The organism is Pseudomonas sp. TWR1-1-3 (assembly GCF_049896805.1).
GTDB classification, from domain to species: domain Bacteria; phylum Pseudomonadota; class Gammaproteobacteria; order Pseudomonadales; family Pseudomonadaceae; genus Aquipseudomonas; species Aquipseudomonas bubulae.
The window spans coordinates 57,672-173,014 of record NZ_JAFCUZ010000006.1 but is presented as its reverse complement, the minus strand read 5'-3'; the positions used below and the strand labels follow the sequence as shown (position 1 = coordinate 173,014).

Genomic DNA, 115,343 nt, shown 5'->3' with positions numbered 1-115,343 from the left:
TGCGCGGGGCCTGCCAGCGCTCGATGGTGGCCCTGGGCACAATCCCCAGCCCGGCGCCGCGAGCGACCATGCGCAATACCCCGTCAAAGCCTTCGGCACGGATACGCACCTGCATGCGACACCCCATATGCAGTGCCTGTTCTTCCAGGTACACCGCCAGCGCGCTGCTGGCCGACAACCCGACATAGTCATGGCTCAGGGTGTCGCTGAACGAGAGGCCGGGCCTGTGGGCCAGCGGGTGGTCGAGGGGCATGACCAGTACCAGCGGGTCATCGCGAAAGGGCCGGGTTTGCAGGTCACGGGTGTCTACCGCGTTGGAGATCACACCGATATCGGCCGCGTCCAGGCGCAGGGCATGGGTGATGCGCAGGCTGGTGAGTTCTTGCTGGTCGACGCTTATGGCAGGGTGCTGGCGTACAAAGTCGGCGAGCAGTTCAGGCAGGTATTCGGTGAGGGCGGCGGTGTTGCACAGCAGGCGGATACGGCCTTTGAAGCCCTGGGCGTATTCGCTCAGGTCGTGGTTCATGCGCTCCACCTGCTGCAACAGTAACCGGGCATGTTGGGCCAGCGCTTGCCCGGCAGGGGTAGGGCTGATGCCACGACGGCTGCGCTGCAAAAACGCCACGCCCAAGGACGCTTCCATCGCCCGGATCCGCGCACTGGCGGCAGGCAGCGATAGATGGCTGAGGCTGGCGCCGGCGGTGATATTGCCTGCCTGCAGCACATTCAAATACAGACGCAGGTCAACCAGGTCGAAGTGCATGAAAGGTCCTTGATGATCCTGTAAAGATTCTAAATAGCGCCGCAAACCGCTGTTGTAGCAGCCTTCGGCAGTTGCTACGGGCGAGGGGTTCTGCCTATTGTCAGGAAAGAGGCTGACTCTGTGCATGGCGCATTTTCAGGCGCTGGCCCATGCCCCAGCATAGGCCCATGAAAACACTTGTCGAGTTTTACCAACACCTGGGATGGGCCTTGTCACTGCTGGTGATTATGACCTTTTTGCTGGCCGGTACGGTCAAGGGCGTCATCGGCCTTGGCCTGCCGACTGTCGCCATGGGTATGCTCGGGCTGGCTATTGCTCCGGCGCAGGCTGCGGCTCTGCTGATTATCCCGTCCATCGTGACCAACGCCTGGCAACTGGCCGCCGGCGGCCAGTTGCGGGGGTTGCTCAAACGTCTGTGGCCCATGCAGCTGGGGATTTTTATCGGCACCGCGTCAGGCATGCTGTGGCTCAGTATCGATGGCGGTAGCTGGGTGGTACGAGCGCTGGGCGCGGCCCTGTTGCTTTATGCCCTCAGCGGGTTGTTCCTGCCCACCCTGCGCGTAGCCCCGCAACGGGAGCCCTGGCTGGGCCCGGTGTGCGGGCTGATCACCGGGGTCATCACCTCGGCTACCGGGGTGTTTGTGATCCCTGCCGTGCCCTATCTGCAAGCCCTGGGCCTGAGCAAAAACCAGTTGGTGCAGGCCTTGGGTTTGTCCTTCAGCGTCTCCACATTGGCCCTTGCCGCCGGGCTGTACTGGCGCGGCAACCTGGCTGGCGCTGAGCTCAATGCCTCATTGCTGGCGCTGTTGCCCGCCATGCTCGGCATGTGGCTGGGGCAATGGTTGCGCCAGCGCATCAGCGCCTTGCTGTTTAAGCGGGTGTTTTTTATCGGCATGGCGCTGCTGGGTACTCACTTGCTAATCAACAATTAACAATGGATTCGTGCTGTAGCAGCAAAGGTGATTTGACCCATCACGGGTTTTTCTCATGCGAGGGCAACGATATTCTGCCGACATGTTTTTGAACCCCCCTGTCGCTCAACAGCGCTGAGGGTTTAACCCCCTGGAGGCTGATGATGAAAAAAATACTCTTGCTTAACGGTGCGAAAAAATTCGCCCACTCCGATGGTCGCTACAACCTGACCATGCACGACACTGCGCTGGCGTTTTTTGATCGTCAGGGCTTTGAAGTCAAAGTGACCCATATCGACGAAGGCTACGATATCGCCGAAGAGGTGGAAAAATTTCTTTGGGCTGACGTAATCATCTACCAAATGCCCGGCTGGTGGATGGGCGCGCCGTGGATCGTTAAAAAGTACATGGATGAAGTGTTCACCGAGGGGCACGGCAAACTTTACGCCAGTGACGGCCGCACCCGTTCCGACGCTTCGCAGCGCTACGGCAGCGGCGGCCTGATTCAGGGCAAGCAGTACATGCTGTCGCTGACCTGGAACGCACCGCAGCAGGCGTTCGATGACCCGGCCGACTTCTTTGAAGGCAAGGGCGTGGACGCGGTGTACTTCCCGTTCCACAAGGCTAATGAGTTTTTGGGCATGACCGGCCTGCCGACTTTCCTGTGTGTTGACGTGATGAAGCGTCCGCAGCCAGACGTTGATGCGGCCCGTTACGAGCAGCACCTGGCCGAGGTGTTTGGCCTGAAGGCGTAAGCGATGCCGGGGTGGGAGCGGGCTTGCTCGCGATGCAGGCAACTCGGTTGTTATGACGAACCGCGGTGATACCATCGCGAGCAAGCCCGCTCCCACACGTAGATAAGGTCGACCGCGTGAAAGCCAGATCCGATGAGCTGCAAATCTTTGTTTCGGTGATCGAGTGCGGCTCGATATCTGCCGCCGCCGAGCAGGCCGGGCAAACGCCTTCGGCCGTGAGCCGCACGCTGTCACGGCTGGAGGCCAAGCTTGAAACCACGCTGATCAACCGCACCACGCGGCGCATGGACCTGACCGAGGAGGGCAAGTTCTTTTTCGAACGGGCCAAGTTGATCCTTGAGCAAATGGACGAGCTGGAAGAGCGCCTGATCTCGCACCAGCGTACCCCCTCCGGGCGCTTGCGCATCAATGCCGCCGCGCCGTTTGTGCTACATGCCATCGTGCCGTATATCCCTGAATTCCGTGCCCTGTACCCCGAGATCCAGCTGGAACTCAACAGCAACGATCTGATTATCGACCTGCTGGAACAAAGCACCGATATTGCCATTCGTATCGGCACCCTGGCCGACTCCACCCTGCATGCCCGCTCCCTGGGGTGCAGCCCGCTGAATATCCTCGCCAGCCCGGACTACATTGCCGCCCACGGCATGCCCACAAATGTTGCGGATTTGGCCCACCATACCCTGATAGGTTTTACCCAGAACGATGGCCTCAACCAGTGGCCGCTGCGTTATGCCCAGGGCGACCGCTGGCCCATTCAGCCTGCCATCAGTGCCTCAAGCGGTGAAACCGTACGTCATCTGGCGTTGCAAGGTCAGGGCATCGCCTGCCTGTCGCACTTTATGACCCACGAAGATATCAGCGCCGGGCGCCTGCAGGTGGTGCTGGGCGAGTTCAACAGCGGCTATCGCCAGCCGATCCATGCCGTGTATTACCGCAACTCGCAGCTGGCGCTGCGCATTCAGTGCTTTCTGGACTTTATCCAGGCCAAGCTGGCCAGCTACGCGATCTGCGACAAGCCCACAGGGCTTGAGTGAGGTTCCTACATATAAAGCAACGTCTGCACCTGCTGCGTCGCTTTCTATCCCGGCGTACCGATGCAGGAGCCGCTCAAACATGCCTCGCTGTGGCTCAAGGGCGCAGAACTGACCGCCGACGACATCCGTTCCCACCTCAGCGGTTTTGAGGCCGAGCAGTTGTGGTGCGTCATTCACGGCGTCGAGCTGGCCCGTGGTCTGGTGGATGCACTGATCACCGAAACGCGCACATAACGCCTTCGGCAGCAGCTACCAGTTCTGTTTTGGTGCAGAACCGCGCTGCCCTCAAGGGTGTGTGTCATTGCGCATTTTTACGTTTGTTGTTTGAAAATATCGCCGAATTCAGACAAGGTTCGGCCACAGTTGATAACAATAAAAGGATGTATCGAATGCGCATTGTGTGGTTCAAAACCCTGGCCCTGACGGCTGCCATCGCGGCCAGCTCTTCGGCGTATGCCGTCACCCTGGACGGCGGCGCAGTCGCCGCACCCGATCAATACGGCGCCGAAGTGGCCGCACAAATTCTCAAAAAAGGCGGCAACGCCGTCGATGCCGCAGTCGCCACCGCCTTTACCCTGGCCGTGACCTACCCCGAAGCCGGCAATATCGGCGGTGGCGGGTTTATGACGATGTACATCGATGGCAAACCCTATTTCCTCGACTATCGCGAAACCGCCCCCAAAGCCGCCAGCCGCGATATGTACCTGGACGACAAAGGCGACATCATCGAGAACTTGAGCCTGGTCGGTTCCCGCGCTGCAGGCGTGCCGGGCACGGTGATGGGGCTGTGGGAAGCGCATCAACGCTTTGGCAAATTGCCGTGGGCCGAATTGCTGACCCCGGCCGTGGGGTATGCGAAAAACGGCTTTAAAGTGGCCGATCAGCAATTTCAGTACCGCGAAGATGCACTGGCGCTGTTCAAGGGCACTACCAATTTCGCGGACTACTTTGGCAGCATGAAGCCCGGGCAAACGTTCAAACAGCCAGAGCTGGCCGTGACCCTGGAGCGCATTGCCGACCAGGGCGCCAAGGAGTTCTACCGCGGCAAGACCGCCGACCTGCTGGTCGCGCAAATGCAGCAGGACAAGGGCTTGATCACCAAGCAAGACCTCAACGACTACAAGGTCAGCTGGCGTGAGCCGATGCGCGTGGATTTTCGTGGCAACACCCTGTACACCGCGCCGCTGCCAAGCTCGGGCGGTATTGCTCTGGCGCAGTTGATCGGTATCAAGGAGGACCGCGCAGCGGACTTCAAAGGTGTGGAGCTGAACTCTGCGCCCTATATCCACCTGCTGGCCGAAATCGAAAAACGTGTGTTCGCCGACCGTGCCGACTACCTCGGCGACCCGGCCTTCGGCAAGATGCCTGTGGCCGAGCTGACCGATCCGGCCTATATCGCCAAGCGTGCGAAAGAGGTTAACCCGAAAGCGATTTCACCGACCGCCAATGTCAAACCGGGCCTGGAACCCCATCAGACCACGCACTTTTCCATCGTCGATAAACAGGGTAATGCGGTCAGCAATACCTACACCCTGAACTGGGATTACGGCAGTGGTGTTGTGGTTAAGGGCGCGGGCTTTTTGCTGAACGATGAAATGGATGACTTCAGCTCCAAGCCTGGCGTAGCCAACGCCTTTGGTGTGGTGGGTGGCAATGCCAACGCCATTGAGCCGGGCAAGCGCATGCTGTCCTCCATGAGCCCAAGCCTGGTGACCCGCGATGGTCAGGTCACACTGGTACTGGGCACGCCGGGTGGCTCGCGGATTTTTACCTCGATTTTCCAGGTGCTCAACAACATCTACGACTACGACTTGCCACTGGAGAAAGCCGTAGCTGCACAGCGTGTGCATCACCAGTTGCTGCCTAAAGACACGATCTACTTCGACGCCTATGCGCCACTTACCGGCAAGGTGGCTCAGGAGCTGAAAGCGATGGGCTACACCCTGGAGGATCAGGGCTGGAACATGGGGGATATTCAGGCCATCCGGGTTAAAGGCACTGAGCTTGAAACCGCCTCCGACCCGCGTGGCCGTGGTGTGGGGATGGTGGTGAAGTAAGCCCGCAACGCACATAGACGCATCACTCTTGTGGGAGCGGGCTTGCTCGCGATGCAGACACCTCGGCCATTCTGGTTCACCGAGTTGTTGCCATCGCGAGCAAGCCCGCTCCCACAATTGCTTTTTAGCCCCTGCAATTTGCTACCATCTGTTGCCTGTAACTCCCTCCGTTTTTCCCGTCCCGAATTTTAGGTAAACCATGAAACTCTCACGTCTGCGCGCTGATGTCCTGGCCGGACTCACGACGTCTTTCGCCCTGTTGCCCGAGTGCATTGCGTTCGCGTTGGTCGCCCATCTCAACCCTTTGATGGGGCTCTATGGCGCGTTCATCATTTGCACCCTAACCGCGCTGTTTGGCGGCCGGCCGGGCATGGTGTCCGGTGCTGCCGGGTCGATGGCGGTGGTGATCGTTGCCCTGGTGGTGCAACACGGTGTGCAGTATCTGTTGGCTACGGTGCTGCTGAGCGGGTTGATCATGCTGGCGTTCGGCTTGTTCAAACTCGGCAAGCTGGTACGCATGGTGCCGCACCCGGTGATGCTGGGCTTCGTCAACGGCCTGGCAATCGTGATTGCCATGGCGCAACTGGATCACTTCAAGGATGGCGACACCTGGCTCAGCGGTATGGCGTTGTACATGATGATCGGGCTGGTGGCCGTGACCATGGCCGTTGTCTATCTGTTGCCTCGTCTGACCCGCGCCGCGCCACCTGCGCTGGTGGCCATTTTGGGCGTAGGGCTGGCGGTGTACTTGCTGGGTTTGCCAACCCGCACCCTGGGTGACATGGCGCATATCGCCGGTGGTTTGCCCAGCTTCAGCCTGCCGCAGATTCCCTGGACTCTTGAGACCCTGGGCATCATTGCGCCCTATGCGATCGTGATGGCAGTGGTGGGTTTGCTGGAAACCCTGCTGACCCTCAACCTCACCGACGAAATCACCGAAAGCCGTGGCTACCCGGACCGCGAGTGCGTGGCGCTGGGGGCGGCGAATATGGTGTCGGGGGCATTCGGCGGCATGGGCGGGTGCGCGATGATCGGCCAGACCGTGGTTAACCTCAGCTCCGGCGGGCGCGGGCGATTGTCCGGCGTGACCGCCGGTGTGATGATTTTGCTGTTTGTGTTGTTCCTGTCGCCATTTATTGAACGCATTCCGCTGGCGGCTCTGGTGGGGGTGATGTTTGTGGTGTCGCAGCAGACCTTTGCCTGGGCCTCTTTGCGAGTACTGAACAAAGTGCCGCTCAACGATGTGCTGGTGATTGTCGCGGTGACCGTGATTACCGTGTTTACCGATCTGGCGGTAGCGGTGATGTGCGGGGTGGTTATTGCTGCGCTCAATTTTGCCTGGCAGCAGGGGCGCCAGATGTATGCCGACGCGGATCTGCAGAGCGATGGCAGCAAGCTTTACCGTGTGCACGGCACGCTGTTTTTTGCCTCGACTACGACGTTTCTCAAACAGTTCGATCCGGGTAATGACCCGGCGCAGGTGACGCTCGATTGTCGCCATTTGAACCTGGTCGATTACTCGGCCATTGCGGCACTGGACACCCTGCGCGAGCGTTATCGCAAAGCGGGCAAGCATCTGCGGGTGCTGCACCTGTCCGAGCGCAGCAAGAAGCTGCTTAAGCGTGCACGGGTGGGGCACGACTGAATCGGCTATCGCCCCCGTTAACGCGGGGGTTGCCGAAGGCTGCGATTTTTACAGTGATGCGGTGCTGTCGGGGTTTTTAAAAAGTCGCATGTTGAACATGCGACTTTTATTGTTTATGACCGATTAAAACTTGCGAATCATCTCTTTCGCTGTGCAGCGGGGATCGGTGCCGGTTTTATCAAATATAAAGTTGACTTCTACTGCTCCTAGACGTGATTCGTTAACGCTGGCTTTCACGAATACAGGGCGACGCACTCCATCCTGCTGAAGGTTGTCATTCGAGTAGCTCCAAGGAGACCAGGCATTCTTTGTGGCGCCCCACACCCGAAGATTTAAATTGGCACTGGTACGCGATTGTGACTCTCTAGGTGCTTTGATTGTATACCCGGTGGTGGTAGCGAAGAGCAAGTCTCCGTTTCTGACGGCCGTTACATAAGCGGTACCTGTAAAGCCATTCGCCGAGCAACTCAGGGTGTAGTCTTTGCGAGATTCAGCCAGCAGTGGAGAAGCGGTCAGTACACTGGCGATAGCAAGACCTGTCAGGAGCGCACGTTTATTTTTGATTAGCATAGTCCAGGGGCCTGTTTTTAATGAGGTCCAGAGATCTTAAGTGCTGTAATCAGGGGCGGCGATGGGCGGGATTACATTTAGATGTGGGGGAAGTCGTTATAAGTTGTAGTAAGGAGTAGTTAGTGGCTTCGGTATAGGTGATGCCATTAAGCCTTGATGTTGTGGACTTATAGTTATAACGCTGCGAGGGTGCAAACGTCAGTTCCGGCTATGTTGGGGCGCCAAGTTTAAATCGTCATTTATCCGGATTTAATCTTAAAGAGTTGAAGAGGGTTCAACTTCTGCAACAGAAGTTGAACCCTGAGTTATTACACTTTGAAATGGCTCACCATTTCTTGCAGCTGGTTACCCAGGCGCGCCAATTCAACGCTGGACTTGGCCGTCTCGTCACTCGCCGCTGCGGTTTGCTCGGAAACGTCGCGCACGTTGACGATGCTGCGGCTGATCTCTTCGGCCACCGCGCTCTGTTGCTCGGCGGCAGCAGCAATTTGCTGGTTCATCGACTGAATATTCGACACCGTGCGGGTGATGCCCTGCAGCGAGGTGCCCGCGTGACGGGTCAGGGTCACGCTGCTGTCGGTCAGGGTGCGGCTGTTGTGCATCACGCTGGCCACGTGCTGGGTGCCGCTTTGCAGGGCCGCGACCAGGGTTTGAATCTCTTCGGTGGATTTTTGCGTACGCTGGGCCAGGCCACGCACTTCATCGGCCACTACGGCAAAACCGCGCCCGGCGTCACCGGCACGGGCTGCTTCGATTGCGGCGTTGAGGGCCAGCAGGTTGGTCTGCTCGGCCACGGCCTTGATCACGTCCATCACGCTGCCGATCTTGTCGCTTTCCTGCTGCAATACGGCCATGGCTTCTGTTGAACGACCCACTTCCACCGCCAGGCGCTCGATCTGGTCAATGGCCTGGTTGACCACGGTATCGCCTTCGCGGGCTTCATTGTCTGCGGCCGCGGCGGCTTGCGAGGCTTGCTCGGCATTGCGCGCCACTTCCTGCACGGTGGCGGTCATTTCATGCATGGCGGTGGCCACCTGATCAGTCTCGATCTTCTGGCTGTTGACCCCGGCGCTGGTTTGCTCGGTCACCGCGGACAGCTCTTCGGCGGCACTGGCAATCTGGCTGACGCCATCACGGATACCGCTGATCAACTCGCGCAGGGTCGTACCCATGCGCGCAATACCTTGTTGCAGCACGCCCAGTTCGTCGCGACGGGTGACGCGCAGGTTCTGGGTCAGGTCGCCACTGGCGATGCGATCGACCACGGCCAGGGTTTCACGCAGGGGCACGGTGATCTGGCGGGTGATGATCACGGCCGCGGTGATGCCAAACAGCAATACCAGCAAGGTGGTGATCAGTTGCATGCTGTTGGCCGTGGCGCTTTCGATGTCGCGGCGTTCCAGTTGAATCTTGTACAGCTCATCGCTGCGGCCCAGGATGCTGGAGCCGTATTCGGTCATGTCCTTGCGCATGGCAATGATGGTGTTGTCGGTGCTGGTGTACAGCTCCAGCGCCTGCTGGTACTGCTCCATGGTTTTGTTCAGGGTGCGCAGGGTGTCGCCGGCATTGGCGGCAAAGTGCGAGCTCAGGCGGTCAAGGCTGGCAAGGGCCGCGTCCAGTTGCTGGCGTGCGGCCTTTTCCGTGGCGGGGGTGGGCGCAGCAATATAAGCGCGCACCTGATAGCGCGAGAGCAGGAACTGTTCACGTACTTCAGACACGCTCTGGTACATGGCAAAACGGTTTTCGTCACCTGCGGGCAGTTGCAGGGCGCGGTTCAGCAACGTCGTGATGGCGTCCTGGGCCAGAGCGGCGCTGCGGTCCATGTCGGCACGGGATGCGGCGGACTCGACGTAAGCCTTGCGCATGCTCACCAGTGCACGCTCGTAGCGGCCGATGATGGCTTGTTGCTCCTTGAGCAACTTGAGGTTTTCCGGGCTCTGGAAGGTGGCAATCAGCTGACTTTGTTGCGCAGAAAACGCGTCAATGCTGGCCTGTACACTTTGTGCGGCAGTTTCGTCGCCATCGGTCAGCATGTATTGCAAACGCGTCACCCGCAGGTTGGTAAACGCGGTGTTTAAACGGGTGATGTCGCTCATCCAGTTACTGCGATCAATCATCTGGCCCAGACTGATCCAGTTGCTGACGGCCATTACGCAGGTAAGGGCCAGTACCAGGCCAAAGCCCAGGGACAGTTTCAGGTTGACGCTGATATTGCTCAGCCATCTATTCATAGAGTTCTCCAGGAACGCTGCACGCATGATCTAAGTTCGCTGGAGGGAATTATTTTTTTTGACCCAGCCGAGTGTTGTGTTGGAGGGGTATCGGCTGCATTCGCCAGAGCTGAAACGTTTTGTTGGGCGCCAGTTCACATAACAACCTATCCATTTGAGTAGCGTGCCTGGATTGCGCTTTTACGCTTTTTTTCACATCCGTTTCACCTGCCTCTGACCTCCCTTTTTTTAGCCTGCGTTCAGCTAATAGAGACCTGCTTTATGCAAGTCTGTTTATACCGCCGGGCCGCGAAGCGACCCGTTGTCATATTCGCGCTATAGGGTGTCGGTCAGTGATATCACTGGCTGGCGCAGAGGGCATAAGCATCGTGACGTTGAGTCTTGATCAGACCGGAATTAACCGTACGCTGTTGCGTCGTGCTCTGCTCCGTTACAAAAATGTGCTGGTGGTGATCGTGGCAAGTGCGCTTGCCGTTGCGCTGACATTGAGGCTGCTGGCCCCTGCGGCCCCGCCTGATCTGGCGCAGCCCAGCCATGCCGATCGTGTGTTGTTGCTCACCGACAGCTGGGCCAAGGGTGATGTGATTGCGCTGGTTCGACACGGCGAGCGTTGCGACCGTTCCTCGGCCCAGTGCCTGGGCCCCATGGACGGCGTGACGGTGCGCGGTGAAGCAGCAGTTCAGGCGCTGGGCGCAGACTTCAGGCAGTTGGGGCTCAGCCATACTGATATTCACAGCAGCCTGCTGACCCGGGCCCGACAAACCGCCGATGCCATGTTTGCCCGCCCGGTAGAGGCGCAGGACTGGCTGTTCAACTGCCGCGGCAGCATGCTGCGTGATGCTCTCAAGCACAAAGTGGCGGGCCACAACCTGATTCTGGTGAGCCACAGCGAATGCATGGACCAACTGTTGATGGACATGAACCTGTCAACCAGCACCACGTTTGGCTATGGCGCTTCGTTGTTTATCAAGACCGATGGCGCGAACGAGGATCCGCAGATGCTGGGCTATATCGAGCCCAAAGACTGGAAAAATATCGTGCCGGTGGTCACCCCGAACAACCGTCACGGGTTTGAAGCCTCGCAGTTCTAATCGTGGGCGCGAGCAGGCTCGCGCCCATAGAGTCAACCCATCCCCCTCAATTGTGCTTGAACAAACGATCCCAGTTCTGTTCTGCCGGCAATGGCAGGTCGCTGAGTTCGCGGGCCACCACGTTTTCGATATCGTTGGCGCTGAGCACTTTTTCGTCGAGCCATGGCCAGGTCGCATCCGCATCGCGGAAGTTGAGCTGGTTGTTCAATTGCTGGCACGCCTGGGCGAGCAAGTGCATCAGCGCCCACAGGCTGGTGATGTAGGGCTTTTGTTGCTCGGGGATGCGATTGAGCAGGGCGGCCACGTCAGGCAGGTTCGCACCGGGTGACAGGTTGCTGCGCAGGTTCCATAGAATCGCGCCGTTGTTCGACACCTCCTGATTGGCCAATGCCGGGTCGGTGCTGACCTCGACATTGAGTTTCACATGCTGCTGCTCTAGCTGATCGATCAGATAGTTGGCCAGATCGGATTTGCGCAAGAAGGCGGTGGCCGTATTGAAGGCCAGGTGAGCGTCGTAGTCGCTCAATGTTTTGCTGGATATACCGATGGTCATGGCGGGCTCCTTGGTCGGGAATTGTCCAAGGAGCGTAGTCAATGTGCCGTGATCGGCCACGGTATCTGCGGTTGCGTTGCCCGGGATCAAGTTTATGGGGCTGAAGCGGCCAGGCTGACAAGGTAGAAGTGGTGCCGGCCGACGCTGAGCTTGTCGAGAGTCTTGAGGGCCATGCCCGGTATCTCGGGGTTTTCTACCAGGGCGATATTGTCGGGGGATGCGCTGAGGAATGCCTGCAACTCTTCGGTTGAACTGAGGGTGTGCTGCAACTGCTGGCTGTAGAACACCACGGCGCCGAGGCGTTCGTCGGGCCGCAGCAGTGCGACCTGCTTGCCGCTGGCCTGCAGGCTCATGACCTCAGCGGCGAGGGGCTGGAAAGACTGTTCCTTGTCGGCCAGCGGTGCCCGATGGGCCGCCAGCAGGTAGGCGCCCACCAGAGCGGCCAGCAGCGCGATGGCAAGCGGGCGATGGTTGTCGCTGAAGAATTTGGCCACGGTCGAGTGCGCGCTTTTTTGGTACAGCCAGCCCAGCAGCACCCGGGCGTACTCGGCGGCAATCACTGCAGCCGCAGGGGCCATCGACATCATGTACACCGCCCGCTTGCTGGAGGCGAGGTTGAGCAGCACAAATTGCGCGACCAGCCATACACAGAAAAACAACAGGAAGGGGTTGCTGCGCAGTTGTTTGCGAAAGTGCCACAGGCCCAGATAGGTCAGCAGGTTCCACGGCAGGAAGGCTTCGGGCAGTTTTCGCAGGTAGTAGTAAAAGGGTTCGTAATGCCCGGCTTCAACAAAGGAGCCGCTAAAACGGCCAACGCTGTTGGTCAGCAGCAGTTCGCTGACTAACGGCATGCCGCCGCGCTGATAGAGCATGCACAGCCAGACCGTCAGCGGGATCAGCCCCAATAGGGTCAGCAGGGCAGGGCGTAGCCAGTTGCGCGGCTTGAAGCGTTTTTCCAGCAGGCTTTCACACACCAGATAGACAAAAATCACCACGCCCGGCAGTGCCAGGCCCAGTACGCCTTTGCTCAAGGTGGCAATGGCGATGCCGGTCGCGAATAACAGCCAGCTGCCCCGGGCAAAACCGGGCTGGCGGTTGGCATGAAAAAACGCCAGCAAGGCCATGGTTACGCCCAGGGTGAGCAAGGCATCTTCGCCCACCTGGCGGGTGTTGCCCCAAAATATGCCCATGGTTGCCAGCATGGCGGCGGCTGTCCAGGCCAGTGCTGTGGGGCGGCCCAGCTTGCGCAGCATTGCATAGAGCAGCAACACGCAAAATAGACCGGCAAAGGCCGAAGCCAGGCGCACGGCGAACAGTTCGCCGCCGAATACGCGAATGGCTCCTGCATCCAGCCAGAGGCTCAGGGGTGGTTTTTCCAGGAAGGGGGCATTGAGCAAATTGGGCGTTACCCAATCGTCGCTCAGGTGCATCTGCATGGCTATGCCTGCCACGCGGGACTCTGTCGAGCCCTGCAATTGGTGATTCCCCAGCGCAAAAAAGAACAGCACGCAACCGAGAAGCAGTAACAGCAGGGCAGGACGAGTCAGACGCATTGGGCTACCAGGCAGCAATCGAATGGAGTACTGCACTGGAGTATAGGAGGGCAAACCTTAAAGCTTTGTGAAAGCTACATAAACGCTTGTGTCAGAACGTTGCCTTGATCTGCAGCCCCGCGACCAGCGCATTGCTGCGCTTGGCGCCGTAGAAAGCCCCTGGTTCGATGATGTATTGCAGGTCCGGGCGCAACAGCAGCCACGGCGTGACTTGCGCGCCGTAGTTGAGCTCCAGCAACTGCTCGCCGCTGTCCAGGCTGGCGATCATGTCCGCCTGTTCCGGGCTGCTGGCTGCCGCTTCCTGCACGTCGCGGGAGCGCGAGTTGAATACGGCGCGGCCGTAGGCAAAGGCGATGCTGTCTTTGGGGCGGCTGGCAAACGGCTTTTGTTTGACCAGGCCTACCGAGTACCAGTGGCGCATAGGCGAGGTCGCGGCATTGCTGCTGGATGCCTGGCCAAAGGCGCGCAATACGCTTTCGGGGTCTTGCTCATCACGCCAGATGGCCTGGTCGACCAGCACATAGGCGCCGGTGCGGTTGTTGGCTTTTTGCGTGCTGCCAATCTTGCGGGTATTGGAGGTGTCGTAGTACCAGCCCACTTTGTATTGGCCATTGAGCCAGGCGTTGTTGGTGAAGATCGCTTCCAGCGGCATGATCGCTCCGGTAGTGCCTTTGGTGGTCATGCTGAAGGCTTCGGAGGAGCGACTGTTGTATTCGGGGTTGACCTGGAACACGGCGGTTTGCAGGGTCAGGGCCGGGCTGACGGTGTAGCGCAGTTCGCCGCCCCAGTGGCCGGTGGGGTAATTGGTCCAGCCGCTGCCATTGGACTGGGTCAGCGGATGCGCGCAGAAACCGGCGTTGACGAAGCTGGTCAACAGCGGCATGCCGCCAAAATCGTTGCCCATTGGCATAAAGCCAACCTTGGTGGTCAGGTCTTCGGAAAACAGGGTGCGCTGGTAGCTGAACTCGGACAGGCGGGTGTAGTTGCCGCCGGCGTTTTCCTGGATTGGCAGGCGGTTGCCTACGAGGTCTTCTGAGGCGCTGTGACCGCGACGATCATTGACGGTGATTTGCACCAGGCCAGCATCGGCGCTACCCAGTATTTTGCTCAGGTCGAACTGGGCACCGATACGCACTTGTTGCGAGTAACGGGTGCCGTGCTTGATCCCGCCATGCAAGTTGGAGAAGGTTTCGGAGTTGTAATCACCGGTCAGCTTGATGCCTTTGTCGATCAGCTTTTGGCGCTCGCCGCCCCAGTCGCCGGTCAGGGTCGAACGGTTCATCAGGTTGTCGGTGGTGTCGGCCAATACGCAGGCAGGCGTCAGGGCCAGCAATGACAAGCCGCCGCACAGGCTGGTGTTCAGCAGGGCGCGGGAAGAGAAAAACATCTACAGAAGCTCCTTTATATGAAGTGTCGGCGACGGGGCGCGACACGATGCCGCACATTATGAACTATTTAGTTAATTAATTTCATATTTGGTTACACGACCTCCCTCTAATGACTAAGGGCGTTGGTAGCGGCCATCCGCTAGACTCCCGCGTTTATCCGTACCAAGGGATGTTCATGATCTGGTTTCTTGAAGGGCAATCGAGCCAACGCGATGTGATTGCAGGTGCCCGGGCGGCGCTGCCGGACACCGTGCGAATTTTCGCCTCGCACCGCCAAAATCGCCCTGAAATCACCGGATTGGCGGATGTCGCCTGGCGGGAGCCGCAAGACAATCAGGAGCGCATCGGCTGGGTGATCGAGCAGGCCCGCGCCCGGCAGATCAAGGTGGTGCTGGCCGGGCGTGTGGGTCAGGTATATGAAGCGCACCGCGCCGAGTTCGAAGCGGCCGGGTTGCAACTGGTTACTGGCGCTCTGGATCTGGACACCTTTGAGCGGGTTGACGACAAGTCAACGTTTACCCGTGAAGCCCTGGCGGCCGGACTGGCGTGCATACCGGCGATGACGGTGAGCACCCAGGCTGAACTGGAAACGGCTTACGCCCAGTTGGCCCGCGACGGCCAGGTGTGTGTAAAACCGACGCGCGGTATTTACGGCCAGGGCTTTTGGCGTTTGGCCGATAACGTGGACCCGTTTCGCAGTTTTGCCAATGCCGACGCCCATGAAGTCAATGCGGCGGTGTTTGCCCAGGCCTACGGTCAATCGGATGCGCCCCAACCGTTGCTGGTGATGCCTTATATGCCCGGCAGCGAATGCTCGGTGGACATGGTCTGCGAGGCGGGCGAGGCCGTGGCCTATGTGGGGCGGCGCAAGCAGGGCCTGATGCAGACATTCGAGCGCGACGGTGCGGCGGTCGAACTGGCGATCAAGGCGGCGCGGCACTTCAAGTGCGACGGTATCGTCAATGTGCAGACCCGGGATGATGCCGCAGGCCAGCCGCATTTGCTGGAGATCAACCTGCGCTATTCTGGCGGTATCGGCTACACCCGCGAAGCCGGAGTCAACCTGCCGGGTATCTTTGCCGCACGCCGCCTGGGCCTGCCCGTGCCAGCCAGTACATGGCGCGAGAATGTGCAGGTCAAGGCAATCACGGTGGTGGTTCCGGTTCGCGGAGAAGAGCTGTTAAGGTGATCAGCTCTTGTTTGTCGCGGGCACAGGGGAGTCACAAGCGATGATATTGATGCCGGGCGCCAATGCGGCCCTTGAATCTGTGCGTTGTGAGATGAGCCTGACCTGCTCGCGAGCGGGCGCATTGGGTGACTATGCGGGGCTGGCGTTGCTGGCCGTGGATGGCAAGCGCCAACCCGTCGGGGAGCCTGCGCTGATACACGCCCCGCAACCCTGGCTGGCATGGCATGACACTGCCGGCCTGGCACGCTTCAGCCTGGTGCTGGAACAATTGCCTGCAGATTGTGAGCGTGTATTGCTAGTGCTCTATGTGTTCGGCGCGCTGGGTCCGTTACGTGAACTCGGCCAGTTCCGGCTCAAGGTCGGTGAGCAGATCGAGCACAGTCTGGCACTGGATGAGTTCGGTGATGGCGCAATGGTCATTGCCGAGGTGTACCGACGCAACGATCAATGGAAAATCCGCGCACTCGCCGAAGCGTCCGCCTACGGCTTGAGCGCGTTTGCCCGACGCCTGGGGCTGGCTCTGGATGATCGTCATCCGCAACGCATGAGACCTGAGGCATCAGACGACAGCGTTGCGCGCCAAGGGGCTACAGGTACTGGTTTTGCCGTAAGCACCCAGCATATTTTGACCTGTGCCCATGTCATTGAAGGCCTCGAGCAATTGTCGATTACGTCCTTTGAGGGTCGATACAAGGCGGAGTCTGTGGTGGTCGATCGCAAGAACGACCTCGCTTTGCTGCGGGTCATTGGTGCCCCCCCTTTGAACCCGGTGACTTTTCGTGAGGGCGTGGGCTGTGAGCTGGGCGAAAGTGTCGTCACCCTGGGGTTTCCGCTCGCCGGGCTGGCAGGCGGTGGCGTGCAAGTTTCCCAAGGTGTGGTTTCGGGCCTGTTTGGTCTTCGCGACGATGCCAGCCTGATGCAGTTCACCGCACCGATTCAGCCCGGCTCCAGCGGAAGCCCGGTGTTTGACCCGCAAGGATTGGTCAGTGGCCTGGTGACCTCGAGCATGGCGGATGCGCAGAACATGAACTTTGCTGTCAAGTCGGCACTGGTACTGGCGTTCCTTGAGGCAGCCCGTGTACCGGCCCGGCGCGGGAGCAGTGAACGTTCGTTGAGCACGCCGGAGTTGGTACGCGCTTCGCAGGCTGGACTGTGGCGGATTGACGCCAGCCATCTTCAGTAACCATTTTTTACTTGTCTTAACCCCCCGTCTCCCTAATCGTCCCCCATTTTTTCAGTATGTTCAGGTAGTAAACATCAATGAACAGCGGTAATTCCAAGACCGAACCCAAGGTATTGCATGCAAACCTCAAGCGCGGTCGTCTGGAGGTAGAGGTCAATGCATCGACCTTTGAGCCACAGGCACTTTTCGATTTTGCCGAGCGCCGAAACCCCAAGCGCGCCTTTTTATTCGTTTCCCGTGTATTGGGGCGTCATATCCCGGCACGGCCGTCACTGATGGCGGAAAGCTTCAATGCCCTGGCTGCAAAAATCCCTGCCGACCTGCCCGGTCCGGTGCTGGTTATCGGCATGGCTGAAACCGCCGTTGGCCTGGGTGCTGGCGTGCACCGCGCGCTCAGCCAGACCCGTGATGACAGCGTGTACCTGTGCAGCAGCCGCCACCCTACGGGCAGTGAACTGTTTGCCCGTTTTGAAGAAGAGCACAGTCACGCCAGCTCGCATCTGCTGCATTTGCCGCAAGACGCACACACCCGCGAGATGATGCTCAACGCCCGCTCGCTGGTGCTGGTGGACGATGAAGCCTCTACCGGCAATACCTTTATCAATCTGTCCCGGGCGCTGGCCGAGGCGGGGCTCAACTCGGTCGAGCGTATTGTCACCACGACCCTGACCGACTGGTCCCGGGACGCTGTGCGCAAGGCCATGGGCGATCATGTCAGCAGCGTCTCTTTGCTCGATGGTCGCTACACGTTCGCCGAAGATACCACCGCAGAGCTCCCTCAAATGCCCGAAGTGGGCAGCGTGGCCCAGGGCGACTGGGCACTTGATGCCAGCCGTGACTGGGGGCGCATGGGCGTTCGCGAACACCTTGATACCCTGGCGCCCGATCTGCAGGTCGCCCCTGGTGAACGGGTCTTGGTGGTCGGCACCAGCGAATTTGTCTGGCGCCCGTTTCTACTGGCCGAGCGCCTTGAGCGGGCGGGCGCCGACGTGCGCTTCAGCTCCACCAGCCGCTCGCCCATTGCCTTGGGCCATTGCATCGATCATGCATTGTCGTTCTCGGACAATTATGGCCTGGGTATCCCCAACTTTCTTTATAACGTCGCCCCCGGCCAGTTCGACCGGGTGCTGATCTGCAGCGAAACCCCGGCAGCTGCGGTCGATCCGGCGCTGGTTAGCGCGTTGAATGCGCAGGTAATCGTTGATGAGCAGTAATCGTCCTCTGGTGTTCGTTGATCTGGACGACACCCTGTTTCAAACCGCCCGCAAAATGGGTGATGAGCCACGCTTTGCCGCCACCCTGGATGTGGACGGCCAGCCCAACGGCTTTATGAGCGCAACACAAAAGAGCTTTGTGGAATGGCTGCTGGCCACCAGCGATGTCGTCCCCGTAACTGCGCGCAGCATCGAGGCCTATCAACGTGTGCAATTGCCGTTCGTCCACGGCGCGGTGTGTGCCCACGGCGGCGTGATTCTCAAGCCCGACGGCTCGCTGGACCCGGTCTGGCATGCGCGCATGTGCGACGAACTGGCCCTTGAGCAAACCCGGTTGCATCAACTGAGCGAGCAAACCCTGGCCATTGGTGCCGAACTTGGCTTTTCGTTGCGTGGCTGGGTGGTTGAAGAGCAGGGCCTGGCCAATTACGTGGTCACCAAGCACAACAACGAAACCGACGAAGCGCTGCTCGTCGTATTGGCCGAGGTCAAGGCGCGCGGGTTGCTCGATGGCCTGTATGTACACGGCAATGGCAACAACCTGGCGTTTCTGCCCATCACCCTGCAAAAGCGTGAAGCGGTACGTGAGTGGATCCGCCGCGATCAGGCGATCAACGGCAAGCGCCCGTTGCTGGGCTTCGGTGACAGTGTGTCGGACCTGGGCTTTATGGCCGAGTGCGACTGGTGGGGCACGCCCAAACGCGGGCAGTTGGCCGCTCATGTGCTGGCGAGCGTCGACCATGAGTAATGCTTTCGCAGGCCTGGAAACCGTCGGCAGTGGCAGCTATGACGCCGATGACGTGCACTTTTTACTGCGCGCCCTGCAGATTGAAGTCACCGACGTGCAGGAAAAAGAGCGGCTGATCCAGACCCGGCAACGCCATTACTCCGAGATGATCAGCCAGGAACATGCACCGTCCGACACCCATAAAAGCCTTTACCAGCGTGCCCTGACGCAAAATGGCGCGCGCATGGCGGCCGATGTGCAGGCGCTGGCGCTGGCCTTGAATGAGCGCTACAACGGCCCCTCGATTGCGCTGGTGTCCTTTGTGCGCGCCGGTTTGCCGCTGGGTGTACTGCTGCGCCGGGCGCTGCTTGATCTGGGGCGCGAGGCTGCGCATTACGGCATCAGCATTATTCGTGACCGTGGAATCGACAACGTCGCACTCGAAGCTATCATCAAGAGCCACGGTGCCGAAAACATCGTGTTTGTCGATGGCTGGACCGGCAAGGGCGCGATCAGCGGCCAGATCCGCGACAGCCTGGCGGGAGACTCGCGTTTCCCGGCAGACCCACGCCTGGTGGTGTTGGCGGACCCTTGTGGCCGCGCCTGGCTGGCGGCGTCCGCTGAAGACTGGCTGATCCCCTCGGGCATTCTGGGGGCTACGGTTTCCGGGCTGGTTTCTCGTTCCATCTGGCCGCAAACCCCGGGCCTGCATGGTTGCGTTGTGTATGACCATTTGGCGGAACACGACGTGACCATGAGTTTTATCCACAGCATCGAAACCGAGCGGGCACAGCTTGCCCCGTTGGCCGCTGCGCAACCCTGGACACTGGATCAGGCCGCAGCCTTGCAACACTCGGCGGTAGCCGCGGTCGAACGTATCTCGACGCGGTTTGCGGTGACCAACCCCAACCGGGTCAAACCGGGTATCGCCGAGGCCACCCGCGCCGTGATGCGCCGGGTACCGGACCACGTGCTGGTGCGCAACCTTGACGATCAGGACGTGCAACTGCTGTTGCACCTGACGCGCCAGGCCAATATCGAGGTCCAGGAAGTCGGTGATGAACTGGGGCCGTATCGCGCGGTGACCGTAATCAGGAGTGTTCGCTGATGATCAAGCATTCAGCCTATGCCTTGGGCGCCACACTTTATATGCCGGCCACCCGTCCCGATATTCTGGATGTGGTGCTGGGTGAGAAGATCCAGGGTTTACGCTCGCTGGTGGTGTGCCTGGAAGATGCCGTGGCCGAAATCGACGTGCAGCAGGGGCTGAACAACCTCAAGAATCTGCTGCTGGGCATCGAGGCCGGTGGTGGCCGCCCGTCGAGCGGGCCGATCCTGTTTGTGCGCCCGCGTGATGCGGCAATGGCAGCGGTGCTTAATGATTGGTCGCTGATGCGCCATGTCGACGGTTTTGTGGTGCCCAAACTCAGCCTTGGCAATATCCGCGAGTGGCAGCAGGCGGTGACCCGCGACGACCTGATGCTGATGCCCACTCTGGAAACCCCGGAAGTCTTTGTGCCCAATGCCATGGTAGAGCTGCGCAGCGCCATGCTGGAGCTGTTGCCTGAGCGCATTATTGCCCTGCGCATCGGTGGCAACGACCTGATGGGCTGCCTGGGTTTGCGTCGTCCACAAACCATGACCCTGTACAGCACGCCCATGAGCTATGTGATTCCCATGTTATGCGGGATCATGGGCTCGGCAGGTTTTGCCCTGACCGCACCGGTGTTCGAGCAGCTCAATACGCCACACGTGCTGGATCAGGAACTGGCGCTGGATATGGCTCACGGGCTTGTAGGGAAAACTGCGATTCACCCGTCACAAATTGCAGTTATCCACAGGGCGTTGCAAGTCAGCCTTGAAGATCTCAACAGCGCACGCCAAATATTGAGTGAGGCGGCGCCTGCGGTGTTCAAGTTCAACGACGCCATGTGCGAGCCTGCGACCCATTACAAATGGGCGCAAACAATTATTGAACGGGCACATTGGCAAGGGGTTCGCCCTGAAGTCGCCTGCCCGACAGACACTTTTGGAGGCAGCCTGAGATTGGCTGAATTAGTGGGTTGAACGACGTTTTGAATACATCGGACAAAGGCAACAAGCAGGTTCTGTCAGCGTTCGACTTCGATGGCACACTGACCTATCACGACAGCTTTGTGCCGTTTTTGCGCTTTGCCTTTGGCAATCGCCTGTTCGCGATGCGCCTGTTGCGGATGATTCCGGCCACGGCTTGCTACCTGCTGGGCAGGATTTCTCGCAATGATTTGAAAGAGAAACTGATCGCGGTCTACCTGACCGGCGCCAAAGAGGCCTGGGTAAAGGAGCGCGCTGAAGCATTTTGTGACGTTTCCTGGCAGCGTCTGATGCGGCCTTTGGGCTTAACATCCGTCGCCAACCAGATTGAGCAGGGCGCCAAGGTAACAATTTGCTCGGCGTCCCCTGAACTGGTGCTCACACCTTTTGCCAAAAAACTCGGTATCGGCTTGATCGGTACACGGCTGGCCTCAGTCGATGGCGTGCTGACCGGGGATATCGAGGGCACCAACTGTCGCTGTGAACAAAAAGTCATTCGGCTGGAGGCGCAATACGGGCCTCTGGACCAATACACACTGCGTGCCTGGGGTGACACCCGGGGCGATGAACAGATGCTCGGAGCCGCTCAAGAGCCGCATTGGCGTGAATTTCACGCACTGTGGCGTCGCAAGCGGCCACTTGACGTGTGCTTGCGCGAGGAGCTGTAAGCCAGGCGCAAGCAAAGCATGTCAATAATCAGTAATTACCTATCGTGCTTCAGTGCAGACAAGGAGACGTTTCATGGCCATTTCGCTGTCCAAGAATCAAACCATCTCTCTCGAGAAAGAAGCGGGAGCCGGTCTCAAGAAAATTCGCATGGGCCTGGGCTGGGATCCGGTCAAGCCCAGCGGTTTTTTCGCCAAGCTGCTGAGCAGTGATACCGCCATCGACCTGGATGCTTCGTGCATCCTGCTCGACAGTGCCAAACAACCGCTGGACCTGGTGTGGTTTCGCCAGCTCAAGTCCAAAGACGGCTCCATCGTGCACTCCGGCGACAACCGCACGGGTGAGGGTGATGGCGACGACGAGTCGATCCAGGTCAACCTGGAGCAGCTGCCGGCCGGGGTCAAGCACCTGGTGTTTACCGTGAACTCGTTTACCGGGCAAAATTTCGAAGCGGTAGAAAACGCCTACTGCCGTATCGTTGACGAGCTGACCGGCAAAGAGCTGGCGCGCTTCAACCTGTCGGACAAGGGCCGTCACACCGGCGTGGTCATGGCATACATCAGCCGCACATCGGCGGGCTGGGACCTGACCGCCATCGGCACCGTGGCCAATGGCCGTACCGCCCAGGATCTGGCCACTGACGCAGCCCAGGCGGTGCGCTCATGACCACATTGACCCCGGGCGCCAACACCGGCGTTGCCAGCGGTACCCTGAGCGTCACCGTCAGCTATACACCGGTGACCGGCGCGGACCTGGACGTTTCTGCGTTTTTGCTCAATGAGTCGGGCAAGGTGCGTGGCGACAACGACATGTGCTTCTTCGGCCAGCAAAGCGTCAATAATGGCGCGGTCAAGCTGGTGGAATCGGCTGCAGGTCGCAGTGTGTTCAGCGTCAATCTGGACGCCATTGATCAGGCCATCGAAAAAGTCGCCCTCACCGCAACCATCTATGAGAACAAGGCCCGTTTCGACGCCTTCCCGCAGTTGACCGTAACGGTGAGCGGCGGCATCGAAGCACCGATTCCGACCCAGGGCATGCAGGAAACCGCGTTGATCCTCGGCGAGTTCTATCGCCGTCAGGGCGTGTGGAAGTTCCGCTGCGTAGCACAGGGCTTTGCCGGTGGCCTTGCGCCCTTGGCCGAGCACTTTGGGGTTGATATTGCGGCTCCTGCTCCTGCTCCTGCTCCTGCTCCTGCTCCTGCTCCTGCTCCGGCAGCAGCGCCGACGCCACCTCCAGCGCCTCCAGCACCAGCACCGGCACCGGCAGCGAAAATCAATCTGTCGAAGATCACCCTGGACAAGCAGCGTCCGTCCATCAGCCTTGAGAAAAAGGACGGTGACTTCGGCGAGATCAAGATCAACCTCAACTGGAACCGTACCAACCCCAACGCCGGGGGCGGCGGCTTCTTTGCTTCGCTGCGCGGCAAGTCGGGCGGGATCGACCTGGACGTGGGCTGCCTGTACGAAATGGAGAACGGCCGCAAAGGCGCGGTACAGGCCCTGGGCAATGCCTTCGGTGATTTCCGTGACGAGCCGTTTATCCAGTTGATGGGCGACGACCGCACCGGCTCGGTAAGTGACGGCGAGTGGTTGCGCATCAATGGCAAGGAGTGGCGCAAGATGCGTCGCGTGCTGGTTTACGCGTTCATCTACGAAGGTGCCCCGAACTGGCAGGCGACTGACGGTGTCATCACCTTGTACATCCCGGGTGAGCCGCCGATTGAAGTGCGCCTGAGCGAAGAGGGCGGGACCAAAGGCATGTGCGCCATTGCTTTGCTCGAAAACGTCGGTGGCAGTGTGAAGGTCAACCGTCGGGTTGAATTCTTCAAGGGCCACTCTGACATGGATAAAGCGTTTGGTTGGGGTATGCGCTGGGCTGCCGGCTCCAAATGAGCGCTCTGTAAGTGGCCGCCTGATGAAACAGGCGCCGTACCTGCAATTTCTGACAAGGTGACTCCAATGCTCGAATGGCTCAAAACCAACGCAAGCGCCGCCCGTGACAAGCTCTCGGCGGAAGTCAGCAAATTCAAGAACCGTGAGTTTATGGAAGCCGTGGTTTCCGGTTGCGCACTGGTGGCCGCTGCCGATGGCAATATCAGCAGCGACGAAAAACAGAAAATGGTCGGATTTATTCAAAACTCCAATGAGTTGAAGGTCTTTGACGTCAAGGACGTGATCAAAGCTTTCAACGCCGTGTGTGAAAAGTTTGAATTTGACCAGCAGATCGGTCGCGCTGAAGCGCTGAAATCTATCGGTCAGCTACGTAAAAAAGAAGATGCCGCCCGCCTGCTGGTGCGTGTTTGCTGCGCAATCGGTAGCGCCGACGGCAACTTCGATGAAAGTGAGCGGGCTGCCTGCCGCACTATCTGCAATGAGCTGGGGCTGAACCCTGGCGATTTTGATCTCTGAGGACATCATGGAAAACACGGCAATTGGCTTTCCGCCAACTACCATCGCTGTATTTGTGGCTCTGGCGGTCATTGCTCTGGCAATCGACCTGTTTACCCACAAAAGCGATAAACCGGTCTCGCTGACCAACGCCGCCGTCTGGTCGGTGTTCTGGGTGGTGATCTCGCTCATGTTTGCGGGCTACCTGTATGTGGCCCACGGCCCAAGTGTGGCCAGCCTGTTCGTTACCGGTTATGCGCTGGAGAAAGTACTCAGCGTCGACAACCTGTTCGTGTTCATGGCGATTTTTGCCTGGTTCAAGATCCCGGACGCATTGCGTCACCGGGTTCTGTACTGGGGCATCATCGGCGCCATTGTGTTCCGCCTGATTTTCGTGGCGATCGGTACTGGCCTGCTGGCGTTTGGCCCTTGGGTCGAAGTGCTGTTTGCCGTGGTCGTGGCCTGGACCGCAGTGATGATGTTGCGCAGCAAGGAAGAGGATGAGGAGGAGGATTACTCCAAGCACATCGCCTACCGTTTTGCGAAAAAACTGTTCCCGGTCTGGCCGAAACTGCACGGGCATAATTTCTTTGTTTCACGCAAAGAGCTTGAAAAAGAGATCACGAAGCCGCAGAACAAGGGAATGACTCTTGTAGGCAAGGGCGCTCTTTTTGCTACCCCACTGTTTTTGTGTGTGGTGGTGGTTGAGGTTTCAGACATTCTGTTTGCCTTCGACTCCGTACCGGCAGTGATTGCCGTGAGCCGTGAACCCTTGATCGTGTACTCGGCCATGATGTTCGCCATTCTGGGTCTGCGGACCATGTACTTCGTTCTCGAAGCACTGAAACGCTACCTGGTGCACCTGGAAAAAGCGGTTATCGCCCTGCTGTTCTTTATCGCCGGCAAGCTGGCCCTGAACGCAACCGATCACCTGTTTGGCCATGGTTATGAAATTGATCCAAACACCAGTCTGATTGTGGTGTTGGTGGTCTTGGCTATCGGTATCGTGGCCAGCATCATCTTTCCCGGTAAGGAAGAAGAGCAATCCGACGTTAACAACGACACGAAAGCTTGATCGCACATTACTAAGGAGAATTACACATGGCACTTTCCCTTTCCAAAGGCGGCAACCTGTCTCTGTCCAAAGAAGCCCCCGGGATGACCAAAGTCCTCGTGGGTCTGGGCTGGGATGCTCGCTCCACCGATGGTCAAGACTTCGACCTGGATGCGAGCGCTTTCTTGCTCAAGGCTGACGGTAAAGTACGCGCTGACTCCGATTTCATTTTTTACAACCAGCTCAAAAGCGTGGACGGCTCGGTTGAACACACGGGCGACAACCGTACCGGTGAAGGCGACGGCGATGACGAGGCGATCAAGGTCGACCTGTCCAAAGTACCCGCCGACATCGACCGGATCGCGTTTACCGTGACCATTCACGAAGCTGACGCTCGCCGTCAAAACTTCGGTCAGGTGCGCAATGCTTTCATCCGCATTGTGAACCAGGACAACAACAGTGAAGTGGCGCGTTATGACCTGGCAGAAGACGCCAGCACCGAAACCGCGATGATCTTTGCCGAGCTGTATCGCAATGGCGCCGAGTGGAAGTTCCGCGCTGTGGGCCAGGGCTTTGCTGGCGGTCTCAAGCCATTGGCGGAAAGCTACGGCCTGAAGTTTTAATCTGCACCCCATCAACTTTTCATATAAGGGTTCACGAACATGGCAGTAAGTCTGAGTAAAGGCGGCAACGTCTCCCTGACCAAAGAAGCACCTGGCCTGACCGAAGTGGTTGTAGGCCTGGGTTGGGACCCACGGGTTACTGACGGTCAGGAGTTCGACCTGGACGCCTCGGTGTTTATCGTTGGTGAGAACGGCAAAGTGCTGAACGACGGCAGCTTTGTGTTCTACAACAACAAGACTTCGCCCGACGGCAACGTTGTGCACCAGGGCGACAACCGCTCGGGCGCCGGCGACGGTGATGATGAGCAAGTAAACGTCAACCTGTCGGGTCTGTCGCAAGAAGCCAAAAAACTGGCTTTCGCGGTGACCATTCACGAAGCGGATGGCCGCAAGCAAAACTTCGGTCAGGTATCCAACGCTTACATTCGCGTTCTGAACAAGGCTGACGGCAAGGAGCTGGCACGTTTTGACCTGAGCGAAGACGCTTCGACCGAAACCGCGATGGTGTTCGGCGAGCTGTATCGCAATGGCGAAGAGTGGAAGTTCAAGGCAATTGGTCAGGGCTTTGCCGGTGGCCTGGCGCCATTGGCTTCGAACTTTGGCGTTAACCTGGGCTAACCCCCGGCGTTAAACGAAAGGCCCTCCCCGGTATCGGGGAGGGCCTTTTTTTTTGTGTATAAACACCTGTAGCAGCTGCCGAGGAACGAAGGCTGCGTTCGGCGGCGAAGCCGTCGTGAAATCAGACACTTCGCTGCATCAGATAGATTGAACGCTCAGGTTTTACGAGATCTTCGCCCTCGAACGCAGCCTTCGTTCCTCGGCAACTGCTACAAGTATTCCACGCACCGCTTGATCAAAACCTCATCTGCCACTGCCCCATCAGCCCGTGGTTGCGGCTGTTGCTGCCGATATCGCCGGTATAGCCCACCCCCAGGGTCTGCCTGGCAGAGACGCCAAGATCCAGCCCGGCCTCCAGCACCAGCGAGTTGCGATCCAGCGCACTGCCTTCGACATCAAAGGCCGATCCGCCCAGCACAAAGGCCTGGGTAGTTGAGCTGCCGACATCACCATAGAGGTGTTTCCAGCCAGCGCTCAGGCGGGGTGTGATGCTCATGCCGTTTTCGAGCTGGTTCAGATGCGCCAGCCGTACACCCAGGGTGCTACTGAAGTTGTCCTGGGTTTGCCGGTCAACCTGCAACGCCGCGGCACCGCCTTTTTCGGTGTAGCTGTCACGTTGATAACGCTGATAACCCAGGTTGGCATACGGCTCGGCACTCAGACGACCGCTGCCCAGGGCGTAGCCCAGTTCGGCAAAAGCCTGCTGGCTGCTGGCGTGGTAGTCCCCCTTGGGCTGATCGCTGAAGCCGTTGAATATCACGTTGCGTTTGCTGTCGCCGTTATGGCCGCTATACGCTGCCCCCAGGCGCAGGGCCAGCGCACCGCTCTGGTGAATGGCATAGGCGCCCGCGTGCCAGCTGTTGACCCTGCCCTCCATGCCGGTGCTGTCCACGTCGGTTTTTGAGTAGCCGCCCAGTACACCCATGCGCCAGTCCGGGGTTAGCGCCCAGTCGGCACCCAGTACACCGCCTTTGGTACGTTGGGTCAGGTCGCTGTTGCCGTGGATTGCGTCCAGCCGGCCATAGCTGCCCAGGCCCTGCAGCCAGAGCCTGCCCCGGGCATTCGGGTCGTTGAGGTTGCGCACGCCCGGCACCAGGCCCGTGGCGGCCAGGGCAGGGGCATCACTGGCGGCACTGGCAACCTGTAGGCCACCGCCTGCGCCCAACGACTGCATGGCCGCCAGCATGCTGCTGCCCACCTGCAAAGAGGCGCCCAGTGTGGCGCTGCCCAGGCTCGCATTGCTGCTGGCGGATAGCTGCTCGATGGCGGCGCCCGCCGTCTGTGCAGAGGTGTTGAGCAGGGCGTTATACAGCGCGTTGCCGGCCTTTAGCTGGCTCAGGCCGATGGCCGCACTGTGGCCGTTGGCGCTGCTGGCATAATCGGTAAATGCTACGTCATTGCGCGCATAGGTCAGCTCGACGCTGGTGGGGGTGTAGTTGAGGGTCGGGGTGAGGAAGGCGTAATCGCTGGTGACTTTGCCAAAGGTGCCGTCGATGGCCGCTGCGTTCAGCACCCTGTACTGGCTTAGCCACGGATAGGTACCGCTACCGGCATTGATGGCCAGGGTCGAGCCATTGAGGTGGACGGTGCCGCCAACCTGCACCGGTGCGCTGCTGCCATCGGCATTGAGGCCATAGGCCAGGGTCGCGCCGCTGCTCAGGGTCAAGTCATGGCTGATGGTGGCGCTGCCCAGCTGCGTGTCGGTTTGCAGCGTGCCGTTGACCTGCAGGTTGGCGACGCTGCCACCACCGGCATACATGCCACCTTCATCGACAGTGATAGCGCCGCTGATGGCTCCCAGGTTGACCAGGCGGGCGCCGCTGAACACCTCGCCGCCGTCACTGAAGTCGTTGTGGCTGGTGAGGATCCAGCTGCCGGACTTCACATCCAGCCATTCAACGTTCTGGCTATTGCCGAAGCGGCCACCGGCCGGGTCATCCAATGTCACCCGGTCGTAGCCGCTACCGCCATCCACCAGGCCGTCGAAGCGGCTGGCGCTGCCCAGGGTCAGGTGGTCATCGCCGCCGCCGAGGTCCAGGGCCAGACCATTGCTGCCACTGATCAGACCCTTGTTGCTGACCACATCATCGAACTCTCCCACAAATCTGACGGCAAAACCGTCCAGCCCTTTGATTGTGCCGTTATTGATCAGTCGGGTGGCCGCGACCCCGGGGCCATCGCTGCCGTCATCCACCAGCACCGCATTGTTGGCGCCACTGATGAGTGCACCTGCGGCGTTGTAGAGATAACCCCCGCCAAGGGCGATACCTTCGCTGCCATTGGCAAAGCCGTTTTTATCGACGCCACCGGCGCCGGTACCCTGAATCACCCCATAGTTTTCGATATGGGCGATCAGGTCGATATCCACGCCATCGCCGTCACCGTTGGGCTTGAGCCCGGAGTAGGCGCCGGTGATGGTGCCGTAATTGATCACGGTGCCGTTGCCGTCCGAACCAAAGCCCGAACCGTTGCGCCCGGTGACTTCGCCGTAGTTGACCAGGGTTGCGCCCAGATCGGTGGTCATGCCGTGGCGACCACCTGAAAGGGTGCCGTGGTTGGTCACGGTCACGCCGGTTGCCGAGTCAATATCGATGCCGTCGAATTTGTTGTCGTCGGTCAGGGCATCACCCGATGAAATCTCGCCGTAGTTGAGGATTGTGGCGTTGGAACCGGTTTTCATGCCGTCACTGAATTCGCCGCGGATCAGCCCACCCTCGCGGTTGATAAGGGTGGTCTGGACACCCTCGCTGCGCAGCGAGTCGAGGTCGATGGCCTGGCCACTGCCGGTCGAGCGCACAGTGCCACTGTTGTCGATCAACACACTGCCACTGGTGAAATTGGTGTCGATTCGCAAAGCATCGTTACTGCCCTGAATCGTCGCGCCGCTGCGATTGATAATGCTGTAGTTGCGTTCACCACGGGTACTGCCGCTGGTGTCGATGGCTCTCCCGCCTGTCGAGATCAAGCTGCCGGCGTTGTCGATGACGACACCTGAGCCGCGGGTGTCGTCTTTCAGAGTGACCGCCACCTTGGTGGTGGTCAGGCTGCCGCTGGGCGTCAACGTCAGGGTGTCGTTGCCATTGAGGGTCAGGCTGTCGGTGCTGGCGGTGCTGAGGAGGGCCGCTTTGGCAAACGCCACAGGGGATAAACAGCTGGTACTCAGCAGTGCAAGGGTGAGCGCAAGACGCTGGGGTGAGGCGGGCATGACGAACGACCTTTTTTGTAATAATAAGGTCGTCATGTATAGCGAACAGGTTTTACAAAATGATGTATCCGAATACCACCAGAACCTCTGTATCGTGTCGGCCATTGTAAGAAATTTCGCTTTTACTCGGCGCTTCCAGATTCTGTCGAAGTGCCCCCTTATCGAAGTGGTTCAGCTCACCCATGGAAACAGTACGTGCCCGTCTTGCCGGCCTGATTGAATTTGTTAAACAGACCGCGCTGATGCAAAAGCGGCCGGCGTTAACCCTTAGCCAACACAGCGCCTTCAGTGCCAGCGAAGAAAAATTGCGGGCGTTGCCCGGGGTCAGCCTGGATCTGCACAACGGCGAGGAAGACGAAGTCTGGCTGCAGCTCGAACGTCTGCATGAGCGCAAGCCACCGGCGCCCCTCAGCCCGCTGCTGGGGTTGTGGATCGAGCTCAAGGGCACGCCGCAGACCGAACCGGCACTCAAGGTCCGCCTGGCACGGGAGGTCCTGATCAACAGCACGGCGATCTCCGAGGACGAACGCTCGCGCTTGATGCCTGTAGCCCTGCAGATCGGGGAAGACGTCGCTGTCGAAGAGTGGGTCAATCTGGAGGACTGCCTGGATGCTGGCGAGATCCGTGCGCAATTCAAGTCTTACAGCCAAACGGCCTGGCGCCTGTGGGCCGCCGAGGAAAAACAGCGGCGCAAAAGCATCGAACTGTATGCCGAGCTTTTTATGCTGGTGCAACAGATGCAGGGCAACCTGGGGGATGCGCAGCTGGAACTGGTGTGGGGCCTGGGGGTTTCGACGTGGGAACATCCCGTGGTCGGTGTCATCCATTACCCGTTAATCAGCCAGTTGGTGGAGATCGCCATCAACCCCGACAGCATGGCCATTGAAGTGCGTCCGCGCGCTGCCGAGCCACGCCTGGAAGTGGATGCCTATGTGGCGGCCGATATTGCCGGTGTCGGGCCGCTGGCAACCCTGGCCAAGGATTTTTTCCAACAGGATCAGGCCGGCATCAGCCCGTTCAACGCCGCCAGCTACGAGCCGGTGATTCGTTCAGCATCGACCCTGCTCGATGCCCATGGTCAGTTTTTGCCGGTGACGCTGGCCGAGGGTGATCGATCCGTCCCCAAGGCTGCCGAGTTCTTGTGTGTCACCGATACCTGGTGCCTGTTTGCCCGCGCCCGCGACAGCAATATGTTTATTGAAGACCTGGGTCGCTTTGAAGCCGGGATCGAGGAGGCCGGTGAGCTGCCGGCGGCCGTGCGGGCCATTCTCACCGAACCGTCCAGTGTGCTGGAAGATGTGGTCCTGCCACCGTTTCGTGGTTTGTCCTACGTCAGCGGTACCCAGGGGGATGATGCGCCGGCGGCAAAAGCGCAGGAGCTGTATTTCCCCAAACCGTACAACGATGAGCAGGTGCAAATCATCCAGCTGCTGCAAGTGCACGATGGCGTTGTGGTGCAGGGCCCGCCCGGTACGGGCAAGACCCATACCATCGCCAACGTCATCAGCCATTACCTGGCCAATGGCAAGCGGGTGCTGGTGACGTCGATGAAAGACCCGGCCCTGGCGGTGCTGCAGGAAAAACTCCCGGAAGCCATACGTCCGCTGGCAATCAGTTTGTTGAGCAGTGAAGCGGACGGCATGAAGCAGTTCGAGTTCGCCATTCAAAAGATCTCAGCTGAAGTACAGCGCATCGATCGTGCGCTGTATAAGCGCGAAATCGGGCAGATTGACGACGAAATCAACACCCTTCATGGTCAGATGGCCGGCGTTGATCGTGAGATCACTCATTGGGCCGAGCGTAATCTGTCGGACCTGGAGATCGACGGTGAGCGCCTGAGCCCTACCCATGCGGCCTTGCAGGTTGCGGCGGCCCAAGATGAGATCAGCGGTTTTACCGACCGGATCGGCGTGGACGAAGCGTATCGTCCGCGCTTTACGTTGCAAGACATCATCGCTTTGCGCGAAGCCCGGCTTGAACTCAAGGACTCACTGGCCTACCTGGGCCAGAAACTGCCGCAGCTGGCTGACTTCCCGGACGCGCAGACACTGATTCAGGTGCATCAGGATCTGGCTCAGGAAAGCCAGCTGCAGCTCAAGGAAAGCACCGGCGAAGTGCCGCGCCTGCTGGATAACAGTGCCGAAACCCTGGAGCAGGCCCACGCGCTGGTCGAGCATTTGGGCCAACTGCAAACCCTGCGCACACAGATCAGCACCTCGGCCCACAGCTGGGCCGCGCCCATGCAGGCTTGTCTGATGCGTGGTGGCAACGATGATGTGCTGGCGCTGTTTGCCAGCCTCAAGGGCGAGATCGAAGACGCGCTGGCAGGGCGCAAGGCCTTTGTGGCACGACCGGTAAGCCTGTCGTTCGAGTTGCATGCGCAACCCGAGGTGGTGGCAGCTATCGATAACCTGGCCCAGGGGCGACGCCCGTTCGGCTTGTCCGGCCTGCTTGGCAAGGGCACGCAAAAACAGTTGCTGGACACCATTGTGGTGTTGGGCAGCAAGCCGCAAAGCGACCAGGACTGGCAGCATGTGCAAGCCTTTGTGCACTTCCAGCAACACAGCCGTACCTTGCTGCTGCGCTGGAATGCGCTGGCCGCCGAAATACCCTTGCCGACGCTGGAAACCGACGCCGAGCAACTGATGGCAGCGGCCCGGGCGATCGAGCAGTTCGATGCCATTGTGCTCACCGAGCAGGGCGAAGCCCGTGCCCACCGCGAACTCAAGCAGCTGCTCCCGGACTGGGCCGAGGTTAGCCAGTTGCGCAGCAACGCACCGGTATTGGCCGAGGCCGAAAGCATCCTGCGACACTACCTGATACGCCATCGCCTGGCGGCCACCTGGGCCATCAAGGAAACCTTCAACAAAGCCCTGGCCGGGTGTGGTGGCGATATCAGTGAGCAGTTGCAAGGCTTTCTGGATTTGAGCCTTGGTCAGCCTCAGGTTGATAGCGCCTTACTGCAAACCCGGTGGTCCGCGCTGATGGACGAGTTGCGCCGGGTGATGGCCCTGGCCACTGCCCTTGAGACCGTACAGCGGGTAACCGACCTGATCGCGCAAAGCGGCGGCCTGCTCTGGGTCGCCCGTTTGCGTGAAGAGCCGGTCGTCGGGCCGGTCGACGGCCTGCTCCCGGACAACTGCCTGGATGTGTGGCGCCTGAGCCGTCTGGCCCGCTACCTCGAAAGCATCGACGGACGCGAAGACCTCAAGCGATTGTTCAAGTTACGCGGTGAGCTGGAGCTGAGTCTGTCGCGTCTTTATCAGGATGCGGTGGTCAAACGAACCTGGCTGCGGCTGTCGGAAAACGCCACGCCGAGTGTCAGGGCAGCCCTTGAGCTGTACCGCACCGCAATCCGCAAGATCGGCAAGGGCACCGGCGTACGCGCCGGGCGTTATCGTCAGGATGCGCGACTGGCGGCCGATGTGGCGATCTCGGCCATCCCGTGCTGGATCATGCCGCATTACCGCATTTGCGAAAGCCTGCCCGCGCAGTACGGTGCCTTTGACCTGGTGATTATCGACGAAGCGTCGCAGTCGGATCTCAGTGCATTGCCGGCGTTGCTGCGGGCGAAAAAAGTGCTGGTGGTGGGCGATGACAAACAAGTATCGCCCGATGGTATCGGCATGGAAGAAGAGCGCGTGCAGAACATGATGGCGCGCTTTCTGGGCAATCAGGTGAGCCTGTATCGGCCCTTGATGTCGCCCGAGCGTTCGCTGTATGACCTGTTCAAAGTGGTATTTGCCAAGAGCGGCACCATGCTGCGCGAGCATTTTCGCTGTGTGGCGCCGATCATCGAATACTCCAAGCGAGAGTTCTACAACCACGAACTCAAACCGCTGCGCCTGCCGTTGATGACTGAGCGTCTTGACCCGCCGCTGGTGGATCTGCTGGTGATGGACGGGGAGAAGAAAGGCAAGTTCAACCTTGGCGAAGCCCAGGTGATCGTCGAGGAAATTCGCCGCCTGATCGCCCTGCCGCAGATCACTGGACGCAGCATCGGCGTGGTCTCGCTGCTGGGCGCCGAGCAAGCGCAAAAGATCATGCAGATGCTGACCAAGGAGCTGGGTGAAGAGGCTATTACCCAGTTCCAGATCAGCTGTGGCGATGCCCGCACGTTCCAGGGCAAGGAGCGCGACATCATGTTCCTGAGCATGGTGGCCTCTCCCGGCGATTGCTTTGCCAACAGCCGCGACTCGATAGCCCAGCGCTTCAACGTGGCCGCTTCGCGGGCACGGGATCGCATGTACCTGGTGCGCAGTGTCGAGCTGACCGACCTCAGCCCTGTGGACAGTTTGCGCCGCGGCCTGATTGAGCACTTTGAAACCCCTTTTACCCAGGATGCTGCGCAGGTCAGTGATCTGCGCGAGTTGTGCGAATCCGGCTTCGAGCAGGAGATGTACGATGAGCTGACCCAGCGTGGCTATCGGGTGATTCCGCAGGTGGGCGTTGGTGCGTATCGCATCGACATGGTGGTCGAGGGCGACAACGACAGTCGTCTGGCCATCGAATGTGACGGCGATCGCTTCCACGGCCCGGACCGCTGGGACAGCGACATGCGTCGCCAGCGTATTCTGGAGCGGGCGGGCTGGCGTTTCTGGCGTTGCTTTGCATCGGCTTTTACCCTTGATCGTCAGCAGATCATTGATGATTTGCTGGCTACCTTGAAGGCAATGAACATCGAGCCTGCCAGCGGCGAAGGCGCGGCGCCGAGCATTCATGTCGAGCGCCGTCGGGTATATGGCTTTGAACGCGCAGGAACAGTCACCGAGAAGGGCCGTGTGCGGGCCCATGATAACCGTCCGGCCAAAGACCCGTTTTTGTTCTGGGTACCGGACGACACATTGGCCGTGAGCGATGTCGAGGCTGAGCAGTCTTTGCCACTGACCGTCTGATGCTCGCCGGGGAACAGTAGGCGCGAGCCTGCTCGCGATATCGTGACCCGGCCAGCCAGACCGCAGCGCCCGTATTACAGGCAGGCCAGCCCCTTGGGGTTTTGCGTTGTCATGTGTCAGCAGGTGATCGTACAACCACCTTGAGCTATGATGCGTCCCTACGGGGGCGCGATTTCGCAGTGTTCAGGTCGGCCAAGGCGATAGATCAGCTGCTTTAATCATCAATGCTTCCGATCCTTTTGATTTCGAGAAAAATGTTCACCATGGAAAACCACAACGACGTACCCCGCCTCCCTCGCAAGCGCCGCAGCCTGGCGCAAGAGTTGGTGACGGTGCTGTCCGAGCAGATCCGCGACGGCATGCTCAAGCGCGGCGACAAGTTGCCCACCGAGTCGGCGATCATGGAAGCCCATGGTGTTAGCCGTACGGTGGTGCGCGAGGCCATTTCCCGACTGCAGGCCGCAGGGCAAGTCGAGACGCGACACGGCATCGGCACCTTTGTGCTGGATACACCGAGCCCGAGCGGTTTTCGCATCGATCCGGCAACTGTCGTCACATTGCGCGATGTGCTGGCGATTCTTGAGTTGCGCATCAGCCTGGAGGTTGAATCTGCAGGGCTGGCGGCGCAGCGTCGCAGTGCCGAACAACTGGCCGCAATGCGCGCGGCGCTGGATGCCCTGAATGAAAACACCGCGCGTAACGGTGATGCCGTGGCCTCGGATTTTCAGTTCCATTTGCAGATTGCACTGTCGACCGGCAACCGCTACTTCACGGACATCATGACTCACCTGGGCACCAGCATTATCCCGCGAACCCGGCTCAATTCGGCGCGTCTGGCCCATGATGACCAGCAGCAGTACATGGACCGCCTGAACCGTGAACACGAAGAAATCTACCAGGCCATTGCCCGTCAGGATTCGGAAGCGGCCCGCGCTGCCATGCGCCTGCACCTGACCAACAGCCGCGAGCGCCTGCGCCATGCCCATGAAGAGGCAGAGGCGCAGCGCGGGTAGGGCGTCCTCCACCTGTGGGAGCGGGCTTGGCCGCGATCGTATCGACGCGGATTGCCTGACAGAACGCGGCGCTTGCATGGCGAGCAAGCCCCTCCCACAGGGTATTGCTGCGTAAGATGAGCTGTTCTACGACAACTTGTCACTTACCAAAAATTAAATTTCACTTTCACCACACTCCACCAAAGCCCGTACTAGACGGGCTTTTTTGTTTTTATCGAAACTGATTCGGCCCAGGGCAGCCACGATTTCAAGAAATGAGATTGACGTTCTTTTTTTAAGTTGTACGATGACGTACGACGCAATGAATCGCTAACGTATTTCTCATCACAACGTGCTCCCAGGGTGTTCGAATAATGAATCCACAAGAACTGAAGTCCATCCTCTCTTCCGGTCTGTTGTCCTTTCCGATAACCGACTTCAATGCTCAAGGTGATTTCCACCCTGAGGGTTACATCAAACGTCTGGAATGGCTGGCTCCGTACGGCGCTTCGGCCCTGTTTGCCGCTGGCGGCACGGGTGAGTTCTTCTCCCTGGCAGCCAGCGAATACTCGCAAGTGATCAAAACCGCAGTCGATACCTGCGCTACCAGCGTGCCGATCCTGGCCGGTGTCGGTGGTTCGACCCGCCAGGCCATCGAATACGCTCAAGAAGCCGAGCGCCTGGGCGCCAAAGGCCTGCTGCTGTTACCGCATTACCTGACTGAAGCCAGCCAGGACGGCGTTGCCGCCCACGTTGAGGCAGTGTGCAAGTCGGTAAACATCGGCGTGATCGTCTACAACCGCAACGTTTGCCGTCTGACCGCACCGCTGCTGGAACGTCTGGCCGAGCGCTGCCCCAACCTGATCGGCTACAAGGATGGCCTGGGCGATATCGAATTGATGGTGTCGATCCGTCGCCGCCTGGGTGATCGCTTCAGCTATCTGGGCGGCTTGCCGACGGCCGAAGTGTACGCCGCTGCCTATAAGGCATTGGGCGTACCGGTTTACTCCTCGGCGGTGTTCAACTTTATCCCGAAAACCGCGATGGAGTTCTACCGTGCGGTGGCCCGTGACGATCACGGCACGATCGGCAAGATCATCGATGAGTTCTTCCTGCCGTACCTGGACATCCGCAACCGCAAAGCCGGCTACGCGGTCAGCATCGTCAAGGCCGGGGCCACCATTTCCGGTTACGGCGCAGGCCCGGTGCGTACCCCGCTGACCGATCTGCTGCCGGACGAGTACGAGGCGCTGGCAGCCTTGATCGACAAGCAAGGTCCGCAGTAAGCAATGACCAAGGCCGCTGAGTAATCAGCGGCTTTTTACGTAAAGGAATACGATCGGTGGCTCACGCAGCTCCCACATAAGTTCCACCCGTCAGCTACAGCCAAAACAGATCAACCCGCACATAAAAATAATCAGTGGGAGTAGTACTACATGCAAGCGACCAAGCCGACGCATGTCCGTTATTTGATTTTGCTCATGCTTTTTCTGGTGACCACGATCAATTATGCCGACCGTGCCACTATCGCCATCGCAGGTTCCAGCCTGCAAAAAGACCTCGGCATCGACGCCGTGACCCTGGGCTATATCTTCTCCGCATTTGGCTGGGCCTATGTGGCCGGGCAAATCCCCGGTGGCTGGTTGCTCGACCGGTTCGGCTCGAAAAAAATCTATGCCCTGAGCATCTTTACCTGGTCCCTGTTCACCGTGCTGCAAGGCTTTGTCGGTGAATTCGGCATGTCCACGGCCGTGGTGGCGCTCTTTATGCTGCGTTTTCTGGTGGGGTTGGCCGAAGCGCCGTCCTTTCCCGGCAACGCCCGCATCGTGGCCGCCTGGTTCCCCACCGCCGAACGTGGCACGGCCTCAGCTATTTTCAACTCGGCGCAATACTTTGCCACCGTGCTGTTTGCACCGTTGATGGGCTGGATCGTGTATTCCTACGGTTGGGAGCACGTCTTTATTGTGATGGGTGTGTTCGGCATCGTCTTCTCGGGCATCTGGCTCAAAGTGATCTACAGCCCGCGTGAGCACCCGCGCATCAACGAAGCGGAGTTCAAACACATCGCCGACAACGGCGGCATGGTCGACATGGACCAGAAAGGCAAAAAGGCCGACGGCCCCAAGTGGGACTACATACGCCAACTGCTGACCAATCGCATGATGCTCGGCGTTTACCTGGGTCAGTACTGCATTAATGGCATCACTTATTTCTTTCTGACCTGGTTCCCGGTTTACCTGGTGCAGGAGCGCGGCATGACCATCCTCAAGGCCGGCTTTATTGCCTCACTGCCGGCGGTCTGCGGGTTTATCGGCGGCGTGCTGGGCGGGGTCATTTCCGATTACCTGCTGCGCAAGGGCCACTCCCTGACCTTCGCCCGCAAGGCGCCGATCATCGCCGGCCTGCTGGTATCGAGCAGTATCGTGGCCTGCAACTATGTGGACATTGAATGGATGGTGGTGGGCTTTATGGCCCTGGCCTTCTTCGGCAAGGGCGTGGGCGCACTGGGCTGGGCCGTGGTTTCCGACACCTCGCCCAAGCAGATCGCCGGCTTGAGCGGCGGCCTGTTCAATACCTTCGGTAACATCGCCTCCATCACTACCCCGATCGTCATTGGCTACATCATCAGTGCCACCGGCTCGTTCAAATGGGCGCTGGTGTTTGTCGGTTGCAACGCACTGGTGGCGGTCTTCAGCTATCTGGTGATCGTCGGCCCGATCAAGCGTGTGGTACTTAAAGAACCACCGACCAGCGACCCGAAAATCGCTGACATTTTACCTGTCCATAGTTGAGGAGCGGCGTCATGACGTTGATTGAACATTCCGACTCACCGCGCTCGATCCGCCTGCACCCGCGGGATAATGTCGCGGTGGTGGTCAACGACCAGGGCGTACCGGCGGGTACTGTGTTTGCCGACGGGCTGGTGACGGTGGATTTTGTCCCCCAGAGCCACAAGGTCACGCTGGCGGCTATTGCCGAAGGTGGCGAGGTGATCCGCTACGGTCAGGTGATCGGCTATGCCCTGCAAGCCATTGCGCGGGGCAGTTGGGTCAATGAGGACCAACTGCGCATGCCCACCGCACCGCCGCTCGATAGCCTGCCACTGGCCACCGATGTTCCCGCACCGCAAATGCCACTTGAGGGCTTCACCTTCGAGGGTTATCGCAACGCCGATGGCACGGTCGGGACGCGCAATATCCTCGGCATCACCACCACCGTGCAGTGTGTGACCGGCGTGCTGGACCATGCGGTCAAGCGTATCAAGGACGAGTTGTTGCCCCGTTACCCGCATGTCGATGATGTGGTGGCTCTGACCCACAGCTACGGCTGCGGTGTGGCGATCAGCGCCACCGACGCCTATATCCCGATCCGTACCGTGCGCAACCTGGCGCGCAACCCCAACCTGGGTGGCGAAGCGCTGGTAATCAGTCTGGGCTGCGAAAAGCTCCAGGCCGGCCAGGTGATGCACGAAAACGACAGCTCAGTGGACTTGAGCGAGCCGTGGTTGTATCGCTTGCAGGACTCCAGCCACGGCTTTACCGAAATGATCGAACAGATCATGGCGCTGGCCGAAGTGCGGTTGGAAAAACTCGATCAACGTCGCCGCGAAACCGTGCCTGCGTCCGAGCTGATTTTGGGTATGCAGTGCGGTGGCAGCGATGCGTTCTCCGGCATCACTGCCAACCCGGCGTTGGGCTTTGCCTCGGACCTGCTGCTGCGGGCAGGGGCGACGGTGCTGTTTTCCGAAGTCACCGAAGTGCGCGACGCCATCTACCTGCTGACTTCCCGTGCTGCCAACGAAACCGTCGCCCGAGAACTGGTGCGCGAAATGGACTGGTACGACCGTTACCTGGCCAAGGGTGAGGCGGATCGCAGCGCCAACACCACGCCGGGGAACAAGAAAGGCGGGTTGTCGAATATTGTCGAAAAGTCCCTGGGCTCCATCGTCAAGTCCGGCAGCAGCGCGATCAATGGCGTGCTGGGGCCCGGCGAACGGGTCAAGGGCAAGGGCCTGATTTTTTGTGCCACGCCTGCCAGCGATTTTGTCTGCGGTACTTTGCAACTGGCCGCCGGTATGAACCTGCACGTATTCACCACAGGTCGCGGCACGCCTTATGGGTTGGCGATGGCACCGGTGGTGAAAGTCTCGACCCGTACTGAGCTGGCCCGACGCTGGCCGGACCTGATCGATATCGACGCCGGGCGCATCGCCACCGGGCGCGCGAGTATCGAAGAGCTGGGCTGGGAGCTGTTCCATTACTACCTGGACGTGGCCAGTGGCAAACAGCACACCTGGGCCGAGCAGCACAAATTGCACAACGACATCACCCTGTTCAATCCGGCGCCGATCACCTAGAGCAGTGAGGTGCCGCCGAACCCTGTAGATACCTTCCAGTGGGAGCGAGCCTGCTCGCGAAGGTCGTTCGCGAGCAGGCTCGCTCCCACAGTTGAAGTTTTCCCGTAGCAGCGGGTTACTTGGCCCTTGAGCTGCAGGCGAAGCCGTCGGGGCCAGCCGTTTGCGTGCAGGCGCGTTCGGCGGGCAGGTTTTTCACCGGCTCGCGCAAGTGGTTGCGATTTTTGCCGTCGCGCTCCAGGTCAAAGGCGTCATACAACTTGCCAGCCGCGGTGTAGCTGCGCACCTTCAGCCTTGAGTCCTGTACGTCGACCGTCTGGTACAGCTGGGTTTCTTCAGCACTGCGATCCGGTTGCTGCCGGGCCCGGTCATTGAGGCCATACATCTTCGAACCCGCCACCGAGACCATATACACCGGCCCCTGAATCTTGCCGCCGGCTTGTGCGGCTTTGGACGCAACACGCCCGGCCTCGTTGCTGACACGGCTGTAGCAGTGATCATGGCCCTGCAACACCAGGTCCACCGCATAACGCTCGAACAGCGGCTTCCAGGCAGTTTTCAACGGCTCGGTATCTTCGGGGCGGGCGCAGGTGTAGACCGGCTGGTGAGTGACCACGATGTTCCAGCGTGCGGGGCTGGTTTTCAGGCTCTGCTCAAGCCAGCGGGTCTGTTGATCAAGGGTGCCCATATCGAGCGCCGAGGTGCCATCAAGGACGATAAACCGCACACCCTGATAGTCGACAAAGTAGGTGGTGTCTTTGAGCCCATCAACACCGTTTTGCGGCAGGGCGAACTGGCGGCTCCAGTGCGGCCCGAGAGTGCGGGTTTCGCTGCCGTCGGGGTTGAGGCCGTCGAGGTATTCGTGGTTGCCGGCGGCCACTAGCTGGGGAATCATCCCGTAATTGAAACCACCTGCCTGGTTCCATTCGCCCCATTGATCGTCGTGTACCAGGTCTTCGCGTTGCGACACCAGGTCCCCGGCATGCACGATCAACGCGGGGTTGGCCACGCTCTGCAAGGCCTGGCGAATGCTGCGCGAGGCCAGTGACAGAATGTCGTTCTGCACATCGCCCATATAAATAAAGTTGAACGGCTTGAAACTCTTGGTCGCAGTGTGGAACTGCAACCACTCACTCCAGCCGTCGCTGCCCTTGACCCGGTACACATAGGCCGTGCCCGGCTGCAGGTCGTGCAGGCGTACCTGGTGGAACAACGCCGCGCCGTTCTCGTTGTCCAGGCTGATGCTTGTGCCCTGGACCTCATGCGCCGCCTTGGCCAGTTGCGGGCCATCGAGGGCAGGAGCCAGTTGCAGCTGGCTGGCCTGCTGGCGGGTATCGGTGCGGAATGTAACGGCCATTTCCCTGGCAGGATCGGCCCCGGGGGTCAGCACGATACGGTCGGCCAGGCCACTGGCGGCATAAGGCGCGCCGGGGGAGTGGGGCAGCGGCGTGTCGGGGGCGGCGCAAGCGCTGTTGATCACGGAAAAAAGCGCGAGGGCCAGTAATGTGGGGCGAATCATGGGGGCTCCTTGAGGGCTGAATGCCCGTCAAGGAAACAAAGCCCCATGACACCGGGATGACGGCGGGGGTCGATTTGGCTCAGTCACAAGTCGCTTTGCGCGTGGCTTGTGGCCCGCAGCGGGGTAAACGTTGAGGCGAAGGGGGTCGTTTGAGATCACCCCTTCTGCGCCATTTCTGTAGATACTCTGTTGCCGGTCAACCCTCCCTGTGGGAGCGAGCCTGCTCGCGAAAGTCGTTCGCGAGCAGGCTCGCTCCCACAGTTAAAATTCCCTTCAGAACTAGCGGGTTGCCTGCATCGCGGGCAAGCCCGGCTCCCACACATTCTCCTCCCGTGATGGTTGTGCCGCGCTGGATGCTGCCACGCGACCAATCACCAGAATCGCCGGGCTCTTGAGTTCAAACGCCTGGGCATCTTTCTCCATCGCCGTCAGGTCGCTGCGGCATTCGCGCTGGTGGGGCAGGGAGGCATTTTCGATCATGGCCACCGGCATGTCCGCCGTCATGCCGCCCGCCAGCAATTGTTCGCGGATCTCGCTCAACTTTGCCACCCCCATATACACCACCAGCGTGGTGCCGCTTTGCGCCAGCGCCTGCCAGTTCACCTGGCTGTCATCCTGGGTGTGTGCCGTCACCAGCGTCACGCCACGGGCCACGCCGCGCAGGGTCAGGGGGATAGCGCATTGCGTCGCCCCAGCCAGGCCGGCCGTGATGCCATTGACCAGTTCCACCTCAACCCCGTGTTCACGCAACCACTGTGCCTCTTCACCGCCCCGGCCGAAAATGCATGGGTCGCCGCCCTTGAGTCGAACCACGCATTTGCCGTGGCGGGCATAACGCAGCATCAGGCGATGAATAAACGCCTGTGGAGTCGAACGACAGCCCCCGCGTTTGCCCACCGAAATCACCCGCGCAGCGGGGCAATGCTCCAGCACCGCGTCATTGACCAGATCGTCAATCAATACGACATCTGCTTCGCGCAGGGCGCGCACGGCCTTGAGCGTCAGCAGTTCGGGATCACCCGGCCCTGCGCCCACCAGCCAGACTTTTGCACTCATTGTGATTTCCTCACGGGTTAATGGCGACCGGCTGCGCCTGGGCAGTCAGCAAGCGCTTGATTTGCGGGACACAGGAGCCGCATTGCGTCCCGCAGCCCAACGATCTTTTCAGTCCCTGCAAGTCCAGCCCTTGGGCGATGCCAGCCTCAATCACGCTCTGACTGACGTTCTTGCAATTGCACACAATCGAGTTGCCAGCGGTCGGGGCGTTGGCGTTGCCCGGTGGCGCGCTCAGTGGCGCCAGCAGCCAGCGGCGCAATTGCTCGTCGGCGCGGCCTTCCTGCCACAGGTTTTGCAGCCAGTGCCGTGCCAGGGTTTCGCCCGCCAGACGAATCGCAGTGATGCTTCCGTGCTCGATGCGCACCCGCTTGCCAATGGCGCGGCGTGGGTCGTCGTAAGCCAGTACCGGCCCCTCGTTGAGCCCCAGGCATTGATCAATCTCGCGTAGCAGTTGCGGATCGGGTGCGCTGGCGCTGGCGGCACGGATCAGTAACGCAGGGCGCTCGCGGCCAGTCAGGCTGAAACTGACGTACGAAAAGGTTTCGCAGAGCTGGCGCAGTGTCTCGAAGTTATGTTGAACATCACCCTCGATCAGGGCGAAAAGGTGCCAAGGTAATTGCGCCGGTTCCAGGCGCACGGCGCTGTGTTTGAGTTCCGGTTGTTTGGACAGCGGGTCAAACGCTGGCACGGTCAAGGTGTTGACCCCGCCCTTGAGGAAGCGGTCACCCCAGTGCATCGGCAAAAACGCCTGCCCCGGGCGCACGCTGTCGTCGCTGCTGACTGGAACAATCACGGCGCCGCGCCGACTCTTGAGGCTGACCAGATCTCCGGGCTGCAGGCGATGACGGCGCAACTCGTCCGGGTGCAGGCTCAACACCGCTTCGCTGACGTGACCGAACAATTGCGCGGCCGTGCCGGTGCGGCTCATGCCGTGCCATTGGTCGCGCAGGCGACCAGTGATCAGCGTGAGGGGGAAGCGTGCGTCGCGCTGCTCCTTGGCGGCGCGGTAGGGCTCGGCCACGAACTGCGCACGACCGGTGGCGGTAGGGAATACCCCGTCCAGATACAGCCGCGCAGTGCCTTCACGGGCCCCCGTCGGGAAGGGCCACTGTTGCGGGCCGATGGCATCGAGCACTGCATGGCTGATACCCGACAGGTCCAGATCACGGCCAGAGGTCAGGTGCTTGTATTCGTCGAACACCTGGGCTTCAGTTTCAAATGCAAACAGGCTGCTGTGCTCGGGACGCAGATGTTTTTCCAGGCGCTGTGCGAAATCCACCGTAATCGCCCAGTCGGAACGGGCTTCCCCCGGTGCCGGAATGGCTTTGCGTACATGGGAAATACGCCGCTCAGAGTTTGTCACTGTGCCGTCCTTTTCTCCCCAACTGGCCGCGGGCAACAGCAGGTCGGCGAAGGCCGCGGTTTCGGTGGTGTGAAACGCCTCTTGCAGCACCACAAACGGGCAGGCCTGCAACGCCGCCCGTACGGCAGTCTGGTCCGGCATGGATTGCGCGGGGTTGGTGCAGGCGATCCACACGGCCTTGACCTTGCCGCTGGCCATTTGCTCAAAGAGTTCGATGGCGCTCAGGCCGGTGTTCTGCGGCAGTTGCTCAACCCCCCAGTAAGCGGCGACTTCGGCCCGGTGTTCGGCATTGGCCGCATCACGATGGCCGGGTAACAAGTTGGACAGGCTACCGGTTTCGCGCCCGCCCATGGCATTGGGCTGACCGGTCAGGGAGAACGGTCCTGCACCCGGGCGGCCGATTTGCCCGGTGGCCAGATGCAGATTGATCAGGGCGCTGTTTTTCGCGCTGCCGGCGGTGGACTGGTTCAGGCCCATGCACCACAGCGATAAAAAACTTGGCGAGGTGCCCACCCATTCGGCGCATTGCTGCAGTTGCTCGACGCTGATGCCGCACAATTGCGAGACCATCTGCGGGGTGTAATCGCGCACCAGGCTTTTCAGCTCGGGCAGGCCCTGAGTGTGGGCCTGGATAAAGTCCCGATCGACCCAGTCTTCCCACAGCAATACATGCAAAATCCCGTGAAACAACGCGACGTCGGTGCCCGGTAAAATTGCCAGATGCAGGTCAGCCAGATCGCAGGTATCGGTACGCCGCGGGTCGATAACGATGACTTTCATCTGCGGACGTCGGGCTTTTGCCTCCTCCAGGCGGCGAAACAGTACCGGATGTGCGTAAGCCATATTGCTGCCGACGATCATCACGCAATCGCTCAGCTCCAGGTCTTCATAGCTGCAAGGCGGCGCATCGGCGCCCAGGCTTCGTTTGTAGCCGACCACGGCCGAGGACATGCACAGCCGCGAATTGCTGTCGATATTGTTGGTGCCCACCAGCGCCCGGGCCAGTTTGTTGAAGGCGTAGTAATCCTCGGTCAGCAACTGCCCCGAGATATAAAACGCCACGCTGTCGGGGCCGTGCTCGGCGATGGTGGCGGCGAACACATTGGCCGCGTGATCAAGGGCGCTGTCCCAGTCGCTGCGACCACGGGCCAGCGCCTTGCCCAGGCGTAGTTGCGGGTACAGCGCGCGGGCATTGAGGTCGCCGGTCAGGTGCAGGGTCGAGCCTTTGCTGCACAGCTTGCCAAAGTTGGCCGGATGCGCCGGATCGCCGCTGACGCCGAGAATACGCTCGCCATCATGTTCGATCAGCACGCCGCAGCCGACCCCGCAGTAGCAGCAGGTGGAGGCGGTGATCTGGCGGCTCATCAGCCTGCGTCCCGCAGGGCCAACTGCACACGGCCATTTTCGACCCGCGCCTGATGGTGGTGGGCGCAACCGATGTCCGGAGCCTGGGCTTCGCCGCTTTGCAGATCGATCTGCCAGTTGTGCAGCGGGCAGGCGACGCGCTTGCCGTAGATCAAACCCTGGGACAACGGGCCGCCCTTGTGCGGGCAGCGGTCGTCGAGGGCGAACACTTCGTCGTCGCTTGTGCGAAAAATCGCGATATCACCCTTCGGTCCGCTGATGATCCGTGAGCCCAGGGTGTTGATTTCTTCAAGTGAACAGATATCGAGCCAGTTCATGCCGGCACCTCCAGATTTTTCACGGGGATGACCTCGAACTCCTTTTTCAGCAACGGCTGCACCAGGCGCTCTTTCCACGGGTCTTGCTCAAACGACAGGGAAAACTGCAGGCGATCATTGAGCGCCTTGCGCCGTTCGGGGTCTTCAAGCACAGCCTTTTTGATGTGCTCCATACCGACCCGTTGCAGGTAATGCACGGTGCGCTCGAGGTAGAAGGCCTCTTCGCGATACAACTGTAAAAAGGCACCGTTGTACTCGCGTACTTCTTCAGCCGTTTTGAGCTTGACGAAGAACTCGGCAACCTCGGTTTTGATCCCGCCATTACCGCCGATATACATCTCCCAGCCGGAGTCCACGCCGATAATTCCTACGTCCTTGATGCCTGCTTCCGAACAGTTACGCGGGCAACCGGACACTGCCAACTTCACCTTGTGCGGCGACCACATATTGAACAGATCGTGTTCCAGTTCGATGCCCAGTTGCGTCGAGTTTTGCGTGCCGAAGCGGCAGAACTCGCTGCCCACACAGGTCTTTACCGTGCGGATGGATTTGCCGTAGGCATGCCCCGAGGGCATGTCCAGATCCTTCCACACGCCCGGCAGGTCGTGTTTTTTTATCCCCAGCAGATCGATGCGCTGCCCGCCGGTAACCTTGACCATCGGCACGTTGTACTTGTCGGCCACATCGGCAATACGCCTCAGCTCGGACGGGTTGGTGACACCGCCCCACATCCGCGGGACGACGGAATAGGTGCCGTCTTTTTGAATGTTTGCGTGGGCCCTTTCGTTTATTAGGCGTGATTGCGGATCATCGCGGGCCTCTCCCGGCCAGGTCGAAATCAGGTAGTAGTTGAGCGCCGGGCGGCAGGTGGCGCAGCCGTTGGGCGAGCGCCAGTTCAGGTAGCGCTGGGTGTCGGCGATGGTCAGCAAATGTTGCTCGCGAATGGCCCGGCGGATTTGTCCGTGGTTCAGGTCGCTGCAGCCGCAGATGGCTTTTTCGCTTTTGGGTTTGACGTCCGCCGCGCCCCCCACGGTGTTGATCAAAATCTGCTCCACCAACCCCGCGCATGAACCGCAGGAGCTGGCCGCCTTGGTGTGCTTTTTGACCTCATCAACGCTGAACAGCCCGTGCTCTTGAATAGCCTTGACGATGGTGCCCTTGCACACGCCGTTGCAACCGCAGATTTCGGCGGTGTCGGCCATGCTCATGGCCTTGTCCTGGCCCTGATGGCCGACATCGCCTATGGCATTTTCACCAAACATCAAATGATCGCGGATCTCACCGATGGCGTGATTCTCACGGATTTGCCGGAAGTACCAGCCGCCGTCTGCGGTGTCGCCGTACAGGCAGGCACCCACCAGAATGTCGTCCTTGATCACCAGCTTTTTGTAGACCCCGCCAATTGGGTCGCTGAGGGTGATGATTTCAGTGCCTTCACCGCCCATAAAGTCGCCTGCCGAGAACAGATCGATGCCGGTGACCTTCAGTTTGGTCGACGTGACCGAGCCCTGATAGCGGGCAAAACCCAGTTGCGCGAGGTGGTTGGCGCAGACCTTGGCCTGCTCGAACAGTGGCGCCACCAGGCCGTAAGCGATGCCGCGATGGCTGGCGCATTCGCCGATGGCGTAAATGCGCGGGTCGTAGGTTTGCAGGGTGTCGTTGACGAGAATGCCGCGATTGCAGGGGATGCCCGCCTGCTCGGCAAGCTCGGTATTGGGCCGAATACCGGCAGCCATCACTACCAGATCTGCAGGGATGATCTCGCCGTTCTTGAACTCCACCGAGCCCACCCGGCCATTGCCAGCATCGTGCAGGGCATTGGTCTGTTCGCGCAGGCGAAAATGCAGGCCGCGTGCTTCAAGAGCATTTTGCAGCAGTTGGCCGCTGATCGGGTCGAGTTGGCGATCCAGCAGCCATTCGCCGATATGCACCACGGTCACATGCATGCCGCGCAGCATCAGGCCATTGGCTGCCTCCAGCCCCAGCAGTCCGCCACCAATGACCACCGCGTGTTTATGGGTTTTGGCGGTATCGATCATCGCCTGGGTATCAGCAATATCGCGGTAGCCGATCACACCGTCCAGGGTGTTGCCGGGGATCGGCAGGATAAAGGGCGTAGAGCCGGTGGCAATCAGCAGACGGTCGTACTCGGCTTCGGTACCGTCTTCGGCGATAACCCGGCGCTTGGCCCGGTCGATCTGCACCACCTTGCGGTTGAGCAGCAGCTTGATGTTGTTGTCCAGGTACCAGTCCAGATCGTTGAGCACTATCTCCTCGAAGGTCTGTTCCCCGGCCAGAACGGGCGAGAGCAGGATACGGTTGTAGTTGGCGTGAGGTTCGGCGCCGAAGACCGTAATCTCGTACAGCTCGTTGCTCAGTTTGAGCAACTCTTCCAGGGTGCGAACCCCGGCCATGCCGTTGCCGATCATCACCAGTTTGAGTTTTTTCATCAGGTTCTCCGCGAGCAAGGCCGGCCTTCTGGGGGGCATTGCGGCCTTGCTCGACACATTGTGCAAAAACAAAAAAAGGCGTCCCGCTAGTTGCCTAGCGAGGACGCCTTTGTCCTTGTCCCGTTCTCTCGGGAAACCTGGTATTCGTCGTTGAAGACCGGGTTTTATGTTTGATGGATTAGCTAATGCAGTGGTTGTGCCAAGTTGACAAGAGCCCGTGTTTACACGATGTCTGGATATTCGCGGGGTGTTTTTGTGCACCGATGCAATGCGCCTCGCCCGTTATTGGGGCGCCGCTTGCCCTGTAGCGAACACCTTTATGGGTGAGACAGCAAAAATATCAGCACCAGATTTATCAACAACGACACTGATGCCACCGTCCGCCATACCTTCAACGGCTCGCGCTCCAGCAAGGGCCGGGGGCGCACGCTCAAGCTCTGGCGCTCACCCTGCTCCAGTTGTAGCAGCCATTCTTCGGCCGTTTCAAAGCGTTGCGCCGGATCGGCGGCAACCCCGCGCTCAAGGTTATGGACAATCCACTCCGGCAGATCGGGTCGATAACGACTGGCGCTGACAGGCAAACCAAAGCGCGGACGCTGAAATGCTTCGATTTCTCCGTAGGGGTAATGCCCGGTCAGCAGGTAATACAGCGTCACGCCCACGGCGTAGAGATCCTGTCCGGGGCTGGGTTTTTCGCCGCGAAAGGCTTCCGGGGAGAGATAACTGGGTGTGCCGGGCAACGTTGATGGCAGATCCTCCGACAGACCGGGGCAGTAGGCCAGCCCAAAGTCCAGCAAGCGCAATTCACCGTCGTCACCCAGCAACAGATTGTGCGGTTTGATATCGCGATGAAAAATCTGCCGTCGGTGTAACAGGCCCACAGCTCGCAACAGGCGCTCGGCCAGATCCAGCCATTGTGCCAGGGGCAGAGGCCCGCGCTTGGTATAGAGATTTTCCAGGGTGGTGCCTGGGTATTCACGCATCACGTAGTACAAATGCTGACGCTGGCTGGCGGGGTGCACCTCGGGGAAATGACGACCCGCCACGCGCTTGAGGAACCACTCTTCCGATAGCAGCGCTTGCCCTGCCAGGTGATCGTCGTGCAGATGGGCCGGCAGGGTTTTCAGTAGCCAGGGCTGTTGCTGTGCATCCCGCACCCGGTAGAGCAGTGATTGCTGGCTCTGGCCAACATGGCTTTCGACCTGCCAGTTTTCAAAGTGTTGCCCCGGTTTGAGCGCGGGTGGTAGTGGCCATTGCTGCAGTTGCGCCAGGGCGTCGCCGATGGCGCTTTCCCCCAGGGCGTCGACCCTCACCAGCAGAGCGCTGGCATTGTCCTGACTGCCTGCCCGATGCGCGGCATTCACCAGCGTGCTGGCGGCGCTTTGCAGGTCGGGAAGATCACGCAACAGGGCGGCTATGGCGGTATCGCCCAGGGTCGACCATATACCGTCACTAAGCAGCACAAAGGTCTCGCCCTGTTGCAGTTCACCGTCCAGAAAATCCACCACCAGATACTGATCCAGCCCCAGCGCCCGCTTGAGCACATGCTGCATACCCGGCTGGTCCCAGACGTGATCTTCGCTGATGCGTCGCAAGGCCCCGGCGTGCCAGCGGTAGACCCGGCAATCACCCACATGGGCCAACGTAAAACGCCTGCCGCGCATGACCACAGCACTTACCGTGGTCAGCAGCGGTTGCCCGCCGCCATTGGCGCGCAGCCAGCTATTTTGCGCGAGCAGCAAACGCTCCAGTGCCTGGGCGACGCTCCAGGTTTCTGGTGTGGCGTAGTAGTCCAGCGCCAGTGCCTGCAAAGTCGAACGGGCGGCCAGGCCGCCATCGGCGCATTGGCTGACGCCATCGGCAATGGCAAATAAATGCCCCTTGCTTGCCGCCAGCATGGGCACAGGCGTGACTTCGCGCAGTGCGTCCTGATTCTCTGCGCGAGGGCCGATGGCGCTGGCGTGGGCGAAACTCAGTTGCAGACTCATCGCAGCCTCACACTCGGGCAGCGGTCACGGCAGCCGAGCCCCAGGTTGTTCTCCAGCGGCGCTTGACCCCGTGCAGGCCGAACCAGGCCAGTACGCCAAGGCTGGCAAATAACCACAAGGCCAGTTGATAGCTGCCGGTGCTTTGTTTAATCGCGCCCATGCCTGCTGCGAGGGCGAAACCACCGATGCCGCCTGCCATGCCGATCAAGCCCGTCATAACGCCAATTTCACGACGAAAGCGCTGAGGCACCAATTGGAAAACTGCCCCGTTACCTGCACCCAACCCCAGCATTGTGCAGACGAAAAGCGCCAGTGCTGCATAGGAGCTTGGCAGGTTGAAACCCACGGCGGCGATGCTGATGGTCGCCAGGGTGTCCATCCCCAACAGGGTACGAATACCGCCGAAGCGATCCGCCAGCGCACCGCCCAGCGGCCGCATCAAACTACCGCCAAACACACAGGCGGCTGTGTAGTAACCCGCCGTCACCGGGCTTAGTCCGTATTGATCGTTAAAATAGCCGGGCAGTGCGCTGGCCAGGCCGATAAAGCCGCCGAACGTCACGCTGTAGAAAAACATGAACCACCAACTGTCGCGGTCGCCCAGGGCCTTGAAGTAATCACTCATGGACTTGGCCACGGGCCGTTCCGGGGCGTTTTTGGCCAACCAGGCAAACACGAAAATGCACAGCACCAGCGGGATCAGGGCAAAGCCGAACACATTGCTCCAGCCATAGGCCGCTGCCAGCACCGGGGCCAGTAGCGCAGCGAACACCGTGCCAGAGTTGCCTGCACCGGCGATGCCCATTGCCTTGCCCTGGTGTTGCGGTGGATACCACTGCGAGGCCAGCGGCAACGCAACGGCAAACGAGGCGCCAGCCATGCCCAGAAACAGTCCCAGCAAAAGAGCCTGCTCGTAGCTGTGAATACCGTGCTTCCAGGCCACAAACAGCGCACCAATAACAATGACCTGACCGATCAGTCCGGCGGTTTTGGGAGACAGGCGATCAGCCAGCAGGCCCATCACAAAGCGCAGCACGGCCCCCGCGAGGATCGGCGTGGCCACCACCAGCCCACGCTGTTGCGTGGTCAGGTGCAGGTCGGTGGCGATTTGCACGGCCAGTGGGCCGAGCAGATACCAGACCATAAAACTCAGGTCGAAATACAGAAACGCCGCGAACAGGGTTGGAGTATGGCCGGACTTCCAGAAGCTTGAATTCATCGCGCACCTCAACGGTTGATCGTTTTTAGAAGAAGAGTTGCGATGGAGCGCCGTAACGGCCGCACCACCGGCCCCGGTCGCTGGGGCCAAAACGAAAAAACGCCGCTGCCTGATCCGCCATGGGCGAATCAGGGGAGCGACGTCTCTGTCGTAGATGGGGCAACCGCCGTTGGTTACCGGTAAGGATTGCTTAGCGAAAACTGTGCCAATTGAGGAGGATCATGGGTCAACCCAGAAGCTCACTCATGGCTATGATCTGTTCCGCCACCTGTATCAGTTTTTGTTGGCGGCTCATGGCCTGGCGGCGCATCAGGGTGTAGGCCTCTTCTTCGTTGCAGCTTTTCATCTTCATCAGCAGACCCTTGGCCAGTTCGATGCGCTTGCGCTCGGCCAGTTGCTGGTCGCGGGCATGCAGTTGGGCGCGCAGGGCCTGGTCGCTCTCGAAGCGAGCCATGGCCACATCGAGAATTGGCTGCAAGCGCTGTGCGTGAATGCCTTCGACAATGTAGGCGCTAACCCCTGACTTGATCGCCTGACGCATCACGCCGGGGTCGTGCTCGTCGGTGAACATGACAATCGGTCGTGGTTGGTCCCTAGACACCAACACCACTTGCTCCATCACATCGCGGCTTGGCGACTCGGTATCGATCAGGATCACGTCCGGGCGCACCGTTTCGACGCGAGCAGGCAGGTCGATGGTCAGGCCCGATTCATCGATTACCTCAAATCCGGCTTCACTCAGCGCGGCTTTCAGGCGGCCGACTTTTTTCGCCGTGTCGTTGATCAGCAAGATACGCAGCATGGGGGTGGCTCCGGTCAACGACGGGCAGCAAGAGGAGCGCGGGTGCTCATGGCATGCAGCGCAAAGCTTCGGGCATAGCCTGCGGGATCCGAGCCGTCCCACACCTTGCCATCGAGCAACTGGCTGCTGCGCATGTTTGCGGCACCTGCCGGCACCTTAACGGCGTTGGCCGCGTCGCGGTACAGGGCCAATTGCTGAACCTGACGGGCAACACCGAGGTAGTCCGGGTCTTCGCGCAGCAAGCCCCAGCGGCGGAACTGGGTCATAAACCACATGCCATCGGACAGGTACGGCAGGTTGACCTCGCCGTCACCATAAAAACGCAGGGCGTGCGGGTCTTGCCAGTGCTTGCCCAGGCCGTCGTTGTAGTCGCCGAGCAGGCGCGGCGCGATGCACTCTACGGGTGCATTCAGGTACTCGGGGGCGCTCAGCAATTGTGCGGTACTGCGCCGGTTTTCGTCGTTCTGCTCGATAAAGCGGCTGGCTTCCAGGATCGCCATCACCAGCGCCCGGGCGGTATTGGGGTATTGCTCGACAAACGCGCGGGTGCAGCCGAGGACCTTCTCCGGGTGGTCGGGCCACAGGGCCTGAGTAGTGGTGAGGGTGAACCCCATATTTTGTTTAACCGCGCTGTCGGCCCAAGGCTCGCCGACGCAAAAGCCGTCAATGCGACCTGCCAGCAAGTGCGCAACCATCTGTTGCGGTGGTACCACTACGCTGTTGACGTCTAGCAGCGGATGAATGCCCTGACTCGCCAGCCAGTAATACAGCCACATGGCATGAGTGCCCGTGGGAAAAGTCTGGGCGAAGGTCAGTTTCGATCGACTTTGGTGCACGTGTTGTTGCAGCGCCTCAGGACGGGTCACGCCCAGGGCCTGCAAACCGTGGGAGAGGTTGAGGCTCTGGCCGTTTTGGTTAAGCCCCATGAGTACGCTCATGTCGGTGGCCGCCACGCCGCCAATGCCCAGGTGCACGGCGTAGATCAGCCCGTAGAGGCTGTGGGCGGCGTCGAGCTGGCCGTTGACCAGATTGTCCCGCAGGCTGGCCCAGGACGACTGGCGCTTGAGGTTCAGCGTCAGCCCGAAGGGCTGGGCGAACCCTTGAGTGGCGGCCACCACCACCGAGGCACAGTCGCTTAGGGCCATAAAACCGAGATTGATTTCGGTTTTTTCCGGGGCATCGCTGCCGTTGACCCAGGCCAGAGGGCCGGCGAGTGATTCGTTCATGGGAGGCAGCACCTTGGCAAAAGCATACTGCGAGGGTGCAAGGCATATGCCAGAGGTGTTGACCCAGTTGAAAACCTGGATTTTACAGGGCTTTGGATTTGCGCTTGCCTTTAATGGGGTGGCTTACTTCAAGCGGTCTTGCGCCTTGCTATACGCGGTCTCGTGTTCGCGCTTGTCAACGGCGACGACGAACACCACAACCTCTTGATCAATGACCTGATAGATCAGTCGGTAACCCGCGCTGCGTAACTTGATTTTGTAGCAATCGGGCAGCTTGCGCAGCCGGTTGGCTTCAACGCGGGGGTTGAGCAACACCTCTGACAGTTTGCTCTTGAGTTGCTGCATGACCGGTCTGCGAGCTTGTGCCATTCCTTGAGTGCGCGCTGGTCAAACTCAAGATCAAAGGTCATCCAGTGTTACCTTGACCCTTTGCGGTGCAGCCAGGCGTTCGCGCACAGTGTTGATGAGGGCTTCGTCTTCTTCGGTTACCAGCATGGGGCGAAAGGGCAGTTGGCCGCGTTCGGCTACGTACTGAAATGCCTGGCGGACCAGTTCAGAGGGGGTGACACCCAGGCGCTCAAGTTCCTGGTAAGCGCGGGCTTTGAGTTCATCGTCAATGCGAATGTTGATGGAGGCCATGGCTTTGACTCGTGTAATGACGTTTGTCATTACGCTGACCTCTGCCCGTTTCTTTTGCAAGTGCCATTGGGCGTTTAAGTGTTCTGCGTTGTTCATATGCGCTCCTGAATTTAAGCCACCAAACCAAAGAAGGGTGGTCAGTTCTGTGAGCCTAGCTAGAGATAATCAGGTGATTCGTACGACGATTCGCTTTCATTCCCGTGAAACATCCGAGCGTAATCCCGCTCGCTTTCGCCTGTCCAAATCGGGGAAGAGTCTCGCTCCACCGCTGCTCAATGGCCGGTTGCCGCGTCGTAAAGCGGTTATGCGCGAGCCAGGCAAACAGGTGAATAATTGAAAGGGTTATTAACTTACAACTGAAAAGTTTATAACCATTTAACACCGCTAAACCCGGACATGTTCTATAAAACTGCTCATCTATCGTTAGACTAAAAAGTGATTGGCTGACCGAGTTTTTATGCCTTTATGATCTGTTCACAACAACTCGTGAAGCAGGAGTGGGGCGATGACTATTCAAGTAAAACCCGTAGCGGGTCGAATTGGTGCACAACTTGAAGGCGTAAAACTGGGCGGTGATATCAGTGGCGAAACATTCGAGTTTATTCATCAGGCCTTGTTGAAATATAAAGTCCTGTTCTTTCGCGACCAGCATTTAAGCGACGCCGAGCACGAAGCATTTTCCCGCCGCTTCGGTGATCAGGTGCCCCACCCGACCGTGCGCTCTGCCGAGCAAAGTTCCGCCATCCTGCACCTGGACGCCAAGGAAACCCGCGCCAACTCCTGGCATACCGATGTGACCTTTGTGGCCAATTACCCGAAAATCTCCATCTTGCGCGGTGTGGTCATTCCACCCTATGGCGGCGACACGGTGTGGGCCAATACCGCCTCGGCTTATAACGATTTACCCGAGCCATTAAAGCAACTTGCGGACAACTTGCGCGCCCTGCACACCAATGTTTATGACTATGCGACGCCTCGCGGTACCGATGAGTCCGGTCTCAAGCGCTATCGCGAACAGTTCACTGCCGAAGTTTATGAAACTGAACATCCGCTGGTTCGCGTTCACCCGGAATCGGGCGAAAGAAGTTTGTTGCTGGGCCACTTTGTCAAAGATATTCAGGGTGTGAGCAGCAACGATTCCAAGCAACTGATTCGCCTGTTCCATGACCGCATTACCCATGTCGACAACACCGTGCGCTGGCGCTGGCAGGAAGGTGATGTGGTGATCTGGGATAACCGCGCCACCCAGCATATTGCGATCAACGACTACGGCGATGCCCCGCGCATCGTACGTCGCACCACCATCGACGGCGATGTGCCGGTGGGTGTCGACGGCCGCCTGAGCCAGGCGCTCAAGCCGACCCCGGACACCCGCTCGCCGAAAACCGAAGCCGACAAAAAACACCTCGCCGCCTGACGGGCCGCGCCTTATTGCTTCAAGGAAGACCTGCCCATGGCCACATTCAAAGTAAATGCCCTGTTGCGCAAGACCCGCATTGCCGCCGTGCTGGCGGCGGTCATGGCTGTTCCGCTGGCCGAGGCCGATGTGTTGCGCGTCGGTGTGGCGAGCGCCGGTGGCGGTGATCCGGTCACGTTCAGTGGCTCGCCGCTGGGCATCGTGCGCAACCAGCAACTGCTGGAAAAAGCCTTCGCCGGTACCGGCACCGAGGTGCAGTGGTTCTTCTTCAAAGGCGCTGGCCCTGCGGTCAACGAAGCGTTGTCCAACCAGCAGCTGGACTTCGCCTATCAGGGTGATCTGCCGGCGGTGGTCGGGCGCTCCAACGGGCTGGACACCAAACTGCTGGCAGCACTGGGGGTGCGGGCCAACCTGTATCTGGCGGTGCCAAAGGGCTCTGACATCAAGACCATCGAAGACCTCAAAGGCAAGAAGGTCGCGGTGTTTCGCGGCACCAACGGTCATCTGGTGTCGATCAACCTGCTGGCAGCGCACGGCATGAGCGAGCGCGATATCAAGGTGATCAACCTCGATGCCGGCAGTACCCAGGCAGCCCTGGTTTCCAATGGCGTGGATGCGGCCTTCGGTGGTCGTGAGCTGTTCAAGCTGCGTGACAAGGGCCTGATCGACATCGTTTACGACAACCCTGCCCAGGATGTGCGCTACACCCGTCAGACCGCCTTGGTGGTGCGCGGTGCCTATGAAAAAGAGCACCCGGGCAATGTGCAAAAAGTCGTCGATACCCTGGTGGATGCGGCGAAATGGGCGTCCGAAGACAGCCATCGTGATGAGGTGTTCAGCGAGTGGGCCAAGAGCAATGACCCGGTGGACTCACTGCGCGCCGACTTTACCGGGGTGAGTTTGCGAGACCGGAATTCGCCGCTGATCGACACCTTTCTGGTGAGTCGCTACCAGGCAGTGGCAGAGCAGGCCAAGGACGAAAAGCTGATCCGCCGCCCGGTGAGTATCGAAGGCTGGTTTGAGCCGAACTATTTGCAGACCGCGTTGAAAGCCAAGGGCCTGGAGAGCTTCTGGACGGCCTATGGCGTGGATGGCAAACAGCCCGCCGGCAATGCGGTAGCGGGCAAGTAACTGCATACCCTTATGGGGATACCCCTGTGGGAGCCCACAGGGACTCTGTTTTTTGTAGTAGCAACAAAGGAGCCAGGCATATGGCCAGGGCACAGACCGTCATACCGCAGCAGTACGCACCGGCGCTACCCAAGGGCAACGTCAAGCGTTTGCCACCGGCCCCGGCACGCCCGGTACGCAAGGTCGAAGTGCCGCGCACCTCGGCCTGGGCCACGACCCTGGGTGACCGGAGCTTGCCCTGGCTCTTGCCGCTGACCCTGCTGGGCCTGTGGTATCTGGGGGTTGAGCAGGGCTGGCTGTCAGAGCAGGTCTTGCCGCCACCAGCCTATGTTTACGAAACCCTGTCGGATCTCTTTGCTTCTGGCGACCTGTGGATAAATGCTGCCGCCAGCCTGCAGCGGGTAGTCGTCGGGTTTGCCCTGGGGGGCGCTATCGGTGTGGCGCTGGGGCTGGCGATGGGGTTGTCGAAAACCGTCGAGGATTATCTGCTGCCCACCTTCAATGCCATTGTGCAAATCCCGGTCTTGGGCTGGTTGCCGTTTGCCTTGTTGCTGTTCGGCATCGGCGAGCCGCTCAAGTACGTGCTGATTGCCAAGGCGGCGATGGTGCCGATCACCCTGTGCACCTTGCAGGCTTTCCACCAGGCGCCCAAGGGCTTGCTGGAAGCAGGGCGGGCCTATGGTTTCAGCCGCTGGCAAAGTGTGGTGTTTATCGTGTTGCCGGCGGCTATCCCGACCCTGTTTACCGGCCTGCGCCTGGGCTTCACCAAGGCCTGGCTGTCGCTGGTAGTGGTTGAGCTGGTGGCGTCGAGCGAAGGGCTGGGTTACCTGATTGTCTATGGTCGCCAACTGTTCCAGCTGGATCTGGTGATGGCCGCCGTGGTGGTGGTCGGGGCGATCGGCCTGGTGATCGACCGTGGTTTTGATTATGCCGAGCGCCGCCTTAATCGTGGCCGCGCACCGGTAGCGGGGCGCCTGTCATGAGCAGCGCATTGGCTATCAGTCATGGCAGCAGCCGTCGCTATCGCGGCTGGGTGTTGCCGATCAGTGCCGTCGCCCTGTGGTGGCTGGCTTCGCATATGGGCTGGAGCCAGTCCGGGCTGCTGGTTTCACCGGAGAAAGTGGCGGCCACGGCCTGGGACCAGATCGCTTCGGGCAAGTTCTGGCGGGCCATCAGCGCCAGCCTGACGCGCAACCTGAGCGGCTTTTTTATCGGCACCACCCTGGGCCTGGTGCTGGGTTGCCTGCTGGGCCTGTCGCACTATTTCGAGCGTTTGGTAGGCCCGAGCTTCAACACCTTCAAACAGATTTCGCTGTTCGCCTGGATCCCGCTGATCTCGGTGTGGTTCGGCCTGGGCGATGTGGCCAAGGTGGTGTTTTTGTCACTGGCGGCCCTGGTGCCGGTGGTGGTCAATACCTGCGACGGCCTGCGCAATGTGCCGCCCAACCTGCTGGAAGTGGCGCGGGTCTACCGCTTCAGCCGTTGGCAGACCATCGTCGGAGTCATGTTGCCCGCCGCCTTGCCCTCGATTTTCACCGGGCTGTATCTGGCGCTGGTGTACTCGTGGCTGGCGACCATCGGCGCCGAATATCTGCTGGTGTCGGGGGAGGGCATCGGCAACACGCTGATCGATGGCAGCGAGCATTTCATGATGGACCTGGTGCTGTTCGGCATGGTGGTCATCGGCCTGGTGGGCTGGAGCCTCAATGCCCTGGCCCGAATTTTTGAGCGACGCATGCAACGCCTGTACGGCATTGAACCGCGTTGATCGGCACTTTCAAAAGGATTGCAGCATGCTCAATAACAGCCTGACCCTGGAAAATATCAGCAAGCGCTTTGCTTCGCGCCCCGGTAGCAGCAGCCAGTTGCAAGTGCTGGACAATATCCAGCTGGATATCGCTCCCGGCGAATTTATCAGCATCGTCGGTGCCAGCGGTTGCGGCAAGTCCACCCTGCTGCGCCTGATTCTGGGCCTGGACGAGGAGTACGAGGGGCGCATCCTGCTCAATGGCCAGCCCATCGACGGCACGGGGCTGGAGCGCGGCATCGTGTTTCAGGATCACCGTTTGTTCCCCTGGCTCAACGTTGAACAGAACGTTGCCGTGGCGCTGAAAAACTCGCCGCTGAGCACAAAGGAAAAGCGCGACACCGTGCGCGAACATATCGAACTGGTGGGCCTGCAGGACTTTATCGACGCCTACCCGCACCAGATTTCCGGCGGCATGGCCCAGCGTGTGGCGATTGCCCGGGGGCTGGTCAACCGCCCCAGCGTGCTGTTGCTCGACGAACCCCTTGGCGCCCTCGATGCTCTGACCCGGGCGCGCTTGCAGGGCGAGCTGCAAAACATCTGGGCCAAGGAAAAAATCACCATGATCCTGGTGACCCACGATGTGGATGAGGCTGTGTTTCTCGGTGATCGCGTGGTGGTCATGCAGCCCAACCCCGGGCGTATCCGGCGCATCCTCGATATCGACCTGCCGCGCCCGCGCAACCGCAGTGACAGCCGCTTTATCGCCCTGCGCGACGACGTGCTGAGTGACTTCGCCGAATTGCATTGAACCCCTGCCACCTGAATTCAGAGAACAGAACATGTCCGAACGTCAGCTCAGCCTCAACCTGTTTATCTACCCCAACGGCCATCACGAAGCCGCCTGGCGCCACCCGCAGTCAGTGCCGGAGTCGTCCATGGACATTGGCTACTACCAGCAGCTGGCGTTACGCGCCGAGCGCGAAAAGCTCGATGCGATTTTCTTTGCCGACTCGCCGTCACTGGCCGAAAGCGGCCGCGAAGGCCTGCGCATCCGCTTCGAGCCGGTGACCTGGCTGGCAGCCATTGCGGCGGTTACCCAGCGCATCGGCCTGATTGCCACGGCCAGCACCACCTACAGCGAACCTTACAACCTGGCGCGTTCGTTCAGCGCGCTGGATCACCTGAGCAAGGGCCGTGCGGGCTGGAACATTGTCACCACGTCAATGGCTGCCGCAGCGGCCAACTTTGGGCTTGATGAACACCCTTCGGCCCATGATCGCTACGCCCAGGCCGAAGAGTTCGTGCAGGTGGTCGGTGACCTGTGGGACAGCTGGGAAGACGATGCGCTGGTGCTGGATAAAACCGCCGGGGTATTTGCCGACAGCGGCAAGGTACACTCGATCAACCACGTCGGCGCTTACTACAAGGTCAAGGGCCCGCTGAACTCGCCGCGTTCGCCCCAGGGGCGACCGGTGCAGGTGCAGGCCGGTTCATCCGAGGATGGTCGTGATTTTGCCGCCAGGCATGCTGAAGCCATCTTTACCGCGCACCAGACGCTGCAAAGCGCCACGGAATTTGCCAATGACATCCGCGCCCGGGCGAAAGCCGTGGGCCGCGACCCGCGCCAGCTGAAAATTCTTCCGGGCATCAGCCCGTATATCGCCAGCACCGAAGCCGAAGCGCAGCGCAAGTTTGATGAACTCAATGAGCTGGTATTGCCCCACGTGTCCCTGGGCCAATTGCGGCGCATGTTGGGTGTGGACTTGTCGGGTCAGGATCTGGACGCCCCGTTTCCGCGCCATCTGATCAACTTCGAAGGCGTCGAAAGCCAGTCCAGCCGCTTCAAGCTGATCATCGATATTGTCGACCGCGAAAACGTCACCTTGCGCCAGCTGATCAACCGCCTGGCGGGGGCGCGCGGGCATTGGGTGCCGGTGGGTACCCCGGTGCAGATTGCCGACTTGATTGAGCAGTGGTTCCGCAGCGGTGCGGCGGATGGTTTCAACGTGATGCCGCCGGCATTCCCCGATGGTTTTGACGTGTTCCTCGACGAAGTGCTGCCGATCTTGCGCCAGCGCGGCTTGTTCCGCAGTGAGTATGCGGGCAGCACCTTGCGCGAACACTACGGCCTGACTCGCCCGGAGTCGCGCTACACCCTGAAAACAGCCTGACTCCCCCCACCCTAGTGGGAGCGAGCCTGCTCGCGAAGCAGGCCTTGATGCCTTCGCGAGCAGGCTCGCTCCCACAATTCAAAACCCACAAGGAGCGGGCATGAACCCGATCAACAACAGAAGAGCATTCCTGCGTAGTTGCGCGGTATTGGGTGCGGTCGGCGCTGCGGGCATTCTGCTGCCCGGCTGCGAAAAAAAGGACAGCGGCGCTAAAAGCGCCGCCGTGATCAAGAGCCGCGCCGATCAGGTGGTGGACTTCAAATACCCCGACAACCCCTCATTCGATCTGGTCTATGTCGCCGACTCCCTCGGCTATTTCGAAGGCTCGCGGGCACGGCCCAAGTACATCGGCCGTATTGCCGCGCCCCAGATCATTCCATTGACCGGCACCGGGGAAATAGACTTCGGCGCGCGCATGGTACCGCTGGTGATTTCAGCCATCGCCAGTGGTCTTGACCTCAAGGTGGTGGCCGCCGGCGGCAAGACCCTGCAAGAGGCTCCGCACATGAAATACTTCGTGCGCGACGACTCCGGCATCGTCAAGCCCAAAGACCTGGAAGGCAAGACCGTAGGCTTCAACAGCTTTGGCGCCTGCGCCGAATTTGTCACCAAAAAGTACCTGCGCGAGCAGGGCGTCAATGTCGACAAGATCAACTGGGTGGTGGTGCCGGACAACCAGGCCGAGCAGACCCTGGCCACCGGCAATATCGACATTGCAATCATTCATCCGCCATCGTCCGGCGGTGCCGAGCATAACCCGGCATTGCGCAAGCTGTGGAGCGACTACGATCTGGATGGCGGGTTGGGCGGCATGGCGCCCTACAGTGTGTATGGCAAGTTCAGCCGCGAGAACCCGGAGGCTACCCGCGACGTTGTAAACGCGATCGCCCGCGCGGCCAACTGGGTCAATGCCAACCCCGACGACGCGCGCAAAATCACCTCCGAGCGCATCGGCATGAAGCTCGAGCTGGTGGAGCGCTTTGCCTATGTCGATGATCTGGTAGTGACCGAGCCGCCGATTCAGTACTACATCGACATTCTCGAAAACGAAGGCAAGATCAAAAAAGGTTCGATAGGGGTCAAGGATGTCTACACCAACGACTTCAACCCGTTCGCCCGGGGGCATGCCTGATGCCGGAACACAAGATCATCGCCCGTGACCTGAGCATGGAGTACCGGGCCTTGAATGAAGCGGGGCGAGAGGAGCGGGTGCCCGTGCTGGAGGGGTTTGACCTGCAGGTACGCGAGGGCGAGTTCCTGTCCATCCTCGGGCCTTCGGGCTGCGGCAAGTCGACCTTTATGAATATCCTTGCAGGGCTTGCGCACAAGACCGGCGGCGACCTTCTGGTCGATGGCCGGCCCCTGCAGGGCATCAACCGTAACCAGGGCGTTGTGTTCCAGGGCTATGCATTGCTGCCCTGGCGCACAGTGCTCGACAACATTGCCGTGGGCCTTGAGATTCGTGGCGTGAGCAAGGCCCGGCGGCTGGAAACTGCCCGCGAATACCTGGAGCTGGTGGGCCTCAATGGCTTCGCCTCGCGCTACCCTCACGAGTTGTCCGGCGGCATGCGCCAGCGCGTAGCGATTGCCCGCTCGCTGGCCTACAACCCGGATGTGCTGCTGATGGACGAACCTTTCGCCGCCCTCGACGCGCAAACCCGCGAGACCCTGCAGAGTGAGTTGCTGCGCATTTGGGATACGCACAAAAAAACCATCGTGTTTATTACCCACAGCCTGGACGAGGCGATTTTCCTGTCGGACCGGGTGGCGGTGATGACCCAGCGCCCGGGGCGGATCAAGGAGATCTTCGACATCGACCTGCCGCGCCCGCGCCAGCCGGAATTGCGTAATACCCAGGCCTTTGTGCACTACCGCCAGCGTGCCTGGGAAGCCCTGCGCGACGAGGTCACAGACGTGGCCCGTGAGCCCGTTGCGGCGCCAGTGCCTCAGAGCTGGCAGAGCATCGCGACCCTGGGTGGTTATCGGATTGGAGTGTAAACATGGGCTTTAAATTGACTTCACGACGGGTGATCGACAGCTCGGTGGGTATCGTCCTGTTCCTCGCCCTCTGGGAGGCCTTGCCGCAATTGGGTGTGGTCAACCCCGGCTACCTGAGCCCGCCGTCGGCGGTGCTGGGTGCGGTGCTGGATCTGGCCAGCAGTGGCGATCTGATCAAGCACTTGCAGGCCAGCCTGTTTCGTTCCTTTGCCGGACTGCTGCTGGCGATTGCCTGCGGTGTCAGCCTGGGGTTGATAATGGGCTGGTTTGCACGGGTCGAACATGTGCTTGATCCGTTGTTGCAGTTCTTCCGCCAGACCTCGGCGCTGGCATTGTTTCCGGTGTTTATTCTGTTTCTGGGTATCGGTGAACTGTCGAAAATCGCGATCATTTTCTGGGCGTCGTTCTGGCCGATCCTGTTGAGTACCATCAGCGGCGTTAAGCAGGTCGACGGGTTGCTGATCAACTCGGCGCTGTCGATGGGTGCGAACCGCTGGTTTCTGTTTACCAAAATAGTGCTGCCGGCGGCGTCGCCGTCGATCTTTACCGGGATTCGTCTGGCGGGTGCGTATTGCATCACGGCACTGGTGGCCGCCGAGATGATTGGTGCTCATTCCGGGTTGGGCTTCCTCACGCTGAACTCCCAGGAGGTGTTCCAGATTCCCAGCATGTACGCAGGCATTTTGCTGCTGGCGGTGGTGGGTTTGCTGCTCAACTTTTTGCTGGCCTTGCTGGAACGGCGCTTTACCTACTGGCGCCGGGGCTTGCGCCACGGTGGTTAGGTGGCTGGCAGCAGTGGTGCTTGGCGCTGTGTCGCTGGTCGCCTGGCAATGGCCATTGGCACCGGGTGAGATGCCTCGTGGGCCGCTGTTGCAGGCAGCCGAACAGCGCCAGGTCTTGCGTGTGGGCGTACGCAGTTACCCACGGCCGAGCCTGGGGCAAGAGGCGCTGGTGGCTGAGCCGGATGAACTGGACAGTCAGTTGGCCGAGGCCCTGGGGGCTTACCTTGGACTGAAGGTGCAGTTGCAGGCATTGCCGCAGAGTGGCCCGTTGAGTGACGGCCACGTCGACCTGGTCATTGCCGGCAGTCTGAAACTGCCGGTCGAAGCTGACCGGGTGGCGAGCTTGCGGGATTTGCCGGTGCAGTACCGTGCGGGAGCGTTGATTGGCTTGCGCAATGCTCCCGCCCGTCCTGTGCGCGGGCAAAGCGTATGCCTGGCGATGGGTAGCCCGTGGGCGCAAACCCTGCAGCAACAGGGCGCCGAGCTGCGCACTTATGTGTCGTCGATCCGTGCCGCGGTGGCGTTTATGGCGGGCGAGTGCAACCTGCTGGCTGAAGAGCGCAACAGCTTGCAGGCGCTGGCACAGGCACCGGACTGGCGCTTCTATGCGCTGCTACCGCAGACCTTGAAGGCAAGCAGCGACCTGCGGGTTTACCTGCCCGTAGTCGACAGGCAAAGCCGCGCGTTGATCAATGCGGCACTGCGCGACTGGCAGGCCCGTGGCGGCCAGACCCGTGCATGGGAGCTGCGCAGCAATGCGTTGCTGGTAGACAGCCTGAAAATAGGCGACGGGTTGGTGTGTCACTGAGCGATACCACGCCACGGTGGGAGCGGGCTTGCTCGCGATGCAAACGGTGAGGTCTGTCAGGCAAACCGCGTCGATGCCATCGCGAGCAAGCCCGCTCCCACAGGGTTTACTCCGCCACACCAATGCGCCATTGCGCCGGTGGCGGTGTGCCGTTCACCGCAAAATCCCCCACGATGCGACTCTTGTAGATACGCGGGTTATGCGACGACAGCGTGCGCGCATTGCGCCAGAAACGGTCCAGTCCCAAGGGCTTGAGGGTGGCCGATGCACTCAGTGCATCAAACAGATCGCCACTGGCCTTGATGATCAAGTCCGAGACTATGGTTTGCGACTGCGCCACTTCCAGTTCGGCAATATTCACGGCGTGGCTCAGGGCGTGTTCATCATTGCTCAAATGGGCCTGATGGACTCGCTCCAGCGCCTGGAAGTTCTGCGCTGCAATAGCGCCGGCGGCATAGGCCGCGCTGCGCAGGTTGCCCACCACTTGCAGCACTTGCGGGTCGTGGGCCACGCGCGGTGCATTGCCGCTGCTGAAGCTGCGGGTGCGCCTGGCCACATGCCCGGCAGTTTCGTCGGCCAGCGCGCGGCCAATCCCGGTCAGGGTTGCCGTGTGCACAGACTGGAAAAAAGCCGGTGAATAGCGAAAGCGGTTTTCAGCCAGGATCACATTGAGCGGATCCACCGGCACTTCACGAAAATGCGCGGTGCCGCTGGCGGTCAACGTCTGGCCGAAACCGTTCCAGTCGTCGATGATTTCCACCCCCGGATCATTGGTGCGCACCGTCACCGATACGCGCTGTTCATCCGGGTTGTTGGCGCTGACATCGACCCAGTCGGCATACAGCGCACCGGTGGTGTAGAACTTGCTGCCACTCAATTGCCAGTGGCCGCCGTGCAGGCTCAGGCGGGTGCCGAATTCAAGCTGTTTGGCATTGCCCACTTCGCCGGACGCCGGGCTGACGGTTTCGCCACGACCCAGGCGCTCCAGCCACACGCCCTGATACTCAGGGTCGCGACTATTGAGCAGGTTTTCACAAAAACCGAAGTGCCCGCGCAATGATTGCACCAGGTTTGAATCGGCCTCGGCCAGTTCGATCAGCAGGTTGAACAGTTCCGGCAGGCTGGCGCCGGCACCGCCATATTCCTTGGGCACGCGCAGGGTGGTGAAGCCTGCCTCCTTGAGCCATTGCAACTCCTGGAGCGGCAAGCGCCGCTCCAGTTCGCGATCTACGGCTCCTTCACGAATCTGCGCAAAGACCGGCCGATAACGGGCCGCCAATGCTTCGTATCGCGCCGACGGGACGGCGCCCCAGGCAGAGTCAATTTGCGACATGTCGTGCTCCTTGGCGTTGAACGGATTACCAGCCGACGGCAAAGCGCAGGCCGGATACAGGTTGAGGGGCCGGTTCCGGCGCAGCGGCGCCGGGGATCGCCGCCAGCAGGCGACGGGTGTAGGGGTGCCGGGGTGAATGCCAGAGGGTTTGCGGGGTGGCCTGTTCGACAATTTGCCCTTGTTCCATCACCAGAATCCGGTCGGCGAAATAGCGCACTACCGACAGGTCGTGGGAGATAAACAGATAGGACAGGCCCAGCTCTTCGCGCAGCTCCACCAGCAGGTTGAGGATCTGCGCCTGGGTCGAAACATCCAGCGCCGATACCGGTTCGTCGCAGATCACCAGCCGCGGCTTGAGGATCAACGCCCGGGCAATGCCGATACGCTGGCGCTGGCCACCGGAAAACTGATGGGGCAAGCGCGCCAGGCTGCTGCGCGCCAACCCCACGGCATCGAGCATTGCGAAGCGGGCCTGCTGGCGTTGGCCCGGGTCGGTCTGCCCGTGCAGGCGCTGCACCCGATCGAGAATGCTCTCCACGCTGTGGCGCGGGTTAAGCGCCGCGTAGGGATCCTGAAAAATCATTTGCACCTGACGGCGCCAGCCCAGCAGCGACTCGTCCTTGAGGCTGGCGATATCGCGTCCGTCGAATTCGATTGTGCCACTGCGTGCGGGCAGTAAACGCAGCAGGGTGCGACTGAGGGTCGACTTGCCGCAACCCGACTCGCCCACCAGGCCCACGCTCTCGCGCTCGCCCACTTCAAGGCTGATGCGGTCAAGTACGGTGCTGTTGCCATAGCCGGTGGTCAGGTCGCTGACCTTGAGCAGCGCCGGGTTGCCCGTGGGTGCCCGAGGCTGGCGGCCCGGCGCGTAGAGGGTGGACTTGACGCCATAGCGGGTGGCCTGCTCCGGCTGGCGCTCGACATTGATTTCAGCCAGACGGTTACTCAAGTAATGCTGCTTATGTTCAGCCCCCAGCGACGCCTGCAGCAGGCCTCGACTGTAGGGGTGTTGCGGGTGCTCGATCAGGTCGCGGGTCGACCGGCTTTCCAGGGCGTGGCCATCGTGCATCACGATGACCCGGTCGGCGTGCTGGCCGACCACGCCCAGATCATGGGTAATCAGCAGCAGACCCATGCCCAGCTCGCCCCGCAAACGAGCCAGCAACTCAAGGATCTGCGCCTGCACGCTGACATCCAGCGCCGTGGTCGGCTCGTCGGCGATCAACAGTCGGGGCTGGCAGGCAATCGCCATGGCGATCACCACCCGCTGGCGCTGGCCGCCCGACAAGTGCTGTGGGTACTCACGCAAATGCGCTGCCGGGCGCGGCAATTGCACCAGGGCGAACAATTCTTCGGCCCGCTGCCAGGCCTGGCGCCGGGTCAGGTCAGTGTGGGTCAGCAGGATTTCGCTGACTTGCTCACCCAGGGTGAGTACGGGGTTGAGGCTCGACAGCGGGTCCTGAAAGATCATGCCCTGTGCACTGCCCTGCAATTGGCGCCGTTGGCGGGGGGGCATGAACAGCAGGTCGCGGCCTTCGAACAAGACCTGACCGCCCAGCCGGGCGTTGTCCGGCAGCAGGCCCATCAGGGCCAGAGCCGTGGTGGATTTACCGCAGCCGGACTCACCCACCAGCGCCAGTGTCTCGCCGGCTTGCAGGGTGAAACTCAGGTCTTTGACGGCATCGGCGTTGTCGTAGCTCACGCGCAAACCGCGTACGTCCAGCAGGCTCATGGGATATACCGTCGCAGGCGAGGGTTGAGGGCGTCATTGAGACCGTCGCCCAGAAGGTTGAGGGCCAGCACCACGAAGATGATTGCCAGCCCCGGCAGGGCGGTGAGGTACCAGCCGCTGGCGATCTGCTCGCGGCCACTGCCGAGCATGGCGCCCCAACTGGCCTGATTCGGGTCGCTCATACCGAGGAAGGCGAGCCCGGCTTCCACCAGAATCGCCTGGGCAATCAGGATCGAGGTGGTGACCACCAGCGGCGCGAGGGCGTTGGGCAGGATTTCGCGCAGGATAATCGCGCTGTTGCCGAAGCCCAGGCTGCGCGCGGCAGTCACAAAGTCGGCTTCACGCAGGGTACGGAACTCGGCGCGTACCAGGCGTGCCACCGTGGGCCATGAGGAGATACCGATCGCCAGCGCGATAACCCCCAGCGTCGGGTTGCCGATGGCCACGATCACGATCACCAGCAAAAAAGACGGCACGGTCTGGAACACTTCGCAGAGGCGCATCAGCACATCCCCCAGCTTGCCGCCGTGGTAGCCGGCCAGAGCCCCGACCAGCCCGCCGATCAGTACGCTGATCAGGGTGGCGCTGGCGGCAATCAGTAAAGACCCGCGGGCCCCGTGGGCGATCCCGGCAGCTACGTCGCGGCCCAGTGAGTCGCTGCCCAGAAAGTAGCCCGGATCGTCGCCGGGCCACAGCATCGGCATGGCGACCATATCCAGCGGGTCACCGGGGTAGAGCGTGCCCGCCAGCAGTGCCAGGGTCAGCACCAGTGCCAGCATGGTCGCGCCAATCAGCGCCGAGGGATTGCGCAACAGGGCCGTCCAGACGCTTTCGCTGTAGCCGGTCGGAGCGTTTGGCAGTACGGCAGTGGTCATGGGGCAGCTCCTTTTCAATCGGCCTGGATACGCGGGTCGAGCCAGGCTTGCAGCAGGTCGACGGCGATATTGATCACCACCACCAGCATCGATGACAGCAGCAGGATGCCCAGCAGCAGGTTGTAGTCACGGGACATCACCGCCTCGAGGGTGAGACGGCCCAGGCCGGGCCAGCCGAACAGGGTTTCGGTCACGGCGGCGCCGCCGAGCAGGGCGGCGAAATGCAGCCCGGCCAGGGTCGAAACCGGCAGCAGGGCATTGCGCAGCACATGCCGCGACACCACTCGCCATGGCGCCAGGCCCTTGGCCCGTGCGGTGCGCACGTAGTCCTGACGTTGCACTTCGAGCATCGCGGCACGGGTCAGGCGGGCATACAGGGCGATATAGAACGTGGCCAGCGCCAGCACTGGCAGCACGGCGTGCTGCAGGCGATCTAGCAGCCAGGCCGTGCCGTGCAGATCGAGGCCCAGGGTCTGAAAACCGTTGCTGGGCAACCAGCCGAGCTTGACCGAAAACAGCAGCACCGCCATCAAGCCGATCCAGAACCCCGGCGTGGAATACAGCAGCAACACCGCCAGTGACAACACGCGGTCAGGCCAGCGACCGATCCAGGTGGCCATTGCCGTACCGGCGGCGATGCCGATGGCGAGCGCCAGCCCCAATGCGCCGACCATCAGCACCAGGGTATTGGGCAGGCGATCGAGTACCAGGTGGCTGACTGGCAGGTTGAAGCGTGGCGACAGGCCGAGGTCCAGATGGGCCAGTTGGCCGAGGTAGCGTTGCAATTGCTCCAGCAGGCTCAAGTCCAGGCCAAAATGGCTGCGCCACTGCAGCAGGGTTTCGGCACTGGCGCCGCCGGACTCACCGGCCAGCACATCCACGGCGTCACCGGGGATCAGCCGCAGCAGCAAAAAATTCAGCAACAGGATGCCGACTACGGTGGGGATGGCCTGCCACAAGGTGCGCCGTGACAGGCGCCACATTCTGCGCCGTTCAAGCATGGGCGCCTCCGGTGTCAGCCAGGCTGATGTTGGCCAGGCTGCTGTCCAGGCCGTTGGCGTCATCTTCGAAACCGCTGACCCGGGCGTTGTACACCGAGACCTGTTGCTGCATGACCAGGGTGATGGAAGGCACTTCTTCAATCACGATCTTCTGGAACGCCTTGAACAGCTCGCCGCGTTTTTGTTCGTCGGTCTCTACCGCGGCGCTTTCCAGCAGGCGGTCGACTTCGGGATTGTTGTAGTGGGTGCCATTGGAAAACGGCACGCCCTGGCGAAAATTCTTCGACCAGAACAGGCGTTGCACACCTACCGTGGGGTCATACAGGGTGCCCATGCCGACCACGGCAAAGTCAAAGTCGCGGTCGGTGTAGATACGTTTGATATAGGTGGGAAAATCCTGGGCGCGCAGTTTCACTTCGATGCCAATGCGTGCCAGGGCACTGCGCACATAGGTGGCAGTGCGGCTGTAGCTGTCGCCGTAGGGCAGCGGGTCGAGGGTCAGGCTGAAACGCCAGGTGCCTTTTTTTACCAACCCGGCCTTGTCCAGCAATGCATTGGCTGCCTCGGTGTCGAAGGGATACGGATTGGGGCCCTCGTAGACGTAGTTGGCGAAGCTTTTCGGGATCGGTGAATAGCTGGCTTCGGCGTAGCCGTAGTACACCACCTTGCGGATCACTTCGCGATCGAGGGCATGGGCAATTGCCTGGCGCACCTCGAGGCGAGACAACAGCGGGTTATCGAGGTTGAACTCGAGCATGGTCGGGGTAATGGTGTAGCGATAGCCGCGGGTGGTGGCTTTTAAACGGCCGGATTTAGTCAGGCGCTCCAGCTCGCTTAGCGGCACCGGGCTTTGCCCGCCTGCATCCAGCGTGCCGTTTTCAAACGCGGCCAGGCGCGCGGCACCGTCGGGGATGACTTTGAGAATCAGCGTATCGACCACCGTTGCCGCCGGGTCCCAGTAGTTCGGGTTGCGTTCGTACTCGATAAAACTGCCGCGCTCCCAGCGCTTGAAACGGAAGGGGCCGGTGCCCACCGGGGCGTTGTTGTGCAGATTGCTCAGCGGGTCGCCCGAGGCATACAGGTGCTTGGGCAGGATCGGCGTTTCACCGCCGGCAAAACCGCGAATCAAGTACGGCGCCGGCTTGCTCAAATGAACGATGGCAGTGTGGTCGTCGGGGGTGTCGACCCGCTCCAGGTTGGCAAAGGTACTGGAACCCCGGGGGTGAAAACGCTTGATCAGGTCCAGGGAGAACGCCACGTCGGCCGAGGTGAACGGCTCGCCGTCATGCCATTTGACGCCTTCGCGCAGGGTGAAGCGGTAGCTCAAGCCATCAGGGGCGGCCTCCCAGGCGGTGGCCAGTGCAGGGCGGGCATTGAGGGCTTCATCGTAAGTCAGCAGCCCCTCCAGCACCTTGCTGCTGGCGGTGACGCTGGTACCGGCGGTGGTGTTGAAAGAGCTCAGCGAAGGCGGCTCGGGATTGATCAGCAAGTTGAACACCCGGCGTCCGCTGACGGCCTGCCCCGTGGCATCGGCCAGGGCAGTGGGCAGGAACGGCACGCTGGCGCCGAGCGCGGACAGGGCAGACAGGCCAACAACAAATTGACGACGGGTAAAGGGCATGGCGGTCTTCCTGGGGTGGGTTAGCGGCGCAGGCCGGCCTGGCGCAAAAGGGGCAACACGCGCTCGCCAAACTGTTCAAGGTCGGGGGCAAAGTCGAAGAAGCTCAGTTGCAAGCCGTCGATACCGGCCTCTTTGAGGCGGATGATGTCGCGCACCACGGTCTCGGGGCTGCCGACCAGCTGGATATTGCCGCCCACATAACGCTCGGCCGGTTGATGGCCGCGCCAGGCATGGGCATCACTGGCTTCACGGGCATGGCCCTCCAGTGCACCGGGGTCACCTGCGGCCGTGATCGCGGCGTGGACTTCCCAGGCTTCGGCATCGCTGTCGCGGCAAATCACCAGCGGGTTGATCAGGGTGCGCACCTGACGGCCATAGCCACGGGCGGCGTGTTTGATGCGCTGCAAATGCTCGGGCAGTTTCTCCAGCGCGTTTTCGATCTCGGCACTGCCGGGGCTGGTGGTGAACACAATGTCGGAATGCCGTGCCGCGAAGTCGATACCGGCGGGTGAGCCGGTGGCGTTGACCAGCACCGGACGGCCAAAGGACGGTTTGACGCTGACATAGGCCTCTTCGAGCTTGTAATGATCGCCGCTGAAATCGACGTTTTCCTGGCTGTGCCACAGTTCTTGCACCACGCGGATAAATTCGTCGGCCTGGCGGTAACGCTGATCGTGCTCGATGGGGGCCTGACCGAAGCGCCGGTGTTCGCGATGACGATGCCCTGTCACCAGGTTCAGGCCCCAGCGGCCCTTGCTGATATGGTCCAGGGTGGCGCCGAACTTGGCCAGGTGCAGTGGATGCCAGGGGCCATAGAGCACATGCAGGGTAGAGATCAGCAGGATGCGCGAGGTTACCGACGCCAGCGCTGCCTGAGTGATAAAGGCATCCAGCGACTCGTCGTGGTAACGGATATCGCCCCCGTAGCCGCCCTTGCCCAACCATTCAGCGAGGGCAAACACCAGGTCAAAACCCAACTCTTCGGCGCGCAGGGTCAACTGGCGGTTGTAGTCGAAGGTCCAGGTGGTACTGCGTGGCAGTGCCGAAGGGCTCCAGCCACCGGACTGCACCGGCAGGAACAGGCCCAGAAACAACGGTTGTTCAAAGGCACGGGACAGCGGGCTTTGAGGAAAATCCAGAGGGGAGGGCTGACGTGACAAGGCGAAGGCTCCAGGCAGGGGATAGGAAAACGCGGGCTATTCCTGCACTTGCGCAGGGCTGGTCAGCAGGTAGGCGACGGCTTCGCTGTTGTGCGGGTTGCGGTACCGGTGGGGCCGTTCGGCGCGAAACAGGATCGAGTCGCCAGCGTGCAGCACAACCAGTTCGTCATTGATTTTCAGCTCCAGAGTGCCCTCGGCCACCAGCAGGTGGTTTTGCACGCCATGGGGGTTGCCGGGCACTCTTTCCTCGGCCTGGGGCCCCAGGCGCAGCTCGTTGAACGTCACCAGGGGGGCGGCGTGCTCAGGGGGCAGGGCGCGGCGTATAACCATGCCGGCGCCGTCGGGATCGAGGAACTCGGCGATGGACACCTTCAGTGCGGCGGCGACTTTGCTCAGCACCTTGACCGATGGAAAGCTGCGGCCCGCCTCGATCTGCGCAATCATCGCGCGGCGCACACCACTGGCATGGGCCAGTGCTTCCAGGGACAACTGGCGCTTGTCGCGCAAGCGCTGCAGGTTGTGGCTGATACGTTTGGCGACAGGATCGTCGCCCTGTGGATCACGCTCGGGCAAGCTGAAGGGAACGCTGCCGCTGCTGTCGAGAAAACCGGTAGGGATATTCATGGGCGTGAACCTGCAAGTGAGGTGAATGCAGGTGAATTGTCAGGGCCATGGGGGCGACGGCTCATGATGATTCCTTTTCATGCGGTCCGAAAAGTCATGAGATTACCGAGGGTTTTTTAGATCCATAAATAATTAATTCCGACGTTTAAAGACCCGTTTTGAATAAGAGCTACCCTGACAAAACCGCTCTATGGTTATGCCCCGTTGGGCGTTGACCGCCAGAACACGGCTGACTACTGTTTGCGCCACTTGATTTCACGATCACCACGCAGGGAGTCAGCATGAGCGACATTCAATACCGCAACCTGGGCCGCAACGGCGTGAAGGTTTCGCCCATTACCCTGGGCACCATGATGTTCGGCGGGCAGACCCCGGACGACGTCGCCCGGCGCATCACCGACCGCGCTTTCGAGCAGGGCATCAACTCCATCGACACCGCCAACGGCTACAACGACGGTGCCTCGGAAGCCGTGGTGGGCCGTTTGATCGGTGATCGTCGTCAGCACTGGGTACTGGCCACCAAGTTCGTCAATCCCAACCCGGGCGGCAGCGGGCCGAACAACAGCGGGGCCTCGCGCCAGAACGTGATTGCCTCGGTGGACGCCAGCCTCAAGCGCCTCAACACCGACTATATCGACCTGTTCTACCTGCACCGCGAAGACCACGACACCCCGGTGGACGAAACCCTGCGCGCGCTGGATGACGTGATCCGGGCGGGCAAGATCCGTGGCTACGGTTTGTCCAACCACCGCGGCTGGAAACTTGCCGAATTCAGCCGCAGCGCCGACCTGCTGGGCATCCAGCGTCCGAGCGTGAGCCAGCCGCTGTACAACCTGGCCAACCGTCAGATTGAAGTCGAGCACCTGCCGGCGGCGGAGCATTACGGCATTGGCGTGATCTCTTACAGTCCGCTGGCGCGCGGCGTGCTAACCGGAAAATACGACCCCGATCAGGCCCCTGGCCAGGACACCCGCGCCGGGCGCAACGACCCGCGCCTGCAGCAAACCGAATGGCGCCCCGAGTCCCTCAACCTGGCCCAGCGCATTCGTGACTATGCCGAAGGGCAAGGCATTACCGCAGGCCAGTTCGCTTTGGCCTGGGTGCTGAATAACCAACTGATCACCTCGGCCATTGCCGGGCCGCGAACTGAGCAGCAATGGGAAGACTATGTGCCAGCGTTGAACTACAGGTTCACCGCGCAGGACGAAGCCTTTATCAATGATCTGGTGGTCACCGGGCACTCGACGACACCGGGCTACAACGACCCGAGCCATCCGTTTTTCGGACGCAAGTCGCGGGTGTGAAACCCCGGCTGTCAGATATAAAAACGCCTTCGGGCGTTTTTTTGTGAGCGCGATAAAGCCGCCCTCAGCCCAGACCCTTGGGGCTGCGGATTTTAAATAAAACTAATTATTTACCACCTTTGCCCTCGACTTGAGCCATAGCCTTTTTGCTCCATTTCGTTAAACAGGCCAGGCGCCATGACCCATGTGCATCACCACACGCCGTCACTGACGGCGGTTGACCCCAGGGGCTTGAGTGTACGCAGGGTGCAATACCACCGTCTGAGTGCACAGCAGAGCCCCCGGGCGCGGATTCACGAAACTGTCTTTGGCGCCACCGGTTTTGTACTCGGGCAGTGGGACCCGCGATTGGGGGCGTTGCGTCGTCATGGGGCCACAGTCGCGGCCAATCAACGCCAGATTTCCAGCCTTTCAGGGCTGGCGTTGCGCACTGACAGTGTCGATAGCGGATGGCACATCACTCTGTTTGGCGTCGCGCAGCAGATGCGCAAAACCTGGAACGGGCGCGGGCATCAGCAGTGTTTTGACTACGATGCCCAGTCCAGGCTTGTGGCCGTTCATGAACAGCGCAGTGATGAGCCCCACGGCCGATGTCTTGAGCGTTTTACCTACGGGGCGGCCGATTCAGCGGACAGGGCGCGGAACCGATGCGGCCGTCTGGTCCGCCATGATGACCCGGCTGGCAGCGTCATCAACGAACATTACGATTTGACCGGCGAGGCAAACAGCCAGTCGCGGCGTTTCTGCCAGGCCCCTGAAGCGCTCGACTGGCCTGAGCCGCAAGCGTGGCGCGATCGACAATTGGAGGCTCGGCATTACCTGACGGCCTGGCATCGCAATGCGCTGGGTGAACTGCTCGGGCTGCGTGATGCCAGGGGTAACCGGCAGCGCCTGGAATATAACGTTGCAGGGGAACAGGTACGTGTTGGCCTGCTTACGGCAGGTGGCAAGTCAAAACTGTTGGTGGATGAGCTGGTCTACAACGCCGCCGGGCAAGTGACCAGCGAGCGGGCAGGCAACGGTGTTGTCACCCGGGCTACTTACGCTGACGATGATGGCAGTTTGCGACGGTTGCAGGCCAGTCGCGGGGGGGCACAGGGTGGTATCTTGCAGGATCTGGCCTACACCTACGACCGGGTGGGCAATGTGACCCATGTGGTGGATGGCGCTCAACCGACCACCTGGGCCAGCAACGCGATGATCCAGGCTTCGAGCACTTTTACCTACGACACCCTCTACCAACTGGTCAAAGCCAGCGGACGAGAAAATGCGCGCCACCCCGGTGGCGCCAGTACCCCTGCGGCGGTGCTCTTCGACACGACGGACACGCAGCAATGGCGCAACTACACGCGGCACTATCAGTACGATGCCGGCGCCAACCTGGTACAGATGCAGCATGTACCTTCTGCCGGCCAGGGCTACACCCGGCGTATGTCCGTGTCACAAACCAGTAACCGCAGCCAGATGATTGAGCCTGGTTCTCTGCTGGCTTCAGGCGAGGCGTTTGATGCCTGTGGTAATCAACGGGTCTTGGTGCGTGGTCAGGCCCTGGAGTGGAATGTGCGCAATCAACTGTGCCGTGTCACCAGCGTGCAGCGCACCAATGGTGAGAATGATGAAGAAGCCTACGTCTACGACGGTCAGGGGCAGCGGGTTTTCAAGCGTAGAACGACCCGGGCCGCAAACCTCACCCATGTGGATGAAGTGCGTTATTTGCCGGGGCTGGAGCTGCGCCTCAACCGGGCCACGGGAGAGCGCTCAAGTGCCTTGACGCTGCAAGCAGGCCGCACCGGGGTGCGTTTACTTGCCTGGGAGCAGGGGTTGCCCGATGGGGTCGAGAATGAGCATGTGCGCTTCAGCCTTTGCGATCACCTGGGCAGCGGCGTACTGGAGCTTGATGAGCGCGCGGCACTGCTCAGCCAGGAGGGTTTTTACCCGTTCGGGGCGACGGCATGGTGGGCGGCGAAAAGCGCGCTTGAAGCCACATTCAAGACCCTGCGTTACTCGGGCAAGGAACGCGATGCGTCCGGGCTTTACTACTACGGTTTGCGTTATTACGCGGCCTGGCTCCAGCGTTGGATCAGTGCAGACCCGGCAGGGACCATCGACGGCTTGAATGTTTATGCCATGGTCGGTAACAACCCGATAAATCGGATAGATCCTGATGGGCGGGAAGAAGATCTACCCCAACGCTATCGGGTCGTTGCCGGTCTGAGCCTGATCGTCATTTTTACCGCCCTTGGCTATGCCTTGGGCTGGCTGTTTAATGCTGCTCAAGCCGTTGCAGGACTGGGGGCAGTGGCAGGCTCGGCACTCTTTGCCTTGAACCGGTATCTGGATTTGGCCGAGGCGCAACAGCCAGCACCAGGCCTCACGGATGCGCAGGAATATGAGCTGGCGCAAAGCGTCACGGAAAAAGCCCTGGAGTTTGCCCGGGACATGGCGCTGAGCCCTGAAGAAACAGTCAAGCTGGTCAACTTTTTTTACAGCCAGCACAGTCAGGTTCTGCAGAGCACAGGTGTGGCGTTGGCGGTTTACCCCACCGTGCGTGGTGACCTATACGGATATGTCGTGGGCGTCGAGTATCGGGAGCGTTTGCGCGCTGTAGTGGCATCAGGGCGGCCACCCACCCGTGAGCTGAGGCATCTGGGCGTTCGCAGTCTGTTGCTTCGTGCCCACCGGGAACCACAGGCCGCAGGCCCCTCGAGTGCCACGGGGACACCCGAGGCAACGGCCATGACCCGACTGCCCGGTAAAAGCGCGGCCGCAAAAAAACAGCCCCTGCAAAGCGCGAGGCCGGTCGCCGCTGCGCTCCCGCCCCCCCGTTCGCCTGCCGCCCTGACGATCGATGATTCAGCGGTGACACCTTTGCCAGCGGGCTCTGCGGGTATCAGTATTGCCCTGACCTTGAGCCATTTGCGCGAGGGGCGTTTGCGGTCGATTAACTGGCACCCCCATAGCGATCGATTAATGTCCGCTGACCTTATTGGCTATAACAACAGCCGCAGGCGAGGCGCCTGGCGCCTGATGTTCGAGCGCACGGGGAGCGCTGCCTACCGCGTTGTGGGGATACGAAATCCGCACTGAGGCACATACCCTTTTGAGTCGGGTGCTGTGTTTGCCGGCAGCGGGGCTGGCCAGTTGGTTCAACTCGGTTCCTTCAGGCAGTACCGGCTTGGCACCTCGCCCAGCACCCGGCGAAAGACGCTGGTGAAAGCGCTCGGGCTGCTATAGCCCAGATCGGTCGCCACTTGCGTAACGGCCTCGCCATGGCCAAGGCGCACCACCGCTGCCAACAGGCAGGCTTGCTGGCGCCATTCGACAAAACTGATGCCGGTTTGCTGGCGAAACAGGCGGGTAAAGGTACGGCGGCTCATGCCAACCTGCCGGGCCATATCATCAATCCCGATATCCAGCGACGGCTGCTCCAGCAGTGTGCGGCAGGCCCGCGCCAGCCTGGGCTCACCCGGTAGCGGCGCATTGAGCGAAAGGGGTGGCATCTCGGCTATTTCGTGGAGCAGCAAATTCATCAGCAGCCCCTCTCTGCGGGTTTCGTCATAGAGCGCAGGAATATCCGTGGCCTGGATCAATAACTGGTGCAGCAGCGGCGATATGCCGAAAACCTGACAATGCGCCGGCAGGCCAAGGCGCACAGACGCGGGCTCGCGGATATAGGTGTTCAGCATCGTGACCGGGCCGTTCATGCTCATTTCGTGGGGCACCCCTGCCGGTACCCAGATGGCCCGTTGCGGCGGTACCACCCAGTTGCCCTGGTCGGTAAACACCGTGATGACACCGCAGGCGGCATAGGCAAACTGCCCGCGGTTATGCCTGTGCAGGGCAAAGCGCTGCCCGTCGGCATAGTCAATGGCCGTGACCACAGCGTCGCGGGGGATATTTTCGCAGGTGTCGGATTCAAATTCGCCCATGGCCCGAATTTAATGATCTTTGACCTGATAGTGCAAGCGGGCCGATGCGGCAAGTGTGCATAGTGGCATTTTGGTTGGCGCATGACGCCGCCCGCCTTGCCACTGGAAGCCCCCCACCTATGCAAAAGAAACATCTGATCCTGGCCGTGCTGGTGACGGCCGTTTGGGGGCTGAACTTCCCCATCACTAAACTGGGCCTGGCAGCTATCGATCCGCTGTTGCTAACAGCGCTGCGTTTTACCCTTGCGGCGTTGCCGTGGGTATTTTTCGTCAAACGGCCGCCGATTGCCATCAAGTGGCTGGCTGCTTATGGCTTGATTTTTGGAGTGGCCATGTGGGCCCTGATCAATCTGGGTATTGAATGGGGCGTGCCCCCAGGAACCGCTGCGCTGCTGATCCAGTTCAGTGCTTTTTTCACCTTGGGCTGGGGGGTATTGCTGTTTCGCGAGCGTCTGGGCTTCGGCCAGATACTGGGGATGGGGCTGGCACTGTTGGGGTTGATCAGCATCATTGTGGCCAGCCCCGGCCGGGGCACGACCCTGGGTTATGGCCTGTTGCTGATCAGTGCTCTGAGCTGGAGTATCGGCAACGTCATTATCAAACAGTCGAAAGTGCGGGAGATGTTCGCCTTTGTGGTGTGGGCCAGTGTGTTTGCGCCGCTGCCGCTGTTGGCTCTTACCTGGCTTGCCCACGGATCTGCGCCTTTTACCTCTTTAGTCACCCACTTTGAGTGGGTGGCGTTGTTTTCCCTGTTGTTTCAGGTCTACGCGGCGACGCATTTCTGTTACTGGGGCTGGAATCTGTTGCTTCGCGAGTACCCGGTATCCAGGGTGGCGCCGCTGTCCCTGCTGATTCCGGTTTTCGGGATCGCAGGTTCGATGCTGCTGCTGGGGCACAAGGTTGGGTTCAATGAAGGGCTTGCGATTGTGCTGATATTGGCGGCGCTGGCAGTGGGGTTTGTAAAAGGGCCGGAGCTTAGTCCGAGATTTCAGTTACCGGGATGGCCTGGTCGTCAGAAGTCTGCGCGGCGCTTTTCTTCTCTCGACGATCGTTGATCCATTTGCCGACCTGTGCCGGGAACTCGGCGGGGGATTTACGGCCGACCTTTCGGGCAAGATCAAGAATGGTTTGTTGGGCCAGGGCCTCTTCCATGCGCTTTTGTGCCGTCATCATCGCCGCGTGAACCGAACAGTGGCCGTCCAGCGCCCAGGCAGGCGGCGAGCCTTCGAAGAGTGCGCAGCGGCCACGAATTTCCCGGCAATCGAAAATAAGCTTTTGGCCGTCGATAGCGTTGACGATATCGAGAATGCTGATTTCGTCAGCAGGCCTGGCCAGTTTGAATCCGCCGCGCACGCCTTCGGTGGCCACGACCAGTTTGGCCTTGGCCAGCTTGGTGAAGATCTTCGCCAGATAGTCCTGAGGTACGCCTTGCAACTCTGCAAGATCACGCACGCTCGCCTCACGGCTTTCGCCGCCATCGCCTACCAAAAAGAGCAGGCAGTGAATGCCGTACTCAACGCCCGCGCTGTAAAGAGACATCAAAATCTCCGACTGAATTAGTCGCATATTTTAGCAGTGATCAGTCAGGCGAGCAACGCTCCTTGGGCGTGACAGCAGTGGCATGGACCCCAAATAAAGATTGCTCTCTGTAACTACGACTAACATAGTCGCCGTTATTGAGGTTCGGTGGTGATCGTCATTCGGGGTTGCTTTGCTCGGGCTTCTCATCAGGGGATAAAAAATGAAACAGCAGATTCTGATTATTGGCGCAGGCTTCGGTGGCATGTGGACCGCTTTGAGTGCAACGCGGCTGTTGGATATTCACGGCCACAACCAAGTCGAAGTGACCGTGCTGGCCCCCCAGGCCGAGCTGCGCATACGCCCGCGTTTTTACGAGCCTGAAGCGCACCGGCTGGTCGCGCCCATTGGCGAACTGCTCGACGCGGTAGGTGTCACCTTTATCAAGGGCGCTGCAGAGACCATCGACGTGCAGCAAAAACATGTGGTTTACACCGATGCTGCAGGCGCCAGACAAATTCGTCCCTACGACAAACTGGTCCTGGCTACTGGCAGCGGCCTTGCGCTGCCTGACACCCAAGGTGTGGCGCAATATGCCTTCGACGTGGACCAGATCGAGCAAGCCATACGCCTGGAAAACCACCTCAAATCCCTGGCAGAACTACCACCAAGCCGTGGTCGCAACACGGTGGTTGTGGCGGGCGGAGGCTTCACCGGCATTGAAACGGCAACCGAAATGCCGGCCCGTCTGCGCGCCATACTGGGCGAGCATGTAGATATGGAAGTGATCATCGTTGATCGGGGTGAAAAAGTCGGGGCTTCACTGGGCGCCGAAATCAGCCAGTCGATCGCCGAAGCCAGCGATGAGCTGGGGGTGACCTGGCGCTTGAAATCGTCTGTGGTAGCCGTCGACGAGCAAGGCGTAACCCTGGGTGATGGTCAACGAATCGAAGCGAAAACAGTGATCTGGACCACCGGTGTACGGGCCAGCTCGCTGACGGCGCAAATCCCGGGGGAGCGTGATGGGCTTGGGCGTCTGCATGTGGACGCGCACCTTCAAGTCAAAGGTCAGCAAGACATCTTCGCCACCGGCGACGTGGCTTATGCCGCCACGGATGACCTGGGCAACCATGCGCTGATGACCTGCCAGCACGCCATCGTCCTAGGGCGCCACGCGGGCAATAACGTAGCTGCGCAGATACTGGGCGTGGCCCCGGTTGCCTACAGCCAGCCCAAGTACGTTACCTGCCTGGACCTGGGTGGCTGGGGAGCGGTCTACACCGAAGGCTGGGATCGCCAGGTCAAGTTGACCCGCCAGGAAGGCAAAGCGCTGAAGACACAGATCAATACGGTGTGGATCTACCCGCCGGCTGCCGACCGCGATGTAGCCTGGGCGGCAGCGGACCCATTGATACCGATTGCCTGAAATATCAGAGGGCTTAACCCTGCGCGCTTTCAGTGGCCGGGCGCAGGATATCGCGGCACCCCAGTTCATGACTGATATCCATGCGCCGATGGGCAATACGCCAGCCGTCTGATGTTGAAACCCAGCGATCCTGATATTCGGCCAGCGATTCATAGGTCAAGCTTTGCATACTGCCGGCGCCGCGATGGGCTGCGCGGACATAGATGCGGCTCACGATCGTTGAATCGCTGGACTCGACCAACAGATTACCGAGCAAGTGCTGCGAAGGCCCGCAGCCCTCAAGGTGCACACGAATCATGGCCACAATCGGCCCGCGACCTTGAAGCTGATGCAAACCGCCATAGTCGGCAGTCGCTTCCTTGAGGAACACATCATCCATGGCAGCCCAGTCGCGCTGATCACAAGCCCGTGCATAGCGAGAAAGGACTGCATTGAGCTCGCGCTCAAGCAGCAATTGTTTGATGTCCATCATGCCCCCTTTAATTCAGTCTGCCGGTTGGGTTGGCGCTGAGCTGATGCTCGGCCTGACTGGGGGAGGGGCTCATCGTTCGTTTGGACTATTTGTGGTGGGGGTGGGGGATATCGGCTTGATGGCATTGGATTGCGTGGGTTTATTGAATTTCAGGAACAAAAAAAGACGTCTTGGGACGTCTTTTTGTGCCGGGGTAAGTTGAACTTATTAAGTAAGATTATGATTTATATAATTAATGTCTTTTTTGTTTTTTGCTTGGAATGCCCTACAAAAAATGCCTTTCACTATTACCACCCGTTTTGGCGAGAGCAGGACCAATAGTTAAGGGATTAAGGTTTAGCAGGGCGCTTATGGGGACTAGAGATCGGCTTTTTGGCCTTGATTGCAGGCTTTTTTGATGTGGCCCTTTTCGCCGGAGGCTTGGGCGTCAATTTCTCGATGATTTCCTTACGGATATTCAAACCAGTGCGTCTAAGCCTATGGCTGGCGGCCATTAAACTGACTTTACTGCAAAACGGGATGGCGATTGTGCCGTCAACATACCTGTGACGCATGATCCCATAAACAACTGTGTAATAGCCCCGATCCACCTCACGCTTGCGCCCGTCCGGAAGGGCTCCGATGAAGGCAGATCAGCCTTTGGTTGCTGTGATCGTATCCTTCAGCTTTCGGCGAAACTCGCTGTCGGCAACAAAAGCCTCGGCGTTGGCAACACCCTGCATCCATAAGTGATTGATCGGCCCAGACGACTCTCCATCTTTAAGATGAATGAAGTATTTATCGTTTGAATGAAAATTACAGGTTTCCAGGTTGGCGGCGACAACGCCTTCCGGATTGATTTTTGTACGATCAAGCTTGACCAGATCAGACCGGTTTTTTAACAGATCTACGATTAGCTCTTCTTCATTTAGGCAGTGGGTCGGCCCGATGATTATGATGTCTTCAATGCTGTCAAAGTGCTTATCGACTCGGTCTTTGATTTTTTTGGATATTTGGTACCATTTGCCTGCGAACAATACGTAGTTTGTAGGCGTTGGGGTTGGCAGGGTGGCTTCCCAATTGAGGCGCTCGTAAACCTTCCAGCCTGGCTCAATAGCGCCTGTCTTCAGATTTTCAGTGCGAATTTTGTGAGAGGTTTTTATCTCTTGAATTGTGTGTGCAACCCAGTCGATTAAGCTCGGCGGCGTAATCCTCGATCGAAAGTTTGGTGAATTCAGGCTTGCGGCTGTTGAAGCCTGAATATTGAAGAGCGACCCCTTCAACGTAGTTTTGGATCTCCGAAGGGGTGTAAGGTGGCTAGCTTTGTGCCACTATCTTTGCTCCTGACTTGGATGTGGGCGATGTTCCTGCTTCGAGTTGTCTTCCGAATACCGTAGGGATGCTAATGGCTGATTACAGTACCAACCCAGCGTACGATAAATGCCGCGCGTTCATTGATGGTCGGCGCCTGAAAAGCTGGAGTTGGGAAGATATCGCCAGACTCGGCCGGACGGAGCAGTCAATTGAGAAGGTCAACGATTGGTTCCTATTGCAGGAGCAAATGGACGACTGGCCTTCGCTGGGTAAAAGCCCGCAGGATCGACTTGAATGCTGGAGGAAAATTGTTCGGCACAAGGAACAGGCCGAGCAGCAATCCGTCGCCGCAGCGAGACCCTTGATTGTTGTGGGAGCGGAAGAAGCCGAGCCCGGCATGGCAGTGCCGCAAGACGCGCGAAGTGCATGGCAACTTTACAGAAAACATCTGATCGCGCAGGGCTGGAAGCAAGCCTCGGTCGATAATATTCAAATGTCTGCGGTGCGCGTCCTTCGGCACCTGCGGCAAACCACCCAAGATCGCATGCCTGTAAAAGGGCTGGTGGTCGGGCATGTACAGTCCGGAAAGACGGCCAACATGGCGGGTTTGATTTCCATGGCAGCCGACTATCGATGGAACCTGTTCGTCGTGCTCACCGGAACCCTCGAGAATTTGCGGGTACAAACCAACAAGCGTTTGGTCGGCGACCTGTTCCAGCATGATGGTAACGTCAGCTGGAAGGCGATCGAGCATCCATCGAAGAACAGTCCTTATGGTGCCCGTGCGCAAGACATGCAGTTCGACGCTGGCCGACGAGACCGCCACCTTGTTGTTTGCCTGAAGAACCCGGCTCGGCTGAAGCATCTCATTGCATGGATCAAAGCGCACCCGCTGGGCATGTCGCAGATGCGGCTCGTGGTGATTGATGACGAAGCGGATCAAGCTGGCATCAATTCGAATGACGTTTCGAAGGCTGAGCGTACGGCCATCAACAAACTTATCCTCCAATTGATCAGTTTGCCTCTGCAATGCGTGAACTATGTTGCGTTCACCGCCACACCTGCAGCCAACTTTCTCAATGAAGGTCCAGGAGAGACCCTTTACCCTTCGGATTTCATTGCAGCGCTGCCTCAGGCGGACGAACATTTCGGGCCCGTGCAGATTTTCGGTTACGCCGAACATGATAAAGAGCCGCTTGGAATCGTTCGTGAAATCTCTACAAAAGACCTAGAACAGGTGGGTAACCTTCACCGAGGGGACGACTTGACACTGCCTCACGCGCTGCAAGAAAGCCTGATCTGGTACCTGTGCTGTGTAGCCGTGATGCGATTGTCCGGCGCTGCAAAGCCTGTGAGCATGTTGATCCACACAAGTGCAAGGCAGCTTGATCATGAGTACATGAGCAAAGCGGTGCAGGCAGCGCTCCGGGCGTGGTCGAAGTACGCTGATGATCAGTTGGCCGCTACGTTCAGCCCCGTGTGGAACAACGTTTCGTCACAACTCGATGGTGCGCAGTTTGCCGACCGTTTTCCTGACTACGGCCGGCTCTCCGAGCTTCGTGAACTCCCGGCGTTTGACTATTTTTTTGCAGAAGTACGGACACTGCTGGATGCGGTAACAGCTATCCAGCTGGATGCGGATTTGCAACGGACATACCACCAGGGCATCCATATCTGTGTTGATAACTGTGCCAACAACGGCGTGACTGATGAGAACGAGGTCAGGCGGCTATTCTACCCTGACGCTGAGCACGCTCTGAATTACTGCACAGCGTTTATTGTTATCGGCGGTGGAACGCTTTCTCGCGGGCTGACGATTGAAAACCTCGTCAGCACATTCTTCCTGCGTGGCTCGGGGCAGGCAGATTCCCTGATGCAGATGGGGCGCTGGTTTGGTTACCGCAGAGGCTATGAACTGTTGCCTCGCCTGTGGATGTCCGATGATACGAGAGAAAAGTACGAGTTCATGACTGTCGCGGAAGAGGAACTTCGTGACGATCTACAGCGCTTCATGCATGCCGGTGCCAAGCCTGAAGAGTTCGGGCCTCGGGTCCGTGTCCATGCTCGGCTCGCATGGCTTCGCCCGACAGGTGCGAACAAGATGCAGCGCGCGATCAAGGCAAAATTCGACTTTTCGGGAATCAATCGGCAAACAACCGTTTTTCATGACGGCGATGATGCTGCTGCGGTGCTCAATAATAATTTGTTGTGTACAGAGAAATTTCTGAGCTCGGCAGGTACCGACCTCAGAAAAACCGAATTGAAGGGGGCCAATAGCCTTGTCTGGCGTAATGTCGACGTCGGTCAGGTAGTCCAATATCTTGCGGACCTCTCGTTTCATCCCGGTAATCAGTTCTTCTCCGACATGCCAGCTTTTTTGACATGGCTCGCTGAGCACAACATAGACGCTGGCTATATGAAGTGGAATGTCGTGGTGGCGGGCAACACACCGAAACCGGAAAACAGCTGGGAGATTTCCGGCGAGACTATTGGCCGGATCAACCGTAGCCGCTTCGCCGATAAGCGTTCGGATGATGGTGTGTCCATTGGTACGCTGCGAGATCCGAAGGACCTGCTGGCGGATGCCTATGCTCTTCAAGAAGTTGGTCTTCCGAAGCCGGGTTCTAGTAATTTCCAAGTGGCAGAGGAACGCGACAAAGGTGGTGTCGGAACAGTACCTCAACTGCTGATCTATCTCATCGACAAAGACAGCCCCTATGAGCCTTCTACAAAGGTCGCGCCTGCGCCGCGCCGAGAGAGGCAATCGCTCAATGCCAAAGCTCACATCGTAGGTATCAGCCTTTATCTGCCGGGTTCGCAAGGCAAGCAGAAAAGCTATGTCACTCACGTGACAGTCAATATTCCGGAGACCTTCGTGCCATCGGAAAATAATCTTGAAGAAACGGTAGGCGCGATCTGATACATGAAGTATTACAGCCTCCCATTGCAGCCTATGCAGGAGTCCGGTGCGTTCCTGCTTCGCGCGCTGCAGAATGAAGAAACACCATTGCTGGACTTGCTGGTACGCGAATCCGTTCAGAATGCGCTCGACGCAGGGCGCAAAGATAATCAGGAACTGCCGGTTTCAGTGGATTTCCATATCCGCGAGCATTCGCTGGAGGCTATCGCCTCCATCTTCAGTGAAGGGCTGAACCTGCAGATGCTCGGGAAACGCTATCCACGTACGCCAATGTTGCTTGAGATCCGCGACTCAGGTACCGAGGGGCTGACCGGGCCGATGAACTTCGACAGCGTGTTAGCCAATGGTCAACATGGCAATTTCCTGAAGCTCGTGTTCGAAATCGGCCGGACTCGCACTGATGATAGTGCGGGCGGTTCGTGGGGATTGGGCAAGACCTGTTACTTCCGCATGGGGGCAGGCCTCGTCATATACTACAGCCGGATCGAGACCTCCGAAGGATATGAAGAGCGGCTGGTGGCTTCACTGGTCGAAGATGAAAACCGTGTCGACCGCTTGCAGGTAACTACACAAACCGGCATTGCTTGGTGGGGGGAGAATGATCGACTGCAAGCAATCACGGCGCCGGAGCACATCCGCAATATACTGAAGGCATTGGGTGCCCAGCCGTTCAGCGGTAAAACAACCGGCACGGCAATCATCATCCCATTGCTTAAAGAAAACCTGCTACCAGTCTTCGACCATGATGACGGTCCGGCACCGTGGTGGCACAGCGGTTACGAAGATTACTTAAATGTTGCGATTCAGCGCTGGTTCAGTGCGCGCTTGGATAACCCTTACTTCGCCAGTGGTAGATACTTGAGTGCTTCAGTTAACGGTATGGAGATAGTCAGCGCGGATATGTTGCCGATATTCCGGACCAGTCAGTGCTTGTATAACCGTGCAATAGGAGAGGCACCTGAAGAGGCTGATTATCTGACAGCCAGAGGTATCAAGAGCGACGAGGTGCTTTGCAAAGCTATCCAGTTGCGAGGTGAGTTCGTGGCATCCGGTCACGCGGGCTGGCTGCTTGGCGTGGCGTTGACCTCACGTCAATTGCAGATGGAGGCCCCAGACAACGCCCTCAGCCCGGAAACCTGCATCTTCTCCAAGCCAGGCAGCGGCGCTCCCCATCGACCGATAGTAACATTTATGCGTTCACCTGGAATGAACATCTGTTGGGAAGACAGTATCGATTCGCGAGGCTGGGCCGGTGGGTTTTCCGGTTTTGCAGACGGCCGACACGTGGTGGCGCTTTTTGTTCCAGATTCGGCACAGGTGCTCCTGCCATCCGCAGCTCGAGGGTTACGCTCGAGCATACAAAATCTTGAAGGTTATCTAAGAAGCTGCGAGCGTGCGGACCATGCCTCGTGGGTGGACGTGAACGGAGGGCGAGTGGTTGAAAAGATTCGTGGCCAGTGTGGCCGAATCCTGAAGGATTTCGGCGTGCCGTCCCAGCCCAGCGTAACCGTCAAACCTTCGATGCGTATGTCACGTAAACTGGCCGAACTCGTGTTGCCCAGCAGAGGATTTGGCGGAGATGGGCGGTTTGGCAAAGCGGCGCCGCCTCCGCCCATCGGCCAAGGCTCCAGAAAAGGCGCGGTGGCTTCGCCTGAACTGGAGATAACCGAAGTCAAGCATGCGGCATCCGCCATCGTCATGAAATGGAGCTTGAGGTGGGGACTGGTGCAGCCAGACATACCCAGAGAAATCATCGTTTCCGTGGATTCCGAATCCGGGCCGATCTCCTTAGAGGCATGGATTGTGAACGGGCTCGGCACGTTTCCGTTTCGACTGGAATCACCCCGCATCAGCTGTGCGACCCTTTCTGCAAAGTGCACAGACAGGGCCGACGGAACCTGTGTCAGGCTCACGGTCGATACTACGTTTGCTCAACCGGGGCTAGTGCTGGAGGGGGAGCTTCACGTCAGGATTAATGAACCTAGTGGCAAGTTGTTGCGGCCGGTGGTCGGTGTGCGGATTTCGGATTCCAATGGAGCTGCACAGTGAGTACTCGGTTACCGCTATATCGAATGCTGAATGCGCCACTCGGCGGCGCAAGCGATTCAGAAGTGCTCTTTGTTTTCCGGTCACATGATGGGCTTGATCCGGGGGCGACGGAGGTGAGTGGTAATCAATACGCTTTGGGCAAGGACAGTGACTGGAGTCCGGCCGAACATCCCTTGTTGGTTCAATCCTTGATCGAGCGTGCTCCGCTTCTGGAAGCCATCTTCGGTCCCGAGGGTGTGGCGAACAGCGACGCTGAAGTGTTGCTGGCACTGGAATGGGCATCGGCAGACTCCTGCTGGCGAACACTTGGGCCCGTTCATGGCCTGCGTCACGAAGAAGCAGGCAGCGGTGTGATGCTCAACATCGAACTGGAGCCCGGGACCGTCAGAGGGAGCGGTTTTCTATCTGTTCAGGCGTTTCTAGGCCAATCCAAAGCAAGGTTCGTTCCCGGATTTGCGCATCACCCAGGTGCGCGACTGGGTACTTTGGCACAACCGATCGAAATCATCATCGACGGTGACGGCTCCCTTTTCCCAGTGGTGGAGGAGTCCCTTGGCGCAGACGGTCCACTATGGGAATTGAAAGCTTGTTGGAGCGATCCGCAGGATGAGCCATTCTCAAGCGACTATGTCGCTTTGGTACTCAATAATGCCCACCCGCATTTTGAGCAGTTGCGCGACCGTCGGGCCTTGAATGTCGAGCAGTCGCCGTTGATGCGCCAAGTGTTCGCAGCTTGGCTCGCCCTAGTCATTGCGCAGGTCAAAGAAGACATGGGTGCACAATTCGATACATATCAGGACACGCTCGATACCGATGAAGGTATTGCGAGTATTGCGGATGCAGTGCATACGTTCATTCGAATGGGTGATCTGAATACAGCCTCGCTTCCGGAATTGTTCATATCCACCCAATGCTGGCTTGATCGCCGGATTCGGGCACTGGAGAGCGCGGTATGAGTTTCCCGACACTGAATCTCAAGCTTTCGCAGCGCCACTTTGATGAGATGGTCAAAAGTGGTTCATTTCTCCACGAAGCTTCCAGTCCTGAAATGGAAGAGGTGCGCCGCAAACTCTTTGCCATGGTGTCGATGTATGACCCCATTGCCAGAAGCAACACCTCAGGCCCTGGCGCCTATGACATGAAAGTTGGCCTCGCCCTGTACCAGGTCTTGGGAGAGGCTGGTATGGACATTCGCACCGCAGCTGATGACGGCTGGTGGCGATATTTATCCCTGCGTGTACTGCCTGATCTAGTGAAAAGTCGTTGGGACAGCGCACCACCCGTGCGTTACTGGAAAGGACGAAGCCGCATCTGGTTAAGGGCGTTGTGGTGGACCGTTCACCTGACTTGGCAAGGCACCGAGGAAAACACTCGAAAGGTGTTGGAGAGCGTGACTACCGATACGGTCGTACAACTGGTTGAGCGCCCAGGTAAGGGTGGTTTCAGGATTGATCTGACGCGCTTGATTTTCGGTATGCGATGGCTGCGTAAACCCTCCCAGGATCAGTTCAGGGCAATCATGAAGCTCAATACGGCGCAGATCGTGCTCAAGGAGCCCGTTTTCTGTGAAGGCGGTTTGTTCGGCTACGTCGATGGACTGTTTGCCGATGTAGGATGCGCACTCATTGGTATTAATAGCGATCATGACTGACTTGTTGAAAGAGATTCAGGGAGGCTTTGCCAACCTTGACCAGAGCGGGCGTATGTTGCCCATCAAGGCGATGCCGGCAGCCTGCCCGGCGTGGGTATTTCGTGAAGGCGATAGGTTCGGCGTTGCGGTTGAGTGCCCCGCCCCCCAGGAAATCTCGGAAGGGTTCGCCGGCGCCAGGCTCCGGACAGTGGAGCGGGTGATCGCGGGACAGCAGAGATGCTTCCTGCGCTTGGAGTCGTCCATTGAATGGCTCCGCAATGAGTTCGGGGTGATCTGTGAGCATATGGTCAGCGTCGAGTCCGGCATCGCGGTACGGCAAGCGTTGCTGGCTGATCCTCTTGTTTGGTGGGAAAGGTGGCGGCACCTGCTGGGGAATGCGCTGGTCGACAAGCATGGCTATGACGTGCTCGCTGAACTGCTGGCTCTGGAGACGCTGGTTATAGGAGGGGGCTCCTATGAGTGGAGCGGCCCTTTCGGTGGCGTAGTTGACATTAGAACTCCAACGACCGACTACGAAGTCAAGTCGACGATCAGCCGTTACGGGAGCGTGATCAACATTTCCGGGCAGTTCCAGTTGGCCGCCTCATCGGGTAAGCCGCTACAACTGATTCACTTCAGATTTGAGCCGGTCGATGAAGGTCTGTCGATTGATCTCGTTTGCGATCGTCTCGTTGCTCTCGGCATCGATGCCGCCGTGCTGGAAGGAGCATTACAGCGCCTCGGCATGGAGGCAGGATGTTCGGCGCGAAAAGAGACATACAACTTGCTCGAGGCACTGTCCTATTCGGTTGATGACAGTTTTCCCCGGATAACGCCTGCAAGCTTCAGGGGGGGAGTATTGCCCGCAGGCGTTGTCCAGTTTGAATACAGCGTTGATCTTTCTGGTCTAAAGTCCAAACTGCTATAGAGATTGACTCAGGTTGCGTAACGGTTCGATGGAGGTTCAGAATTACCGGCCTAGTCAGCTTGACGGCTCTGTTTGGAAAGCGGGCCAGGAAATATAACGTTGATCGCAATCCGGCACGGCCTCCAGAAGCCATTGGATCTCTGCTTCCGGCCTGCGGATTCCGCACTCCCAGAGTTCGAAGACGCGCCAACCCTGTTGCAGCAGTTGGTCCCTGTTTCTTAGATCTCGCTTCACGTTCTGCTCTAATTTTGTGCGCCAGAAATCTTCTCGAGACTTGGGATTGGTCGCGTACCGGCATCCGGGGTGCCTGTGCCAGAAGCAGCCATGAATGAATAAGCAGAGGCGGTAGCGAGGTAACACCACGTCGGGGCGACCCGGAAGCTGTCGTGGGTGCAATCGATACCTGAAGCCATGACTGTGCAGCAGCTTTCGAACCTTCATCTCCGGGATTGTATTGCTGCCGCGAATGCCGGCCATCATCCGAGACCTGACTTCTTTGCTGACTACGTCCACCGATCACCCTCCAGATGTGCCTGCTCTTGCTGAAGTTACTACCTTTGAACTGCGCTAGCGCTCCCGAGGCCTATATAAATCGTTCGTTTTCTCGGTGGGCGCGGAGGGGGCAACGATTTTGCTGGTATGGACCATAATTCGAGATTGTCATTTCCGCCGAGAAACTGTTAGTTAGCAATCGTCGTGAGCGCGGCTAAAGCTGCGCTGGTGGGCCAATCCTGGTAAAGTATTGCTGCTCGGCTAACTACGCTGTTGCCATTCCTGTTTTTTTGACTGATGAGCCCATGACTCAATACCAGAACACTCTTTTCCCGCCGAGGGCGACCGCCGAGCCAGCTGTTGCAGTTGAGGGCGCTATCCAGATCGTTGACCTTTTCGCTGGCCCTGGCGGACTGGGTGAGGGTTTCTCATCCTCCGGTGATGGCAATAGATTCGATATCATCGTTTCCGCCGAAATGGACCCTGTAGCCAGGAAGACACTTAAACTGCGTGCCTTCTACCGCTTGCTCAAGCGCGAGTATCCCAAAGGGCTTCAGGACTACTACCGGTATTGCAATGGTGAGGCCGCAGAGCCTAGCACTGCTGAAACGAGAGATTTCTGGATCCGAGCCGATGAGGAAGCACGGCAGATCACCCTAGGATCGCAGGAGGGCGACTCTGAGCTAAATGAACTCATCGACGCAAGATTGAACAAAGATGGGCGTCCCTGGGTCCTCATAGGCGGCCCTCCATGCCAAGCGTATTCAATCGTTGGTCGGGCTAGAAATCAAGGCAAACAGGGCTACGTCGCTGAGAATGATCATCGGCATTTTCTGTATAAAGATTATCTGCGCATCATCAAGGATTATCGCCCTACTGTTTTTGTCATGGAAAATGTCAAAGGGATATTGTCTTCCAAGGTTGGGGGTGAAGGGATTTTTGCGCAGATTCTTAGAGATCTAGTAGACCCTACCCAAGCATTGGATCATGTAGAGGGCGGGCAGAAATATAAGATCTGTTCTCTGGTTTCCGAAGAGTCGATCAGCTCTGCTGACTGCATCGGGAGGGTAAACCCGAAGTCTTTTATCATCGAAGCAGAAAAATACGGGATTCCACAAGCTCGCCATCGAGTCATTCTTCTGGGAATAGCGCTCGACGAGCACGGTAATACCCCATTCCATGACCTCCTGAAAACAGCCGACCCGGTATCGGTCAGACAAGCCATCGGAGGTTTGCCCAAGCTTAGAAGCAAACTGTCGCGGCGTTCGGACTCTCAAGAAGACTGGTACCGAGCGGTTACCGACGAAGTAGACGATTTACTGCGTCACGCGGAAATGGAAGAAGGTAAGCTGATTGCGCCTCTGCGAGCTACTCGTCAAGCACTTTTCAATGCTCCTCAGAGTTCTGGCGGTCATAGAGTGCCTAAGGAGCAAGGACTAGGCAACACGGGTATACCTACACTTGATACCTGGTACCAAGACGCCGATATCAAATACTGGATGAGCCACGATGCTCGCGGACATATGCAGTCCGACCTGCGGCGATACGCGTTTGCAAGCACCTTTGCTGAGCACAACAAGTACTCGCCAAAGGGTCATCAACAATTTTCACTGCCTGGCCTTGCTCCCGCTCACAAGAACTGGGAGAGCGGTAAATTCAGTGACCGCTTCAGGGTGCAGCTCGCAGAGCTTCCGGCAACGACGATCACCAGCCATATCTCGAAGGATGGCCACTACTTTATTCACTACGACCCTGCGCAATGTCGTAGCTTGACCGTTCGCGAGGCCGCGCGGCTTCAGACCTTTCCAGATAACTATTACTTCGAAGGGAATCGAACCCAGCAGTATCACCAAGTGGGCAATGCGGTACCGCCCTTATTGGCAAACAAAATCGCGGAAATTGTTTATGACGTCGTGTGTCGGCGGGTTGCCGAACGTCAAGATATGTAGTGGTCTAATGATTCCTGACACCCATTTAGGCGAAAATTCTCGCCATATCGAGGTGTCAGATGACCAAACAACGTCGTGTTTTTTTCCGCTGAATTAAAACGCGAGGCTGCTGACCTCGTACTTAAGCAGAATTACAGTTTCATTTAAGCTAGTCGCTCGCTCGGAGTTGGCGAATCGACCCTGCGCCGCTGGGTTAACCAGCTTCTGCAGGAGCGCACAGGCGTCACTCCGAAGAGCAATGCGCTGACCCCTGAGCAGCAAAAGATCCAGGAGTTGGAAGCCCGAATCGCCCGTCTTGAACATGAGAAAACGATACTAAAAAAGGCTACCGTGCTCTTGATGTCGGAAGATCTCGAGGGTTCGCGCTGATCCATCAGCTAAGCGCCCACGAACCCATTGAAAGCTTGTGCGAGGTGTTCGAAGTCACCCGTTTGACTTATTACGCTCATCTCATCAGAAGATTGACTCCGAACCTAGAGCGCATTCGTTTGCGCAGTAGCGTTAACGAACTGTTCACCTAAAGCCGAAGCGCAACTGCCCGCCGCAGTAATGTGTTGATGATGCAGGAAGATGGCGAGCAGATCGGCCGTTTCAAGGTGCGTGACTTGATGCGGGAACTGGGGTTGATTAGTAAGCGGCCGGGCTCGCATGCCTACAAAAAAAGCAACGGTTGCGCGACCTGACATTCTAAATACACTTAATCGTGAGTTCGATGTTCCCGAGCCAAATAAGGTTTGGTGCGGTGATATCACCTACATCTGGGCGCAAGGGAAATGGCACTACCTGGCCGTGGTGATGGATCTCTACGCTCGCCGGATAGTGGGTTGGACGTTGTCAGGGATCCCGATGACTTGATGACTAAGGCTCTGGATATGGCTTACGAGCAACGCGGGAAACCTCAAGGGTTACTGTTTCATTCGGACCATGGGTCGCAATGTGGAAGTCGCCACTTTCACCAGCGTCTATGGCGGTACCGCATTAGCCAAAGCATGAGTCGCCGGGGCGATTGCTACGACAACTCGCCGATGGAGCGTGTATTTCGCAGCCTGAAAACCGAGTGGACACCTTCAGTGGGTTATATGTTGGTTCAGCACGCGCAACGGGACATCAGCCATTATTTGATGCATCGCTACAACTGGATACGGCCTCATTAATTCAATGGCGGGCTAAGGCTCGCTCAGGCCGCGAAAAACTTAACGTCGTGTCCGGGATTAGTTGGCCGCTACAACGGCTTATGGTCAATGGCTCGGGGTAATTGAAATTCCACATCATCGAGCCGCTGGCGCGTACTCGAAGCTGCAAGCCATCACCGTCGCTGAGGACGGAGTCTGTACCAGTTGCCTTGACTGCCTTGAGTTGGCGATCGGAGACGCGGGTTGTGTTAGGTAGGCATTGGGCTATCTCCAGCACCGTTTTAGTATCCTGAAAATAACATTTGGTAGTCCGGGATACCGCTTGGGACACCAAAGTGTCTGGAACTCCATAAATCTTCTAAACCCCCAAAAAGCGCTGAAAGCCCGGTATTTATTGAATCCTAGGCACAAAAAAAGACGTCCGAGGACGTCTTTTTTTGTTGAAGTGGTGGAGCCGGGGGGATTTGAACCCCCGTCCGCCAGTACTCCGCTGTCGGTACTACATGCTTAGCCGTTTCTATTAAGTTAACCCTCAGCGACCCGAAGGGCAGGGTGCTTTGGGCGAGTTGTGTAAGTTTTAGCCGATTCGTCCACAACGTACTGCACGGCGATCCTGTTCTATATGACAATCACTTCAGGTTTACAGGCATCCCCTAGTGATTGCTGGACCCGAAGGTACCAGGAGGATGGCTAAGGCAGCTTACGCTGCGAGAGCTTGACCCTCGTAGGTTTCGTCATTGGCAACTATAAGTAGTTGCAACAGTGGATTTACGAGTTCTGTTACCAACTCGGCATGCACCTAGAGTTTCGCAACCGGCGTCGAATCCTAAACGGCCCCGATGCCTGCTGTGTATAACCAGCAAGCTAGCGGAGTCTACGCCTTTCTGACGCAGAAGGCCAACCCAAAGGGGTTACTCACCACCTTTGTTGTTGTTGGCAATGTCCTGGAGCACCTGGGTGGTCAGTGAAACGCAGGCCTGAGTGCCTTCTTTGGTGCCTTTGGATTGTTCTTCCTTGGCCTGGGCGACGGTGCTGTCGATGTTGTCTTGTAAGTCGGAGCTGATTTCGCCAGAGCTGGCTACGGCGTCGTTGATCTTTTGCAGGTTGATCTGGCAAAGGTCGTCTGCCGCAAACACCGGGGAGGCCAACATCACTGCGGATATAAACAGACCAGCAAGAGCGGTACGCTTCATGGGGAAAACTCCTTGTGCACAGGGTAGGCCCGGTGTTTCCAGGCTCGGTTTTATGCCCCAAACATTGGGGCCTTAAGCCAATTGACTATAGCCACGCTCGGGAGTTCTGCCTGGGTCAGGCCATTAATTTCTGGTTTTTTTTGTGCCCGAAAGTAGAGCGAATATTTGATTTGGTGGGAGCGGGCTTGCTCGCGATGGCATCGACGCGGTGTATGGGTCACACCGCAGCGATCCTGTCGCGAGCAAGCCCGCTCCCACATTTTCAGGCCTGGGCGCTGGTGACGCGGTCTACCAGGTACACCAGGCCGTGATAGTCGATCCCGCCATGCTGGCTCAAGCCAATCTCACAGGTTCGGCTGGTGGAGATCCCTTCGCTGCAATATTGCACCGCGTCTTTCAAAGTGCGCAGTGAGTGGGCGTTCAGCTCCGGGGTGGTAAAGCCTTTGTCACCGGCAAAGCCGCAGCAATGGATACCCTCGGGGATCACCACGTCGGTGCTGCACAGCCGCGCAATATCGATCAGGGCCTGGCTTTCGCCCAGGTGCTGGGTGCTGCAGGTGACATGCACGGCAATCGGTGCGGTTTGCGGGGTAAAGGTCAACTTGTCCACAAGGTGGGTGCGGATAAAGCGTACCGGGTCGTACAGGTCGAGGCGACTTTCCCCCAGGTCCTGCACCAGGCGCAGGGTGCAGGGGCTGGTGTCGCAGTAGATCGGGTCAAGCCCGCCACGGCTGGCATGCAGCAGTGCGCCGATCAGTTCCTGGCGCTTGTGTTCGGCTTGTTCGTTGTAACCTTTCGACGCAAACGGCTGGCCGCAGCACAGGCTGTCCATATTGTCGGGGAACACCACCTGGTAACCGGCTTTTTCCAGCAGGCCGCGGGTTTTGTCCAGCAACGACATTTGTTCTTTGTCTCCTGCCGCCGGGCCCATGACCCGCGACACGCAAGCCGCCAGGTACACCACCCGCGGGCGGGCATCCTTGACCGGCGGGGTAAAACGAATCGCCCGCTCCGGCTGGGGCATGGCGTTGGTCCACAAGGGCACGCGGCCTTTGCTGGCCTTGCTCAGGGCCGATGAGAGTTTTGCCAGTCGCGGCGCCCCCAGCAGCATGCGCGCACCATTGGCCACGTGCAGGGTAAAACGTGCCCCCTGCAGTGCTGTGGTGAAGTGACTGGCCAGCCAGTCAGCCGTTTTCACACTGTCAGCGCTGCGTGCCCGGAGTTTTTTCACCAGTTCGCCGGTATTGATGCCCACCGGGCAGCGTTGCGCGCATAAACCGGTCGCTGCGCAGGTATCAATGCCTTGATAGGCGTAGGCTTTTTCCAGCTCCGTGGTGTCGATGCCGGCGCGTTTCCTGGCCTGGATATCGCGCCAGATCACAATCCGCTGGCGTGGACTCAGGGTCAGTCCCTTGGACGGGCACACCGGTTCGCAAAAACCGCACTCGATGCACTTATCCACAATCTCGTCCGCCGCAGGCATCGGCTTGAGGTGTTTGAGGTGGATATGCGGGTCTTCGCTAAGCACCACGTCGGGGTTGAGAATGCCCTGCGGGTCGAGCAAACGCTTGAGCGTCCACATCAACTGGTAGGCGTCGCTGCCCCATTCCAGCTCAACAAAGGGCGCCATATTGCGCCCGGTGCCGTGCTCGGCCTTGAGCGAACCGCCAAATTCCACGGCCACCAGTTGCGCCACGTCATCCATAAAGGCCTGGTAGCGCGCCACTTCCTCGGGGTTGTTGAAACCCTGGGTAAAGACGAAGTGCAGGTTGCCCTCCAGCGCATGGCCAAACAGGATCGCTTCGTCGTAGTGGTGCTTGTCGAACAGCTCGATCAGGCGGTTGACGCCGATGGCCAGTTGTTCAACGGGGAAGGTCACGTCTTCGATGATCACCGTGGTGCCGGTTTTGCGCACCGCCCCGACGGCCGGGAAGGTGTCTTTGCGGATCGCCCACAGCTTGGCGTTTTCTTTAGGGTCTTCGGTGAAGTCGACCTGTTTTTCAACCGGGAAATCGACCAGCGAGGCCATGATTTGCGCCAGTTGTTCGTGCAGCAAGGTCTGGGATGCTGCGCGGGACTCGATCAATAGCGCGCAGGCATTGGCCGACAATTGTTGTACGAAAGCCGGCATGCCGGGTTTGTCCTGCACCGAACGCAGGCTGCGACGGTCGAGCAGTTCCACGGCAGACACGGGCTGGCTTTTAAGCACGGTGACGGCGTTGCAGCAGGTCTCGACATCCGGGAACACGATCAGCGCCGAAGCCTTGTTCGGGTGGTCGATCACGGTGTCGTAGGTCACCGCGCTGATAAAGCCCAGGGTACCTTCGCTGCCCACCAGCAGGTGGCTGAGGATATCCAGCGGGTCGTCGAAATCCACCAGGGCATTAAGGGACAGGCCTGTGGTGTTTTTCAGACGGTATTTGTGGCGGATTTTTGCAGCCAGTTCAGCGTTGGCGCGGGTTTCGCGAGCCAACGTCCCCAACTGCTCGAGCAATGGCCCGTGGCTTTGGCGAAAGGCGGCGATGTTGGCGGCATCTTCGGTGTCGACCCGGGTACCGTCGGCCAGCACTACGCGCAGGCCCGCCAGGGTGTGGTAGGTGTTTTGCGCGGTGCCGCAACACATGCCGCTGGCATTATTGGCGACGATGCCGCCAATTTTGCAGGCGTTGATCGATGCCGGGTCTGGGCCGATCTTGCGTCCGAACGGGGCCAGCCAGGCGTTGGCCTGGGCACCGATCACTCCCGGTTGCAGGCGGATTTGCCTGCCCTGGCCGCGGATTTCCTTGCCGTTCCAGTTGTCGCCGAGCACGATCAGCACCGAGTCGCTGATGGCCTGGCCAGAGAGGCTGGTGCCCGCTGCGCGAAAGGTCACCGATACCTGGTCGCGACGGGCCAGGCGCAGCAGCTCCACCACTTCATCTTCGGACTCGACGCGAATCACCAGCTTGGGGATCAGTCGGTAAAAGCTCGCATCGGTGCCGAACGCCAGGGTCGACAGCGCATCGGTAAAACGGCGGTCCTGGGGGATCAGTCGCTCGGCATCACGCACAAAGGCGGCGGGCAGGCTCATGCATCCTCCAGAATCAGCACGATCAGGTCTTTGGGACCGTGGGCGCCGTAGGCCAGCACTTGCTCGATATCGGCGGTTTTCGACGGGCCGGACACCAGTAACGCATTGGTCGGCATGCCGGCGGTCCAGTTCATTTCACGCTGCACCTGATAAAAGTTGTCGCGGATTTCGCTGGCCTTGAGCAGGGCGAAATGCACCGGCGGCACCAGGCTCATCAGCCGTGGTTCTTCCGGGGTTGGCCACATGATCAGGCTGCCGGTGGCAGCAATTGCCCCCAGGGTGGTGGTGAAGCTGGCCGGTGTATCGTTGAACAGTTCGGCTTTCCACGCTTCTACCGGACGGTCGTAGGCTTTAAGTGCTGGCAACCCGGGGTTTTGTGCCCAGTGTTCGCTGACCTTTTGCCCGTGCGCTGTAGTCGGTGCGATCAGCAGGCTTGGCAACTGACGGTCGGTGACCAATTGCGCGAGCAATGCAGGCCAACCTTGCTCGGTACTGAGGTGGATTTCAGTGTGGACCGCTTCCATCAGCTTGCGCAGTTGCGGGATACGTTGCTCCGGGGTGTAGGTCCAGGGCTCTGTGACCAGCACTTCGTCAAAATTGTCAGGCACCGGTGTGGTGCCCGTCAGGCTTTTACGCAGTTTATTGAGGATGTTTTGCTTGGCGCTCATCGTGTTTCTCCCGACTTTTTCGCCAGATGCTCGCGGGCCATATCGTGCAGCGAACGGGCGGCGGGTTTGGGCGCGCTGTGGTTTTGCGTCCACGGGCCTACCTTGCTCGGCGTCAGGGCGCGCAGACGGGTAGCGGCTTTCAGGAAGGTGCGGTAAAGCGCGGGTGAGCTGTTGAGCTTGGCCCACATATTCCAGATCAGGCGCTCTTTACGCGAATACTTGCTGCCCTGACCACGCATGATGCGCGGTACGGTATCGGGGGCTTTGACGTTTTCTTCACGCAGGCGCCGCAGCAGGGCCGGGATCGGGATTTTTACCGGGCACACTTCGCCACAGGCACCGCACAGCGATGAGGCGCTCGGGTGATCCGGGACTTTGTTCAAGCCCACCATATGTGGCGTGATGATTGCGCCAATCGGGCCGGGATACACCTCACCGTAGGCATGACCGCCAATGCGGGTGTAAACCGGGCAGTGGTTCATGCAGGCACCGCAGCGAATGCAGTTCAGTGTCTGGCGCAATTCGCTGTCGGCAAACGCCTGGCTGCGACCGTTATCGAGCAGCACCAGGTGCACTTCTTCAGGGCCGTCCAGCTCGCCGGGTTTGCGTGGGCCGGAAATCATATTGACGTAGGTGGTGATGGGCTGGCCAAGGGCCGAGCGGGTCAGCAGGGACACCAGCGGTACAACGTCGCGCAGGTTCTCGACCACTTTCTCGATGCCGGTAACGGCAATATGCACAGGCGGCACCGTGGTCGACATACGCCCGTTGCCTTCGTTTTCCACCAGCAGCAGGGTGCCGGTTTCAGCAACGGCAAAGTTGACGCCAGACACGCCGATGTCCGCTTCAAAGAATTTCTGGCGCAGTACGCGGCGGCCGATCTGGATCAGTTGATCCACGTCCTTGGTGTATTCCACGCCGAGTTTTTCGTGAAACAGGTCGGCCACTTGCCCGGCGTTCTTATGGATCGCGGGCATGATGATGTGGGAGGGTTTTTCGTTGTCGAGTTGAACAATATATTCGCCCATGTCGGACTCAAGGCATTCAATGCCCTGGGCGCCGAGTACGTGGTTCATCTCCATCTCTTCGCTGACCATCGACTTGCCTTTGATCACCTGTTTGGCGGCGCGCCGGCGGGCGATGGACATGACGATTTGATTGGCTTCGTCGACGGTTTCAGCCCAATGAACCTGCACGCCATTACGGGTCAGGTTGGCTTCCAGTCGTTCCAGCAGGTCAGGCAACTTGGACAGGGCGCGGGCGCGGATGGCGTTGCCCAGAGCGCGCAAGTGCTCGCGCTCATGGGCGTCGCTGAAGGCAACAGCGCGCTTGGTCATCAGAGAATCCATCGCACTGCGGAAGTTGTTGCGCAGTTGCTTGTCACCCAGGGCTTCGTGGGCGCGCTCGCGGAAGTCTTCTTCGACCGCGACGGTAGGGATCAGGGTGCTGGCGCTCATTGGCCACCTCCGGTGCGCTGCCACAGGAAGCTGGCCAGATGCTGGCCGCGCAGTGATTCCTTCTGTTTTTCCAGGGAGCCGTTGATGTTCATCAGGCAGCCGCAATCGGCGGTGAGTACTTGATGGGCGCCGGTATCAATCAGGGAGCGGGTTTTGTCAGCGACCATGGCGCCGGAAATATCCGGCATGCGTACGCTGAAGGTCCCGCCAAAACCGCAGCATTCACTTTCGTGGCTGTGGTCGATGCGCTCCACATTGCCCAGTTGCGCGAGCATTTCGCGGCCGTGCAGGTGGGTGTTCATTTCGCGACGTGCCGAGCAGGAGGTGTGCAGTGCGACCTTGACCGGGGCGCCGTGGTCCTTGAACTGGACCTTGCACACAAACAGCAAAAATTCGGTGAGTTCAAAGGTGCGTTCAGCCAGGGCGTGAACCTTTTTCAGGGTGTCGGGCTCGTCCTTGAACAGGTCTTCATAGTGTTCGCGCAGCATGCCGGCGCAGGAGCCGGAAGGCACGACGACCGGGTAGTCTTCGGCGAACAGGGCCAGTTGCGCACGGGCAACTTCCCGGGCCTGCTCGGTGTAACCCGAGGTGTATGCCGGTTGACCACAGCAGCTCTGGCCTTGGGGATAATCGACGTCGATACCTTCGCGTTCGATCAGGTGGATGGCGTCCATCCCGGCTTCGGGGAAGAACAGATCGACCACGCAGGTGCCGAACAGGTAGACCTTGCGCGGTTTTTGCGCGGGGTATTGGCGGGGTACAGGCAAGGGCGGGGCGACACGGGTCGCATTCGGCACGGCGTTGTAAAAAAGCTCGCTCATCAGGCGTCTCCGGGTGGTCCCGGTTATGTGTCCACCGAGGTGGACCGGGTCGTGAATTACTGTCGCCGGGGCTGTGCCCCGGCGACATTAACGTGCAGTAACCATAGCGCTTATCAGTGAACCAGCATGCCGGTGAACCAGTAGGCCTGGGCCAGGGTGATCAGGCCGACGATGGTGGCGAAAAACAGACTGTGCTTGAGGGTGAAGCGGAACAGGTCCGATTCTTTGCCCACCAGGCCGGTCGCCGCACAGGCGACAGCGATCGATTGCGGGGAAATCATCTTGCCGGTCACGCCGCCACTGGTATTGGCAGCCACCATCAGGGTGTCACTGACGCCGATCTGGTGCGCGGTGGTGGCCTGCAACGAGCTGAACAGGGCGTTGGACGAGGTGTCGGAGCCGGTCAGGAACACGCCCAGCCAACCGAGGAACGGCGAGAAGAACGGGAACGCGGCGCCAGTACCTGCCAGTACCAGGGCCATGGTCGAGGACATGCCCGAGTAGTTGGTGACAAAGGCAAAGGCCAGCACCATACCGATGGAAAGAATCGGCCAGCGCAGTTCGTAGAAGGTTTCTTTTAAAGTGGTCAGACCAGTCTTGATGTCGATCTTCAGGATCAGCATCGAGATCAGTGCCGAGAAGAAAATCGCCGTGCCGGTGGCCGAAATCGGATCAAGTTTGAACACGGCGGCAATCGCGGTCGGCGCGTTGACGATAGGGGCGGTCTTGATCACCAGTTGGTCAAGGTGCGGGATCGCGAAGTTGAACACCCAGCCGTACATCGAGCCGCCGGCAGAGAACATCGCCTTGAACGGTTTGAGGGTCCAGATGGTGACCAGCACGGTAAGGATCAGGAACGGTGACCAGGCTTTCAGAATCTGCATCAGGCTGTAAGGCGAAGCCATCAGGTTGGTCGGTTTACCGAAACCACCTGCGCTCGCGGTAACAATTACGTCAGAGCTAACGCCAGCAATTCGTGCACCTGCGCTACGTTTTGGCTGCCAGACTTTCAGAAACAGGGTCAGGCTGACCAGGCTGGCCAGGGCCGAGGTGATGTCCGGCAGTTCCGGGCCAATGTAGTTGGAGGTGTAGTACTGGGTGATGGCGAAGCTCAAACCGGCCACCAGGGCTGCGGGCCAGGTTTCACGCACGCCGCGCAGGCCGTCCATCATGAATACCAGCCAGAACGGCACGAACAGCGACAGCAGTGGCAACTGGCGACCGGCCATGGCGCCGATCTTGAACGCGTCGATACCGGTGACCTGACCCGCCACGATGATCGGGATACCCAGGGCGCCAAACGCGACCGGGGCTGTGTTGGCGATCAGGCACAGGCCAGCGGCGTACAGCGGGTTAAAACCCAGGCCTACAAGCAGTGCTGCTGTAATTGCTACCGGCGCACCGAAACCGGCTGCACCCTCAAGGAAAGCACCAAAGCAGAAGCCAATCAGCAGTACTTGCAGACGCTGGTCGTCGGTGATCGACAACACGGAGCTGCGGATGATTTCGAACTGGCCGCTTTTGACGGTCAGTTTGTAGAGGAACACCGCGGCAACGATGATCCAGGCAATTGGCCACAGGCCATAGGCAAATCCGTAGCCCGCTGCTGCGAAGGCCATATCGACAGGCATCTGGAAGGCAAAGATGGCCACCAGAATCGATAGGGCAAGGGTGATGCTGCCGGCGACGTGACCTTTGAGACGGAACACGGCCAAGGCGAGGAAGAAGAATACGATCGGGACGACGGCCGCGAGAGCGGACAGGCCGAGGCTGCCGAGCGGGCTGTAGAGCTGTTGCCAGGTTTGCATATGGGGTGGCCCCTAATTGTTATTGGTCGATGCTGCAGACTGTGTTTGGTATATTGGTATTACCAATTTACAATCACTGTTGGCTAGGTTAAAAGCCTTATGAGGCATGTGTCAATTTGCCGCCTCACAAACTTTCGTCGGGGTGTTCGTTGTCCGGGCATCTGATGGGGTTTTTAGCGGTGTTTCTGATGGGTGTATGCGTGGCGCCAATCGGCGAGAATAGCGGCCCCCGGCGCGTGGTCGGGAGGGTGGAGAGCAGTTATGGGGTTTGATCAGATCCGGCAGCGCCGTTTGTCGGACGATATTGTCGAGCAGCTCGAGGGCATGATCCTCGAGGGCACGTTGAAGTCAGGTGAGCGCTTGCCTGCCGAACGTGCGCTGGCGGAGCAGTTTGGGGTGTCGCGCCCTTCGTTGCGGGAGGCGATCCAGAAATTGTCGGCCAAGGGGCTGCTGGTCAGTCGCCAGGGTGGCGGCAATTATGTGGCGACATCCTTGGGCTCGACCTTTAGTGATCCTTTGTTGCAACTGTTGGAAAGCAACCCTGAAGCGCAGCGCGATCTGCTTGAGTTCCGTCATACGCTTGAGGCTTCGTGCGCTTTTTACGCGGCATCGCGTGCCACCGAGATGGACCGTGAGCGGCTGCGGCTGGCTTTTGAACGGTTGCAGGACTGTTATGCACGGGTGGATGAAGTCAGTCGCGCAGAAGAGGGGGAGGCCGATGCCAACTTCCACCTGGCCATTGCCGAAGCGAGCCATAACGCGGTGTTGCTGCATACGATTCGCGGGTTATTCGACCTGCTCAAGCGCAACGTGGTGACCAATATTGGTGGCATGTACAAGCAGCGCAGTGAAACGCGCGACATGCTGATCAGTCAGCATCGCGAGTTGTATCTGGCGATTATCGAGGGCAGGGCGGAAGACGCCCGGGAAGTGGCGAGCCGTCACCTGGTGTATGTGCAGGAAGTGCTGGAAGAAGTGCGTCAGGAAGTTCAGCGCATGGCGCGGGCCGAGCGGCGCAATGGCTTGTAATTGTTGATGCAAACCCTGTGGGAGCGGGCTTGCTCGCGATTCATGCAACTCGGTATTCAGGTATACCAAGTCGATTCCATCGCGAGCAAGCCCGCTCCCACAAGAGCTGAGGCAGCATCAAGACAGTTGCTCCCACGAGTACAAGGGCTGAAGAACTAGTCTTCCTTGCCCTTGTTGCGCACCGCACGTTGCAGCTCGCGATCGGAATCGCGCTCACGCTCGGTATGACGCTTGTCGTATTCCTTCTTGCCTTTACCCAGGGCAATTTCGCACTTGATCAAGTGCTTGCTCCAGTAAAGCGAGAGGCAGACGCAGGCGTAACCCTTCTGCTGCACCGAGGCAAACAGCTTTTCCAGCTCGCGCTGGTTAAGCAGCAGTTTGCGGCTGCGCGTTGGGTCGGCAATAACGTGCGTGCTGGCTGTCGTCAGAGGCGCGATATGGCTGCCGAGCAACCATGCTTCACCATCCTTGAGTAGCACGTAGCTGTCGACCAGCTGTGCCTTGCCTGCACGCAGACTTTTTACTTCCCAGCCGGCCAGGACCAGACCAGCCTCGAACCGATGTTCGATGAAGTAATCGTGTCGCGCCTTTTTATTCTGCGCGATGGTCCCTGTTGGGTGTTTCTTCTGTTTAGCCATAGGGGCAGCATTATAGGCAGTTGCGAGCGTGTCGGCTACGGGCACCTGCGTGCTTGAGCACGTAGGGTGATTCCCGGACAATGCGCCCTCTTTTTTTAGTGGTTGGGCGTAGTAACGATGTCGACAGACAAGGTTTCTGTCCACGGCAGTTGGGCAAGCCGTTGGGTCTTTATTTTCGCTGCGACCGGTTCTGCCGTGGGTTTGGGCAGTATCTGGAAATTCCCTTACATGGTTGGCGTCTATGGCGGCGGCGCGTTTGTGTTGGTGTTTTTGGCCTGTATCGCGCTGATCGGTGTGCCGGTGATGCTGGCTGAAACCCTGATCGGGCGGCGTGCCCGGCTGAGTCCGGCGAATGCCTTGAAGGTGTTGGCGGTCGAGGCGGGGCACTCGGGGCGTTGGTCGTGGGGGGCTTTTGCCGGGATGATCACGGCGCTGCTGATTTTGTCTTTCTATAGTGTGGTGGGCGGCTGGTCGCTGGATTACATCATCAATATGGGCAAGGGCGATTTTCAGGGGGCGACGGCCGATCAGGTCGGCCAGTACTTTGGTGATGTGATTTCCAATCCCTGGCGCCTCACTTTTTGGCATACCGGGTTTATGTTGCTGTCTGCGTATGTGATCGCCAAGGGGGTGGTGGCGGGGCTTGAGCGCAGTTTGCGGATCATGATGCCGCTGCTGTTTGTGCTTCTGCTGGTACTGCTGGGTTACAGCATGACCACCGGGCACTTTATGCAGGGCGTACATTTCATGTTCGACTTCAACCCCGATCGCGTACTCGACGGGTTGCTGGCCGCGATGGGCCATGCGTTCTTTTCCCTGAGCGTGGGCGTGGGGTCGATCATGATTTATGGCGCATACATGCCCAAGAATGCATCGATCTCGGGCACCGTAGTCGGGGTGGCGCTGATCGACACTTTTGTCTCATTGCTCGCCGGGCTGGCATTGTTTCCAATTGTATTTGCGTCGGGGCTCAACCCTGGTGAAGGCCCGGGCCTGATGTTCGTGACCTTGCCGTTTGCCTTCGGTAACGTGGCCTTTGGTCAGTTGATGGGCGTGGTGTTTTTTGTGCTGGTGGCAGTCGCTGCCTGGAGTTCGGCCATTTCGTTGCTTGAGCCAATGGTGGCCTACCTGGTGGAACGCACCAGGGTGCGGCGCTTGTGGGTCACTTTCTGGCTGGCTTTCAGTTGCTGGTTTGTTGGCCTGGGCACGGTGTTTTCGTTCAATATCTGGAAACAGGCGAAGTTTTTCGTGAACGAAGATTCCGGTTTTCATCTCTATCAATGGGGCGCGGCCAGCGGTCTGGACTTCTTTGGTGTCGTCGATTTCTTCACCTCGCGTATCATGTTGCCCTTGGGCGGCCTGTGTTTTGTGGTCTTTGCAGGCTGGATCATGGGGCGCGGCGCGGTTCGTGACGAATTGTCGATGCGCAGCCCGGTGATGTTCGCCCTGACTCTTTTTTTGATGCGCTATGTGGCGCCACTCGGCATTCTGATTGTGTTTGCCGCCCAGCTGTGGAAGTAACGCTGACATGACTACCCATATCCAACGCTCTGCCTTGTTGCCTTATCCAGCCCAGGCGCTGTATGACCTGGTGAATGATGTGGCGAGCTACCCGCAGTTTTTGCCGTGGTGTTCGTCTGCCGAAATCCTGGAAAGCACTGAAGTGCTGATGCGCGCCAGCCTGGGGGTGGCCAAGGGTGGCCTGAGCCAGCACTTTGTCACCCGCAATACCCTGGTGCCCGGGCAGTCCATCGAGATGAACCTGGAAGAAGGTCCTTTTACCAAGCTGCACGGCCTGTGGGTGTTCAAACCTTTGGGTGACAAAGCGTGCAAAATCAGCCTGGACATGACCTTTGATTACGCCGGGGCCATCGTCAAGGCCACCCTGGGGCCTTTGTTCAATCAGGCGGCCAATACGCTGGTGGATGCTTTTTGCCAGCGCGCCAAGCAGTTGTATGGCTGAGCCGGTGATTGAAGTTGAGGTGGTTTATGCCGCGGGCGATCGCCAGTGCCTGCTGACCGTGGTTGTGCCGCAAGGCACGACGCTGCGGGCAGCGGTATTGGTGTCGGGCATGGGGCGCGAATTTCCCGAGGTTGACCTGACTAATTGCCCGGTGGGGATTTTCGGCAAGCAGGTGGCTGATCCTGATACCCGGGTGCTGCAGGCAGGGGATCGTATCGAGATGTATCGAGCGCTGCTGGCCGACCCCAAAGAGATTCGCCGTCAACGTGCGGCCAAGGCTGCCGAGGCCAAGCGCCTCAGTCAGCCCTGACGGCTTTCTTGCAGGCAACAAAAAGCCCGGCATGCCGGGCTTTTTTGTACCGGGCGCTTATTGCTCGGTGGTATCCAGAGGTTCTGGCGTAGGAACCGGTACGGTTTCAACACCGTCTACGTCCTTCTGGATTTGATCAAGCAATGAACCAGGCTTGGCTGGAACTTCGCTCTTCTCGGCTGGAGCTTGAGTCGCCGGTTCGGTCACGTCTGTGCCGCCGGTTTTGCCGAGAATGGCTTCGTCGCGGCTGACGCCAGGCTTGAAGTCACCTGACAGGCTCACGAGCTGGTCGTTCTGGTTGAAGAACACACTGATGCGTTCCTGTTGGCGTTCTCCGCCGCCGGGCTGCAGGCTATACAGATAATCCCAGCGATCAGGGTGGAATGTATCGGTCAGCAGGGCATTACCCATGATAAACCGCACTTGCCGGCGGGTCATTCCCGGGCGTAACTGGTTTATCATGTCCTGCGTGACGACATTGCCCTGTTGGATGTCGATTTTGTAAACCCCGGGGAATGAACAACCGGCGAGTGCGAGCAGTCCCACAAAGGTGAAACTGGTTAGCAAGAGCTTGGTGTTTTGCATCGGTGGGCGACTTCCACTATCTTGGCTGGGACAACGTAAACGCCGATCATACCCGTATTAAGAGAAGCTGCGAAGCGGCTTCCGCGAGAAAGCTAACCATGGTTGAAAATAGCGAACTACGTAAGGCCGGACTTAAGGTGACTCTGCCACGAGTCAAAATTCTACAGATGCTTGACTCTGCAGAGCAGCGTCACATGAGCGCCGAGGATGTTTACAAGGCACTTATGCAAGCAGGCGAGGACGTCGGTCTGGCCACGGTTTACCGTGTTCTGACCCAGTTTGAGTCAGCTGGGCTGGTGATTCGCCATAATTTTGATGGCGGTCATGCTGTCTTTGAATTGGCTGATGCTGACGGCGGCCACCACGACCATATGGTCAACGTGGACAGCGGTGAAGTGATCGAGTTTTTCGACGAAGACATCGAAAAACTGCAGCACGCCATTGCAGCCAAGCACGGTGTTGAGTTGGTGGATCACAACTTGGTGCTGTACGTGCGCAAGAAGGCCAAGTAAGAGCATGTCACGCGAATTACGGTTCGCGAAACGATCGAAGGCGGCCCAAGGGCCGCCTTCGTGCTTTCTGATATCGGTTATTTCATGACCGTTCGTCGTTAAGCTGCAAGATTTTTTGCAGTGATCACCATCTTTTTGGCGTGGGCCAGGGATTCCTTGGTCAGGTCGATACCGCCAAGCATGCGGGCGACTTCTTCTACGCGCTCTTTTTTGCTCAGTTTAGCCACGGCCGTGCGGGTGGTATCGCTCTCGCGAACCTTATGGACAAACAGATGTTGATGGCATTGCGCTGCCACTTGCGGCAAGTGAGTGACCGTCAGCACCTGGCCGCGTTCGCCCAGGCGGCGCAGCAGTTGCCCGACGATCTCGGCAGTGGGGCCGCCAATGCCCACGTCCACTTCGTCGAACACCAGGGTCGGTACGCGGGAGGTTTGTGCGGTGATGACCTGAATGGCCAGGCTGATACGCGACAGTTCGCCGCCCGAGGCCACTTTGGCCAGGGCTTTGAGCGGTTGGCCGGGGTTGGCGCTCACCAGCAGTTCAACGTGTTCGAGGCCGAAGGGCGCCGGGTCGCTGCTGGCTTGCGGGCGCAGTTCGATCACAAAGCGGCCGCCAGGCATGCCCAGGCGCTGGATCTCTTCTTCGACGGCACTGCTCAGGCGTGTCGCGGCCAGGTTGCGCAGGTTGCTGAGTTCGCGGGCACACTCTTGATAGTGGCGGGCATAGGAGGTCAGCTCATTGGCCAGACGCTCGATATTTTCATCATTGGCGTTGAGTGTTTCGAGCTCATCCAGCAGTTTTTGCTGCAAGGCGGCCACTTCGGTGGGTTGAACCCGATGTTTGCGTGCCAGGGTATAGATGGTGTCGAGGCGCTCCTCGAGATACTGCAGGCGGCCCGGGTCCGCATCGAAGTGATCAATAAAGCGGTTGAGCTCACCTACGGCCTCTTCGACCTGAATCTGTGCGCTGGCCAGCAGGTCGGTGGCTTCGCCCAGTGAGCCGGAGTTGCTGTTGATGCTCGAAAGCCGGTTGAGGCTGGCCGTCAATGCATTGAGCACGTTGCCGGAATCGCTTTCGCTGCATTGCTCGACTACCTGGCGGCAGATTGTCAGCAGGGTTTCGGCGTTGGTCAGGTTTTTATGTTCCTGCTCCAGCTCTTCCAGTTCGTTTTCTCCCAGCGAGAGTGTCTCCAGCTCTTCAAGCTGATAGCTGAGCAACTGATGGCGCGCGCGCTGTTCGTCGCCGGAGTTGGACAGGTGCTCAAGCTCTTGTTTGGTCTGGCGCCAGCGTTGTGCCGCCAGTTGTACCTGGCGGGCCAGGTCGGTGGCACCGGCGAACTCGTCGAGCAGGCGACGATGGGTATCGGGCTTGAGCAGCGACTGGTGTTCGTGCTGGCTGTGGATATCGATCAGCAGCTCGCCCAGGACCTTGAGGTCGCCCTGGGGGCAGGGCGTGCCGTTGATATAGCTGCGCGAGCGGCCTTCGGCGGTGATGACCCGGCGCAGGATGCACGGGCCGTCGCCTTCAAGGTCGCGCTCGGCCAGCCAGGCACGGGCTTCGGGGATATCCTGCAGGTCGAACGTGGCCAGGATATCGGCCTTGTCGGCCCCGGGGCGCACGACGCCGCTGTCGGCGCGGTCGCCCAGGGTGAGGCCCAATGCATCGAGCATGATCGATTTGCCGGCACCGGTCTCGCCAGTGATTACACTCATCCCGCGATCCAGTTCCAGATCGAGATGTTCAACGATGGCGTAGTTGTGTACGGACAGGTGCACCAGCATGGGAGCTGCTCCAAAACGTAATGTCTGGTTATTTATACAGTGTTTTGTTTCGTGCTGACAATGGCTGTGTTTAGTTCGATTTGCTTGTTTTATTCGGGTTCTTAGCTCGTTTGGTTTTTTCGGCAGTGGGAGGGTGGTTCGCCAAACATGCCTTTTATGGGTTTTTGGCTCTTGAACCTGAGAATTGCGACCCCATATACCTTGGCACAAGCGCGAGTCGAGCTCGCGGACGAAGTTTGAAAGGAGAAATCTATGGCAGACGAACAGACTATGGATACGCAGAACCAGGAAGCCGAAGTAGCTGGCGAAGATCTGGCAACCCGCGTGCAGGTGCTTGAAGAGCAGCTGGCAGCCGCTAACGATCAGGCTCTGCGCGTAGCTGCCGATCTGCAGAACGTTCGCCGCCGCGCCGAGCAGGACGTTGAGAAGGCTCACAAGTTTGCACTGGAAAAATTCGCTGGCGACCTGTTGCCGGTGATCGACAGCCTGGAGCGCGGTCTTGAGCTGTCCAGCCCGGACGATGAAAACATCCGTCCGATGCGTGAAGGGATCGAGCTGACCCTGAAAATGTTCCAGGACACCCTGAAGCGCTATCAGCTGGAAGCCATCGACCCGCACGGCGAACCCTTCAATGCCGAGCATCATCAGGCGATGGCAATGCAGGAAAGCGCAGACCTGGAGCCAAACAGTGTGCTCAAGGTGTTTCAAAAAGGTTATCAGCTCAATGGTCGCTTGCTGCGCCCGGCTATGGTCGTAGTCAGCAAGGCGCCAGCGCCGGTTTCGCCATCGATTGACGAGCAGGCTTGAAATCGGCCACAAGGCCCCCATTTAGAAGTCAAGCGTTAAGCAGTGCCGCAGTTGGTCATTACTGCTGCGGCAACAAAATTCAAATTTAGGGAGAGTAAACATGGGCAGAATTATCGGTATTGACCTCGGGACCACCAACTCGTGTGTGTCGGTTCTGGAAAACGGTAAAGCAAAAGTTATCGAAAACGCAGAAGGCGCGCGTACTACGCCGTCGATCGTTGCGTACGCCAATGATGGCGAAATTCTGGTTGGCCAGTCGGCCAAGCGTCAGGCAGTGACCAATCCGCATAACACCCTGTACGCGGTGAAGCGTCTGATCGGTCGTCGTTTTGACGAAGAAGTTGTACAGAAAGACATTCAGATGGTTCCGTACAAGATCGCCAAGGCTGACAACGGCGACGCCTGGGTTGAAGTGAACGGCCAGAAAATGGCTCCGCCACAAATCTCGGCTGAAATTCTGAAGAAAATGAAGAAAACCGCCGAAGACTACCTCGGCGAGCCAGTGACTGAAGCGGTAATCACCGTTCCGGCCTACTTCAACGACAGCCAGCGTCAGGCGACCAAAGACGCCGGCCGTATCGCGGGTCTGGACGTAAAACGCATCATCAACGAACCAACCGCAGCTGCTCTGGCTTACGGTATGGATAAAGCGAAAGGCGACCACACTGTCATCGTTTATGACCTGGGTGGCGGTACTTTCGACGTGTCGGTCATTGAAATTGCCGAAGTGGATGGCGAGCACCAGTTTGAAGTGCTGGCAACCAACGGTGACACGTTCCTGGGTGGTGAAGACTTTGACATCCGTCTGATCGACTACCTGGTTGACGAGTTCAAGAAAGAAAGCGGCATGAACCTTAAAGGTGACCCGCTGGCGATGCAGCGTCTGAAAGAAGCTGCGGAAAAAGCCAAGATCGAACTGTCTTCGAGCCAGTCGACTGACGTGAATCTGCCTTACATCACTGCAGATGCCACCGGTCCTAAACACTTGAACGTGAAAATTTCGCGCGCCAAGCTGGAATCGCTGGTTGAAGACCTGGTTCAACGCACCATCGAGCCTTGCCGCATCGCGCTGAAAGACGCCGGTATCGACGTTGGCGCAATCAACGACGTGATCCTGGTCGGTGGTCAGACTCGTATGCCGCTGGTACAGAAGCTGGTAACCGAGTTCTTCGGCAAGGAAGCACGTAAAGACGTGAACCCGGACGAAGCTGTTGCAATGGGTGCTGCTATCCAGGGCGCGGTATTGGCCGGTGATGTTAAAGACGTTCTGTTGCTGGACGTGAGCCCGCTGACTCTGGGTATCGAAACCATGGGTGGCGTAATGACTGCCCTGATCGAGAAAAACACCACGATTCCTACCAAGAAATCGCAAGTGTTCTCGACTGCAGACGATAACCAGGGCGCTGTGACCATTCACGTGCTGCAAGGCGAGCGTAAGCAAGCTGCACAGAACAAGTCGTTGGGCAAGTTCGACCTGGCTGACATTCCACCTGCTCCACGTGGCGTGCCTCAGATCGAAGTGACCTTCGACATCGATGCCAACGGCATCCTGCACGTAAGTGCAAAAGACAAGGCGACTGGCAAGTCTCAGTCGATCGTGATCAAGGCTAACTCGGGTCTGTCCGAGGAAGAAATCGCTCAGATGGTTCGCGATGCCGAGATCAACGCTGAGGAAGACCGCAAGTTCGAAGAGCTGGCAGCTGCACGTAACCAGGGCGATGCACTGGTTCACTCGACTCGCAAAATGATCGTCGATGCTGGCGATAAAGTGACCGAGGAAGAGAAAGCTGCAATCGAAGCTGCTGTAGTTGCACTTGAAACCGCTGTTAAAGGCGACGACAAGGCGGCTATCGAAGCCAAGGTTGAAGAGCTGTCCAAGGTATCGGCTCCGGTTGCACAGAAAATGTACGCCGAGCAGGCGAACCCGGCAGACGCAGCGGCCAAGCCAGCTGATTCGGCTGAAAAAGCGGACGACGTTGTCGACGCTGAGTTCGAAGAAGTAAAAGACAACAAGTAATCAGCTTGTTTGTCGCCCGGTTGACCGCGCTTGCGCGGTGACTGGTAGGATGTCGCCGCGCGGGAGCTTGCTCCCGCGTTGGCGTGTCTGGAGTACCGAAATTTTTACAGCATGCGACAAAGTCGAATGCTGGCGGTTTGGTCTGGATCTTTTCTGTTTTCCGGCCTGAAGTAACCGCTCCTGGCGGCCAATGCATTGGCTGTTAAACACAAACCTATATCGTTGAAAAGACGTGAGTCGGGTCTGATCCTTTTCGGGCTTGGCGGGTTTGGCGAGGCTCGGGAGGGTTTTGTCGAACGTCCTTGAGAGTGCAAAGAATTATGGCAAAGCGCGACTATTACGAAATTTTGGGTGTTGAACGCACCTCGACCGAGATAGAGCTGAAAAAGGCTTATCGTCGTCTGGCGATGAAGCATCACCCGGACCGTAATCCGGATGACAAGGCTTCGGAAGAATTGTTCAAAGAGGCCAACGAGGCTTACGAGGTTCTGTCGGACTCCAGCAAACGTGCTGCTTACGATCAATACGGTCATGCCGGTGTTGATCCACAAATGGGCGGCGGCGGTGCAGGTTTCGGCGGTCAGAACTTCTCCGATATTTTCGGTGATGTGTTCAGCGACTTCTTTGGCGGTGGTCGTGGCGGCTCCCGGGGTGGCGCTCAGCGCGGTAGCGATTTGCGCTACACGCTGGAGCTGGATCTGGAAGAAGCCGTACGCGGTACTACGGTCAATATCCGCGTTCCTACACTGGTCAATTGCAAACCATGTGACGGTTCGGGCGCCAAGAAAGGTTCTTCGCCTGTGACCTGTACCACCTGTGGCGGTATTGGTCAGGTGCGCATGCAGCAGGGTTTCTTCGCGGTTCAGCAGACTTGCCCGCGCTGCCACGGTCAAGGCAAGGTGATTTCTGATCCGTGCGAGAGCTGCCGTGGTGAAGGCCGCGTAGAAGAATACAAAACCCTTTCTGTGAAAGTGCCGGCTGGTGTTGATACCGGTGACCGCATTCGTCTGTCGGGCGAAGGCGAGGCGGGCGTGCAGGGTGGGCCTACGGGTGACCTGTATGTGGTGATCGATGTGCGCGAGCACGCGATTTTCCAGCGCGACGGCAAGCATCTGTTCTGTGAAGTGCCAATCAACTTTGCCGACGCTGCGCTGGGTGCTGAAATTGAAGTGCCGACACTGGATGGTCGGGTCAAGCTGAAAATCCCGGAAGGCACACAAAGCGGCAAGCAGTTCCGTTTGCGTGGCAAGGGTGTGGCCCCTGTACGGGGTGGCGGTGCTGGCGACTTGATGTGCCGTGTGGTGATCGAAACCCCGGTCAAGCTGAGCCGCCGCCAGCGTGAGCTGATGGAAGAGTTCCGCACCACGCTGGAAGGTGACAGCAGTCACTCGCCGAACGCCACTGGCTGGTTCGAAGGCGTAAAGCGTTTTTTCGGCGACCTGTAAGGAGCGGTAGATGCGACGTATAGCTGTGATGGGCGCTGCCGGGCGCATGGGCAAGACCTTGATCGATGCGGTGCAGCAGCGTTCGCCGCTGTGCGGGTTGACGGCGGCCATCGTGCGTCCTGGCAGCTCCCTGGTGGGGGCTGATGCCGGTGAGCTGGCTTCTATCGGGCGCATCGGCGTGCCGTTGTCCGAAAGCCTGCAAGCGGTCGCGGCTGATTTTGACGTGCTGATCGACTTCACCTTGCCTGAAGTGATGCTCGCCAACCTGGCGGTGTGTCGCAAATTGGGCAAGGCCATGGTCATTGGTACGACGGGGCTGAATGCCGAGCAGAAGCAGTTGCTGGTCGAGGCTGGCCAGGATATTGCGATTGTCTTTGCTTCCAACTTCAGTGTCGGCGTCAACCTGTCGTTCAAGCTGCTGGATATGGCGGCGCGGGTGATGGGTGAGGATGCCGATATCGAAATCATCGAAGCTCATCATCGGCACAAAGTCGACGCGCCTTCGGGTACCGCGATGCGCATGGGTGAGGTGATCGCCGATGCGTTGGGTCGTGACCTGCAAAAGGTTGCGGTCTATGGTCGTGAAGGCCATACCGGTGCCCGTGAGCGCGAAACCATCGGTTTTGCCACGGTGCGCGGCGGTGATGTGGTGGGTGATCACACGGTCTTGTTCGCCACTGAAGGCGAGCGCCTGGAAATTACCCACAAGGCATCCAGCCGCATGACCTTTGCCAAGGGTGCTGTTCGTGCTGCTCTCTGGCTGCAAGGGCGTGAGCCTGGCCTGTATGACATGCAGGATGTGCTCGACCTGCGCTGAGTAACCTCTGTAAAATCGGGCTGTTGGCGCGCCAGTAGCCCGATTTTTAACCGCTAAGCGATGTTCTGTCGCTTTCCCCTGTCTTTTAGACTCTTTAGCGGTAGACCAAAAAAGCCTTTTTCTGTAAGCTACAGCTTTAGTGTGTCCACTAAAAGCGCGCAGATAATTCGATGAAGAAGCGGGGTGACGTGTCCATACGTCACTCCGCTTTTTTACAACCTGCGATCGCCCTTTCAGGCTTTATTTACGGGAGGTCTTCTTGACTAAGCAAGCCATACTCGCCCTCGCTGATGGCAGCATTTTTCGCGGCGAAGCCATTGGGGCCGACGGTCAAACCGTTGGTGAGGTGGTGTTTAACACCGCAATGACTGGCTACCAGGAGATCCTGACGGATCCTTCCTACGCTCAGCAAATCGTGACCCTGACTTACCCGCATGTTGGCAACACCGGTACTACCCCGGAAGACGCCGAGTCTGATCGTGTCTGGTCCGCAGGTCTGGTAATTCGTGATCTGCCGCTGGTTGCAAGCAACTGGCGCAACACCATGTCGCTGGCCGACTACCTGAAAACCAACAATGTTGTGGCTATCGCCGGTATCGACACTCGCCGCCTGACGCGCATCCTGCGTGAGAAAGGCGCGCAGAACGGTTGCATCATGGCGGGCGACAACATTTCTGAAGAAGCTGCCATCGCAGCGGCCCGCGGCTTCCCGGGCCTGAAGGGCATGGATCTGGCGAAAGTCGTCAGCACCGAAAAAGCCTACGAGTGGCGCTCCAGCGTCTGGAACCTGGCTACCGACAGTCACCCGACCATCGAAGCCAGCGAGCTGCCTTACCACGTGGTCGCTTATGACTACGGCGTAAAGTGGAACATCCTGCGCATGCTGGTTGAGCGCGGCTGCCGCGTGACCGTGGTTCCGGCACAGACTCCGGCCAGTGACGTTCTGGCACTCAACCCGGATGGCGTGTTCCTGTCCAACGGCCCGGGTGACCCTGAGCCTTGCGACTACGCGATCACAGCAATCAAGCAAGTGCTGACCACCGAGATTCCGGTTTTCGGTATCTGCCTGGGTCACCAGCTGCTGGCCCTGGCCTCCGGCGCCAAGACCGTGAAAATGGGTCATGGCCATCACGGTGCAAACCACCCGGTTCAGGATCTGGACACCGGTGTAGTAATGATCACCAGCCAGAACCACGGTTTTGCGGTAGACGAAGCGAGCTTGCCAGCCAATGTGCGCGCCATCCACAAGTCGCTGTTCGACGGCACCCTGCAAGGTATCGAGCTGACCGACAAAAGCG

Annotated in this window: 93 protein-coding genes, 1 other RNA gene and 4 pseudogenes (2 of these 98 cut by a window edge); 56 read left to right on the top strand and 42 right to left on the bottom strand. The window is 59.1% G+C overall.

What is annotated here, in order from left to right; all coding sequences use genetic code 11:
- Positions 1-763: the 5' portion of a LysR substrate-binding domain-containing protein gene (locus tag ACP7BE_RS21790; protein ID WP_095020640.1), read on the bottom strand. 119 nt of this gene lie to the left of the window's left edge; only the first 763 of its 882 coding nucleotides appear in the window; the start codon lies at positions 761-763; its stop codon lies beyond the left edge, outside the window.
- A gap of 167 nt (positions 764-930) precedes the next feature.
- Here ACP7BE_RS21790 and ACP7BE_RS21785 point away from each other — a divergent pair, with 167 nt between their 5' ends.
- The 6 genes from ACP7BE_RS21785 to ACP7BE_RS21760 all read left to right on the top strand — a co-directional run bounded on the left by ACP7BE_RS21785 (position 931) and on the right by ACP7BE_RS21760 (position 7,168).
- Complete coding sequence (locus ACP7BE_RS21785; protein WP_426107230.1) at positions 931-1,695, top strand: sulfite exporter TauE/SafE family protein; 765 nt, start codon at positions 931-933, stop codon at positions 1,693-1,695.
- A 143-nt stretch (positions 1,696-1,838) separates the two neighbouring features.
- Positions 1,839-2,429: an NAD(P)H-dependent oxidoreductase gene (locus ACP7BE_RS21780; protein ID WP_095002471.1), complete on the top strand. Its 591-nt coding sequence runs from the start codon at positions 1,839-1,841 to the stop codon at positions 2,427-2,429.
- A 116-nt stretch (positions 2,430-2,545) separates the two neighbouring features.
- Positions 2,546-3,466, top strand: coding sequence for a LysR family transcriptional regulator (locus tag ACP7BE_RS21775; RefSeq protein ID WP_095002472.1), 921 nt, complete (start codon positions 2,546-2,548; stop codon positions 3,464-3,466).
- Between the two features lie 60 nt (positions 3,467-3,526).
- Positions 3,527-3,700, top strand: a complete 174-nt coding sequence (locus ACP7BE_RS21770) for a hypothetical protein (RefSeq protein WP_426107227.1) — start codon at positions 3,527-3,529, stop codon at positions 3,698-3,700.
- Positions 3,701-3,855: 155 nt separating this feature from the next.
- Positions 3,856-5,523, top strand: coding sequence for a gamma-glutamyltransferase (gene ggt / locus ACP7BE_RS21765; protein WP_095020641.1), 1,668 nt, complete (start codon positions 3,856-3,858; stop codon positions 5,521-5,523).
- 199 nt (positions 5,524-5,722) lie between these two features.
- Positions 5,723-7,168 (top strand): SulP family inorganic anion transporter, encoded by a 1,446-nt coding sequence (locus tag ACP7BE_RS21760; RefSeq protein WP_095018718.1) that lies wholly within the window; start codon positions 5,723-5,725, stop codon positions 7,166-7,168.
- A 123-nt stretch (positions 7,169-7,291) separates the two neighbouring features.
- Here the strand turns inward: ACP7BE_RS21760 and ACP7BE_RS21755 are convergent, their stop codons facing one another.
- The 3 genes and pseudogenes from ACP7BE_RS21755 to ACP7BE_RS21745 form a co-directional block, all read right to left on the bottom strand.
- Positions 7,292-7,738 carry a hypothetical protein gene (locus ACP7BE_RS21755; RefSeq protein ID WP_141232290.1) on the bottom strand — a complete coding sequence of 149 codons (447 nt, stop codon included), beginning with the start codon at positions 7,736-7,738 and terminating at the stop codon, positions 7,292-7,294.
- Positions 7,739-8,046: 308 nt separating this feature from the next.
- Complete coding sequence (locus ACP7BE_RS21750) at positions 8,047-8,760, bottom strand: methyl-accepting chemotaxis protein (RefSeq protein ID WP_369782769.1); 714 nt, start codon at positions 8,758-8,760, stop codon at positions 8,047-8,049.
- A 141-nt stretch (positions 8,761-8,901) separates the two neighbouring features.
- Positions 8,902-9,834, bottom strand: a pseudogene (locus tag ACP7BE_RS21745) (methyl-accepting chemotaxis protein); the annotation flags it as partial.
- A 503-nt stretch (positions 9,835-10,337) separates the two neighbouring features.
- Here ACP7BE_RS21745 and ACP7BE_RS21740 point away from each other — a divergent pair.
- Entirely contained in the window at positions 10,338-11,060 is a 723-nt protein-coding gene (locus tag ACP7BE_RS21740) for a histidine phosphatase family protein (RefSeq protein ID WP_232527685.1), read from the top strand.
- Positions 11,061-11,106: 46 nt separating this feature from the next.
- Here the strand turns inward: ACP7BE_RS21740 and ACP7BE_RS21735 are convergent, their stop codons facing one another.
- The 3 genes from ACP7BE_RS21735 to ACP7BE_RS21725 form a co-directional block, all read right to left on the bottom strand.
- A complete protein-coding gene (locus ACP7BE_RS21735; protein ID WP_095018720.1) occupies positions 11,107-11,613 on the bottom strand; it encodes a hypothetical protein in 507 nt (168 codons plus the stop codon).
- Positions 11,614-11,705: 92 nt separating this feature from the next.
- Positions 11,706-13,166 carry an ArnT family glycosyltransferase gene (locus tag ACP7BE_RS21730; protein ID WP_095002477.1) on the bottom strand — a complete coding sequence of 487 codons (1,461 nt, stop codon included), beginning with the start codon at positions 13,164-13,166 and terminating at the stop codon, positions 11,706-11,708.
- A gap of 91 nt (positions 13,167-13,257) precedes the next feature.
- Positions 13,258-14,553, bottom strand: coding sequence for a carbohydrate porin (locus ACP7BE_RS21725; protein WP_095002478.1), 1,296 nt, complete (start codon positions 14,551-14,553; stop codon positions 13,258-13,260).
- A gap of 176 nt (positions 14,554-14,729) precedes the next feature.
- On the opposite strand from ACP7BE_RS21725, the gene ACP7BE_RS21720 reads away from it, so the two are divergent.
- From ACP7BE_RS21720 to ACP7BE_RS21660, 13 genes are all read left to right on the top strand, one after another.
- Positions 14,730-15,743: an ATP-grasp domain-containing protein gene (locus ACP7BE_RS21720; protein WP_095002479.1), complete on the top strand. Its 1,014-nt coding sequence runs from the start codon at positions 14,730-14,732 to the stop codon at positions 15,741-15,743.
- Positions 15,744-15,783: 40 nt separating this feature from the next.
- Positions 15,784-16,926 carry a trypsin-like peptidase domain-containing protein gene (locus ACP7BE_RS21715; RefSeq protein WP_426107222.1) on the top strand — a complete coding sequence of 381 codons (1,143 nt, stop codon included), beginning with the start codon at positions 15,784-15,786 and terminating at the stop codon, positions 16,924-16,926.
- A 77-nt stretch (positions 16,927-17,003) separates the two neighbouring features.
- Positions 17,004-18,140 (top strand): phosphoribosyltransferase domain-containing protein, encoded by a 1,137-nt coding sequence (locus ACP7BE_RS21710; RefSeq protein WP_095020647.1) that lies wholly within the window; start codon positions 17,004-17,006, stop codon positions 18,138-18,140.
- Positions 18,130-18,888 carry a trehalose phosphatase gene (locus ACP7BE_RS21705; protein ID WP_095018724.1) on the top strand — a complete coding sequence of 253 codons (759 nt, stop codon included), beginning with the start codon at positions 18,130-18,132 and terminating at the stop codon, positions 18,886-18,888. Before ACP7BE_RS21710 ends, ACP7BE_RS21705 begins: the two co-directional genes overlap by 11 nt.
- Positions 18,881-19,975: a cysteine protease StiP family protein gene (locus ACP7BE_RS21700; RefSeq protein ID WP_322212304.1), complete on the top strand. Its 1,095-nt coding sequence runs from the start codon at positions 18,881-18,883 to the stop codon at positions 19,973-19,975. The genes ACP7BE_RS21705 and ACP7BE_RS21700 overlap by 8 nt, the downstream gene beginning before the upstream one ends.
- Positions 19,975-20,934: an HpcH/HpaI aldolase/citrate lyase family protein gene (locus ACP7BE_RS21695; RefSeq protein ID WP_426107219.1), complete on the top strand. Its 960-nt coding sequence runs from the start codon at positions 19,975-19,977 to the stop codon at positions 20,932-20,934. Before ACP7BE_RS21700 ends, ACP7BE_RS21695 begins: the two co-directional genes overlap by 1 nt.
- Positions 20,931-21,608: an HAD family hydrolase gene (locus tag ACP7BE_RS21690; RefSeq protein WP_095018727.1), complete on the top strand. Its 678-nt coding sequence runs from the start codon at positions 20,931-20,933 to the stop codon at positions 21,606-21,608. Before ACP7BE_RS21695 ends, ACP7BE_RS21690 begins: the two co-directional genes overlap by 4 nt.
- A 73-nt stretch (positions 21,609-21,681) precedes the next feature.
- Entirely contained in the window at positions 21,682-22,272 is a 591-nt protein-coding gene (locus tag ACP7BE_RS21685) for a TerD family protein (RefSeq protein ID WP_095002486.1), read from the top strand.
- On the top strand, positions 22,269-23,498 hold the full coding sequence (locus ACP7BE_RS21680; RefSeq protein WP_426107216.1) for a TerD family protein: 1,230 nt from the start codon (positions 22,269-22,271) through the stop codon (positions 23,496-23,498). Before ACP7BE_RS21685 ends, ACP7BE_RS21680 begins: the two co-directional genes overlap by 4 nt.
- Before the next feature lie 66 nt (positions 23,499-23,564).
- Positions 23,565-24,014, top strand: a complete 450-nt coding sequence (locus ACP7BE_RS21675) for a tellurite resistance TerB family protein (RefSeq protein WP_095002488.1) — start codon at positions 23,565-23,567, stop codon at positions 24,012-24,014.
- A gap of 7 nt (positions 24,015-24,021) precedes the next feature.
- Positions 24,022-25,068, top strand: coding sequence for a TerC/Alx family metal homeostasis membrane protein (locus ACP7BE_RS21670; protein ID WP_095002489.1), 1,047 nt, complete (start codon positions 24,022-24,024; stop codon positions 25,066-25,068).
- 26 nt (positions 25,069-25,094) lie between these two features.
- Positions 25,095-25,670, top strand: a complete 576-nt coding sequence (locus ACP7BE_RS21665; RefSeq protein WP_016783512.1) for a TerD family protein — start codon at positions 25,095-25,097, stop codon at positions 25,668-25,670.
- A 39-nt stretch (positions 25,671-25,709) separates the two neighbouring features.
- Entirely contained in the window at positions 25,710-26,288 is a 579-nt protein-coding gene (locus tag ACP7BE_RS21660) for a TerD family protein (protein WP_095002490.1), read from the top strand.
- A 235-nt stretch (positions 26,289-26,523) separates the two neighbouring features.
- Here the strand turns inward: ACP7BE_RS21660 and ACP7BE_RS21655 are convergent, their stop codons facing one another.
- Positions 26,524-29,493, bottom strand: a complete 2,970-nt coding sequence (locus tag ACP7BE_RS21655; RefSeq protein WP_426107213.1) for an autotransporter outer membrane beta-barrel domain-containing protein — start codon at positions 29,491-29,493, stop codon at positions 26,524-26,526.
- A gap of 182 nt (positions 29,494-29,675) precedes the next feature.
- Between ACP7BE_RS21655 and ACP7BE_RS21650 the strand changes: the two genes are divergently transcribed.
- The 5 genes from ACP7BE_RS21650 to garD all read left to right on the top strand — a co-directional run bounded on the left by ACP7BE_RS21650 (position 29,676) and on the right by garD (position 39,737).
- The gene (locus ACP7BE_RS21650; RefSeq protein ID WP_426107211.1) at positions 29,676-34,388 is read left to right on the top strand and encodes an AAA domain-containing protein; all 4,713 of its coding nucleotides are present in this window, start codon (positions 29,676-29,678) and stop codon (positions 34,386-34,388) included.
- A gap of 263 nt (positions 34,389-34,651) precedes the next feature.
- Positions 34,652-35,401, top strand: coding sequence for a FadR/GntR family transcriptional regulator (locus tag ACP7BE_RS21645; protein WP_095002585.1), 750 nt, complete (start codon positions 34,652-34,654; stop codon positions 35,399-35,401).
- A 353-nt stretch (positions 35,402-35,754) separates the two neighbouring features.
- Entirely contained in the window at positions 35,755-36,666 is a 912-nt protein-coding gene (gene kdgD, locus ACP7BE_RS21640; RefSeq protein ID WP_095002493.1) for a 5-dehydro-4-deoxyglucarate dehydratase, read from the top strand.
- A gap of 150 nt (positions 36,667-36,816) precedes the next feature.
- Positions 36,817-38,172, top strand: coding sequence for an MFS transporter (locus ACP7BE_RS21635; protein WP_426107208.1), 1,356 nt, complete (start codon positions 36,817-36,819; stop codon positions 38,170-38,172).
- Between the two features lie 11 nt (positions 38,173-38,183).
- On the top strand, positions 38,184-39,737 hold the full coding sequence (gene garD / locus ACP7BE_RS21630) for a galactarate dehydratase (protein ID WP_426107206.1): 1,554 nt from the start codon (positions 38,184-38,186) through the stop codon (positions 39,735-39,737).
- 115 nt (positions 39,738-39,852) lie between these two features.
- Here garD and ACP7BE_RS21625 read toward each other — a convergent pair whose 3' ends face one another.
- From ACP7BE_RS21625 to ACP7BE_RS21575, 11 genes and pseudogenes are all read right to left on the bottom strand, one after another.
- On the bottom strand, positions 39,853-41,253 hold the full coding sequence (locus tag ACP7BE_RS21625; RefSeq protein WP_176465004.1) for a purple acid phosphatase family protein: 1,401 nt from the start codon (positions 41,251-41,253) through the stop codon (positions 39,853-39,855).
- A 279-nt stretch (positions 41,254-41,532) separates the two neighbouring features.
- On the bottom strand, positions 41,533-42,309 hold the full coding sequence (gene cobA / locus ACP7BE_RS21620; protein WP_095002496.1) for a uroporphyrinogen-III C-methyltransferase: 777 nt from the start codon (positions 42,307-42,309) through the stop codon (positions 41,533-41,535).
- Between the two features lie 10 nt (positions 42,310-42,319).
- The gene (locus tag ACP7BE_RS21615; protein ID WP_426107203.1) at positions 42,320-45,037 is read right to left on the bottom strand and encodes a molybdopterin-dependent oxidoreductase; all 2,718 of its coding nucleotides are present in this window, start codon (positions 45,035-45,037) and stop codon (positions 42,320-42,322) included.
- On the bottom strand, positions 45,037-45,354 hold the full coding sequence (gene nirD / locus ACP7BE_RS21610) for a nitrite reductase small subunit NirD (RefSeq protein WP_095002498.1): 318 nt from the start codon (positions 45,352-45,354) through the stop codon (positions 45,037-45,039). The genes ACP7BE_RS21615 and nirD overlap by 1 nt, the downstream gene beginning before the upstream one ends.
- The gene (gene nirB, locus ACP7BE_RS21605; RefSeq protein ID WP_426107201.1) at positions 45,351-47,804 is read right to left on the bottom strand and encodes a nitrite reductase large subunit NirB; all 2,454 of its coding nucleotides are present in this window, start codon (positions 47,802-47,804) and stop codon (positions 45,351-45,353) included. Before nirB ends, nirD begins: the two co-directional genes overlap by 4 nt.
- Before the next feature lie 317 nt (positions 47,805-48,121).
- Positions 48,122-49,792 carry a protein kinase domain-containing protein gene (locus ACP7BE_RS21600; protein ID WP_426107199.1) on the bottom strand — a complete coding sequence of 557 codons (1,671 nt, stop codon included), beginning with the start codon at positions 49,790-49,792 and terminating at the stop codon, positions 48,122-48,124.
- 7 nt (positions 49,793-49,799) lie between these two features.
- Complete coding sequence (locus tag ACP7BE_RS21595; protein WP_426107197.1) at positions 49,800-51,011, bottom strand: nitrate/nitrite transporter; 1,212 nt, start codon at positions 51,009-51,011, stop codon at positions 49,800-49,802.
- 226 nt (positions 51,012-51,237) lie between these two features.
- Entirely contained in the window at positions 51,238-51,813 is a 576-nt protein-coding gene (locus tag ACP7BE_RS21590; protein ID WP_019827366.1) for an ANTAR domain-containing response regulator, read from the bottom strand.
- 14 nt (positions 51,814-51,827) lie between these two features.
- Complete coding sequence (locus ACP7BE_RS21585) at positions 51,828-53,039, bottom strand: CmpA/NrtA family ABC transporter substrate-binding protein (RefSeq protein ID WP_426107194.1); 1,212 nt, start codon at positions 53,037-53,039, stop codon at positions 51,828-51,830.
- Positions 53,040-53,162: 123 nt separating this feature from the next.
- A pseudogene (locus tag ACP7BE_RS21580) lies at positions 53,163-53,449 on the bottom strand (type II toxin-antitoxin system RelE family toxin).
- Positions 53,439-53,678 (bottom strand): type II toxin-antitoxin system RelB/DinJ family antitoxin, encoded by a 240-nt coding sequence (locus ACP7BE_RS21575; protein WP_095002587.1) that lies wholly within the window; start codon positions 53,676-53,678, stop codon positions 53,439-53,441. Before ACP7BE_RS21575 ends, ACP7BE_RS21580 begins: the two are co-directional and overlap by 11 nt.
- 505 nt (positions 53,679-54,183) lie before the next feature.
- On the opposite strand from ACP7BE_RS21575, the gene ACP7BE_RS21570 reads away from it, so the two are divergent.
- The 10 genes from ACP7BE_RS21570 (at position 54,184) to ACP7BE_RS21525 (ending at position 63,735) form a co-directional block, all read left to right on the top strand.
- Positions 54,184-55,095 carry a TauD/TfdA dioxygenase family protein gene (locus ACP7BE_RS21570; protein ID WP_095002503.1) on the top strand — a complete coding sequence of 304 codons (912 nt, stop codon included), beginning with the start codon at positions 54,184-54,186 and terminating at the stop codon, positions 55,093-55,095.
- A gap of 36 nt (positions 55,096-55,131) precedes the next feature.
- Entirely contained in the window at positions 55,132-56,226 is a 1,095-nt protein-coding gene (locus ACP7BE_RS21565) for an ABC transporter substrate-binding protein (protein ID WP_095002504.1), read from the top strand.
- Positions 56,227-56,306: 80 nt separating this feature from the next.
- Complete coding sequence (locus ACP7BE_RS21560; RefSeq protein WP_095002505.1) at positions 56,307-57,209, top strand: ABC transporter permease; 903 nt, start codon at positions 56,307-56,309, stop codon at positions 57,207-57,209.
- Positions 57,206-57,994, top strand: coding sequence for an ABC transporter permease (locus ACP7BE_RS21555; protein WP_095002506.1), 789 nt, complete (start codon positions 57,206-57,208; stop codon positions 57,992-57,994). The genes ACP7BE_RS21560 and ACP7BE_RS21555 overlap by 4 nt, the downstream gene beginning before the upstream one ends.
- A gap of 25 nt (positions 57,995-58,019) precedes the next feature.
- Complete coding sequence (locus ACP7BE_RS21550; protein WP_095002507.1) at positions 58,020-58,784, top strand: ABC transporter ATP-binding protein; 765 nt, start codon at positions 58,020-58,022, stop codon at positions 58,782-58,784.
- A 31-nt stretch (positions 58,785-58,815) separates the two neighbouring features.
- Positions 58,816-60,147, top strand: coding sequence for an LLM class flavin-dependent oxidoreductase (locus ACP7BE_RS21545; RefSeq protein WP_095002508.1), 1,332 nt, complete (start codon positions 58,816-58,818; stop codon positions 60,145-60,147).
- Positions 60,148-60,247: 100 nt separating this feature from the next.
- The gene (locus ACP7BE_RS21540; protein WP_095002509.1) at positions 60,248-61,279 is read left to right on the top strand and encodes an ABC transporter substrate-binding protein; all 1,032 of its coding nucleotides are present in this window, start codon (positions 60,248-60,250) and stop codon (positions 61,277-61,279) included.
- Positions 61,279-62,145, top strand: coding sequence for an ABC transporter ATP-binding protein (locus ACP7BE_RS21535; protein ID WP_426107189.1), 867 nt, complete (start codon positions 61,279-61,281; stop codon positions 62,143-62,145). The genes ACP7BE_RS21540 and ACP7BE_RS21535 overlap by 1 nt, the downstream gene beginning before the upstream one ends.
- A 2-nt stretch (positions 62,146-62,147) precedes the next feature.
- Complete coding sequence (locus ACP7BE_RS21530; RefSeq protein ID WP_095020661.1) at positions 62,148-62,927, top strand: ABC transporter permease; 780 nt, start codon at positions 62,148-62,150, stop codon at positions 62,925-62,927.
- Between the two features lie 28 nt (positions 62,928-62,955).
- On the top strand, positions 62,956-63,735 hold the full coding sequence (locus ACP7BE_RS21525; RefSeq protein ID WP_238705569.1) for an ABC transporter substrate-binding protein: 780 nt from the start codon (positions 62,956-62,958) through the stop codon (positions 63,733-63,735).
- Positions 63,736-63,841: 106 nt separating this feature from the next.
- Here the strand turns inward: ACP7BE_RS21525 and ACP7BE_RS21520 are convergent, their stop codons facing one another.
- Genes ACP7BE_RS21520 through ACP7BE_RS21490 form a run of 7 tightly spaced genes read right to left on the bottom strand, consistent with a single transcriptional unit; the run spans position 63,842 to position 72,081 of the window.
- A complete protein-coding gene (locus ACP7BE_RS21520) occupies positions 63,842-65,068 on the bottom strand; it encodes an acyl-CoA dehydrogenase family protein (protein WP_317757236.1) in 1,227 nt (408 codons plus the stop codon).
- Positions 65,069-65,093: 25 nt separating this feature from the next.
- Entirely contained in the window at positions 65,094-66,800 is a 1,707-nt protein-coding gene (locus ACP7BE_RS21515) for a dipeptide ABC transporter ATP-binding protein (RefSeq protein WP_426107186.1), read from the bottom strand.
- A complete protein-coding gene (locus ACP7BE_RS21510; RefSeq protein ID WP_095002515.1) occupies positions 66,797-67,675 on the bottom strand; it encodes an ABC transporter permease in 879 nt (292 codons plus the stop codon). The genes ACP7BE_RS21515 and ACP7BE_RS21510 overlap by 4 nt, the downstream gene beginning before the upstream one ends.
- A 14-nt stretch (positions 67,676-67,689) precedes the next feature.
- A complete protein-coding gene (locus ACP7BE_RS21505; RefSeq protein WP_426107183.1) occupies positions 67,690-68,676 on the bottom strand; it encodes an ABC transporter permease in 987 nt (328 codons plus the stop codon).
- Positions 68,669-70,297 carry an ABC transporter substrate-binding protein gene (locus ACP7BE_RS21500; protein ID WP_130872487.1) on the bottom strand — a complete coding sequence of 543 codons (1,629 nt, stop codon included), beginning with the start codon at positions 70,295-70,297 and terminating at the stop codon, positions 68,669-68,671. The genes ACP7BE_RS21505 and ACP7BE_RS21500 overlap by 8 nt, the downstream gene beginning before the upstream one ends.
- Before the next feature lie 20 nt (positions 70,298-70,317).
- Entirely contained in the window at positions 70,318-71,457 is a 1,140-nt protein-coding gene (locus tag ACP7BE_RS21495) for an LLM class flavin-dependent oxidoreductase (RefSeq protein WP_095039273.1), read from the bottom strand.
- A gap of 36 nt (positions 71,458-71,493) precedes the next feature.
- Positions 71,494-72,081: a helix-turn-helix domain-containing protein gene (locus tag ACP7BE_RS21490; RefSeq protein ID WP_095020666.1), complete on the bottom strand. Its 588-nt coding sequence runs from the start codon at positions 72,079-72,081 to the stop codon at positions 71,494-71,496.
- A gap of 281 nt (positions 72,082-72,362) precedes the next feature.
- Between ACP7BE_RS21490 and ACP7BE_RS21485 the strand changes: the two genes are divergently transcribed.
- Entirely contained in the window at positions 72,363-73,385 is a 1,023-nt protein-coding gene (locus tag ACP7BE_RS21485; protein ID WP_153328213.1) for an aldo/keto reductase, read from the top strand.
- 177 nt (positions 73,386-73,562) lie between these two features.
- Positions 73,563-76,472, top strand: coding sequence for an RHS repeat domain-containing protein (locus ACP7BE_RS21480; RefSeq protein WP_426107180.1), 2,910 nt, complete (start codon positions 73,563-73,565; stop codon positions 76,470-76,472).
- A 59-nt stretch (positions 76,473-76,531) separates the two neighbouring features.
- Here ACP7BE_RS21480 and ACP7BE_RS21475 read toward each other — a convergent pair whose 3' ends face one another.
- Positions 76,532-77,314, bottom strand: a complete 783-nt coding sequence (locus ACP7BE_RS21475; protein ID WP_095027131.1) for an AraC family transcriptional regulator — start codon at positions 77,312-77,314, stop codon at positions 76,532-76,534.
- Between the two features lie 119 nt (positions 77,315-77,433).
- Here ACP7BE_RS21475 and ACP7BE_RS21470 point away from each other — a divergent pair, with 119 nt between their 5' ends.
- Positions 77,434-78,369 (top strand): EamA family transporter, encoded by a 936-nt coding sequence (locus ACP7BE_RS21470; RefSeq protein WP_426107177.1) that lies wholly within the window; start codon positions 77,434-77,436, stop codon positions 78,367-78,369.
- Here the strand turns inward: ACP7BE_RS21470 and ACP7BE_RS21465 are convergent.
- The gene (locus ACP7BE_RS21465) at positions 78,290-78,853 is read right to left on the bottom strand and encodes an RrF2 family transcriptional regulator (RefSeq protein ID WP_095002523.1); all 564 of its coding nucleotides are present in this window, start codon (positions 78,851-78,853) and stop codon (positions 78,290-78,292) included. The two genes, ACP7BE_RS21470 and ACP7BE_RS21465, sit on opposite strands and share 80 nt — an antisense overlap.
- A gap of 202 nt (positions 78,854-79,055) precedes the next feature.
- On the opposite strand from ACP7BE_RS21465, the gene ACP7BE_RS21460 reads away from it, so the two are divergent.
- A complete protein-coding gene (locus tag ACP7BE_RS21460; protein ID WP_426107175.1) occupies positions 79,056-80,258 on the top strand; it encodes an NAD(P)/FAD-dependent oxidoreductase in 1,203 nt (400 codons plus the stop codon).
- 13 nt (positions 80,259-80,271) lie between these two features.
- On the opposite strand, the gene ACP7BE_RS21455 is transcribed toward ACP7BE_RS21460, so the two are convergent.
- Positions 80,272-80,727 carry a nuclear transport factor 2 family protein gene (locus ACP7BE_RS21455; RefSeq protein ID WP_426107173.1) on the bottom strand — a complete coding sequence of 152 codons (456 nt, stop codon included), beginning with the start codon at positions 80,725-80,727 and terminating at the stop codon, positions 80,272-80,274.
- Positions 80,728-81,362: 635 nt separating this feature from the next.
- On the bottom strand, positions 81,363-81,992 hold the full coding sequence (locus ACP7BE_RS21450; protein WP_426107171.1) for a TIGR04141 family sporadically distributed protein: 630 nt from the start codon (positions 81,990-81,992) through the stop codon (positions 81,363-81,365).
- Between the two features lie 122 nt (positions 81,993-82,114).
- On the opposite strand from ACP7BE_RS21450, the gene ACP7BE_RS21445 reads away from it, so the two are divergent.
- The 5 genes from ACP7BE_RS21445 to ACP7BE_RS21425 are packed head-to-tail and all read left to right on the top strand — an operon-like array spanning position 82,115 to position 89,550.
- Positions 82,115-84,943 carry a Z1 domain-containing protein gene (locus ACP7BE_RS21445; protein ID WP_426107169.1) on the top strand — a complete coding sequence of 943 codons (2,829 nt, stop codon included), beginning with the start codon at positions 82,115-82,117 and terminating at the stop codon, positions 84,941-84,943.
- A gap of 3 nt (positions 84,944-84,946) precedes the next feature.
- A complete protein-coding gene (locus ACP7BE_RS21440) occupies positions 84,947-86,992 on the top strand; it encodes a hypothetical protein (protein WP_426107167.1) in 2,046 nt (681 codons plus the stop codon).
- Complete coding sequence (locus tag ACP7BE_RS21435; protein WP_426107165.1) at positions 86,989-87,948, top strand: hypothetical protein; 960 nt, start codon at positions 86,989-86,991, stop codon at positions 87,946-87,948. The genes ACP7BE_RS21440 and ACP7BE_RS21435 overlap by 4 nt, the downstream gene beginning before the upstream one ends.
- Entirely contained in the window at positions 87,945-88,643 is a 699-nt protein-coding gene (locus ACP7BE_RS21430) for a hypothetical protein (RefSeq protein ID WP_426107163.1), read from the top strand. The genes ACP7BE_RS21435 and ACP7BE_RS21430 overlap by 4 nt, the downstream gene beginning before the upstream one ends.
- Positions 88,636-89,550 carry a PD-(D/E)XK motif protein gene (locus ACP7BE_RS21425; RefSeq protein WP_426107161.1) on the top strand — a complete coding sequence of 305 codons (915 nt, stop codon included), beginning with the start codon at positions 88,636-88,638 and terminating at the stop codon, positions 89,548-89,550. Before ACP7BE_RS21430 ends, ACP7BE_RS21425 begins: the two co-directional genes overlap by 8 nt.
- Before the next feature lie 54 nt (positions 89,551-89,604).
- Here ACP7BE_RS21425 and ACP7BE_RS21420 read toward each other — a convergent pair whose 3' ends face one another.
- The gene (locus tag ACP7BE_RS21420; protein WP_426107159.1) at positions 89,605-90,063 is read right to left on the bottom strand and encodes a very short patch repair endonuclease; all 459 of its coding nucleotides are present in this window, start codon (positions 90,061-90,063) and stop codon (positions 89,605-89,607) included.
- A gap of 284 nt (positions 90,064-90,347) precedes the next feature.
- Between ACP7BE_RS21420 and ACP7BE_RS21415 the strand changes: the two genes are divergently transcribed.
- Both ACP7BE_RS21415 and ACP7BE_RS21410 read left to right on the top strand, forming a co-directional pair.
- On the top strand, positions 90,348-91,991 hold the full coding sequence (locus ACP7BE_RS21415) for a DNA cytosine methyltransferase (protein WP_426107157.1): 1,644 nt from the start codon (positions 90,348-90,350) through the stop codon (positions 91,989-91,991).
- A gap of 59 nt (positions 91,992-92,050) precedes the next feature.
- Positions 92,051-93,246: pseudogene (locus ACP7BE_RS21410) on the top strand (IS3 family transposase).
- On the opposite strand, the pseudogene ACP7BE_RS21405 reads toward ACP7BE_RS21410, so the two are convergent.
- The 8 genes and pseudogenes from ACP7BE_RS21405 to ACP7BE_RS21370 form a co-directional block, all read right to left on the bottom strand.
- Positions 93,216-93,401, bottom strand: a pseudogene (locus ACP7BE_RS21405) (hypothetical protein); the annotation flags it as partial. The pseudogenes ACP7BE_RS21410 and ACP7BE_RS21405 sit on opposite strands and share 31 nt — an antisense overlap.
- A 169-nt stretch (positions 93,402-93,570) precedes the next feature.
- Positions 93,571-93,962: a transfer-messenger RNA gene (gene ssrA / locus ACP7BE_RS21400) on the bottom strand.
- A 73-nt stretch (positions 93,963-94,035) separates the two neighbouring features.
- Complete coding sequence (locus ACP7BE_RS21395) at positions 94,036-94,317, bottom strand: hypothetical protein (protein WP_095002535.1); 282 nt, start codon at positions 94,315-94,317, stop codon at positions 94,036-94,038.
- A 262-nt stretch (positions 94,318-94,579) separates the two neighbouring features.
- On the bottom strand, positions 94,580-97,387 hold the full coding sequence (locus tag ACP7BE_RS21390) for an FAD-binding and (Fe-S)-binding domain-containing protein (RefSeq protein ID WP_426107155.1): 2,808 nt from the start codon (positions 97,385-97,387) through the stop codon (positions 94,580-94,582).
- On the bottom strand, positions 97,384-98,055 hold the full coding sequence (locus tag ACP7BE_RS21385; RefSeq protein WP_095020676.1) for a LutC/YkgG family protein: 672 nt from the start codon (positions 98,053-98,055) through the stop codon (positions 97,384-97,386). Before ACP7BE_RS21385 ends, ACP7BE_RS21390 begins: the two co-directional genes overlap by 4 nt.
- Positions 98,052-99,512 carry a LutB/LldF family L-lactate oxidation iron-sulfur protein gene (locus tag ACP7BE_RS21380; protein WP_095002538.1) on the bottom strand — a complete coding sequence of 487 codons (1,461 nt, stop codon included), beginning with the start codon at positions 99,510-99,512 and terminating at the stop codon, positions 98,052-98,054. The genes ACP7BE_RS21385 and ACP7BE_RS21380 overlap by 4 nt, the downstream gene beginning before the upstream one ends.
- A complete protein-coding gene (locus ACP7BE_RS21375; RefSeq protein ID WP_138738796.1) occupies positions 99,509-100,333 on the bottom strand; it encodes a (Fe-S)-binding protein in 825 nt (274 codons plus the stop codon). Before ACP7BE_RS21375 ends, ACP7BE_RS21380 begins: the two co-directional genes overlap by 4 nt.
- Positions 100,334-100,446: 113 nt before the next feature.
- Positions 100,447-102,141, bottom strand: coding sequence for a lactate permease LctP family transporter (locus ACP7BE_RS21370; RefSeq protein WP_095020679.1), 1,695 nt, complete (start codon positions 102,139-102,141; stop codon positions 100,447-100,449).
- A gap of 261 nt (positions 102,142-102,402) precedes the next feature.
- Between ACP7BE_RS21370 and ACP7BE_RS21365 the strand changes: the two genes are divergently transcribed.
- Positions 102,403-103,170, top strand: coding sequence for a GntR family transcriptional regulator (locus ACP7BE_RS21365; RefSeq protein ID WP_016783458.1), 768 nt, complete (start codon positions 102,403-102,405; stop codon positions 103,168-103,170).
- Between the two features lie 155 nt (positions 103,171-103,325).
- Here ACP7BE_RS21365 and smpB read toward each other — a convergent pair whose 3' ends face one another.
- The gene (gene smpB, locus ACP7BE_RS21360) at positions 103,326-103,808 is read right to left on the bottom strand and encodes an SsrA-binding protein SmpB (RefSeq protein WP_048383611.1); all 483 of its coding nucleotides are present in this window, start codon (positions 103,806-103,808) and stop codon (positions 103,326-103,328) included.
- A 117-nt stretch (positions 103,809-103,925) separates the two neighbouring features.
- Between smpB and ACP7BE_RS21355 the strand changes: the two genes are divergently transcribed.
- The 3 genes from ACP7BE_RS21355 to ACP7BE_RS21345 are packed head-to-tail and all read left to right on the top strand — an operon-like array spanning position 103,926 to position 106,081.
- The gene (locus ACP7BE_RS21355) at positions 103,926-105,329 is read left to right on the top strand and encodes a sodium-dependent transporter (RefSeq protein ID WP_095002541.1); all 1,404 of its coding nucleotides are present in this window, start codon (positions 103,926-103,928) and stop codon (positions 105,327-105,329) included.
- Between the two features lie 7 nt (positions 105,330-105,336).
- Entirely contained in the window at positions 105,337-105,771 is a 435-nt protein-coding gene (locus ACP7BE_RS21350) for a type II toxin-antitoxin system RatA family toxin (RefSeq protein ID WP_095002542.1), read from the top strand.
- Entirely contained in the window at positions 105,764-106,081 is a 318-nt protein-coding gene (locus ACP7BE_RS21345) for an RnfH family protein (protein ID WP_426107150.1), read from the top strand. Before ACP7BE_RS21350 ends, ACP7BE_RS21345 begins: the two co-directional genes overlap by 8 nt.
- Positions 106,082-106,138: 57 nt before the next feature.
- Here the strand turns inward: ACP7BE_RS21345 and ACP7BE_RS21340 are convergent, their stop codons facing one another.
- Positions 106,139-106,666 (bottom strand): outer membrane protein assembly factor BamE, encoded by a 528-nt coding sequence (locus tag ACP7BE_RS21340; protein ID WP_016783453.1) that lies wholly within the window; start codon positions 106,664-106,666, stop codon positions 106,139-106,141.
- Positions 106,667-106,764: 98 nt separating this feature from the next.
- Here ACP7BE_RS21340 and fur point away from each other — a divergent pair, with 98 nt between their 5' ends.
- Positions 106,765-107,178, top strand: a complete 414-nt coding sequence (gene fur / locus ACP7BE_RS21335; protein WP_029611724.1) for a ferric iron uptake transcriptional regulator — start codon at positions 106,765-106,767, stop codon at positions 107,176-107,178.
- A 98-nt stretch (positions 107,179-107,276) separates the two neighbouring features.
- Here the strand turns inward: fur and recN are convergent, their stop codons facing one another.
- Positions 107,277-108,959 (bottom strand): DNA repair protein RecN, encoded by a 1,683-nt coding sequence (gene recN / locus ACP7BE_RS21330; RefSeq protein ID WP_095002544.1) that lies wholly within the window; start codon positions 108,957-108,959, stop codon positions 107,277-107,279.
- A gap of 252 nt (positions 108,960-109,211) precedes the next feature.
- On the opposite strand from recN, the gene grpE reads away from it, so the two are divergent.
- The 5 genes from grpE to carA form a co-directional block, all read left to right on the top strand.
- Complete coding sequence (grpE, locus tag ACP7BE_RS21325; protein ID WP_095002545.1) at positions 109,212-109,766, top strand: nucleotide exchange factor GrpE; 555 nt, start codon at positions 109,212-109,214, stop codon at positions 109,764-109,766.
- A 100-nt stretch (positions 109,767-109,866) separates the two neighbouring features.
- On the top strand, positions 109,867-111,783 hold the full coding sequence (dnaK, locus tag ACP7BE_RS21320; protein ID WP_095002546.1) for a molecular chaperone DnaK: 1,917 nt from the start codon (positions 109,867-109,869) through the stop codon (positions 111,781-111,783).
- Between the two features lie 320 nt (positions 111,784-112,103).
- Positions 112,104-113,228 (top strand): molecular chaperone DnaJ, encoded by a 1,125-nt coding sequence (gene dnaJ / locus ACP7BE_RS21315; RefSeq protein ID WP_095002547.1) that lies wholly within the window; start codon positions 112,104-112,106, stop codon positions 113,226-113,228.
- A 10-nt stretch (positions 113,229-113,238) separates the two neighbouring features.
- On the top strand, positions 113,239-114,045 hold the full coding sequence (gene dapB, locus ACP7BE_RS21310) for a 4-hydroxy-tetrahydrodipicolinate reductase (RefSeq protein WP_095002548.1): 807 nt from the start codon (positions 113,239-113,241) through the stop codon (positions 114,043-114,045).
- Between the two features lie 259 nt (positions 114,046-114,304).
- Positions 114,305-115,343, top strand: partial view of a glutamine-hydrolyzing carbamoyl-phosphate synthase small subunit gene (carA, locus tag ACP7BE_RS21305; protein ID WP_016783446.1) — the 5' portion only. 98 nt of this gene lie beyond the right edge of the window; 1,039 of the gene's 1,137 nt are visible here — the first part of the coding sequence; the start codon lies at positions 114,305-114,307; the stop codon falls past the right edge of the window.

What these genes read in the sequence shown, in the direction of transcription:
- ACP7BE_RS21455 (WP_426107173.1), bottom strand. Translation starts at nt 80,727, where the DNA reads ATGGACATCAAACAATTGCTGCTTGAGCGCGAGCTCAATGCAGTCCTT.
- ACP7BE_RS21770 (WP_426107227.1), top strand. Translation starts at nt 3,527, where the DNA reads ATGCAGGAGCCGCTCAAACATGCCTCGCTGTGGCTCAAGGGCGCAGAA.
- ACP7BE_RS21490 (WP_095020666.1), bottom strand. Translation starts at nt 72,081, where the DNA reads ATGAATATCCCTACCGGTTTTCTCGACAGCAGCGGCAGCGTTCCCTTC.
- ACP7BE_RS21565 (WP_095002504.1), top strand. Translation starts at nt 55,132, where the DNA reads ATGGCCACATTCAAAGTAAATGCCCTGTTGCGCAAGACCCGCATTGCC.
- ACP7BE_RS21365 (WP_016783458.1), top strand. Translation starts at nt 102,403, where the DNA reads ATGGGGTTTGATCAGATCCGGCAGCGCCGTTTGTCGGACGATATTGTC.
- ACP7BE_RS21470 (WP_426107177.1), top strand. Translation starts at nt 77,434, where the DNA reads ATGCAAAAGAAACATCTGATCCTGGCCGTGCTGGTGACGGCCGTTTGG.
- ACP7BE_RS21475 (WP_095027131.1), bottom strand. Translation starts at nt 77,314, where the DNA reads ATGGGCGAATTTGAATCCGACACCTGCGAAAATATCCCCCGCGACGCT.
- smpB (WP_048383611.1), bottom strand. Translation starts at nt 103,808, where the DNA reads ATGGCTAAACAGAAGAAACACCCAACAGGGACCATCGCGCAGAATAAA.
- ACP7BE_RS21595 (WP_426107197.1), bottom strand. Translation starts at nt 51,011, where the DNA reads ATGAATTCAAGCTTCTGGAAGTCCGGCCATACTCCAACCCTGTTCGCG.
- ACP7BE_RS21715 (WP_426107222.1), top strand. Translation starts at nt 15,784, where the DNA reads ATGATATTGATGCCGGGCGCCAATGCGGCCCTTGAATCTGTGCGTTGT.
- ACP7BE_RS21615 (WP_426107203.1), bottom strand. Translation starts at nt 45,037, where the DNA reads ATGAGCCGCCAGATCACCGCCTCCACCTGCTGCTACTGCGGGGTCGGC.
- ACP7BE_RS21710 (WP_095020647.1), top strand. Translation starts at nt 17,004, where the DNA reads ATGAACAGCGGTAATTCCAAGACCGAACCCAAGGTATTGCATGCAAAC.
- ACP7BE_RS21480 (WP_426107180.1), top strand. Translation starts at nt 73,563, where the DNA reads ATGACCCATGTGCATCACCACACGCCGTCACTGACGGCGGTTGACCCC.
- ACP7BE_RS21440 (WP_426107167.1), top strand. Translation starts at nt 84,947, where the DNA reads ATGAAGTATTACAGCCTCCCATTGCAGCCTATGCAGGAGTCCGGTGCG.
- ACP7BE_RS21345 (WP_426107150.1), top strand. Translation starts at nt 105,764, where the DNA reads ATGGCTGAGCCGGTGATTGAAGTTGAGGTGGTTTATGCCGCGGGCGAT.
- ACP7BE_RS21705 (WP_095018724.1), top strand. Translation starts at nt 18,130, where the DNA reads ATGAGCAGTAATCGTCCTCTGGTGTTCGTTGATCTGGACGACACCCTG.
- ACP7BE_RS21575 (WP_095002587.1), bottom strand. Translation starts at nt 53,678, where the DNA reads ATGGCCTCCATCAACATTCGCATTGACGATGAACTCAAAGCCCGCGCT.
- ACP7BE_RS21755 (WP_141232290.1), bottom strand. Translation starts at nt 7,738, where the DNA reads ATGCTAATCAAAAATAAACGTGCGCTCCTGACAGGTCTTGCTATCGCC.
- ACP7BE_RS21735 (WP_095018720.1), bottom strand. Translation starts at nt 11,613, where the DNA reads ATGACCATCGGTATATCCAGCAAAACATTGAGCGACTACGACGCTCAC.
- ACP7BE_RS21515 (WP_426107186.1), bottom strand. Translation starts at nt 66,800, where the DNA reads ATGAGCCTGCTGGACGTACGCGGTTTGCGCGTGAGCTACGACAACGCC.
- ACP7BE_RS21560 (WP_095002505.1), top strand. Translation starts at nt 56,307, where the DNA reads ATGGCCAGGGCACAGACCGTCATACCGCAGCAGTACGCACCGGCGCTA.
- ACP7BE_RS21625 (WP_176465004.1), bottom strand. Translation starts at nt 41,253, where the DNA reads ATGATTCGCCCCACATTACTGGCCCTCGCGCTTTTTTCCGTGATCAAC.
- ACP7BE_RS21725 (WP_095002478.1), bottom strand. Translation starts at nt 14,553, where the DNA reads ATGTTTTTCTCTTCCCGCGCCCTGCTGAACACCAGCCTGTGCGGCGGC.
- ACP7BE_RS21510 (WP_095002515.1), bottom strand. Translation starts at nt 67,675, where the DNA reads ATGACCACTGCCGTACTGCCAAACGCTCCGACCGGCTACAGCGAAAGC.
- ACP7BE_RS21425 (WP_426107161.1), top strand. Translation starts at nt 88,636, where the DNA reads ATGACTGACTTGTTGAAAGAGATTCAGGGAGGCTTTGCCAACCTTGAC.
- ACP7BE_RS21665 (WP_016783512.1), top strand. Translation starts at nt 25,095, where the DNA reads ATGGCACTTTCCCTTTCCAAAGGCGGCAACCTGTCTCTGTCCAAAGAA.
- ACP7BE_RS21700 (WP_322212304.1), top strand. Translation starts at nt 18,881, where the DNA reads ATGAGTAATGCTTTCGCAGGCCTGGAAACCGTCGGCAGTGGCAGCTAT.
- grpE (WP_095002545.1), top strand. Translation starts at nt 109,212, where the DNA reads ATGGCAGACGAACAGACTATGGATACGCAGAACCAGGAAGCCGAAGTA.
- ACP7BE_RS21445 (WP_426107169.1), top strand. Translation starts at nt 82,115, where the DNA reads ATGGCTGATTACAGTACCAACCCAGCGTACGATAAATGCCGCGCGTTC.
- ACP7BE_RS21535 (WP_426107189.1), top strand. Translation starts at nt 61,279, where the DNA reads ATGCCGGAACACAAGATCATCGCCCGTGACCTGAGCATGGAGTACCGG.
- ACP7BE_RS21545 (WP_095002508.1), top strand. Translation starts at nt 58,816, where the DNA reads ATGTCCGAACGTCAGCTCAGCCTCAACCTGTTTATCTACCCCAACGGC.
- garD (WP_426107206.1), top strand. Translation starts at nt 38,184, where the DNA reads ATGACGTTGATTGAACATTCCGACTCACCGCGCTCGATCCGCCTGCAC.
- ACP7BE_RS21780 (WP_095002471.1), top strand. Translation starts at nt 1,839, where the DNA reads ATGAAAAAAATACTCTTGCTTAACGGTGCGAAAAAATTCGCCCACTCC.
- kdgD (WP_095002493.1), top strand. Translation starts at nt 35,755, where the DNA reads ATGAATCCACAAGAACTGAAGTCCATCCTCTCTTCCGGTCTGTTGTCC.
- ACP7BE_RS21675 (WP_095002488.1), top strand. Translation starts at nt 23,565, where the DNA reads ATGCTCGAATGGCTCAAAACCAACGCAAGCGCCGCCCGTGACAAGCTC.
- recN (WP_095002544.1), bottom strand. Translation starts at nt 108,959, where the DNA reads ATGCTGGTGCACCTGTCCGTACACAACTACGCCATCGTTGAACATCTC.
- nirD (WP_095002498.1), bottom strand. Translation starts at nt 45,354, where the DNA reads ATGAACTGGCTCGATATCTGTTCACTTGAAGAAATCAACACCCTGGGC.
- ACP7BE_RS21670 (WP_095002489.1), top strand. Translation starts at nt 24,022, where the DNA reads ATGGAAAACACGGCAATTGGCTTTCCGCCAACTACCATCGCTGTATTT.
- ACP7BE_RS21415 (WP_426107157.1), top strand. Translation starts at nt 90,348, where the DNA reads ATGACTCAATACCAGAACACTCTTTTCCCGCCGAGGGCGACCGCCGAG.
- ACP7BE_RS21570 (WP_095002503.1), top strand. Translation starts at nt 54,184, where the DNA reads ATGACTATTCAAGTAAAACCCGTAGCGGGTCGAATTGGTGCACAACTT.
- ACP7BE_RS21340 (WP_016783453.1), bottom strand. Translation starts at nt 106,666, where the DNA reads ATGCAAAACACCAAGCTCTTGCTAACCAGTTTCACCTTTGTGGGACTG.
- ACP7BE_RS21760 (WP_095018718.1), top strand. Translation starts at nt 5,723, where the DNA reads ATGAAACTCTCACGTCTGCGCGCTGATGTCCTGGCCGGACTCACGACG.
- ACP7BE_RS21785 (WP_426107230.1), top strand. Translation starts at nt 931, where the DNA reads ATGAAAACACTTGTCGAGTTTTACCAACACCTGGGATGGGCCTTGTCA.
- ACP7BE_RS21505 (WP_426107183.1), bottom strand. Translation starts at nt 68,676, where the DNA reads ATGCTTGAACGGCGCAGAATGTGGCGCCTGTCACGGCGCACCTTGTGG.
- ACP7BE_RS21655 (WP_426107213.1), bottom strand. Translation starts at nt 29,493, where the DNA reads ATGCCCGCCTCACCCCAGCGTCTTGCGCTCACCCTTGCACTGCTGAGT.
- ACP7BE_RS21380 (WP_095002538.1), bottom strand. Translation starts at nt 99,512, where the DNA reads ATGAGCGCCAGCACCCTGATCCCTACCGTCGCGGTCGAAGAAGACTTC.
- ACP7BE_RS21370 (WP_095020679.1), bottom strand. Translation starts at nt 102,141, where the DNA reads ATGCAAACCTGGCAACAGCTCTACAGCCCGCTCGGCAGCCTCGGCCTG.
- ACP7BE_RS21550 (WP_095002507.1), top strand. Translation starts at nt 58,020, where the DNA reads ATGCTCAATAACAGCCTGACCCTGGAAAATATCAGCAAGCGCTTTGCT.
- ACP7BE_RS21540 (WP_095002509.1), top strand. Translation starts at nt 60,248, where the DNA reads ATGAACCCGATCAACAACAGAAGAGCATTCCTGCGTAGTTGCGCGGTA.
- dnaK (WP_095002546.1), top strand. Translation starts at nt 109,867, where the DNA reads ATGGGCAGAATTATCGGTATTGACCTCGGGACCACCAACTCGTGTGTG.
- ACP7BE_RS21585 (WP_426107194.1), bottom strand. Translation starts at nt 53,039, where the DNA reads ATGAACGAATCACTCGCCGGCCCTCTGGCCTGGGTCAACGGCAGCGAT.
- ACP7BE_RS21750 (WP_369782769.1), bottom strand. Translation starts at nt 8,760, where the DNA reads ATGCATGAAATGACCGCCACCGTGCAGGAAGTGGCGCGCAATGCCGAG.
- ACP7BE_RS21635 (WP_426107208.1), top strand. Translation starts at nt 36,817, where the DNA reads ATGCAAGCGACCAAGCCGACGCATGTCCGTTATTTGATTTTGCTCATG.
- ACP7BE_RS21485 (WP_153328213.1), top strand. Translation starts at nt 72,363, where the DNA reads ATGAGCGACATTCAATACCGCAACCTGGGCCGCAACGGCGTGAAGGTT.
- ACP7BE_RS21530 (WP_095020661.1), top strand. Translation starts at nt 62,148, where the DNA reads ATGGGCTTTAAATTGACTTCACGACGGGTGATCGACAGCTCGGTGGGT.
- ACP7BE_RS21650 (WP_426107211.1), top strand. Translation starts at nt 29,676, where the DNA reads ATGGAAACAGTACGTGCCCGTCTTGCCGGCCTGATTGAATTTGTTAAA.
- dnaJ (WP_095002547.1), top strand. Translation starts at nt 112,104, where the DNA reads ATGGCAAAGCGCGACTATTACGAAATTTTGGGTGTTGAACGCACCTCG.
- ACP7BE_RS21660 (WP_095002490.1), top strand. Translation starts at nt 25,710, where the DNA reads ATGGCAGTAAGTCTGAGTAAAGGCGGCAACGTCTCCCTGACCAAAGAA.
- ACP7BE_RS21390 (WP_426107155.1), bottom strand. Translation starts at nt 97,387, where the DNA reads ATGAGCCTGCCCGCCGCCTTTGTGCGTGATGCCGAGCGACTGATCCCC.
- ACP7BE_RS21520 (WP_317757236.1), bottom strand. Translation starts at nt 65,068, where the DNA reads ATGTCGCAAATTGACTCTGCCTGGGGCGCCGTCCCGTCGGCGCGATAC.
- ACP7BE_RS21590 (WP_019827366.1), bottom strand. Translation starts at nt 51,813, where the DNA reads ATGCTGCGTATCTTGCTGATCAACGACACGGCGAAAAAAGTCGGCCGC.
- ACP7BE_RS21350 (WP_095002542.1), top strand. Translation starts at nt 105,337, where the DNA reads ATGACTACCCATATCCAACGCTCTGCCTTGTTGCCTTATCCAGCCCAG.
- ACP7BE_RS21500 (WP_130872487.1), bottom strand. Translation starts at nt 70,297, where the DNA reads ATGCCCTTTACCCGTCGTCAATTTGTTGTTGGCCTGTCTGCCCTGTCC.
- ACP7BE_RS21600 (WP_426107199.1), bottom strand. Translation starts at nt 49,792, where the DNA reads ATGAGTCTGCAACTGAGTTTCGCCCACGCCAGCGCCATCGGCCCTCGC.
- ACP7BE_RS21395 (WP_095002535.1), bottom strand. Translation starts at nt 94,317, where the DNA reads ATGAAGCGTACCGCTCTTGCTGGTCTGTTTATATCCGCAGTGATGTTG.
- ACP7BE_RS21355 (WP_095002541.1), top strand. Translation starts at nt 103,926, where the DNA reads ATGTCGACAGACAAGGTTTCTGTCCACGGCAGTTGGGCAAGCCGTTGG.
- fur (WP_029611724.1), top strand. Translation starts at nt 106,765, where the DNA reads ATGGTTGAAAATAGCGAACTACGTAAGGCCGGACTTAAGGTGACTCTG.
- ggt (WP_095020641.1), top strand. Translation starts at nt 3,856, where the DNA reads ATGCGCATTGTGTGGTTCAAAACCCTGGCCCTGACGGCTGCCATCGCG.
- ACP7BE_RS21385 (WP_095020676.1), bottom strand. Translation starts at nt 98,055, where the DNA reads ATGAGCGCCAAGCAAAACATCCTCAATAAACTGCGTAAAAGCCTGACG.
- ACP7BE_RS21695 (WP_426107219.1), top strand. Translation starts at nt 19,975, where the DNA reads ATGATCAAGCATTCAGCCTATGCCTTGGGCGCCACACTTTATATGCCG.
- ACP7BE_RS21555 (WP_095002506.1), top strand. Translation starts at nt 57,206, where the DNA reads ATGAGCAGCGCATTGGCTATCAGTCATGGCAGCAGCCGTCGCTATCGC.
- ACP7BE_RS21465 (WP_095002523.1), bottom strand. Translation starts at nt 78,853, where the DNA reads ATGTCTCTTTACAGCGCGGGCGTTGAGTACGGCATTCACTGCCTGCTC.
- ACP7BE_RS21460 (WP_426107175.1), top strand. Translation starts at nt 79,056, where the DNA reads ATGAAACAGCAGATTCTGATTATTGGCGCAGGCTTCGGTGGCATGTGG.
- ACP7BE_RS21730 (WP_095002477.1), bottom strand. Translation starts at nt 13,166, where the DNA reads ATGCGTCTGACTCGTCCTGCCCTGCTGTTACTGCTTCTCGGTTGCGTG.
- nirB (WP_426107201.1), bottom strand. Translation starts at nt 47,804, where the DNA reads ATGAAAAAACTCAAACTGGTGATGATCGGCAACGGCATGGCCGGGGTT.
- dapB (WP_095002548.1), top strand. Translation starts at nt 113,239, where the DNA reads ATGCGACGTATAGCTGTGATGGGCGCTGCCGGGCGCATGGGCAAGACC.
- ACP7BE_RS21685 (WP_095002486.1), top strand. Translation starts at nt 21,682, where the DNA reads ATGGCCATTTCGCTGTCCAAGAATCAAACCATCTCTCTCGAGAAAGAA.
- ACP7BE_RS21645 (WP_095002585.1), top strand. Translation starts at nt 34,652, where the DNA reads ATGGAAAACCACAACGACGTACCCCGCCTCCCTCGCAAGCGCCGCAGC.
- ACP7BE_RS21375 (WP_138738796.1), bottom strand. Translation starts at nt 100,333, where the DNA reads ATGAGCGAGCTTTTTTACAACGCCGTGCCGAATGCGACCCGTGTCGCC.
- ACP7BE_RS21680 (WP_426107216.1), top strand. Translation starts at nt 22,269, where the DNA reads ATGACCACATTGACCCCGGGCGCCAACACCGGCGTTGCCAGCGGTACC.
- cobA (WP_095002496.1), bottom strand. Translation starts at nt 42,309, where the DNA reads ATGAGTGCAAAAGTCTGGCTGGTGGGCGCAGGGCCGGGTGATCCCGAA.
- ACP7BE_RS21430 (WP_426107163.1), top strand. Translation starts at nt 87,945, where the DNA reads ATGAGTTTCCCGACACTGAATCTCAAGCTTTCGCAGCGCCACTTTGAT.
- ACP7BE_RS21720 (WP_095002479.1), top strand. Translation starts at nt 14,730, where the DNA reads ATGATCTGGTTTCTTGAAGGGCAATCGAGCCAACGCGATGTGATTGCA.